The organism is Microbacterium sp. Leaf436, from assembly GCF_001424715.1.
Lineage (GTDB): Bacteria > Actinomycetota > Actinomycetes > Actinomycetales > Microbacteriaceae > Microbacterium.
In genome coordinates, this window is sequence record NZ_LMRB01000002.1 from 511375 (window position 1) to 624331 (window position 112957).

At 71.4% G+C, this 112957-nt stretch carries 106 protein-coding genes, 1 tRNA gene, 1 pseudogene and 1 riboswitch (2 of these 109 running past the window's edge); of the genes and pseudogenes, 61 read left to right on the forward strand and 47 right to left on the reverse strand.

All coding sequences use genetic code 11. The features are described from left to right. On the reverse strand, positions 1 to 1180 hold the 5' portion of the coding sequence (locus ASG45_RS16150) for a DUF6541 family protein (RefSeq protein WP_055834505.1). Its footprint begins 746 nt before the window's first position; 1180 of the gene's 1926 nt are visible here — the first part of the coding sequence; it begins with the start codon at positions 1178 to 1180; the stop codon falls past the left edge of the window. 149 nt (positions 1181 to 1329) lie between these two features. Between ASG45_RS16150 and glf the strand changes: the two genes are divergently transcribed. The 4 genes from glf to ASG45_RS06690 are packed head-to-tail and all read left to right on the forward strand — an operon-like array spanning position 1330 to position 6076. Beyond that, complete coding sequence (gene glf / locus ASG45_RS06675) at positions 1330 to 2466, forward strand: UDP-galactopyranose mutase (RefSeq protein ID WP_055834508.1); 1137 nt, start codon at positions 1330 to 1332, stop codon at positions 2464 to 2466. A 7-nt stretch (positions 2467 to 2473) separates the two neighbouring features. Beyond that, positions 2474 to 4522, forward strand: coding sequence for an acyltransferase family protein (locus ASG45_RS06680; protein WP_082516493.1), 2049 nt, complete (start codon positions 2474 to 2476; stop codon positions 4520 to 4522). A 22-nt stretch (positions 4523 to 4544) separates the two neighbouring features. After that, complete coding sequence (locus ASG45_RS06685; RefSeq protein WP_055834512.1) at positions 4545 to 5336, forward strand: ABC transporter permease; 792 nt, start codon at positions 4545 to 4547, stop codon at positions 5334 to 5336. Next, positions 5336 to 6076, forward strand: a complete 741-nt coding sequence (locus tag ASG45_RS06690; protein WP_055834515.1) for an ABC transporter ATP-binding protein — start codon at positions 5336 to 5338, stop codon at positions 6074 to 6076. Before ASG45_RS06685 ends, ASG45_RS06690 begins: the two co-directional genes overlap by 1 nt. On the opposite strand, the gene ASG45_RS06695 is transcribed toward ASG45_RS06690, so the two are convergent. From ASG45_RS06695 to ASG45_RS06710, 4 genes are read right to left on the reverse strand one after another with little or no spacing between them, the layout of a single operon-like run. Beyond that, positions 6061 to 7026, reverse strand: a complete 966-nt coding sequence (locus ASG45_RS06695; protein WP_055834518.1) for a glycosyltransferase family 2 protein — start codon at positions 7024 to 7026, stop codon at positions 6061 to 6063. The two genes, ASG45_RS06690 and ASG45_RS06695, sit on opposite strands and share 16 nt — an antisense overlap. Further along, positions 7023 to 8936 (reverse strand): glycosyltransferase, encoded by a 1914-nt coding sequence (locus ASG45_RS06700; RefSeq protein ID WP_055834521.1) that lies wholly within the window; start codon positions 8934 to 8936, stop codon positions 7023 to 7025. The genes ASG45_RS06695 and ASG45_RS06700 overlap by 4 nt, the downstream gene beginning before the upstream one ends. Positions 8937 to 8994: 58 nt before the next feature. After that, positions 8995 to 10395, reverse strand: a complete 1401-nt coding sequence (locus ASG45_RS06705; protein WP_200943397.1) for an O-antigen ligase family protein — start codon at positions 10393 to 10395, stop codon at positions 8995 to 8997. Next, complete coding sequence (locus ASG45_RS06710) at positions 10392 to 11792, reverse strand: O-antigen ligase family protein (RefSeq protein WP_055834525.1); 1401 nt, start codon at positions 11790 to 11792, stop codon at positions 10392 to 10394. The genes ASG45_RS06705 and ASG45_RS06710 overlap by 4 nt, the downstream gene beginning before the upstream one ends. Positions 11793 to 11854: 62 nt before the next feature. On the opposite strand from ASG45_RS06710, the gene manA reads away from it, so the two are divergent. The 4 genes from manA (at position 11855) to ASG45_RS06730 (ending at position 17810) form a co-directional block, all read left to right on the forward strand. After that, on the forward strand, positions 11855 to 13015 hold the full coding sequence (gene manA / locus ASG45_RS06715; protein WP_055834528.1) for a mannose-6-phosphate isomerase, class I: 1161 nt from the start codon (positions 11855 to 11857) through the stop codon (positions 13013 to 13015). Positions 13016 to 13161: 146 nt separating this feature from the next. Then, positions 13162 to 13485, forward strand: a complete 324-nt coding sequence (locus ASG45_RS06720) for a WhiB family transcriptional regulator (RefSeq protein ID WP_055834531.1) — start codon at positions 13162 to 13164, stop codon at positions 13483 to 13485. 93 nt (positions 13486 to 13578) lie between these two features. Further along, the gene (locus ASG45_RS06725; protein ID WP_055834532.1) at positions 13579 to 16422 is read left to right on the forward strand and encodes a glycosyltransferase; all 2844 of its coding nucleotides are present in this window, start codon (positions 13579 to 13581) and stop codon (positions 16420 to 16422) included. After that, a complete protein-coding gene (locus ASG45_RS06730) occupies positions 16419 to 17810 on the forward strand; it encodes a DUF5719 family protein (protein ID WP_055834537.1) in 1392 nt (463 codons plus the stop codon). Before ASG45_RS06725 ends, ASG45_RS06730 begins: the two co-directional genes overlap by 4 nt. A gap of 43 nt (positions 17811 to 17853) precedes the next feature. On the opposite strand, the gene ASG45_RS06735 is transcribed toward ASG45_RS06730, so the two are convergent. Continuing rightward, positions 17854 to 18288, reverse strand: a complete 435-nt coding sequence (locus tag ASG45_RS06735) for a hypothetical protein (RefSeq protein ID WP_191926293.1) — start codon at positions 18286 to 18288, stop codon at positions 17854 to 17856. A gap of 301 nt (positions 18289 to 18589) precedes the next feature. Between ASG45_RS06735 and ASG45_RS06740 the strand changes: the two genes are divergently transcribed. Beyond that, positions 18590 to 18796, forward strand: coding sequence for a DUF3499 family protein (locus ASG45_RS06740; RefSeq protein ID WP_055834540.1), 207 nt, complete (start codon positions 18590 to 18592; stop codon positions 18794 to 18796). A gap of 10 nt (positions 18797 to 18806) precedes the next feature. On the opposite strand, the gene ASG45_RS06745 is transcribed toward ASG45_RS06740, so the two are convergent. Then, positions 18807 to 19637 (reverse strand): RDD family protein, encoded by an 831-nt coding sequence (locus tag ASG45_RS06745; RefSeq protein WP_055834543.1) that lies wholly within the window; start codon positions 19635 to 19637, stop codon positions 18807 to 18809. A gap of 16 nt (positions 19638 to 19653) precedes the next feature. Between ASG45_RS06745 and ASG45_RS06750 the strand changes: the two genes are divergently transcribed. The 3 genes from ASG45_RS06750 to katG all read left to right on the forward strand — a co-directional run bounded on the left by ASG45_RS06750 (position 19654) and on the right by katG (position 23439). After that, positions 19654 to 20649 (forward strand): stage II sporulation protein M, encoded by a 996-nt coding sequence (locus ASG45_RS06750; RefSeq protein WP_055834546.1) that lies wholly within the window; start codon positions 19654 to 19656, stop codon positions 20647 to 20649. 73 nt (positions 20650 to 20722) lie between these two features. Beyond that, positions 20723 to 21184 carry a Fur family transcriptional regulator gene (locus ASG45_RS06755; RefSeq protein ID WP_055834549.1) on the forward strand — a complete coding sequence of 154 codons (462 nt, stop codon included), beginning with the start codon at positions 20723 to 20725 and terminating at the stop codon, positions 21182 to 21184. After that, complete coding sequence (gene katG / locus ASG45_RS06760; RefSeq protein WP_156459393.1) at positions 21181 to 23439, forward strand: catalase/peroxidase HPI; 2259 nt, start codon at positions 21181 to 21183, stop codon at positions 23437 to 23439. Before ASG45_RS06755 ends, katG begins: the two co-directional genes overlap by 4 nt. A gap of 459 nt (positions 23440 to 23898) precedes the next feature. Here the strand turns inward: katG and ASG45_RS06765 are convergent, their stop codons facing one another. The 8 genes from ASG45_RS06765 to ASG45_RS16720 form a co-directional block, all read right to left on the reverse strand. Beyond that, on the reverse strand, positions 23899 to 24858 hold the full coding sequence (locus ASG45_RS06765; RefSeq protein WP_055835930.1) for an NAD-dependent epimerase/dehydratase family protein: 960 nt from the start codon (positions 24856 to 24858) through the stop codon (positions 23899 to 23901). Beyond that, positions 24855 to 27551, reverse strand: a complete 2697-nt coding sequence (locus ASG45_RS06770; RefSeq protein ID WP_055834552.1) for an alpha/beta fold hydrolase — start codon at positions 27549 to 27551, stop codon at positions 24855 to 24857. The genes ASG45_RS06765 and ASG45_RS06770 overlap by 4 nt, the downstream gene beginning before the upstream one ends. Continuing rightward, entirely contained in the window at positions 27548 to 28570 is a 1023-nt protein-coding gene (locus tag ASG45_RS06775) for a 3-oxoacyl-ACP synthase III (protein WP_055834555.1), read from the reverse strand. The genes ASG45_RS06770 and ASG45_RS06775 overlap by 4 nt, the downstream gene beginning before the upstream one ends. Positions 28571 to 28695: 125 nt before the next feature. After that, entirely contained in the window at positions 28696 to 29997 is a 1302-nt protein-coding gene (locus tag ASG45_RS06780) for a DUF58 domain-containing protein (RefSeq protein ID WP_055834558.1), read from the reverse strand. Then, complete coding sequence (locus ASG45_RS06785) at positions 29997 to 31007, reverse strand: AAA family ATPase (RefSeq protein WP_055834561.1); 1011 nt, start codon at positions 31005 to 31007, stop codon at positions 29997 to 29999. Before ASG45_RS06785 ends, ASG45_RS06780 begins: the two co-directional genes overlap by 1 nt. Next, positions 31004 to 32197: a DUF4350 domain-containing protein gene (locus ASG45_RS06790; RefSeq protein ID WP_055834564.1), complete on the reverse strand. Its 1194-nt coding sequence runs from the start codon at positions 32195 to 32197 to the stop codon at positions 31004 to 31006. Before ASG45_RS06790 ends, ASG45_RS06785 begins: the two co-directional genes overlap by 4 nt. Further along, positions 32194 to 32883 (reverse strand): DUF4129 domain-containing protein, encoded by a 690-nt coding sequence (locus ASG45_RS06795; RefSeq protein ID WP_156459394.1) that lies wholly within the window; start codon positions 32881 to 32883, stop codon positions 32194 to 32196. Before ASG45_RS06795 ends, ASG45_RS06790 begins: the two co-directional genes overlap by 4 nt. Continuing rightward, the gene (locus tag ASG45_RS16720; protein ID WP_055834570.1) at positions 32880 to 34271 is read right to left on the reverse strand and encodes a glycerophosphoryl diester phosphodiesterase membrane domain-containing protein; all 1392 of its coding nucleotides are present in this window, start codon (positions 34269 to 34271) and stop codon (positions 32880 to 32882) included. Before ASG45_RS16720 ends, ASG45_RS06795 begins: the two co-directional genes overlap by 4 nt. 161 nt (positions 34272 to 34432) lie before the next feature. On the opposite strand from ASG45_RS16720, the gene mtrA reads away from it, so the two are divergent. The 5 genes from mtrA (at position 34433) to hpf (ending at position 39993) form a co-directional block, all read left to right on the forward strand. Further along, positions 34433 to 35113 carry an MtrAB system response regulator MtrA gene (gene mtrA / locus ASG45_RS06805; RefSeq protein ID WP_055834573.1) on the forward strand — a complete coding sequence of 227 codons (681 nt, stop codon included), beginning with the start codon at positions 34433 to 34435 and terminating at the stop codon, positions 35111 to 35113. Positions 35114 to 35120: 7 nt separating this feature from the next. Beyond that, complete coding sequence (gene mtrB, locus ASG45_RS06810; RefSeq protein WP_055834576.1) at positions 35121 to 36806, forward strand: MtrAB system histidine kinase MtrB; 1686 nt, start codon at positions 35121 to 35123, stop codon at positions 36804 to 36806. After that, on the forward strand, positions 36803 to 38461 hold the full coding sequence (locus tag ASG45_RS06815; RefSeq protein ID WP_055834578.1) for an LpqB family beta-propeller domain-containing protein: 1659 nt from the start codon (positions 36803 to 36805) through the stop codon (positions 38459 to 38461). Before mtrB ends, ASG45_RS06815 begins: the two co-directional genes overlap by 4 nt. Before the next feature lie 98 nt (positions 38462 to 38559). Further along, positions 38560 to 39237 carry a ComF family protein gene (locus ASG45_RS06820; protein ID WP_055834580.1) on the forward strand — a complete coding sequence of 226 codons (678 nt, stop codon included), beginning with the start codon at positions 38560 to 38562 and terminating at the stop codon, positions 39235 to 39237. A gap of 93 nt (positions 39238 to 39330) precedes the next feature. After that, a complete protein-coding gene (gene hpf, locus ASG45_RS06825) occupies positions 39331 to 39993 on the forward strand; it encodes a ribosome hibernation-promoting factor, HPF/YfiA family (RefSeq protein ID WP_055834583.1) in 663 nt (220 codons plus the stop codon). Between the two features lie 134 nt (positions 39994 to 40127). On the opposite strand, the gene ASG45_RS06830 is transcribed toward hpf, so the two are convergent. After that, a complete protein-coding gene (locus ASG45_RS06830) occupies positions 40128 to 41438 on the reverse strand; it encodes a hypothetical protein (protein WP_055834586.1) in 1311 nt (436 codons plus the stop codon). A gap of 184 nt (positions 41439 to 41622) precedes the next feature. On the opposite strand from ASG45_RS06830, the gene secA reads away from it, so the two are divergent. Next, entirely contained in the window at positions 41623 to 44421 is a 2799-nt protein-coding gene (gene secA, locus ASG45_RS06835) for a preprotein translocase subunit SecA (RefSeq protein WP_055834588.1), read from the forward strand. 121 nt (positions 44422 to 44542) lie between these two features. Continuing rightward, positions 44543 to 45769, forward strand: a complete 1227-nt coding sequence (locus ASG45_RS06840) for a pyridoxal phosphate-dependent aminotransferase (RefSeq protein WP_055834591.1) — start codon at positions 44543 to 44545, stop codon at positions 45767 to 45769. 33 nt (positions 45770 to 45802) lie between these two features. Here the strand turns inward: ASG45_RS06840 and ASG45_RS16465 are convergent, their stop codons facing one another. The 4 genes and pseudogenes from ASG45_RS16465 to ASG45_RS06855 form a co-directional block, all read right to left on the reverse strand. After that, positions 45803 to 46135 carry a type II toxin-antitoxin system death-on-curing family toxin gene (locus tag ASG45_RS16465; RefSeq protein ID WP_200943406.1) on the reverse strand — a complete coding sequence of 111 codons (333 nt, stop codon included), beginning with the start codon at positions 46133 to 46135 and terminating at the stop codon, positions 45803 to 45805. A 253-nt stretch (positions 46136 to 46388) separates the two neighbouring features. After that, positions 46389 to 46793, reverse strand: a pseudogene (locus ASG45_RS16470) (virulence RhuM family protein); the annotation flags it as partial. A gap of 169 nt (positions 46794 to 46962) precedes the next feature. Then, the gene (locus tag ASG45_RS06850; RefSeq protein ID WP_055834597.1) at positions 46963 to 47394 is read right to left on the reverse strand and encodes an Rv3235 family protein; all 432 of its coding nucleotides are present in this window, start codon (positions 47392 to 47394) and stop codon (positions 46963 to 46965) included. A 151-nt stretch (positions 47395 to 47545) separates the two neighbouring features. Next, positions 47546 to 47827: a helix-turn-helix domain-containing protein gene (locus ASG45_RS06855; protein ID WP_055834600.1), complete on the reverse strand. Its 282-nt coding sequence runs from the start codon at positions 47825 to 47827 to the stop codon at positions 47546 to 47548. Positions 47828 to 48074: 247 nt separating this feature from the next. Between ASG45_RS06855 and ASG45_RS06860 the strand changes: the two genes are divergently transcribed. Next, positions 48075 to 49571 (forward strand): sensor histidine kinase, encoded by a 1497-nt coding sequence (locus ASG45_RS06860; protein ID WP_055834603.1) that lies wholly within the window; start codon positions 48075 to 48077, stop codon positions 49569 to 49571. A gap of 80 nt (positions 49572 to 49651) precedes the next feature. Here the strand turns inward: ASG45_RS06860 and ASG45_RS06865 are convergent, their stop codons facing one another. Then, positions 49652 to 49900 carry a WhiB family transcriptional regulator gene (locus ASG45_RS06865; protein WP_013583608.1) on the reverse strand — a complete coding sequence of 83 codons (249 nt, stop codon included), beginning with the start codon at positions 49898 to 49900 and terminating at the stop codon, positions 49652 to 49654. A 211-nt stretch (positions 49901 to 50111) separates the two neighbouring features. Here ASG45_RS06865 and ASG45_RS06870 point away from each other — a divergent pair, with 211 nt between their 5' ends. Further along, on the forward strand, positions 50112 to 50495 hold the full coding sequence (locus ASG45_RS06870) for a hypothetical protein (RefSeq protein ID WP_055834606.1): 384 nt from the start codon (positions 50112 to 50114) through the stop codon (positions 50493 to 50495). A gap of 69 nt (positions 50496 to 50564) precedes the next feature. Here ASG45_RS06870 and bcp read toward each other — a convergent pair whose 3' ends face one another. From bcp to aroA, 3 genes are read right to left on the reverse strand one after another with little or no spacing between them, the layout of a single operon-like run. After that, positions 50565 to 51038 (reverse strand): thioredoxin-dependent thiol peroxidase, encoded by a 474-nt coding sequence (gene bcp / locus ASG45_RS06875; RefSeq protein WP_055834609.1) that lies wholly within the window; start codon positions 51036 to 51038, stop codon positions 50565 to 50567. Beyond that, complete coding sequence (gene rsgA / locus ASG45_RS06880) at positions 51035 to 52096, reverse strand: ribosome small subunit-dependent GTPase A (protein WP_055834612.1); 1062 nt, start codon at positions 52094 to 52096, stop codon at positions 51035 to 51037. The genes bcp and rsgA overlap by 4 nt, the downstream gene beginning before the upstream one ends. A gap of 3 nt (positions 52097 to 52099) precedes the next feature. After that, positions 52100 to 53449, reverse strand: coding sequence for a 3-phosphoshikimate 1-carboxyvinyltransferase (gene aroA, locus ASG45_RS06885; protein ID WP_055834615.1), 1350 nt, complete (start codon positions 53447 to 53449; stop codon positions 52100 to 52102). Positions 53450 to 53561: 112 nt separating this feature from the next. Here aroA and ASG45_RS06890 point away from each other — a divergent pair, with 112 nt between their 5' ends. Genes ASG45_RS06890 through ASG45_RS06910 form a run of 5 tightly spaced genes read left to right on the forward strand, consistent with a single transcriptional unit; the run spans position 53562 to position 59626 of the window. Then, complete coding sequence (locus ASG45_RS06890; protein ID WP_235560549.1) at positions 53562 to 54167, forward strand: sigma-70 family RNA polymerase sigma factor; 606 nt, start codon at positions 53562 to 53564, stop codon at positions 54165 to 54167. Continuing rightward, positions 54164 to 54406, forward strand: a complete 243-nt coding sequence (locus ASG45_RS06895; RefSeq protein WP_055834618.1) for a zf-HC2 domain-containing protein — start codon at positions 54164 to 54166, stop codon at positions 54404 to 54406. The genes ASG45_RS06890 and ASG45_RS06895 overlap by 4 nt, the downstream gene beginning before the upstream one ends. A gap of 53 nt (positions 54407 to 54459) precedes the next feature. Continuing rightward, entirely contained in the window at positions 54460 to 55767 is a 1308-nt protein-coding gene (locus tag ASG45_RS06900; protein WP_055834622.1) for a GNAT family N-acetyltransferase, read from the forward strand. A gap of 38 nt (positions 55768 to 55805) precedes the next feature. Next, positions 55806 to 58328, forward strand: coding sequence for a bifunctional lysylphosphatidylglycerol flippase/synthetase MprF (locus ASG45_RS06905; RefSeq protein ID WP_156459395.1), 2523 nt, complete (start codon positions 55806 to 55808; stop codon positions 58326 to 58328). Then, positions 58325 to 59626: an alpha/beta hydrolase gene (locus tag ASG45_RS06910; RefSeq protein WP_055834629.1), complete on the forward strand. Its 1302-nt coding sequence runs from the start codon at positions 58325 to 58327 to the stop codon at positions 59624 to 59626. Before ASG45_RS06905 ends, ASG45_RS06910 begins: the two co-directional genes overlap by 4 nt. Before the next feature lie 91 nt (positions 59627 to 59717). On the opposite strand, the gene ASG45_RS06915 is transcribed toward ASG45_RS06910, so the two are convergent. Further along, positions 59718 to 63383, reverse strand: coding sequence for a multifunctional oxoglutarate decarboxylase/oxoglutarate dehydrogenase thiamine pyrophosphate-binding subunit/dihydrolipoyllysine-residue succinyltransferase subunit (locus ASG45_RS06915; protein WP_082516495.1), 3666 nt, complete (start codon positions 63381 to 63383; stop codon positions 59718 to 59720). A 139-nt stretch (positions 63384 to 63522) separates the two neighbouring features. Between ASG45_RS06915 and ASG45_RS06920 the strand changes: the two genes are divergently transcribed. Next, positions 63523 to 64977 carry a GuaB1 family IMP dehydrogenase-related protein gene (locus ASG45_RS06920; RefSeq protein WP_055834632.1) on the forward strand — a complete coding sequence of 485 codons (1455 nt, stop codon included), beginning with the start codon at positions 63523 to 63525 and terminating at the stop codon, positions 64975 to 64977. Here ASG45_RS06920 and ASG45_RS06925 read toward each other — a convergent pair. Continuing rightward, positions 64967 to 66004, reverse strand: a complete 1038-nt coding sequence (locus ASG45_RS06925; protein ID WP_055834635.1) for a glycoside hydrolase family 76 protein — start codon at positions 66002 to 66004, stop codon at positions 64967 to 64969. The genes ASG45_RS06920 and ASG45_RS06925 overlap by 11 nt on opposite strands. A 162-nt stretch (positions 66005 to 66166) precedes the next feature. On the opposite strand from ASG45_RS06925, the gene ASG45_RS06930 reads away from it, so the two are divergent. Then, positions 66167 to 67510: a hemolysin family protein gene (locus tag ASG45_RS06930; RefSeq protein ID WP_055834638.1), complete on the forward strand. Its 1344-nt coding sequence runs from the start codon at positions 66167 to 66169 to the stop codon at positions 67508 to 67510. Beyond that, the gene (locus tag ASG45_RS06935; protein WP_055834641.1) at positions 67507 to 68562 is read left to right on the forward strand and encodes a hemolysin family protein; all 1056 of its coding nucleotides are present in this window, start codon (positions 67507 to 67509) and stop codon (positions 68560 to 68562) included. Before ASG45_RS06930 ends, ASG45_RS06935 begins: the two co-directional genes overlap by 4 nt. 122 nt (positions 68563 to 68684) lie before the next feature. Here ASG45_RS06935 and ASG45_RS06940 read toward each other — a convergent pair whose 3' ends face one another. Next, the gene (locus ASG45_RS06940) at positions 68685 to 69743 is read right to left on the reverse strand and encodes an NADH:flavin oxidoreductase/NADH oxidase (RefSeq protein ID WP_055834644.1); all 1059 of its coding nucleotides are present in this window, start codon (positions 69741 to 69743) and stop codon (positions 68685 to 68687) included. A 29-nt stretch (positions 69744 to 69772) separates the two neighbouring features. Between ASG45_RS06940 and ASG45_RS06945 the strand changes: the two genes are divergently transcribed. The 5 genes from ASG45_RS06945 to ASG45_RS06970 all read left to right on the forward strand — a co-directional run bounded on the left by ASG45_RS06945 (position 69773) and on the right by ASG45_RS06970 (position 74435). Continuing rightward, a complete protein-coding gene (locus ASG45_RS06945) occupies positions 69773 to 70630 on the forward strand; it encodes an ADP-dependent NAD(P)H-hydrate dehydratase (protein WP_055834646.1) in 858 nt (285 codons plus the stop codon). A gap of 85 nt (positions 70631 to 70715) precedes the next feature. Further along, the gene (locus ASG45_RS06950) at positions 70716 to 72023 is read left to right on the forward strand and encodes a glycosyltransferase family 87 protein (protein WP_055834649.1); all 1308 of its coding nucleotides are present in this window, start codon (positions 70716 to 70718) and stop codon (positions 72021 to 72023) included. Positions 72024 to 72163: 140 nt separating this feature from the next. Further along, positions 72164 to 72490 carry a thiamine-binding protein gene (locus tag ASG45_RS06955; protein WP_055834652.1) on the forward strand — a complete coding sequence of 109 codons (327 nt, stop codon included), beginning with the start codon at positions 72164 to 72166 and terminating at the stop codon, positions 72488 to 72490. A 16-nt stretch (positions 72491 to 72506) separates the two neighbouring features. Next, positions 72507 to 72962, forward strand: a complete 456-nt coding sequence (locus tag ASG45_RS16600; RefSeq protein WP_235561582.1) for a hypothetical protein — start codon at positions 72507 to 72509, stop codon at positions 72960 to 72962. Positions 72963 to 73187: 225 nt separating this feature from the next. Then, positions 73188 to 74435 carry an MFS transporter gene (locus tag ASG45_RS06970; protein ID WP_055834660.1) on the forward strand — a complete coding sequence of 416 codons (1248 nt, stop codon included), beginning with the start codon at positions 73188 to 73190 and terminating at the stop codon, positions 74433 to 74435. A gap of 287 nt (positions 74436 to 74722) precedes the next feature. Here ASG45_RS06970 and metX read toward each other — a convergent pair whose 3' ends face one another. Next, complete coding sequence (gene metX / locus ASG45_RS06975) at positions 74723 to 75928, reverse strand: homoserine O-acetyltransferase MetX (protein WP_055834665.1); 1206 nt, start codon at positions 75926 to 75928, stop codon at positions 74723 to 74725. Between the two features lie 79 nt (positions 75929 to 76007). On the opposite strand from metX, the gene ASG45_RS06980 reads away from it, so the two are divergent. Together ASG45_RS06980 and ASG45_RS06985 are read left to right on the forward strand one after the other, a co-directional pair. Continuing rightward, positions 76008 to 76406 (forward strand): DUF4259 domain-containing protein, encoded by a 399-nt coding sequence (locus ASG45_RS06980; RefSeq protein ID WP_055834668.1) that lies wholly within the window; start codon positions 76008 to 76010, stop codon positions 76404 to 76406. Between the two features lie 52 nt (positions 76407 to 76458). Beyond that, the gene (locus tag ASG45_RS06985; protein ID WP_055834669.1) at positions 76459 to 77157 is read left to right on the forward strand and encodes an SDR family NAD(P)-dependent oxidoreductase; all 699 of its coding nucleotides are present in this window, start codon (positions 76459 to 76461) and stop codon (positions 77155 to 77157) included. A 251-nt stretch (positions 77158 to 77408) separates the two neighbouring features. Here the strand turns inward: ASG45_RS06985 and ASG45_RS06990 are convergent, their stop codons facing one another. After that, on the reverse strand, positions 77409 to 78731 hold the full coding sequence (locus ASG45_RS06990; RefSeq protein ID WP_055834673.1) for a bifunctional o-acetylhomoserine/o-acetylserine sulfhydrylase: 1323 nt from the start codon (positions 78729 to 78731) through the stop codon (positions 77409 to 77411). Positions 78732 to 78866: 135 nt separating this feature from the next. Between ASG45_RS06990 and ASG45_RS06995 the strand changes: the two genes are divergently transcribed. After that, entirely contained in the window at positions 78867 to 79655 is a 789-nt protein-coding gene (locus ASG45_RS06995; RefSeq protein WP_200943398.1) for an SDR family oxidoreductase, read from the forward strand. Positions 79656 to 79815: 160 nt separating this feature from the next. On the opposite strand, the gene ASG45_RS07000 is transcribed toward ASG45_RS06995, so the two are convergent. Continuing rightward, positions 79816 to 81315, reverse strand: a complete 1500-nt coding sequence (locus ASG45_RS07000) for an MFS transporter (protein WP_200943399.1) — start codon at positions 81313 to 81315, stop codon at positions 79816 to 79818. 158 nt (positions 81316 to 81473) lie between these two features. Between ASG45_RS07000 and ASG45_RS07005 the strand changes: the two genes are divergently transcribed. The 3 genes from ASG45_RS07005 (at position 81474) to ASG45_RS07015 (ending at position 83316) form a co-directional block, all read left to right on the forward strand. After that, positions 81474 to 81959, forward strand: a complete 486-nt coding sequence (locus ASG45_RS07005; RefSeq protein ID WP_055834678.1) for a phosphoribosyltransferase — start codon at positions 81474 to 81476, stop codon at positions 81957 to 81959. Beyond that, complete coding sequence (locus ASG45_RS07010) at positions 81956 to 82642, forward strand: uracil-DNA glycosylase (protein ID WP_055834681.1); 687 nt, start codon at positions 81956 to 81958, stop codon at positions 82640 to 82642. The genes ASG45_RS07005 and ASG45_RS07010 overlap by 4 nt, the downstream gene beginning before the upstream one ends. 62 nt (positions 82643 to 82704) lie before the next feature. Next, positions 82705 to 83316 (forward strand): GNAT family N-acetyltransferase, encoded by a 612-nt coding sequence (locus ASG45_RS07015; RefSeq protein WP_055835940.1) that lies wholly within the window; start codon positions 82705 to 82707, stop codon positions 83314 to 83316. A gap of 30 nt (positions 83317 to 83346) precedes the next feature. Here the strand turns inward: ASG45_RS07015 and ASG45_RS07020 are convergent, their stop codons facing one another. From ASG45_RS07020 to ASG45_RS07055, 8 genes are all read right to left on the reverse strand, one after another. Next, the gene (locus ASG45_RS07020; RefSeq protein ID WP_055834684.1) at positions 83347 to 83673 is read right to left on the reverse strand and encodes a protealysin inhibitor emfourin; all 327 of its coding nucleotides are present in this window, start codon (positions 83671 to 83673) and stop codon (positions 83347 to 83349) included. Next, complete coding sequence (locus ASG45_RS07025; RefSeq protein WP_055834687.1) at positions 83660 to 84718, reverse strand: M4 family metallopeptidase; 1059 nt, start codon at positions 84716 to 84718, stop codon at positions 83660 to 83662. Before ASG45_RS07025 ends, ASG45_RS07020 begins: the two co-directional genes overlap by 14 nt. Before the next feature lie 138 nt (positions 84719 to 84856). Next, positions 84857 to 85645 (reverse strand): ABC transporter ATP-binding protein, encoded by a 789-nt coding sequence (locus ASG45_RS07030; RefSeq protein ID WP_082516497.1) that lies wholly within the window; start codon positions 85643 to 85645, stop codon positions 84857 to 84859. Continuing rightward, on the reverse strand, positions 85642 to 86544 hold the full coding sequence (locus ASG45_RS07035) for an ATP-binding cassette domain-containing protein (protein ID WP_082516498.1): 903 nt from the start codon (positions 86542 to 86544) through the stop codon (positions 85642 to 85644). Before ASG45_RS07035 ends, ASG45_RS07030 begins: the two co-directional genes overlap by 4 nt. After that, a complete protein-coding gene (locus ASG45_RS07040; protein WP_055834690.1) occupies positions 86541 to 87410 on the reverse strand; it encodes an ABC transporter permease in 870 nt (289 codons plus the stop codon). Before ASG45_RS07040 ends, ASG45_RS07035 begins: the two co-directional genes overlap by 4 nt. Beyond that, on the reverse strand, positions 87407 to 88357 hold the full coding sequence (locus ASG45_RS07045) for an ABC transporter permease (protein WP_055834693.1): 951 nt from the start codon (positions 88355 to 88357) through the stop codon (positions 87407 to 87409). The genes ASG45_RS07040 and ASG45_RS07045 overlap by 4 nt, the downstream gene beginning before the upstream one ends. After that, positions 88354 to 89865: an ABC transporter substrate-binding protein gene (locus tag ASG45_RS07050; protein WP_055834696.1), complete on the reverse strand. Its 1512-nt coding sequence runs from the start codon at positions 89863 to 89865 to the stop codon at positions 88354 to 88356. The genes ASG45_RS07045 and ASG45_RS07050 overlap by 4 nt, the downstream gene beginning before the upstream one ends. A gap of 170 nt (positions 89866 to 90035) precedes the next feature. Then, a complete protein-coding gene (locus tag ASG45_RS07055) occupies positions 90036 to 90953 on the reverse strand; it encodes an alpha/beta fold hydrolase (RefSeq protein WP_055834698.1) in 918 nt (305 codons plus the stop codon). A 156-nt stretch (positions 90954 to 91109) separates the two neighbouring features. Here ASG45_RS07055 and ASG45_RS07060 point away from each other — a divergent pair, with 156 nt between their 5' ends. The 3 genes from ASG45_RS07060 (at position 91110) to ASG45_RS07070 (ending at position 92942) form a co-directional block, all read left to right on the forward strand. Further along, positions 91110 to 91640, forward strand: coding sequence for a carboxymuconolactone decarboxylase family protein (locus ASG45_RS07060; protein ID WP_055834702.1), 531 nt, complete (start codon positions 91110 to 91112; stop codon positions 91638 to 91640). Continuing rightward, a complete protein-coding gene (locus ASG45_RS07065; RefSeq protein WP_082509304.1) occupies positions 91637 to 92380 on the forward strand; it encodes a tyrosine-protein phosphatase in 744 nt (247 codons plus the stop codon). Before ASG45_RS07060 ends, ASG45_RS07065 begins: the two co-directional genes overlap by 4 nt. Positions 92381 to 92477: 97 nt before the next feature. Continuing rightward, a complete protein-coding gene (locus ASG45_RS07070) occupies positions 92478 to 92942 on the forward strand; it encodes an SIP domain-containing protein (RefSeq protein ID WP_055834704.1) in 465 nt (154 codons plus the stop codon). Positions 92943 to 93004: 62 nt separating this feature from the next. Here ASG45_RS07070 and ASG45_RS07075 read toward each other — a convergent pair whose 3' ends face one another. From ASG45_RS07075 to ASG45_RS07090, 4 genes are all read right to left on the reverse strand, one after another. Next, positions 93005 to 93460, reverse strand: a complete 456-nt coding sequence (locus ASG45_RS07075; RefSeq protein ID WP_055834708.1) for a hypothetical protein — start codon at positions 93458 to 93460, stop codon at positions 93005 to 93007. Continuing rightward, the gene (locus tag ASG45_RS07080) at positions 93457 to 94269 is read right to left on the reverse strand and encodes an arginase family protein (RefSeq protein WP_055834712.1); all 813 of its coding nucleotides are present in this window, start codon (positions 94267 to 94269) and stop codon (positions 93457 to 93459) included. The genes ASG45_RS07075 and ASG45_RS07080 overlap by 4 nt, the downstream gene beginning before the upstream one ends. 67 nt (positions 94270 to 94336) lie before the next feature. Beyond that, a complete protein-coding gene (locus ASG45_RS07085) occupies positions 94337 to 95089 on the reverse strand; it encodes a PspA/IM30 family protein (protein ID WP_055834714.1) in 753 nt (250 codons plus the stop codon). A gap of 92 nt (positions 95090 to 95181) precedes the next feature. Beyond that, positions 95182 to 97263, reverse strand: a complete 2082-nt coding sequence (locus ASG45_RS07090) for a TPM domain-containing protein (protein ID WP_055834717.1) — start codon at positions 97261 to 97263, stop codon at positions 95182 to 95184. A 123-nt stretch (positions 97264 to 97386) separates the two neighbouring features. Between ASG45_RS07090 and ASG45_RS07095 the strand changes: the two genes are divergently transcribed. From ASG45_RS07095 to ASG45_RS07115, 5 genes are all read left to right on the forward strand, one after another. After that, positions 97387 to 98220, forward strand: coding sequence for a DUF3097 domain-containing protein (locus ASG45_RS07095; protein WP_055834721.1), 834 nt, complete (start codon positions 97387 to 97389; stop codon positions 98218 to 98220). 104 nt (positions 98221 to 98324) lie between these two features. Further along, positions 98325 to 99047 carry a tRNA (guanosine(46)-N7)-methyltransferase TrmB gene (gene trmB, locus ASG45_RS07100; RefSeq protein WP_055834723.1) on the forward strand — a complete coding sequence of 241 codons (723 nt, stop codon included), beginning with the start codon at positions 98325 to 98327 and terminating at the stop codon, positions 99045 to 99047. After that, a complete protein-coding gene (locus ASG45_RS07105; protein ID WP_055834726.1) occupies positions 99044 to 99910 on the forward strand; it encodes a CPBP family intramembrane glutamic endopeptidase in 867 nt (288 codons plus the stop codon). Before trmB ends, ASG45_RS07105 begins: the two co-directional genes overlap by 4 nt. A gap of 86 nt (positions 99911 to 99996) precedes the next feature. Continuing rightward, a riboswitch (guanidine-III (ykkC-III) riboswitch) is annotated at positions 99997 to 100061 on the forward strand. Between the two features lie 10 nt (positions 100062 to 100071). Then, the gene (locus ASG45_RS07110; RefSeq protein ID WP_055834729.1) at positions 100072 to 100395 is read left to right on the forward strand and encodes a DMT family transporter; all 324 of its coding nucleotides are present in this window, start codon (positions 100072 to 100074) and stop codon (positions 100393 to 100395) included. A gap of 207 nt (positions 100396 to 100602) precedes the next feature. Further along, positions 100603 to 101838: a hypothetical protein gene (locus ASG45_RS07115; RefSeq protein WP_156458739.1), complete on the forward strand. Its 1236-nt coding sequence runs from the start codon at positions 100603 to 100605 to the stop codon at positions 101836 to 101838. A gap of 69 nt (positions 101839 to 101907) precedes the next feature. Here ASG45_RS07115 and ASG45_RS16475 read toward each other — a convergent pair whose 3' ends face one another. Further along, positions 101908 to 102198, reverse strand: coding sequence for a hypothetical protein (locus tag ASG45_RS16475; RefSeq protein WP_055834735.1), 291 nt, complete (start codon positions 102196 to 102198; stop codon positions 101908 to 101910). 109 nt (positions 102199 to 102307) lie between these two features. On the opposite strand from ASG45_RS16475, the gene ASG45_RS07125 reads away from it, so the two are divergent. From ASG45_RS07125 to ASG45_RS07140, 4 genes are all read left to right on the forward strand, one after another. Next, the gene (locus ASG45_RS07125) at positions 102308 to 103489 is read left to right on the forward strand and encodes a sensor histidine kinase (protein WP_055834738.1); all 1182 of its coding nucleotides are present in this window, start codon (positions 102308 to 102310) and stop codon (positions 103487 to 103489) included. Positions 103490 to 103621: 132 nt separating this feature from the next. Then, a complete protein-coding gene (locus ASG45_RS07130; protein ID WP_055834741.1) occupies positions 103622 to 104125 on the forward strand; it encodes an SRPBCC family protein in 504 nt (167 codons plus the stop codon). Next, entirely contained in the window at positions 104122 to 105603 is a 1482-nt protein-coding gene (locus ASG45_RS07135; protein ID WP_055834744.1) for a phytoene desaturase family protein, read from the forward strand. The genes ASG45_RS07130 and ASG45_RS07135 overlap by 4 nt, the downstream gene beginning before the upstream one ends. Before the next feature lie 2 nt (positions 105604 to 105605). After that, positions 105606 to 106430 carry a DNA-formamidopyrimidine glycosylase family protein gene (locus ASG45_RS07140; protein ID WP_055834747.1) on the forward strand — a complete coding sequence of 275 codons (825 nt, stop codon included), beginning with the start codon at positions 105606 to 105608 and terminating at the stop codon, positions 106428 to 106430. A gap of 135 nt (positions 106431 to 106565) precedes the next feature. Here the strand turns inward: ASG45_RS07140 and ASG45_RS16160 are convergent, their stop codons facing one another. The 3 genes from ASG45_RS16160 to ASG45_RS07150 form a co-directional block, all read right to left on the reverse strand. Further along, positions 106566 to 106715 carry a hypothetical protein gene (locus tag ASG45_RS16160; RefSeq protein WP_156459398.1) on the reverse strand — a complete coding sequence of 50 codons (150 nt, stop codon included), beginning with the start codon at positions 106713 to 106715 and terminating at the stop codon, positions 106566 to 106568. Between the two features lie 148 nt (positions 106716 to 106863). After that, the gene (locus ASG45_RS07145; RefSeq protein ID WP_055834749.1) at positions 106864 to 107205 is read right to left on the reverse strand and encodes a hypothetical protein; all 342 of its coding nucleotides are present in this window, start codon (positions 107203 to 107205) and stop codon (positions 106864 to 106866) included. 1 nt (position 107206) lies between these two features. Beyond that, entirely contained in the window at positions 107207 to 107590 is a 384-nt protein-coding gene (locus ASG45_RS07150) for a DUF7882 family protein (protein WP_055834752.1), read from the reverse strand. 111 nt (positions 107591 to 107701) lie between these two features. Between ASG45_RS07150 and ASG45_RS07155 the strand changes: the two genes are divergently transcribed. The 5 genes from ASG45_RS07155 to ASG45_RS07180 all read left to right on the forward strand — a co-directional run bounded on the left by ASG45_RS07155 (position 107702) and on the right by ASG45_RS07180 (position 110902). After that, the gene (locus tag ASG45_RS07155; protein ID WP_055834755.1) at positions 107702 to 108256 is read left to right on the forward strand and encodes a MarR family winged helix-turn-helix transcriptional regulator; all 555 of its coding nucleotides are present in this window, start codon (positions 107702 to 107704) and stop codon (positions 108254 to 108256) included. Further along, the gene (locus tag ASG45_RS07160) at positions 108253 to 108432 is read left to right on the forward strand and encodes a hypothetical protein (protein WP_055834758.1); all 180 of its coding nucleotides are present in this window, start codon (positions 108253 to 108255) and stop codon (positions 108430 to 108432) included. Before ASG45_RS07155 ends, ASG45_RS07160 begins: the two co-directional genes overlap by 4 nt. 70 nt (positions 108433 to 108502) lie before the next feature. Next, the gene (locus ASG45_RS07165; protein WP_055834761.1) at positions 108503 to 108862 is read left to right on the forward strand and encodes a hypothetical protein; all 360 of its coding nucleotides are present in this window, start codon (positions 108503 to 108505) and stop codon (positions 108860 to 108862) included. Between the two features lie 340 nt (positions 108863 to 109202). Further along, entirely contained in the window at positions 109203 to 110372 is a 1170-nt protein-coding gene (locus ASG45_RS07175; RefSeq protein ID WP_055834769.1) for an RtcB family protein, read from the forward strand. Between the two features lie 209 nt (positions 110373 to 110581). Further along, positions 110582 to 110902 carry a hypothetical protein gene (locus ASG45_RS07180; RefSeq protein ID WP_055834772.1) on the forward strand — a complete coding sequence of 107 codons (321 nt, stop codon included), beginning with the start codon at positions 110582 to 110584 and terminating at the stop codon, positions 110900 to 110902. A 76-nt stretch (positions 110903 to 110978) separates the two neighbouring features. Here the strand turns inward: ASG45_RS07180 and ASG45_RS07185 are convergent, their stop codons facing one another. Next, positions 110979 to 111374 (reverse strand): DUF5684 domain-containing protein, encoded by a 396-nt coding sequence (locus tag ASG45_RS07185; protein WP_055834775.1) that lies wholly within the window; start codon positions 111372 to 111374, stop codon positions 110979 to 110981. A 111-nt stretch (positions 111375 to 111485) separates the two neighbouring features. Here ASG45_RS07185 and ASG45_RS07190 point away from each other — a divergent pair, with 111 nt between their 5' ends. From ASG45_RS07190 to ASG45_RS07200, 4 genes are all read left to right on the forward strand, one after another. After that, complete coding sequence (locus tag ASG45_RS07190; RefSeq protein WP_191915258.1) at positions 111486 to 111935, forward strand: hypothetical protein; 450 nt, start codon at positions 111486 to 111488, stop codon at positions 111933 to 111935. 84 nt (positions 111936 to 112019) lie between these two features. Continuing rightward, positions 112020 to 112193 (forward strand): hypothetical protein, encoded by a 174-nt coding sequence (locus ASG45_RS16165; protein WP_156458742.1) that lies wholly within the window; start codon positions 112020 to 112022, stop codon positions 112191 to 112193. A 90-nt stretch (positions 112194 to 112283) separates the two neighbouring features. Continuing rightward, positions 112284 to 112359, forward strand: a tRNA-Arg gene (locus ASG45_RS07195). Between the two features lie 547 nt (positions 112360 to 112906). After that, on the forward strand, positions 112907 to 112957 hold the start of the coding sequence (locus tag ASG45_RS07200) for a helix-turn-helix domain-containing protein (protein ID WP_055834781.1). It continues 522 nt past the right edge of the window; the window shows 51 of its 573 coding nt (coding positions 1–51); it begins with the start codon at positions 112907 to 112909; its stop codon lies off the right edge, out of view.

The following is a 112957-nucleotide window of genomic DNA, read 5'->3' on the forward strand; positions in this document are numbered from 1 at the left end:
GGCGCGGGCGCCGGACGATCGCGACGACGCCGACGAGCAGCAGGAGCGAGATCGTCACGGTGACGGTGTAGCCGTGGGGCGACAGCAGCAGCGCCTCGCCGAGGGCCTGCGCGGTGGTCTGCCACGGCAGCCAGCGCGACATCTCGGTGTTGGTGCGCATGACCCGCCACAGCACCGCGAGCACGAGCAGCAGTCCGAGCAGCATCGCCGCCGTCGCCATCCACCGGCGGCGGGTGGGGAACGAGATCGCCGTGGTCAGCAGCTCGACGACGACGATCGCCGCGCCGAGGGCGACCATGCCGAGGAACGCGTTCGGATGCGACAACCCGACCCCCGCCGAGGCGACGAGCAGCAGCACGGTGGCGCGGGCGCGGGCGGGCAGGCCGCGGCTGCGCAGCAGGTGCACCACGACGGCGACGCCGCCGGGCAGCACCGCGTAGCCCATGGCGTTCGGGTAGAGCACGCCGAAGAACATCAGAAGGATCGGGAAGGCGCCGAATCCGGTCGACAGTGCCGCGGAGCTCACCACGACCGCGGTGCGCTCCGACAGCAGGGCCGTGCTGAGCGCGACGACCGACAGCGGCCAGGCCACGGCCGACAGCGCGATGTTGGCCGCGTTGACGGCGAGGGGGACCGAGACTCCCGTGACGTCGGCCGCGAGGGCGGCGACGGTGTGCCAGCCGTTCGGGTAGAACCCGATGTCGGATGTCGCGCCGATGTGGAAGGCCGAGGCGTTGTCGGTGTCGACGGCGAAGGCGACGGTGTTGAGGTGGACGATCGCGTCGAAGGTCTGCGAGATGTGCGCCGGCCCGCCGAAGACGACCGCGAGCTGCAGTGCGATCACGACGGCCGCGATGCCCAGCGACACCACGCCCCACACCGCGGTGGACGGAGGGGTGCGGTCGTCGCGTTCGGGGCCGACCCAGCGGCCCAGCCCGAACGCGGCGGCGGCGGCGACGACCGTGAGGATCACCACCGGCAGCGGCGACCACCCCAGACCCACGAAGGGCGCCACGGTGGCGGAGACCGCGAGGATCGCGATCGACACGACCGGGGCCAGAGCCAGGATGCGCAGGCGACGCACGCCCCACCCGGCCGCGAGGACGACGATTCCGGGGACGGTGAGAGCGAGGATCGAGACGATGACGGGCATCACGATCACCGACCAGGAATCGCTCATGCACTCCCATTTCTCGCTGGACGACAGTCAGTCATGCTAACGGACGGTCCCTGACCCGCCCCTGAAGGCGTCGGCGAGGCCGCCGTTTAGACTGGACGGGTCGCGGCACCGTCTCCGCGCATCCGTCGACACGAAAGACGCTTCTCCGCATGGATCTTCTCATCGTCGGCTCGGGTTTCTACGGCCTGACCATCGCCGAGCGCGCGGCCGCCGCAGGTCGTAAGGTGACGGTCATCGACCGCCGCCACCACATCGGCGGCAACGCCTACTCCGAGAACGAGCCCGAGACGGGCATCGAGGTGCACCGCTACGGTGCCCACCTCTTCCACACGTCGAACCCGACGGTGTGGGAGTACGTCAACCGCTTCACGCGGTTCACCGACTACGTGCACCGCGTGTACACGACCCATAAGGGCGTCGTGTTCCCGCTGCCGATCAACCTCGGCACGATCAACCAGTTCTTCCAGGCCGCGTACACGCCCGATCAGGCGCGGGCGCTCGTGCACGAGCTCGCCGGTGAGTTCGAGGCCAAGGACGCCACGAACCTCGAGGAGCGCGGGATCGCCCTGATCGGCCGCCCCCTGTACGAGGCGTTCATCCGCGACTACACCGCGAAGCAGTGGCAGACCGACCCCAAAGACCTGCCGGCCGAGGTCATCTCGCGCCTCCCGGTGCGCTACACGTACGACAACCGCTACTTCAACGACACGTGGGAGGGTCTGCCGGTCGACGGCTACACCGCGTGGTTGGAGCGCATGGCCGATCACCCGAACATCGACGTGAAGCTGTCGACCGACTACTTCGACGAGTCGCAGCCCCTGAACAAGAAGGCCACCGTCGGCCAGGTGCCCGTGGTCTACACCGGCCCGGTCGACCGGTACTTCGACTACGCCGAGGGAGAGCTGTCGTGGCGCACGCTCGACTTCGAGCAGGAGGTGCTGCCGATCGGCGACTTCCAGGGCACCAGCGTCATGAACTACGCCGACGCCGACACCCCGTACACGCGCATCCACGAGTTCAAGCACTTCCACCCCGAGCGCGCCGACACCTACCCGACCGACAAGACCGTCATCGTGCGGGAGTACTCCCGCTTCGCCACGCGCGCCGACGAGCCGTACTACCCGGTCAACACGGCCGACGACCGCACCGGTCTGCTCGCGTACCGCGAGCTGACCAAGGGCGAGCGCGACGTGCACTTCGGCGGACGACTGGGCACCTACCAGTACCTCGACATGCACATGGCGATCGGCTCGGCGCTGACGATGTGGAACAACCAGCTCGCGTGACGTCGCCGTGCCTCTGACCCTCGGGTCGCGCACCCGCCCGGCACGCGCCGGACGGGCGGACGAGGGGCGCTGGGCGTATCGGCCCGACATCGACGGGCTGCGTGCCGTGGCCATCCTGCTGGTCGTCTCGTACCACGTGTGGTTCGGACGGGTCTCGGGCGGCGTCGACGTCTTCCTGATGCTCTCGGCGTTCTTCCTCACCCGCGGTTTCGTCCGGCGAATGGCCGGACATCACCCCGTGCGCCCGATCCGCCACCTGCTGGGAACCTTCCGCCGGCTCCTGCCGGCCGCCGCGGTGACCCTCGTCGGCGTGCTCGCGCTGGTGTGGACGCTGTACCCGCCCACCGCGTGGCGCATGGTGTGGGAGCAGACGTGGGCCTCGCTCGCCTACGTGCAGAACCGGGTGCTCGCGGCGGATGCCGTGGACTACTACGCGCGCACCGAGGTCCCGAGCCCGCTGCAGCACTTCTGGTCGCTGTCGGTGCAGGGGCAGGCGTTCCTGCTGTGGGTCGCGCTGCTGGCGCTGTGCCAGGTGCTCGTCCGTCGCCGGGGGCTGTCACCCGATCGCGTCGTCGGGGCGGTCTTCGGCGCGGTGTTCCTCGTCTCGTTCGTCTACTCGGTCATCCGCACCGCGGCCGCGCAGGAGGCGGCCTACTTCGACACCGGCGCTCGGCTCTGGGAGTTCGCGGCGGGCTCCCTGCTCGTGCTCGTGCTGCCGCACGTGCGCCTGGGCCGGGTGGCGCGCGCCGTCGTGGGGTGGACGGGGCTGGCGGGCCTGCTCGTGCTCGGCATGGTCCTCGATGTCCGCGGCGGTTTCCCGGGCTTCCTCGCGCTCTGGCCGGTGCTCTGCGCCGCCGCGATCGTGGTCTCGGGCTCGACCTCCGACGGGGAACGCGATCTCGGTCCCGGGCGGCTGCTGGCATCCCGACCGCTGCGGGCGGTGGGACGCGACGCGTACGCCCTCTACCTCGTGCACTGGCCGATCCTGGTGACCTTCCTCGTCGTGAACGACCGCGTCGAGGTCGGGCTGGTCGGGGGCGCGGGCATCATCGTGCTGTCGCTGCTGCTGGCGCGCGCGCTCACCTGGGCCGTCGACCGCCCGGTCCGGGCGTGGCGGCGTTCCGATCCCTCCGCGCTCGTTCCGATCGCCGTGCTGGCGGTGGCCACCACCGTGGTCGCGGTGCCGGTGGCGAGCTGGCAGATCGCGTCGTGGAGCGAGCAACGCGTGATCGCTGCGCGCGCGGAGGTCGCCAACCCCGGCGCGGCCGTGCTCCGCGACCCGACCCTGCCCCGGACGCCCGCCGACGCGATGCTGCTGCCGCTTCCCACCCTGCTCGACGACGAGTGGACCCAGCTCGAGCAGGTGTGTTCGTCGGACCGGCTCGTCACCGAGCAGATCCTCGAGGGGACGTGCTTCGAGACCGCGGGCACCTCCCGCGCGTCGCGGACCGTCGCCGTCATCGGCGACTCGCACGCTCAGCAGATCACGGCCGCGCTGCTGCCGGTCGCCGACGCGCAGCGCTGGGGAGTGGTGTCGTTGGTGAAGGGCGGATGTTCGATGGGCCTCGACGAGCCGGGGCTCGATCCGACCTGCGACGACTGGCGCGAGGCCGCCATCGCGCACGTCGAGCGGATCGCGCCGGACGCCGTGATGACGGTGGTCACGCGCTCCGACGCCGGCGACGACGACGAGATGGTGCGGGCCGGCATCGAGGGGTTCCTCGACCGCATGGGCGATGCCGGGATCGAGGTCCTCGGCATCCGCGACAACCCGCGGTTCGCCTTCGACATGTTCGGCTGCGTGAACGAGTCCGCCGACCCGCTCGAGTGCGCGGTTCCCCGCTCGGCGTCCCTCGCCGACCGCAACCCGGCCGACGACCTCGATCGACCGGGGCTGAGCCTGGTCGATCTCACCCCGTGGATCTGCCCCGATGACCTCTGCGTCGGTGTCATCGGCAACGTCGCGGTGTACCGCGACGACAACCACCTGACCCGCATGTACGCCCGATCGCTCGGTCCGTCGCTGGCCGAGCAGCTCCCGGCCAGGCTCGGATGAGCGCTCCGCGTAGGATTTCCCCGTGACCCCCGCCGCCGTCGGCGCCCCCGGATCGGCGCGGCGCTCCCTCCACTCGCTGTGGCTGCTGTCGGCGCGCGATCTGCGCGTGCGCTACTCGACCAGCGCGTTGGGATACCTGTGGTCGGTGCTGGATCCCCTCGTGATGAGTGGCATCTACTGGTTCGTCTTCACCCAGGTCTTCCACCGCTCGGTGGGGGAGGAGCCCTACATCGTCTTCCTCATCACGGCCCTGTTGCCGTGGGTGTGGTTCAACTCCGCCGTGACGGATTTCACGAAAGCGTTCAAGAAGGACTCCCGCCTGGTGCGCTCGACGTCGATCCCGCGGTGGATCTGGGTGAACCGCATCGTGGTGAGCAAGGGCGTGGAGTTCCTCTTCTCGCTCCCGGTGCTCGTGCTGTTCGCGGTCTTCGGCGGGGCGCAGGTGTCGTGGGCGCTGCTGGCCTTCCCGCTCGCCGTGCTGCTGCAGACGACGCTCCTGGTGGGGCTCGGTCTGATCGTCGCCCCGCTGTGCGTGATGTTCGGCGACCTCGAACGCACCACTCGTCTGGTGCTGCGGGCCCTGTTCTACGCGTCGCCCATCATCTACGGCGTCGGCAACCTCCCCGGCGTCTTCGCGGACATCGCGGCGTTCAACCCGCTCGCGGGGATCTTCACGCTTTACCGCGTCGGGTTCTTCCCCGACCAGTGGGACACCCTCACGGTCGTGGTGGGCGCGGCGGTGAGCCTCGGCATCCTGGGTCTGGGCCTGGTGGTCTTCCCGCGGCTCGAGCGTCCGGTGTTGAAGGAGCTGTGATGGCCGGTCCCGCGATCGACGTCCACGGGTTGGGGGTGCGCTTCCGCCGCAACCGCCGGGGTGGCCGCAGCCTCAAGGACATCTTCGGCGGCACCGCGCGCCGTTCGCGCCCCGACGAGTTCTGGGCGCTGCGCGACGTGTCGTTCCGGGTGCAGCCGGGGGAGTCGATCGGCGTGGTCGGCCGCAACGGCCAGGGCAAGTCGACGCTGCTCAAACTCGTCGCGGGCGTCCTTCTCCCCGACGAGGGGGGAGTGTCCGTCGACGGCGGGGTCGCGCCGCTCATCGAGATCACCGGGGGCTTCGTCGGCGACCTCACCGTGCGCGAGAACGTGCGGTTGACCGCCGGGTTGCACGGGATGCCACGGGCCGAGGTCTCCCGACGCTTCGACGACATGATCGCCTTCGCCGAGATCGGCGACTTCGTCGACACCCCGTACAAGCACCTGTCGAACGGGATGAAGGTGCGCCTGGCGTTCTCGGTGGTCTCGCAGCTCGACGAGCCGATCCTGCTGGTCGACGAGGTGCTCGCCGTCGGCGACCGGTCGTTCCGCGAGAAGTGCTATCGCCGCATCGACGAGTTGCTCGCCGAGGGGCGCACCCTGTTCTTCGTCAGCCACAACGAGAAGGACCTGCGCCGGTTCTGCACGCGGGGGCTCTACCTCGACGGCGGCGAGCTGAAGCTCGACGCCCCGATCGCCGAGGTGCTCGACCGGTACAACGCCGACTACGCGACGGGCTGAGCGGGCTCCAGGGGAGGCATCGGCTTCCACGACGCGTCGCGGGTGATGCGACGGCCGTCGCGGAGGCCGCGGAACAGGTGGCTCGTGCCGCGGAGCTTGCGCTCCACCACCAAGAGGCGGATCAGTTCCTTCACGAAGGTCAGGGTGGTCCCCGCGCTGAACGGCAGGGCCCGGTAGACGCCGAGCTGGCGGTAGTACTTCTGCAGATACGCGCGGTTGCGCATGATGTAGTACCGGTACGCGTCGCTGGAGGCGTTCATGTGGCGGATGCCCATGTCCCACTGCTTGATCTCGCGGGTGCGGCGCAGCACGAACTCGTTCACGATCACCGAGGGCGTCTGGCGGGAGGCGAGCCACCCGTAGAGCTGGTCGTCCCAGTAGATGAAGAAGCGGGGATCGGGCAGACCGATCTTCGCGACGATGTCGCGGTGGATGAACATCCCCTCGAAGCAGCCCGAGTTCATCGGCTTGAAGCCGGACTCGTCGAAGCCGGCGGGGGCGAAGGGGATGGGGATCGCCATCGACTCGGCGACGCGGTACTGCCAGTAGAACTCGCTGCCGTCGTAGTCGTAGCGCCGCCCCTGGATGCTGCGGAATCGCGGCGCCCATCGGCCCATGCGGGCGAGACCGTCGGAGACGACCTCGACGTCGTCGTCCATGAGCCAGATCCACTCGGATCCGAGCTCGTACGCGACGCGCATGCCCTCGCTGAAGCCGCCGGAGCCACCGGTGTTCGTGTCGAGTCGCCGGTACACCAGCTCGGTGGGGAGACGGTCCCGGAACGATTCGACGACGGCGGTCGTGTCATCGGTGGAGGCGTTGTCGATGACGACGAGGTGGCCGGGCGCCGGCTCCATCTGCGTGATGCTCTCGAGCAGGCGCGTCAGCAGGTGCGTGCGGTTGTAGGTGACGACGACGATCGTCGCCGTGGCCGGGTCGAACGCGTTCACGAGCGCTCCTCGAAGGTCGCGCGCCACTGGGCCTCGGAGACGAGGTCGGGAAGAGCCCGGCGGTACTGGGCGGACAGGCGGGGCCACTCGCGCTGCAGGCGTCGGTGCAGGCGCACGCTGTCGACGAGCATGCGGCGGAACTGAGCGCGATCGCGGGTGTAGATGTTCTTGCCCGAGCCGTCGGCGGCGCTCACGAGCGCGCTGTCGTACGTCGGGATGCGCCACCAGTGCGCGTCGTTCTTGCCGAACTCGACCTCGGGCTGGTCGACGTTGGCCGGATCGGGGGTGTGGAACCAGTGCGAGAGCAGGGTGCGCACGGTGAAGGTGCGCAGGGCGAGGCCGCGCGGGCTGTCGAACTCGTGCTTCTTCAGACGCTTGAACACCTGCCGGCCGCGACGGGCCCGCAGCGGAACGCCCGAGTCCTTGTGGACGACGGTCTCGGGGTGCTTCCGGGCGACGGCGCGGGCATCGGGCATGGCGGTGGCCAGGCCCGCGCGCATGTGCTCGGGGCCCGACAGGATGTCGCGCAGTGCCCGGTGCCGGAGTTCCACCGGGTAGTACTGCATCATCATGAGGTGCTTCAGATCGACACGTCGACTGTGGCGGATGAGGGTTCCGCCCAGCGGTGAGCGGGAGTGCAGCAGGGCCGCGACGATGCGGTTGCGGGCGTGGAAGTACGCCTGCCAGTCGATGGAATCGTCCTTGCCGATCCACGACACGTGCCACAACGCCACACCCGGCATCGACACGGTCGGGTACCCGGCATCCCGAGCCCGCACGCAGAACTCGGCGTCGTCCCACTTGATGAACGCCGGCAGCGACAGGCCGATGTCGCGCAGGATGCTCGTGGGGATGAGGCACATCCACCAGCCGTTGTAGTCGGCGTCGAGGCGCATGTGCAGCATGGGGCTCTGGCGCAGGTTGGCGACGCTGAAGTCGTGAGGGAGGCGCTCCTGGTAGAGCGCCCGCCACATGAAGGGGGCGTCGTCGACGACCTCGGCCCACGCGTGCAGCTTCGGGCGGTCGAGCAGATCGAACATGTGGGCGCCGACGATCGTGGGAACCGAGGCGTAGCGGCCGAACACCACCGAGCGGCGGATGGATTCCGGCTCGATGCGCACGTCGTCGTCGAGCAGCTGCACGAAGTCGCTGCCCGAGCGGGCGAGGGTCTCGACCATGGCCCGGGCGAACCCGCCCGACCCGCCGAGGTTGGGCTGACGCAGCACCTGCAGGGTCTCACCCAGGCGTTCCGCCACCGCCGGGTAGGCGTCCTGATCCTCGACGAGGTCGGTGCCCTGGTCGATGATGAACACGCGGTCGACGACGTCGAGCACGTCGGGGGCGTCGGCGAGGGCCTGGAGCGTCTCGACGCAGTAGTCGGGCTTGTTGTAGGTCGTGACGCCGATGCTGGCCTTGCCGCCGCGCGCCGGCTCCTGCTCGGTGGTCCACTCGGCGCCCTCGAACATCGCGTCCGCGCGATCGGCGGCGACGTCGAACCAGATCCACCCGCCGTCGCTGTACTGGTCGAGCACGAGGTCGAACGAGGTCGCGACCTCGTCGCCCTTCACCTCGCGGGTCTCGATGCGCTGCTTCGTGCCGCTGCCGTTGGAGCGGTACACCAGGATCGTGGCGTTGCCCGAGGTGTGCACGGTCAGGCGCACCTGGCGGACGGCCGTCCAGTGCTGCCAGTACGAGGCGGGGAAGGCGTTGAAGTACGTGCCGAACGACACGCGGCGCCCCGCGACGATGCGGGCGCGGTGGCGGTCGAGGATGTTGCTGAGCTGGGCGACGTTCGTGACGCGCACGGGCTCTTCGTCGATCGTCGACCAGGTCTCGGGGTCGACGTACAGCGGGAGAAGGTCGGGGTCGCGATCGAGCGGAAGCACGGCGTTCTGCAGGGTGTACGTCACGAAGAGGTCTTTCGTTCAGGGGCCGCGGCCGCGGGCGGCCAGCCAGCCAGCGGGAAGTCTACCCGGCGCGTCGCGGGCCGTCCTGAGCGTCGGCATCGCCGTCGGTCCCGTCGCCGGGGTCGTCGGTGCGGGGGGTGCGCGGGCCCGCCGCGGGGTTCTCGCCGGCCGCAGCGCCCGGCGGTGCGGCGGCGGCCATGCGCTGGTCGAGCTGCTCGCGCCACGAGCGGGACTGCCCCGCCCGCACCGCGCACAGCGCGAGCAGCAGCCACCCGGCCCCCGTCAGCGTGAAGCTCTCGAACACCGAGACGGTGAGCAGGGCGACCAGCGTCAACGGGGCCCACGCGTGCACGACCGCGCGGCGGGAGCCCGCGACGAGCCACCCGCGGGCCAGGCCGAGGCCGCCGAGGGCGCCGAAGAGCAGCAGCCCCACCCACCCGAGCTGCAGCAGCACGTCGAGGAAGGCGCTGAGCGCGGAGGCATGCCACGCGCCGAGCGCCAGGGTGATCAGGTCGAACGGCACGATGCCGGGTACCCACGCCCCGAACCAGCCGAACCCCTGCACCGGACGCAGCTCGGCCACGTCGAGCACGCGCACCCACAGATCGGTGCGCAGCGACAGGTCGGCGCTCGCGCCGAGCGCGGCGACGAGGGGAGCGCGCAGCGCGAAGACCGCCCCCGTCGCGACGACGACGCCCGCGCCCAGCAGCGTCTGCGCCGTGCGACGGCGAGCGGCAGGAACGCGCCGCACGGCCCACAGGGCCCCCGCGGCCAGCCCCGTCACGGCGGCGACGACGATGACGGTGGGCGAGCCGCTGAGCGCCGCGAGCACGCCGCCGAGCAGCACCGAGCCGATCGCGACCCCGGTCCCGACCGACCGGGTGCGCCACTCCACGAGGAAGGTGATCAGGGCCACGACCGTGACGAAACCGAGGGCGTTGCGCGTTCCGAACACGCCCTGCACGGGACCCAGGTCGGCGATCGCCCCCTGGATCTGCAGGAAGGGGATCGGAAGATCCAGCAGGATGCCGCTGAGCACCTCGAGCGCGAGCGACAGGCCCAGCAGCCACCGCAGCACGTCGCCGAGCGCCCGCACCGTCTGCACCGCGTCGCGCACGAGCCCGATGACCACCGCGAGGAACGCCAGCGCGGCGAAGGAGAGCCATCCGCCGAGCGCCTCGGCGGGGGCCGTGCTCCAGAACACGCTCGCCCCCGCCCAGGCGACGAGCAGCACGAGTGTCGTGGGAGCCAGGCGCACGAGGTCGATCTCGTCGCGCCGGGCCCAGAGGATCGCGCCGCCGAGGGCGCAGAGCCCCGCGAACACCGTCGCGAGCGTCACCGACCCGGCGGCCGCCGCGATCGCGAAGCCGCCGAAGGCGGCGGCGAACACCGCGAGGGTGAAGGCGCGGGCCAGGGCCGGGGAGGCGAGCAGGGGGAGCGGCGCGGCCGGCGCCGAGGTCACGGCGCGGGTCTCTGCAGCTCGCCGCGTTCGATCGACAGGCTCTGCTCGCTGGGGCCGACCCCCACGAGCGGCGTCTGCTTGATCTTCGCGCCGAAGAGCACGACGAACATCCATCCCCACAGCAGCAGCGGCCCGGATTCGGTCAGGCCGAGCACGACCAGCAGTGCTCCGATCAGGGTCGGGAGCAGTGTGAGGGGCGAGTGCGGGCGATCGGCGCGCAGGTCCCACCGCGGTCGATCGACGGCGAAGAACCACGAGCGCCAGACGTACGCGAGGTACACCAGCGCGAGCAGCAGGACGCCGATGCCCCCCAGCTGCAGATACGCGTCGAACCACATGCTGTGCGCCTGCACGACGGTCTGCCCGTGGTCGACGATCCAGCCGTCGATGAGCGGTTCCGAGGCGATCCAGGGCGTCGAGAAGCCCCACCCGACGATCGGGTGCTGGTCGGCGCGCGCCACGACGTCGGCCCAGATGCCCTCGCGGCCCGTGAGGTCTGCGCCGCGGCCGAGAAGCCCGAACAGGGCGTCGCGGCCGAACCACAGCGCGGCGCCCGCGCCGAGCCCGACGGCGGCGTACAGCAGGTACCACCGCGTGCGTTCGCCGGGGCGACGGGCCGTGCGCATCACCAGCACCGTGCCGAGCACGAGGGCGACGAAGGCCGCCGCGATGAAGGCCGTCGCCGACCCGGCACGGACGAAGAGGAAGGCGGCGACCGCCATCCAGCCGATGAGAAGAGTGCGGCGGGGGGCTCCGGCGGCGAGGCGCACCGCGAAGACGATGAGGGCGACGAGCATGACCGCGGCCAGCAGGTTGGCGTTGCCGAACACGCCCTGGATGCGACCGCCGTCGAAGAGGTTGTCGCGCGACCAGTAGACGATCGGATCGACCCGTTCCGAGGGCACGACGAAGCCGGGCAGCAGCGGGCCGCGCACGAACACCGAGACCACGACCTCGAACAGCAGCGACAGGCCCACGATCCATTTGGCGGCCGACGCGACCGCCCGCACGACGTCGCGCCAGGTGAGCACGGCGCCGATGAACAGCGCCTGGAAGGTCGTGATGGCCAGCAGTAGCCACGTGAGCACGGATGCCGCGGGCCACGCGCTCCACGAGATCGAGGCCGCCGCCCAGGCGACGTATCCGAAGGCGAGCCAGGGCAGGCGGCGCACCGCCACCGGGGGACGCACCACGATCCACACGATCGCCGAGACCACGGCGGAGCAGGCGACGACGATCGCGGCGACGAGGGGGCCGACCGCGTTGACGAGCCCGACGCCACCCAGGGCGAGCACGAGCACGAGCACGCACCAGGCGCGCAGCAGCAGGTGCCCGGTCGTCTCGCGCGGCGGTGCCGTCGGCAGCGCCGACACGGGGTGATTCGTGTACATCGCCATGGTGTGTTCAGGGTACCGGTCGGCATCCGGGGGCGCGGGGTGCTGCCACTAGGCTGACGCCCGTGCTTGTTGCGATCTCGAACACGCCCCGCGACTACGCCTGGGGCAGCCCGACGCTCATCGCCGACCTCGAGGGCCGCGAGCCCACCGGCGCCCCCGAGGCCGAGGTGTGGTTCGGCGACCACCCCGGCTCGCCCGCCGAGGTGCACGACGGCTCCGACCGCACGCTCGACGCCTGGCTCCCGGCCGAGGCCGCGGCGCACGGTGTCCCGGCGAAACTCCCGTACCTGCTCAAGCTGCTCGCCGCCGGCGCGCCCCTGTCGATCCAGGTGCACCCCTCGAAGGATCAGGCCGTCGAGGGCTTCGCCCGCGAAGAGGCCGCCGGTGTTCCCCGCGACGCGGGGTCGCGCAACTACAAGGACGACAACCACAAGCCCGAGGTCATCGTCGCCCTCAGCGACACGTTCACCGCCCTGGCGGGCCTGCGCGACATCGCGCGCACCCGGGCCCTGGTCGCCGCCCTCGGCGACGCGCCCGCGGTCACGGCGCTGCGCGAGCGCCTGGCCGCCGACGACGCGAGCGCGGCCCTGCGCTCGACGATCGGCTGGCTGCTGGGAGACGCCGATGCGGCGGAGATCGCCGAGATCGTCGACGCCGCGGCCTCGGCGCACTCCGACGAGTTCGCCGCGGAGCTGGCGTTGGCGGGCTCGCTCCACTCGGCGTACCCGGCCGACCCGGGCATCGTGGTGGCGCTGCTGATGAACCTCGTCGAACTGCGCCGCGGCGAGGCGATCTTCGTGCCCGCCGGCGTGCTGCACGCGTACGTCGCGGGTCTCGGCGTGGAGATCATGGCCGCCAGCGACAACGTGCTGCGCGGAGGGCTGACCCCCAAGCACATCGACGTCGCGGAGCTGCTCTCGCTCGTCGACTTCCGTCCCGCCGAGCCGCCGTTCCTGTCCCCGACCGTCGCGGACGGTGTCGAGGTGTTCGCCCCGGGGATCGCGGACTTCGCCCTCGGACACCTCGTGCCCGGCGCCGCGGCGGCGCTGGAGCTGCGCGGGGTGGCGATCGCCCTGGGTGTCTCGGGTGAGACGGTGCTCACCGGCGCCGCCGGCGGCACGGTGACCCTGAAGGCGGGTCAGGCGGCGCTCATCACGCCCGACGAGTCGCCGGTCTCGACCGACGGCGGCGGCGAGGTCTTCGTCGCGATGCCCGGAGCCTGACGACCCGACACGCCGTGGCGCGTCGTGAAGGTTCATCTCGGCCTTGAGGGTTTACGATCCGCGACTTGACCAAATCGAATGACACGGGTGTAATTACTTATGCGCGGCACCGCGCGTCACGGGGTTCGAACCAGGCGGAGGACGATATGGCGACATCGCAGTACCGGTCCGGTGTGCCGGACAACTGGTTCGTCGATCCGGTCGATCTCGGTGTTCCCGGAGTCCGTCGCGACGTCGACTCCACCGAAGAGAACACCCTCTCGTGGCAGACCGACGCGCTGTGCTCGCAGACCGACCCCGAGGCGTTCTTCCCCGAGAAGGGCGGCTCGACGCGAGACGCCAAGCGCATCTGCACCTCGTGCGACGTGAAGTCCGAGTGCCTCGAATACGCGCTGCAGAACGACGAGCGCTTCGGCATCTGGGGCGGTCTCAGCGAGCGCGAGCGCCGCAAACTCAAGCGCCGCGCCTGATCTCCGGCCCGCTTCACCCGCAACCGAGCGATCCCGTCGCCGACGGCGCGGCGTGCGTCATCGCGCAGGACCGCGCTTAGGCTGATCCGCGTCATGCCCGCTCGTGTACACGCCATCCTCGTCGTCCGCCCCGAAGGACGCACTCCCGCCGCGAACCATCTGCAGCGGACGCTCGCCGCGCTCGCCGCGCAAACGCGTCCCGTCGACGCCCTCACCATCGTGCTGTGCGGCGCCGATCCGGCACTGACCCAGCTCGCCGCCACCTCGGGCGCCGAGGGCGTGATCACCGCCCCCGCGGGAACCTCCTTCGCCGCCGCGACCGCACTCGCGACCCCACGCCTCACCGGTGACGCGGTGTGGCTGCTCGCGCAGGACACCGCGCCCGACCCCGACGCCCTCGTGCGACTAGCCGGTGCCCTCGAGCTGTCGCCCTCGCTCGTGGTCGCCGCCCCCAAGCTCGTGGCGTGGGACGAGCGCGACATGATCCTCTCGCTCGGCGTCAGCATGAACCACTACGGCAGCACCGTCGAGCTCGCCGCGGGCGAACTCGACCAGGGCCAGCACGACGGCGACGCCGACGTGCTCGGCACCGACGTGCGCGGCGTGCTCGTCCGACGCGACGCGTGGACCTCGCTCGGGGGCCTGGATCCCGCCCTGGGCGGCGCCGACGAGGGGCTCGACCTGGGCGTGCGCGCCCGCCTCGCCGGCACCCTCGTCTCGGTCGTGCCCGCGGCCCGCGTCGCGGTCGCCGGTGACGGTGTCGCGGCGATGGCCCGCGGCCGTCGACGGGCCCGACGACGCGCCTTCGCCACGCGCACCGCGCAGTTGCACCGTCGTCTCGCCTACGCGCCGGCGCCCGCCGTGCCCCTGCACTGGTTGTCGTTCCTTCCGTTGGCGCTCTGGCGCACCGTGCTGCACCTCGTGACGAAGATGCCCTACCGGGTCCTTCCCGAGTGGGGCGCGACCCTGCTGGTCATGGCCCGGGTGGCCGCGGTCGCCCGCGCTCGCCGCCGAATCCGCGCCGTCCGCACGGTGGGGTGGTCGCGCATCGCCCCCCTGCGGGTCTCCCGGGCAGAGATGCGCCTGCGGTGGGAGGGCGACGGGGCCGACCCCGACGCCCCCGTGCGCTCGGAGCTGCGCTTCTTCGTCGGCGGGGGCGCGTGGACGGTCCTCGGCGCCCTCGCGGTGTCAGCGGCGCTGTTCGCCCCCCTCCTCGCCTGGCCCGTGCTCGGTGGGGGTGCCCTGGTGCCGCTGCGGGCCAACATCGCCCAGCTCTGGCAGGACGCCGCGTGGGGAGCGCGCCCCCTGGGCCTGGATGCCGTGGGCCCCGCCGATCCGTTCTCGGCCCTCGTCGCGCTGATCGGCACCCTGTCGCCCGGCGACCCCTCGCGGGCCTTCGTGGTGCTGTGGGTGCTGGCCCTGCCGCTCGCCGTACTCGGCGCGTGGTTCGCCGCGACGCGCGTGACCGAGTCGTCGCTGCTGCGCATCACGGCCGCCCTCGCCTGGGCGCTCGCCCCGACGTTCCTCGCCTCGCTCGTCGAGGGTCGCCCGGCCGGGGTGCTGCTGCACCTGCTGCTGCCGTGGCTGTTCTACGCCGCGAGCGTCGCCCACCGTTCGTGGGCGCCCGCCGGGGCGGCATCCGTTCTGCTGGTGGGCGTGCTCGCGTGCGCCCCCTCGCTCGCTCCGGCCGTGGTCGTGCTCTGGTCGGCGGCCCTGGTCGTCGTGGCCCTCGTCGCCGGTCGCGGCGTGGCGCGCGTGGTCTGGCTGCTTGTGCCCTCGATCGTCGTGTTCGCGCCGCTGGTGTGGACGCAGGTGCGCACGGGCAATGTCTGGGGCCTGCTCGCCGACCCCGGCGTGCCCTACGCCGGCGCCGAGGTCCCGTCCGATCCCCTCGGGCGGGCGCTCCTGGCCGTCGGCTTCCCCACCTCCGACCCCGGCGGGTGGGCGTCGCTCACCGGCGGTCCCGTCTGGTGGGTGGGTCTTCTCGTGGCCCCCTTGGCGGTCCTCGCCGTGCTGTCGGTGCTCACCCCGCGGTGGGTCACCGGCTCCGCTCTCATCGTCGTCACCGCCGCCGGGCTGGCCACCGCCTTCGCCGCCGTCGGCGTGGCCGTCTCGTTCGATCACGCCGTCGCAGTGCCGCTCTGGCCCGGTGCCGGCCTGAGCCTGGCGTGGGTGGGGGTGGTCGGTGCGGCGGTCGTCGCGCTCGACGCCGGCATCGTGCCGCGCGTCTCGGCGCTGCGCCCGATCGGCGCCCTCGTGGTGCTCGCCGCCCTGCTCGTCGCCGTCGCGCCCGCCCTGACGGCGCAGACGGGTAACGGCGACTCCGGGCGCTCGGTCGTCACCAACGGTCCCGTCTCGACCCTGCCGGCCTTCGTCGCCGCCGAGGGGCGCGGATCCACCGACGTCGGGACCATCGTGCTCGACCCGCGCGCCGACGGGCTGCGGGTCGACGTCGTCTGGGGCGGAAGCGCCACGCTGTCGGGACAGAGCACCGTGCAGTCCACGCGCACGACCCCCGGTCCGGGCGACGTCGAGCTCGCCGCCCTCGCGGCGGATCTCGTATCGCCCTCGGCCGACGACGTCGTCTCGCGCCTGGCCGCACGCGGCATCGGTTTCGTGCTGCTGGAATCCGCCCCCGCGGGGGAGGACGACGTCATCCGCGGGGCGCGCCTGGGGGCGGCCACCTCGCTCGATCAGCGCGACCTGCTCGACCCGGTCGGGGCGACCTCCCGGGGCGACCTGTGGCGCGTCAACGCCCCGCTGCAGCCGCGCGCCGAGATGGACGCCCACCAGGTCGCCCTGCAACGGCTGGTGACGTTCGGATCGATCGGCGTGCTGCTGGTCGCCCTGCTGCTCGCCGTTCCCACCGCCGCGTCGCGCCGCGTCGCGCGCCGCACGCCGCGCATCGTCGGCCCGACACCGGGAGGATCCCGATGAGCAACCGTCGCTTGGCCCGCGTGGCGGCCACCAGCGCCCGCGTCGTGGCCGGCGCCGCCGTCGCCACGGCGGCGGTGGTGGGAACCGTGGTCGGCATCGCCGCCCCCTGGCCCGAGTACACGGCCACTCCCGTGCGTGTGGAGGCGACGCCCGCTCCCTCCGACACCGTGCTCGCGTGCGACGGCCCCCTGCTCGCCCTGGGGCGCAGCGCCGACGCCGCCGGAAACCTCAGCGCCGCCGCCGCCCAGCAGGTCGTCAGCGGACCCGCCGACAGTGCCGCGGCGGTCACCACGCTCACCGGTGCCACGGCCGACGCCTCCGGCGACGCCGAGGCCCTCCGCGCGGCACCGCTCGACGAGACGCAGACCCCTCTGGCCGCCGCGGGGTCGGCGACCGCCGTCTCGGACGATCTGACCGGGTTCGCGGCATCCGCGTGCCGCGCCCCCCTCGCGGAGTCGTGGTTGGTCGGAGGCGCGACGACCACCGGCGCGAACGACCTGGTCGTGCTCGCCAACCCCGGCGAGGTTCCCGCGACGGTGCAGCTGTCGGTCTACGGAGCGCAGGGCGTGTCGACGCCTCCCGGCGGGCGTAACCTCGTCGTGCCCCCCGCCGGTCGCCGCGTGGTGCCCCTGGCGGGGCTCCTGCTGGGCGAGGAGAGCCCGGTCGTGCGCGTGGTCGCCTCGGGCGCTCCGGTGCACGCGTCGCTGCAGTCCGCCCTCACCCGCGTGCTGCTGCCCGGCGGGAGCGACCAGGTCGCGCCGATCGCGCAGGCCGACACGCGGCTGGTGATCCCTGGCGTCGAGGTGCTCACCACCGGTCAGGGGCAGGCCGGCACGGTGCTGCGTCTGCTGTCGCCCGGCGCCGACGCCACCGCCACGGTGACCCTGTCGCCGCTGGACGCCGCGGTCGCCGCCCCCGCTCCGAGTCAGGTTCCGCTGAGCGTCGGCAAACCCACCTCGCTCGACCTGTCGGGTCTGGCCGCCGGCGCGTACACCGTCGAGGTCGACGCCTCGGCTCCGGTCGTGGGCGCGACGTGGTCGACCACGGGATTCGGCGAGGGCGCCGACTTCGCCTGGTACTCCCCGGCACCGCGCTTCATCTCGGCGAGCACCATCGCCGTGGCTCCCGGCGTGGGCGCCGTGGTCGTGCTGACCGCCGAAGCCCAAGACGTCACGGTGACCCTCGCCCCGACCGACGGGGGAGCGCCGATCGTGGCGACGGTCGCCGCGGGAACGAGCGTCGCGGTCCCCGCGGCGGCGGGTGCCTATCGTCTCGAGACGAGCGCCGCGGTGCATGCCGCGGTGACCTACTCGGGAGCGGGCGCGCTCGCGTCGTACCCGCTGTGGCCGGCGGATGCCGCCGCTTCGGCGCTGACGATCCTGCCCTGACGCGTCGCCGCGACGTCGCGCCCGTGCGGCGTGCGCGCGTCGATCAGAAGAAGCGGAAGCGCTCGGGGCCGAGGTCCCACGGGTCGCGGTCGAGGAACTCGGCCGCGGCGCGGAAGACGGCGCCCTCGATCACCATGCGGCGGTGCAGGTCGTCGTCGTGATGCGGATGCCCGAGGCGCTCGATGGGCACGCGGTAGAGGATGATGCGTTTCTCTTCGCGCAGCACCGTCCACCGGGGGATGCCATCGGTCGCGGCCGGCGGCATGATGCCGATCTCGAACGACACGTCGCGCAGCTCGGTCCAGGCCGAGCGCAGGAACTCCGCGGCGGCCCCCACGGCGACGTCGAAGCGCTCGACGCGCGTGTCGACCGGCGGCAGCGGCGGACGCACGACGGGACTGCGGTTCTCGCGCCCGTGGCGGCCGTGCCGCGACGGACGGACGACCGGCCGGGCTTCGCGGGATCGTCGACGCACCATGCGTTCATCCTATGGTTGCGGTGCGCGACGTCGGCAGCTCGGTCGGTACCGTCTGCATGATCCGCGGGCACCGCCACCGTTCGTTTCGACGCATGAAGTCGACGCATAAACGCGGATCCTGCGCATGAACACGCTGCCGTCGCGTTTATACGCGGGATGAGCGTTTATGCGTGTGGGGGCGATGCGGGCCCGGCGCAGAGGGCGCGATAGTGCGGCTGTGCCGCCGCTGTCGGGCGCGGCATCCGGGGGCGACGGCGCGGCGCGGCGGTCGCCAGGCGCCGGCTGAGTAGGCTGACCCGCGATGCGCGACAGACTCTGTTCGAAGGTGGCGTGCGCCCGCGAGGCGATGAGCACCCTCACCTACGACTACGGCGACCAGATGGCGGCCCTCGGCCCCCTCGGTCCCGTCGGAGACCCCCACGCGCACGACCTGTGCGCGATCCACGCCGATCGCCTGTCGGTTCCGCAGGGGTGGGTCGTCGTGCGGCACGAGACGCTGCGCGCCTGAGCCCGCCGCGTCAGACCCGCTCGGTGAGGGCGGCGGCGCGCTGATTCTCGAGCAGCAGCGCCCGGTACTCCCGGTCGCGCCGCACCGTCGACACGGCCCGCACGAGCGTCTCGGGGTCGGTCGGGGGCAGGGGCGACACGAACGGGCGGACCGCCTCGGCCAGCGCGGCGGCGACCCGCGCGCGCGAGGCCGGGTCGAGCGCGTCGGCCCCGCGCACGAAGGTCGACATGCGCGCCGCCAGTCGGTCGGGCAGGCGCGAGACGTCGGCGATCGCGGCCCACGATTCGAGTCCCGGAGGGATGCCGGGGGCCGGCGGCGGCAGGGGACGCGTGCGGGTGCGCTCGCTCGAGGTGCCCGCGAGCAGATCGCCCAGGCGCTGGGAGCGGGGCGTGAACATCCCCACCACCGCCGCGATCGCCCCGAGGGTGAACCACAGTTCGAGCACGCCGACGAGGGAGCGGATGAACGCCTGACGGAACCCCGCCGCGCCGCCGTCGGTGCGGACGATGCGCCCACCGACCACGAGGCGGCCGAGGCTGCGTCCGCGCGACAGGGTCTCCACCGTCGTGGGCAGCGCGACCATGACGACGACGAGCAGGGTGACCACGGCGATCCCGACCGCGCTCTCGGGCAGCGTCGCTCCCACGACCATGGTCGCGATCAGCAGGCCGCCACCGAGCAGGAGCGCGAATCCCACCACCATGTCGATGAGGCAGCCGACCGCCCGCAGGAAGAACCCGAGGGGTTGGACGTCGAGGGCGACGGCCTCGCCGGTGAGGGTCTCGTCCGCACCCGTGTGCACGAGTGCGACCGAAGGTCCGGGGGTCGACGACGATGCCATGCGTACAGTTGACCACATGGACCTCGACGCCCTCACGGCCGCCCGACGAGACGAGTGGTCCCGCCTCGACGATCTCGGCCGTCGGCGCCGGTTGAGCGGCCCCGAGGTCGACGAACTCGTCACGCGCTACCGCGCGGCATCGGCCGACCTGGCCGACATCAAGACCTCGGCCGGACGCACGCCGCAGGGCGACTACGTCTCGCTGCTGCTCGCCCGCACGCGTCTGCGGCTGACGGGCGTGCGGGAGAACGTGCTGAAGCAGTTCCCGCGCTTCTTCCTGCAGCAGCTGCCCGCGGCGCTGTACCGGGTGCGGTGGATGACGCTGGCGGTGACGGTGTTCTTCGTCGCCGTCGCCACCCTCGTCGCCCTCTGGATCTCGAACGACCCCGCCGCGGTGGCCGCGCTCGGCTCGCAGAGCGAGCTGCAGAACTACGCCGACGAGCGCTTCGTCGACTACTACCGCGAGAATCCCAACGCGATCTTCGCCGGGACGGTCTGGACCAACAACGCGTGGATCGCGGCGCAGTGCGTGCTGTTCGGGGTGACCGGGTTCTGGCCGGCGATGGTGATCATGCAGAACGCCGTGGGCGTGGGGCAGTCGGCCGCGATCATGATCGCCTTCGACCGCGCCGACGTGTTCTTCCAGTTCATCCTCCCGCACGGCCTGTTGGAGCTCACCGCGATCTTCGTCGCGGGAGCGGCGGGTCTGCAGATCTTCTGGGCCTGGGTCGCCCCCGGCCGACGCACGCGCGCCGCGGCTCTGGCGGCGGCCGGACGATCGCTGGCCACGGTGGCGGTGGGGCTCGTGTTCGCCCTGGCGCTGTCGGGTCTCGTCGAGGGCTTCGTCACGCCCCGCGACTGGCCGTGGCCCATCAAGATCGCCATAGGCGCGCTCGCGCTGGGCGTGTTCCTGTTCTACATGCTGTGGGTGGGCCGGAGGGCTGCGGCCGCGGGCGAGACGGGCGATCTCACCGAGTACGAGGCGGGGACCCCGACCCTCACCGCCGGCTGACGGCATCCGGTCGTTCCCGACCGTTCCCCGGCGTGTCATTTTTGATTCACTCAAAAATAGCTAGGGTGGAGGCATGCTCGACAGTCAGCCGGACGCCACCGCGGATGCCCTCATCCGCGGCGCGGGTCTGCGGGTGACGGCGACACGCGTCGCCGTGCTCGAGGCGCTCCGCGCCCGGCCGCACGCCACCGCCGACGCGGTGTTCGACGGGATCCGGGGCACCCTCCCCGGAACCAGCAAACAGTCCGTGTACAACGCGCTCGGTGACTTCGCCGACGCGGGACTCGCCCGCCGCATCGAACCCGCCGGCCACGCCGGCACCTTCGAACTGCGCGTGGGCGACAACCACCACCACGTGGTGTGCACCGGGTGCGGACGCATCGACGACGTGGACTGCGTCGTCGGCGCGGCCCCCTGTCTGCACATGCCGGAGCAGAGCGGCTTTCTCATCGAAACCGCCGAGGTGACGTTCTGGGGCGTGTGCTCCGATTGTCGAGCGAAGTCCGAAGCCGAAAAACCGAGAGGATCCCGATGAGCGACGCTCTGAACGGGTGCCCCGTCTTCCACGATGGAGCCGCCCCCGACGACAACCGACTGCCCGTGGGCGAAGCCCCCGCCGACAGCGAGCCCGCCGGCGCCCTGCCCCACCCGACCCAGGGTTCCGCCAACCGCGTGTGGTGGCCCGAGTCGCTGAACGTGAAGATCCTCGCGAAGAACAACGCGCTGCGCGACCCGCTCGGCACGGACTTCGACTATCGCGCCGCGTTCGAGGCGCTCGACCTCGCCGCCGTCAAGAGCGACATCCAGCAGGTCATGACGACCTCGCAGGACTGGTGGCCGGCCGACTTCGGGCACTACGGCCCCCTCATGATCCGCATGGCGTGGCACAGCGCCGGCACCTACCGCGTGACCGACGGTCGCGGCGGTTCGGGCGCGGGCATGCAGCGCTTCGCGCCGCTCAACAGCTGGCCCGACAACGTCAACCTCGACAAGGCTCGCCGCCTGCTCTGGCCCATCAAGAAGAAGTACGGCCAGTCGATCTCGTGGGCCGACCTCATGATCCTCGCCGGCAACGTCGCGCTCGAGGACATGGGGTTCCCGACCTTCGGCTTCGCCGGCGGCCGCACCGACGTGTGGGAGCCCGACGACGACGTGTACTGGGGCCCCGAGACCACGTGGCTCGGCGACGAGCGCTACACGGGCAACCGCGAGCTGGAGCGCCCGCTCGCGGCCGTCCAGATGGGCCTCATCTACGTCAACCCCGAGGGCCCCAACGGCAACCCCGACCCGCAGCTGTCGGCCCACGACATCCGCGAGACGTTCGGCCGCATGGCCATGAACGACGAAGAGACCGTCGCCCTCATCGCCGGTGGTCACACCTTCGGCAAGACGCACGGTGCCGCGAGCGACTCGCACGTCGGCGTGAACCCCGAGGCCGCCGACATCAACGACCAGGGTCTCGGCTGGAAGAACAGCCACGGCACGGGCAAGGGCGACGACACCATCACCAGTGGTCTCGAAGTCACCTGGACCTACCACCCGACCCGGTGGGACAACGAGTTCTTCCACATCCTCTTCGCCTACGAGTGGGAGCTCTTCCAGAGCCCGGCGGGCGCCCACCAGTGGCGTCCGAAGAACGGTGGCGGCGCCGACATGGTGCCCGAGGCGCACTCCGACGGACGCCGCGAGCCGCGCATGCTCACGAGCGACCTGGCGCTGCGCGTCGACCCGGCGTACGAGAAGATCTCGCGCCGCTTCGCCGAGGACCCGGCCGCCTTCCAGGACGCCTTCGCCCGCGCCTGGTTCAAACTGACCCACCGCGACATGGGCCCGCGCGAGCGTTACCTCGGCTCCGAGGTCCCCGCCGAGGTGCTCGTCTGGCAGGACCCCGTGCCCGCCGTCGACCACGCGCTCATCGACGCCGCCGACGCGGCGGCGCTGAAGCAGCGGATCCTCGACAGCGGACTCTCGGTACAGCAGCTCGTCACCACGACCTGGGCCGCCGCCTCCACCTTCCGCGGCAGTGACAAGCGCGGTGGCGTGAACGGCGCGCGCATCCGCCTCGAGCCGCAGAAGAGCTGGACGGTCAACAACCCCGAGCAGCTGGCAGCCGTGCTCTCGGTGCTCGAGAACCTCAAGGCCGACTTCGACGCGCAGGCGGCGGACGGCAAGAAGGTCTCGATCGCCGACCTGCTCGTGCTCGCCGGTAACGCCGGTGTCGAGCAGGCCGCTCGCGCGGGCGGTGTCGAGGTCGAGGTGCCCTTCACCCCGGGCCGCACCGACGCGACGCAGGAGCAGACCGAGATCGAGTCGTTCCGCTGGCTCGAGCCGGTCGCCGACGGCTTCCGCAACTACGCCTCGCGCGACGCGCGGCTGCCCGCGGAGTTCCTGCTGCTCGACAAGGCCAACCTGCTGACGCTCACCGCGCCCGAGATGACCGTGCTGGTCGGAGGCCTCCGGGCCATCGGCGCGAACTGGGACGGCTCCGACTGGGGCGTCTTCACCGACACCCCCGGTGCGCTGACGAACGACGTGTTCGCGAACCTGCTCGACCTCGGCACGACGTGGAAGCCGCTCGACAGCGGCAAGCACGCGTTCCAGGGCACGAAGGACGGCTCGGGCGAGACGGTCGGGATCGGCACCCGCGTCGACCTGGTGTTCTCGTCGAACTCCGAGCTGCGCGCGCTCGCCGAGGTCTACGCCTCGGACGACGCGAAGCAGAAGTTCGTGCGCGACTTCGTCGCCGCCTGGCAGAAGGTCACCGAGCTCGACCGCTTCGACCTGGTCTGACCACCCGTCCCCGCTGCGGCGGGGCGCGCTGCGGCTCGGTACCCGCGGCATCCGGAAGGCCCGTCCCCTCGCGGGGGCGGGCCTTCCGTCGTGCGCGCGGCGCTGCGGCGGCTCAGCGGCAAGCTGTTGCTGCCTTCGTCCCCCCGCCGGGGGGATGTCCCACTTCGTGCGGGTTTGCGGCCCGGTTGCTGCACGAAGTGGGACATGCAGGGTGCGGGCGACTGCCGTGCAGAGGCGGCGCGTGAGGCGGTGTCTGCCGGGGGATGTCCCACTTCGTGCAGGTTTGCGGCTCTGTTGCTGCACGAAGTGGGACATGCGCGAGGTGGCGGCGGTGTCTGCCTGGGGGATGTCCCACTTTGTGCAGGTTTGGGGCACGGGCACTGCACGAAGTGGGACATGCAGGGTGCGGGCGACCGCCTCGCGGGGGCGGCGCGTGCGCAGGGGAGGATGCGGCCGGGCTCAGGCGAGCGACAGGCGGCGCAGACCCTCGTCGAGAGAGACCGCGGGCGTCCAGCGCAGGTCGCGGCGGATCTCGGTCTGGTCGAACCAGTGCGCGGTCGACAGTTGCTCGGCGAGGAAGCGCGTCATGGGCGGTTCGTCCTCGCCCGGGCGCACGGCCCAGACGCGCTCGACGAGGGCGCCGGCCGCGCGAGCCAGCCCCGCCGGCACGCTGAACCTCGGCGGTTCGACGCCCGAGGCGCGGCAGATCCCGGCGAGCAGGTCGCCGACCGGACGCGGCTCGCCGTTGGTCAGCACGTACGCGCGACCGCTCACCTCGTTGACGCGGTCCAACGCCGCGACGATCCCGGATGCCGCATTGTCGACGTACGTGGAATCGATGAGCGCGGTTCCCCCGTTGAGCAGCGGGAGTCGACCCCGGCGGGCGCGGTCGACCACGCGGGCGATCAGCTGGGTGTCGCCCGGCCCCCACACGAGGTGCGGGCGGATCGCGACCAGGGCGGTATCGCCGCCCGCGCGCGAGAGGGCGATCAGCTCGGCCTCGGCCTTCGTGCGGGCGTACTCGCCGTGCGCGGCGTCGGGGTCGGCGGGCTCGGCCCCGACCCCGGCCAGGGCGTGACCGGCGTGCGCGACCGACGGCGACGACACGTGCACGATGCGCCGGACGCCGGCGGCCGACGCGGCGTCGAGGAGCGTCCGCGTGCCCTCGACGTTGACGGCCCGGAACTGCGCGGGGTCTCCCGCCAGCGACACCTTCGCGGCCAGATGCACCACGCCGTCGACACCCTCGAGGGCGGATGCCACGGCATCCGGATCCGTCACGGAACCGAGGCGATCCTCGGCGCCGTCGACGCGCGAGGGGCGGCGCTGGAGCGTGCGCACCTGATGACCGGCGTCGTGCAGGGCACGCACGACCGCGCCGCCGAGGAAGCCGGACGCGCCGGTGGCGAGGACCCTCACGGCGCCGTCGACTTCGCGCCGGCGAGCAGACGCTCGGCCCACGCGGCGAGGCGCGAGCGGTCGATCTTGGAGTTGTGGCGGATGTCGGTGGGCAGCGCCGGCACCACCAGCACGGCGGCCAGCGATTGCGCCGTCGAGGCGCGGACGGCCTCGGTCAGTTCGGGCGTCGCCAGCCCCGGGCGCCGCGCGCCGGCCTCGACCACCGCGACGACGACCTGCCGACCGACGGGGCCGACCCCGACCGCGGCCGCGCGTTCGACGGCGGGCACGGTCTCGGCATCCTGCTCGATGCCGACCGGGGTGACGGGACCCTCGGCGGTCGTGATGACGTGGGGGAGTCGCCCCTCGATCCACAGGCGTCCGTCGGCGTCGAGGTGACCCACGTCGCCCGTGCGGTGCCAGCGGTCGGCGACCCCGCGGCGGGCCTCGCGGTCGGTGAGGTAGAGGCGGAAGTATCCGCGCTTGAGGTGCGGGGCCGAGATGACGACCTCGCCCGTCACTCCGGCGTCGGTCGAGGGCTCTCCGGTGGCGCGGCCGTCGGGGCCGATCGCCGAGATGCGCACCTGGCCCGTGCCGAGGGGACGACCGACGCATACGCCGCGGTCGTCGGTCACTGCCGCGCGCTCGATCTCGGGCAGGGTCACATCGGCGACGAGCAGGCACTCGGTCATGCCGTACGGGGTATGCGCGGTCGCCCGGGGCATGAGCTCCTGCGCACGGCGCAGCAGATCGATGCCCACGGGGGCACCCGTCGAGAGGAAGGTGTCGACGCGGGCGAGGGCGGCGCGGTCGTCGGCGTCGAGGGCATCCGAGGTGGCGACGACGTTGTGTACCGCGGCGGGCGAGAGGAACACGATGCGGGCGTCGGAGGCGCGGACGGCTGCGGCCACCGCCGTGGCGGTGAGGGTGCGCGGCGCCGAGACATCCATGTCGGGGGTGGCCGAACGCGTTCCGAGCGCCGGCCCCAGCAGCGCGAACGGCGCGAAGCCCGTCACCAGACCGGTGTCGGCCGTGACGCCGAAGTGCGCGGCCAGGGTGTCGCGCAGGGCGGTGAGTTGCGCGTGCGTGTACACGACGCCCTTCGCCGGTCCCGTGGACCCCGAGGTGAACAGGATCGCCGCAAGGGCATCGGCGTCGGGGGCGGCGGGCAGCGCGCGCCCGCGGCCGGCGCGCGCGAGGTCCGACAGGCTCGCCTCGACGCCGAGAGCGCGCGAGGTCACCGACGGGAGAGAGGCGGCCGACACCCGGCGTCCCGGCCATCCGAGCGCGCGGGCGGCGGCGAGACCGGCGACCTCGCCGATGACGACGTCGGGCACGGCGCCGCGCACGGCACGCGACAGACCCCGGATGCCGAGACCCCGGTCAGCCACGACCACGACGGCGCCGATGCGCAGGCAGGCATACAACGCCGCGGTCAGGGTGGGTCCGGGTGGCACCAGGAGCGAGACGCGGTCGCCCGCGCGCACGCCGAAGGCGTCGAGACCGGCGGCGAGCTCGTCGACGCGGGTCGACAGCTGCCGCCAGCTCACGCGCAGCGGCGCGCCGTCGCGCGCGGTGCTCATGTCGATCACGGCGGTGTCGTCGTCGTCTCGGCGGGCGACGAGGGCGTCCCACAGGCGACCGGCGGGGGCGGTGTCGCCCGCACCGTCGAGATCCGCTTGCGCGCGTGCCGCCTTCGCGCGGCCCGCGCGGGTCTCGGCGGGGGCGGCGTCGGCGGGGGTCGCGCCGGGGAGAGCGACGACCTTCTCGTCGAGCCAGTCGAGCACGACGTCGGCGTAGGGGCGCTCCTCGGCGATGAGGTGCCCGGCGCCTTCGAAACGGTGCACGTCGGCGTGCGGCATCCGCTCGGTGAGGTCGTCGAGGTGCCCTTCGCCGAACACGGGGTCCTTCGGTCCGCGCAGGAAGAGCGCGGGGACGTCGAGGTCGCGGAGGCCCGTCGACATGCGACGAAGCGCGGGGGTGCTCTCGTCGGTCGCGGTGGCCGGGATGTCGGCCACGAACCCGCCGATGCCGCGGCGACGGGCCACGGTGGCGTACGGGGAACGGAACGCCGCCCGCACGGCCGGGTCGAGATCGGCCAGCGCGAGGGTGGTGTCGAGGAACGCCGTGGTGCCGGTGGTGCCCGCGGCGAGCATTCCGCGCGCCGTCGCCACCCGCAGGGCGAAGGGCAGGGGGGCACCGTCGGGGTGATGCACGGCGGTGTTCAGCGCGATGACGGCCGCGAGGCGATCGCGGTGCTCGACGGCCCAGCCGAGCGAGACGGGTCCGCCCCAGTCGTGGCCGATGGTGACGACCGGACCGGCGAGGTCGAGCGCCGTCACGAGGGCGTCGAGGTCGGCGATGCGCTGCGCGAGCGTGCGGCGGAGCGTCGTGCGCTCCGAGAAACCCATCTCGAGCTGGTCGACGGCGACGACGCGCCACGGGGTCGCCCCGGTCTCGGCGCGGCGGAGCGAGGCGTTCACCAGGGCGCGCCAGAGGTACGACCACGTCGGGTTGCCGTGCACGGCCACGATGGTGCCGTGCGGCTCGATGCCGTGTTCCGCGAGGGCGGGACCGGTGTCGAGCACGTGCCAGGTGCGCGTGCGCCCCGCGTCGGCGGCGGCGCCGGGCACATCGACCAGTCGAGAGAGCGACGGATCGAGCCCGGGCAGTCCCGCCGGAGGAAGCGTGGCGGCGGGGGCGGTGACCCTCACCAGGCCAGCTCCAGCATGCCGGTGTTCAGCCCGGAGCCCACCCCCATCAGCAGGACGCGATCACCCCGGCGGAGCGTGTGCTGCTCGTCGGCGAGGGTGATGGGAATGGATGCCGGACCGACGTTGCCCAGGTGGGGGTACGTGACGGGCACACGGGTGCGGTCGAGCTTGGCGGCGCGGACGATCGCGGAGGTGTGCACGGACGAGACCTGGTGCGTGATGTACCGGTCCATACCCGCCCACGAGAACTCGCCCTTGGCTTCTTTCCACGCCGAGACGACGAGGTCGAGTCCGCCCTTGAGCAGGGCCTTGGCGTCGGTGAACATGCCGTCGACGCTGCCGACGCAGAGGTCGTAGAACTCGGTCGCGGCGCGGGTGACGCCGCCGACCAGGCGGTGACCCTCGGGATGGTCGCTCGCGCGTCCGAGCACGGCGGCGGCCGCGCCGGAGCCGAGGGTCAGCGACGCGAACTCCTGCATGAACGCGTCGCGATCGAGGTCTTCGCGCACGAGCCGGTTGATCGTGTTGACCTGGATCTCGTCGGCGTCTTCGCCGTTGACGATGAGCGCGTAGCGCACCTGGCCGGACTGGATCATGCCCGCGGCGAGGCTCATACCGTTGATGAAGCCGAGGCATGCGTTGGCCACGTCGAAGTTGATGGCGGAGCTGGGCAGACCGAGGCCGTGATGCAGGCGGACGGCGACCGAGGGCTCCAGATGCTTGCGCGTGACCGAGGTGTTGATGATCAGGCCGATCTCGCTCGGATCCACGCCCGCCTCGGCCAGTGCCTGCTTGCCCGCGGCGATGGTCGCCTCATCGGACGACTCGCCCGCGGCCCAGTTGCGACGCTCGTTGACGCCGGCCACACGACGGAGCAGGCCGGGCTTCAGCTTCAGCCGGTGCAGCGCGGGAGCGAGCCGATCCTCGATGTCGTCCGACGTCGTGACCCGGCCGGGCAGAACGCTCGCCACCGATACGAGGGCCACATCGTCGAAGCGTGTCGTGGCGTTTCCTGGCAAGAGTTCTCCCGCATCCTGTGCGTAGACGGCGCAGCCGGGCGCGGAGGGGACGCGCCGACGGCTCGAAGGGTACCCCCCAGGATAAGCCGCGTCGTATGTCCCCGGGTGCATGGGGGCTGGGTGTGCTACAGGCGCCCGGCCGCCTTCAGCGCGAGGTAGCGGTCGGCGACGAGCGGCGGCAGATCGTCGGCCGACGCCGAGACGGCGTCGCCCCCGGCGCGGACCACGGCCGCCCGCACCCGGTCGGCGTCATGCCGCGCGCGCTCGATCGCGGCGGCGGCGTACACGTCGGCGGCGTCGCGGTGGGCCGGGGCGTCGCCCGGGCCGTCGGTCGCCGTCGCCACCAGCAGCCGCGATCGCGCCGCGACCGCCGGGAGCGACGCGAGGAACGCGCGTGCGGCTTCGGGGTCGTCGGCGGCCGTCAGCAGCACGACCAGCGCGGGGCGCACCGAGAGGCCCCGCACCTGCGCGAAGGCGGCGTCCCAGTCGGTGTCGATGAGTTGCGGGTCGACGGGCGCCATCGCCTCGACCAGCGCGGGCAGCAGCTGCGCGCCATCGGTGCGGGTGACGCGCGCGCGGGTCACGCGGTCGAACATGAGGAGGTGCACGTGGTCACCGGCGCGCGTCGCGAGCACCGACAGCAGCAGAGCGGCCTCCATCGCGGCATCCAGCCGCACGCCGTCACCCACGCGGGCGGCGGCTGTTCGTCCGGTGTCGATGACGATGACGACGTGCCGATCGCGCTCGGGACGCCAGGTGCGCAGCATGGTCGTTCCGGCGCGCGCCGTCGCCCGCCAGTCGATCGAGCGCACGTCGTCGCCCCGCACGTACTCGCGCAGGCTGTCGAACTCGGTGCCCTGCCCGCGCACCTGCAGCGAGGTGTTGCCGTCGAGCTCGCGCAGGCGGGCGAGTCGCGAGGGGAGGTGTCGCCGGGAGGTGAACGGGGGCAGGACGCGCAGACGCCCGGGGGCGTCGACCACCGCCTGTCGGCCGGCGAGCCCCAGGGGACCCGCGGCGCGCACGGTGACGAAGGCGCTGCGCAACTCGCCCCGGCGCCGCGGGAGCAACGACAGCGCAGCTCCCCGTCGCTCGCCGGGCGGCACGGTGAAACGCTGCCGCTCGTCGGGCGCCCCGGCCGTCGGCTGCCACGCGTCGCGCACGACAGCGCGCAGAAGGCGGGTGCCGAGGTTGCGCACCCGCAGTTCGCCGGTCACCGGCTCGTCGCGCAGGGCCCGCTCCGGCAGCGTGCGAGTGATCTCGACCCGGCGCGGGTCGGCGGCGAGGGCGATGTCGATGGCCGCGAGCACGACGCACAGAGCCACCCATCCGCCCGCGACCGCCCACGCCGGAGCCCCCGCGGTGCTGAGCAGCACGAGGGGCCCGACGCCGAGGGCGACGAGCAGGGCGAGACGGCCGGAAACGAACATCAGATGGGGACGCGCGTCTGCTGCAGGACCGACGTGAGGATCGCGTCGACCGAGACGCCCTCGATCTCGGCCTCGGGCCGCAGGCGGATGCGGTGACGCCAGACGGGCACGAGCATGGTCTGCACGTGGTCGGGCGTGATCGCCGGGTAACCGCCGAGCCAGGCCCACGCCTTCGCGGCGGCGAGCAGTCCCGTGCTGGCGCGCGGGCTCACGCCCAGCAGCACCGACGGGCTCTGACGCGTGGCGCGCGCGAGATCGACCACGTAGCCGAGCAGGTCGTCGTCGACGGCCACGGATGCCGCGGCGCGCTGTGCCGCCAGGATCTGCGACGCGGTGACCGCCGGCGTCACCCCGGCCTCGTCGAGGTGCCGAGGGTCGAATCCTCCTGCGTGCCGGCGGAGCACGTCGACCTCGGCGTCGCGGCCCGGCAGGTCGACGACGAGCTTCAGCAGGAAGCGGTCGAGCTGGGCCTCGGGCAGGGTGTAGGTGCCCTCGTGCTCGATGGGGTTCTGCGTGGCGGCGACGAGGAACGGGTCGGGAAGCGCACGGCTCACCCCATCGGACGACACCTGACGTTCTTCCATGGCCTCGAGCAGCGCCGCCTGCGTCTTGGGGGGCGTGCGGTTGATCTCGTCGGCGAGCAGCACGTGCGTGAACACCGGACCTGCGCGGAACTCGAACTCCCCGGCCCGCGCGTCGTAGACCAGCGAACCCGTCACATCTCCGGGCATGAGATCGGGGGTGAACTGCACGCGGCGGGTGTCGAGACCGAGCGCGCGGCTGAAGGAGCGCACCAGCAGCGTCTTGGCGACGCCCGGAACGCCCTCGAGCAGCACGTGTCCCCGCGAGAGCAGGGCGATCAGCAGCCCTGTCACGGTGCCGTCCTGGCCGACGACGGCCTTGCCGACTTCGAGGCGCACCTGGTGCATGGCCTCGCGGAGGGCCGCGTGGTCGTCGGCGCTCGCGGTCGTGGTGTGGGGAGCTGCGGAGTTCTCGGGGCTGTCGGTCATCGGGTGGTCCCTTCGGTTCGGACGGCGGCGCGCACGCTCGCCTCGAGATCGCGGAGTCGGTCGGCGGCCGCGACGAGGTCACGGTCGGTACGGGGTGAGTCGTCGACGAGGATGCCGCGGACCAGGCCGCGGTCGGCGCCCAGTCGTTCGGCGACGGCATCGGAGGTGTCGACGGGGGAGGTGCGCGCCGCGAGGCCCAGCAGCCGACCGAGCCGGGCGCGGCTCGCGCGCCGCAGCTCGTCGAGCGCGTGCCCCGCGTCGGCCGAGGCGGCGTACAGCCGCGCGCGGCCCTCGGTGGTCTCGTTCGCCCGCACCGTGACGGGGAGGCGCTCGGTGACGAGCGGGCCGAACCGACGGCCCCGCCAGACGGCGGCGGTGAGCGCGGAGGCGAGCAGCAGCAGGATCGCCGGTGTCACCCAGGGGGGTGTCAGGTCGGCGAGGGTGGGGGCGGTGGTGCCCTGGTCGGCGTCGGAGGGGGAGGGCACGTACCAGACGAGAGCGTCGGTCTGTCCGAGGACACCGATCGCCAGCGCGGCGTTGCCGTCGGCCGTGAGGGTGGAGTTGGTGAGCACCGACAGACCGTCGAGGGCGGTCACCGTGCGTCCGCCCCGCTCGTCGGTCAGGAGGGCGTATTCGTCGCCGACGGGGTAGCAGCCCTGCACGCCGTCGCCGGGTACGAGCAGTTCGCCCACGCGGGCGTCTCCGGCGCCCCGGGCCGCGGGCACGTCGCACGCCGGACCCGTCGTCGCGTCGTCGGTGAAACCGCCCAGCGAGGAGCCGTTCAGGAGCACGCCGAGCGCCCGCGAGCGCGGTTCGACGAGCACGGTGTGCCGTGCCCGTTCCGCGAGGTTGCTCAGTGCGTCGTCGGAGAGCATCGGGGCGTCGCGCAGCACGAGCGTGGCGTCGCCTCCGCCGAGCGCGCGTTCGGCGGCCTGACGGTCGCGGGCGACGGTGACGCGGACGCCCTGCTGCTCGAGGATCCGGACCACCGCCCGGGTGCCGTCGGGGCCGGCCGACTCGGGGTCGAGCACCGCGCGCTGCTGGTAGCCGCCGTACACGAGGGAGCCGCCGACGAGCGCGACGAGCAGCAGGGCCACCACCAGCGCGATCCACCCCAGGGCGGCGCGTCGGCGGGGGTGTGCGGAGCGCGAGGCCGATGCGGGGCTCGCGACACCCGAGGGGGCGCTCATGAAGAGGCCGCCGCGCGGTCGGTGACGGCGCTGTCGGTGACGGCGCGGGCTCGGACGGCGGCCTCGTCGAGATCGGCGATCGCGCGATACCCGTCGGCGGTTCCGGGGCGGCGCAGATAGCGCACGTCGTCGAAGCTCGCGGCAGCGGTGTCCATCGCGGCGGCGAGTGCGGGCAGGGCGACCCCCGCGGCACGGCCGAAGGCGCGCGCCGTCGCCCCCGGCGGCGGGTCCACGAGGCCGCGCTCCGACAGACCGCGCGCGACGGCGCGGAAGCGCAGCACGATCGCGGCGTCCCATGCCCCGCGGGCGGCGGCTTCATCGGCCTCGCGTCGCAGTTCGTCGGCCGATCGCCCGTCGTCGTCGTCGAAGAGCGCGCGCGCCGCCGGCTGCGCGCGCACGAGACGGCGCGGGCGCCCCCAGATGAGCAGGGCGACGATGATGCCGACGGACAAGAGCACGGCCAGCACGATGAGGGCCGAGGGCCCCCAGTCGGCGTTGCCCGACGGCCGCAGCAGGTCGCCGATGAACGAGGCGACGGCCTGCGCTACACGGTCGATGAAGGTCGGCTCGGACGCCTGGTACGAGGGGTCTTCGAGCTCGCGCTCCGCCCACTCCCGCGCCTGGCCGGGGTCGGGGAGGAGCGGGAACACCGCGGCGGCGGCGGTCGCGAGAGCGGCGGCCGTCATCGATCGGTCGGCGACCCGGGCGCAGCCCACGAGGTGGGCGCCGCGGGCGGGGCCACGTCGGGGCTCGGCGGGGCGGCCGGCGGGGGAGTCGCCGGACCCGAGACCGCGTCGTCGGCGGACCGATCGGCGGGGGTGACCGACCCCGCCGCGGGTGCGTCCCAGGCGGGAGCGGGGACCGGGGGAGCACCGTACGGCGCCGGGGCGCCGTATCCGGTGGGGGCGCCGTAGCCGGCCTGAGCGCCGTAGCCGGCCGGTGCGCCGTATCCAGCCGGTGCGCCGTATCCAGCCGGTGCGCCGTAGCCGGCGTACGGCGGTGCCGTGCCGACGGGCACGGGGGCGGGCCGCTCGACGACGCGACCGACGCCGACGAGGTACGGATCGGCGAGGTCGGTGGCCCCGGCATCGCGTGCCTCGACGTAGGTGTGCAGATCGTGGTCGAGTCCCTCGACCCGCATGCGGGCGTCGACGTAGACCAGCGCGGCCGAGGTCGACTGCACGACCAGCGCGATGCACTGCACGAGCAGGATGCCGAACTGGCCGATCACCTGCACCACGACCATTCCCACGACGGCCCCGATCTCGTCGGTGCCGGTGGGGGCGAGGATGCCCGGAACGATCCCCGCGATGAGGCTGAAGGGCACCGAGATGAGCTGGGCGAGCACGCTGAAGCCGAACGAGATGATCACGATCACGCCGAACGTCGACCAGAACCGCCGGCGGGTGAGTCGCCATGAGCGGGCGATCCCCGCGCGGATGCCGGCGCCTTCGAGGATGATCGCCGAGGGTACGAGGAAGAGCTTCGTTGTCAGCCACGCGTACAGCGGGATGAGCCCGAGCACGAACAGCACGCCGACGAGGATGCCGAGCCACAGCACCGAGATCACGAGCAGCGTCACGATGCCGGCGAGCACGCCGACGACCACCAGGCTGGCGAGCACCACCAGGGCGCTGTAGCCGATGAGTCGCCAGATCACCGGGCGCACGCCGGCCCAGACGGCCTTCAGGGTCGGCTTCTCGGCCACGACCGCGTGAGCGACCTCGGAGACGACGACGCCCTGCACCACCACGCTGAGCGCTCCGACCAGCAGGCTCAGCACCAGGGCGGCGGCGCCCGTGATGACGGTGGATCCGGCGAAGATCGCGCCCCAGTCGTCACCGCCGTAGGCAACGGTGTCGAGGCGCGAGAAGCTGGCGACGGCGATGGCGCCCACCGCGGCGGCCAGCACGATGTAGGCGACGGCCTGCACGACGAGCGCGAAGCCGAGCAGCACCTTCGGGTTGTGCCGTAGGGCGACGAACGAGCGGCCGAGGATCGTGCCGAAGCCGTACGGGTGCAACGGCACTATGCCGGGTCGAGAGGCCGGGGTCCAGTTCGGATACGCGGTCACGGTGACGCCTCCTCGTTGCACGGCAGTGTCTTCATCGTGTCACACACCCCCGACACGCTCGGCCTCATCTCACCCTCGTCGACTACTCTCGGAGGAACGCGCCCTCACCCCGGGCGTTGTGCCCGTGCCGCACGGGTTCGAGACGGAAGACGTACCCCCGAATGACTTCACGGATCCTGGTGGTCGACGACGACACCGCGCTGGCCGAGATGATCGGCATCGTGCTGCGCACCGAAGGATTCGACACGGTCTTCTGCGCCGACGGCGCCCAGGCCGTCGACGCGTGGCGCACCGAGCGACCCGACCTCATCCTGCTCGACCTCATGCTGCCGGGGGTCGACGGCATCGAGATCTGCACGCGCGTGCGCGCCGAGTCCGGCGTGCCGATCATCATGCTCACCGCGCGCACCGACACCGCCGACCTGGTGAAGGGCCTCGAGTCGGGCGCCGACGACTACATCATGAAGCCGTTCAACCCGAAGGAGCTGGTGGCTCGCATCCGCACGCGTCTGCGGCCGTCCCAGGCTCCCGTCGACGAGACGCTGCGCATCGGCGACCTCGTCGTCGACGTCGCCGCGCACGAGGTGCGCCGTGGCGACAGCCCGATCGCGCTGACGCCGCTCGAGTTCGAACTGCTCGTCGCCCTGGCCGAGAAGCCGCAGCAGGTGTTCTCGCGCGAGATGCTGCTCGAGCAGGTGTGGGGCTACCACTACAAGGCCGACACCCGTCTGGTGAACGTGCACGTGCAGCGCCTGCGCGCCAAGATCGAGGCCGACCCCGACAACCCGCGGATCGTCACCACCGTGCGCGGCGTGGGCTACCGCGCCGGCGCGGTGGCCTGAGCGCGCGATGACGGGCGCGGTGCGGACGCTCCCGCCGCGGGTCAGCAGCTGGCGCGATTGGCGGGCGGTCCGCGATCGCCTGGCGACGCTGTGGCGACGCTCCCTGCGCTTCCGCACGATCCTCATCACGGTGGCCCTCACCGCCGTGACCATCCTCGTCACGTGCGTGGCGATGGCCCTCGTCATCCAGAACGAGCTGTTCACCGCCCGCAAGGACCAGGTGCTCCTCGAGGCCCAGCGCGCGACCGCGTCGGCGCAGGCCACGCTCGACGCGGCCGTCGACTCGACCGATCCGGCCGCGGCGCAGACGCTCATGAACGGCATCGCGACGCGGCTGTCGCAGCAGTCCTCGAGCGATCTGATCGCGCTGTACCGCATCGGTCCGCCCTCGCCCCTGGCGCCGCAGCCGTTCATCTCGCCCGCGTTCGAGTCGGGCCTCGTCTCCGACGCGCTGCGCAAACAGGTGCAGTCGAGTCCCGATCTGCAGTGGTGGCAGTCGGTGGCGTTGCCCTCCGACGGGGGCCGTGACGTTCCCGGCATCCTGGTCGGTCATCAACTGCGCTTCCCGGCCGAAGACGGGGTCGATTCCTACGAGCTGTACATGGGGTACGACCTCATCAGCGCCTCGCAGACCCTCGCGTTCGTCCAGGTGCTGCTGTGGGTGGTGGGTCTGATCCTGGTGGTGCTCATCGGTTCGATCGCGTGGTTCGTGCTGCGCTCGATCACCACGCCCATCGCGGATGCCGCCGAGACCAGCGCGAAGCTCGCGGCGGGCGATCTGGGCGTGCGTCTTCCCGTGCGCGGCGAAGACGAGCTGGCGACGCTGAACCGGTCGTTCAACGCCATGGCCGACAGCATCGAGTCGCAGATCAAGGAGCTGGCCGACCTCTCGCTCGTGCAGCAGCGCTTCGTGTCCGACGTCTCGCACGAGCTGCGCACGCCGCTGACGACGATCCGCCTCGCCGCCGACATCATCAACGACCAGCGCGAGGAGTTCGATCCGGTCACGGGACGCGCGGCCGAGCTGCTGCACGCGCAGGTGCAGCGCTTCGAGGTGCTGCTCACCGACCTGCTCGAGATCAGCCGGTACGACGCCGGCTCCGTGCAGCTCGAGCTCGAGGCGACGAGCCTCGCCCACCTCGCCGAAGACGTGATCCTCTCGATGGAGCAGCTCGCCGAAGGGCACGGCTCCGACGTGCGCCTGGTCGCACCCGGCGGGTACACCCCCGTCGACATGGACGCCCGCCGCGTGCGGCGCGTGGTGCGCAACCTGCTCGGCAACGCGATCGAGCACGGCGAGGGGCGGCCGATCGTCGTCTCGGTCGACAGCAACCGCGACGCCGTGGCACTCGGCGTGCGCGACTTCGGTCTGGGCATGAAGGCCGACGACGTCGAGCGCGTGTTCGACCGGTTCTGGCGGGCCGACCCGTCGCGGGTGCGCACGATCGGCGGCACGGGTCTGGGCCTGTCGATCGCCCTGGGCGACGCGCGGCTGCACGGCGGCACCCTGGCGGTGTGGTCGGAACCGGGCCGCGGATCCAACTTCGTGCTCACCCTGCCCCGAGACGGACGACCCGCGGGCGCCTCGCCCCTGCCTCTCGTCCCCGACGACGAGCAGGGCGGCGCCCTCGAGGCGCTGGGGCTCACCCAGCCCATCTCGCTCAACCGCTCGACCTTCGGGAGGATGCCGTGAGACGCGCCCTGGCCCTCGTCAGCCTCGCTCTCGTACTCGCCCTGACGGCGTGCACCGGATTGCCGACCACCGGGTACGTCAACCCCGGGCGCGGCCCGCAGAGCGATGACGCGCAGGCGTTCGCGTTCGTGCCCGACGGTCCGCAGGACGACGCGTCGCCGGCCGAGATCGTCGAGGGATTCCTGCGCGCCGGCTCGGGGCCGGCCGACGACTGGGCGACCGCGAAGCTGTTCCTCTCGCCCGGTGCCACCTGGGACCCCCGCGCCCGCGTGACGATCGACACGCTCGCCGCGCGCCGCGCCGCACCCTCCGCCGACGGCACGGTGGTGACGGTGTCGCTGTCGACGGTGGCGGGGGTGGATGCCGACGGCGCCTACGCCCCGGCCGCCACGGGCAGCGCCCAGACCCTGTCCTTCGCCCTCGCGCAGGTCGACGGCCAGTGGCGGATCACCTCCGCCCCCGACGGGGTCGTGCTGTACGAGGAAGTGTTCCCGACGGTCTACCAGTCGGCATCCATCGCGTACTTCGACCCGACGTGGAGCTTCATCGTCCCGGACGTGCGATGGTTCCCCCGTGCGCTGGTGGCCAGCCGCGTCGCGACGGCCCTGGTCGACGGTCAGCCGAGCTCGTGGCTGTCGGGCGCCGTGCGCAACGCCTTCCCCGAAGAGCTGTCGCTCGTGGGGCGCTCGGTGACGCTGTCGTCGGGCGGCGTCGCCCAGGTACAACTGCCGCGGGCGGCGTTGAGTCTGGACCGCACGACCCTCGACCGCATGCAGACGCAGCTGGCGCGCAGCCTGTCGTCGGCCGGCATCAGCGAGGTGCAGATGACGGTGGAGGGCACCCCGGTCACCGCCTCCGAGGTCGCCGTGCGCGTGACGCGCATCGATCCCTCGCCGGCGGTGCTCACCTCGCTCGGCGTGTTCGGCGCCCTGTCGGGCGACCAGGTCGAGTCGATCCCGGGTCTGTCCGACGCGATCGAGTCCCTGGCGCCGACGATGGTGGAACTCGAAGCCGACCGCAGCCTGGCGGCGGTGCGCACGCAGCAGGGAACGGTGGCGAGTGCGCTCGCCGACGGTCGGACGTTCCTGCTCGACGACCGCCCGGGCCTCATCGCCCCCACGATCGACGCCGAGGGAGCGATCTGGAGCGTGCCGAGTGCGGCCCCCGCGCAGCTGCACGTCATCACGCCCGAAGGGGTTCCCCGCGACGTCGGCAATGCGTGGCCCGATGCCTCCGAGATCACCGCGATGCAGATCTCCCGTGATGGTACGAGGGTGGCGGCCATCGTCACCGTGTCGGGTGCGCGCGAGGTGTGGGTCGCCGGCATCCTGCGCTCGGCGGGCGAGATCGACCTCGGTCCGCCGCACGTGCTGTCGTTCTCGCAGCAGGGGGCGTTCGACCTCGCGTGGCTCGACGACACCACCATCGGCGTCCTCTCGTCGGTCGACGGTGTCAGCCGCTTGAGCGAGCTCAGCGTGGGCGGTCGCGGCACCGAGGCGCAGGCGCCCGAGGGGGCGCGAACGCTCGCCGCGGGGAGCACGAGCGTCCGCGTGCTCGACGATCAGGGGCGCCTCTACAGTCGGCGCGGAAGCTCGTGGACCCTGGTGGCCTCCAACATCCGGGTGCTGGCGGCGCAGCAGGGCACCACGTCCTGAGCGGGCGCGGCTTCTCCCCAGCCCGGTCGGTGCGGCATCCGTCCACGGTTCGGGCCTCTCGCCCCGCGCCCGTGCGGGGCGTCCGCCACGATGGCCGCATGTCTCGTCCTGCGCTCACCGACACGATCTCGTCGGCCCTCCGCGATGCCCTGACCTTCTGGCTTCCGCTGGCGTGCGCCGGCTGCGGCGCGCTCGATGAGTCCCTGTGCTCCGGATGCCGCCGGGCTCTGGCCGCCGTCCCCGTCCCGCGCGAGGTGGGGCCGGGGGTGCCCGTGCTGTGCGCGCTCGAGTTCTCGGGGGTGCCGGCGCGGGTCCTGCGCGCCCTCAAAGAAGACGGTCGCACCTCCCTCGCCCGGGATCTCGCCCCGGCTCTCGCCGATGTCTTGCGTGCGGCCGTTGTCTCCGGTGCCCTCGTCGTCCCGGTGCCCTCGTCGGCTGCGGCCTTCCGACGCCGCGGCTATCGACCGGTCGAGCTGCTGGTGCGTCGGGCGGGGTGGCATCCGGAGCGCGTGCTGCGGGTGCGGCGCGCGCCGGCCGATCAGCGCGGCCTCGATCGCATCGCCCGACAGCAGAACGTCGGGGGAGCCTTCGCCGCGCGGTCCGTCGTCGGGCGCAGGGTGGTCGTCGTCGACGACGTGGTGACGACCGGGGCCACGCTCATCGAGGCGACGCGGGCCCTCCGAGCGGCGGGAGCCGCCGAGGTGAGGGCCGTCGCGCTCGCGTACACGCCGCGTCGCAGCGCATCAGAAGGTGAATCGCAGGTGATTGCTACGTGACAGGGCGGTGGCGTCGGACTAGCGTGGGGATGACTGAAGGCGACGGATGTTCCGCCCTTAGACCGGGCGGAACCCGGAACAAGGAGGTCACTGATGGACACCAACATCGTCGGAGTGGGAGTCGGTATCACCGATCGTTTCCGCACCGTGGTTGAAGAGAAGGTCAGTCGCATCGAGCACCTGGCGCCCCGCGCTCAGACTCTCGAAGTCAAGGTCACCCATCGCTCGTACCGCAACGGGCGCATGGAAGACGACACCGTGGAGCTGACCCTCGACGGCAAGGGCCCGGTGGTCCGAGCCGAGGCCACCGATGCCGATAAGTTCGCCGCTCTCGACCTCGCGGTCGACAAGATCTCCGAGCAGGTGCGGCGCGCGAAAGACAAGCGCGTCGACGCCCGAAACCACCCCCGCGGGGCACGCTTCGAGAAAGGCACCGGCGAACTGGCGGGCATCGACGTCGAGCCCGCTTCCGTCGAGGTGCTGCGCGCCGTCGCCACCGGTGAGGTGCCGGTCCAGGATTCCGATGTCGACGAGGCGGAGTACTCGCCCGTCGTCATCCGCCAGAAGGAGTTCGGCGCCGAGTGGATGACGGTCGAGGACGCCGTCGACCGCATGGAGCTCGTCGGCCACGACTTCTTCCTCTTCATCGACGCCCGCACCGACCACCCCAGCGTCGTCTACCGCCGCAAGGGCTGGGACTACGGCGTGATCGCGCTCGCCGCGCAGGCCCCACCGGCGGAGCAGATCGCGTCCTGACGCACCCTGCCGCATGACGGAGCCCCGGTCCGGGTGGACAGGGGCTCCGTCTGGCGGGGCCCGCGGGTTCGCGCAGCCGCACCCCGTAGCGCGGCAGCTGCGTCATCCGCCGCGCGAAGCGGATCCGGCCGTGCTCAGCCGTCGAAGATGTCGCCGAGCAGCGAGCCGATGACGAGACCGCCCAGCATGCCGCCGACCATGTTGCCGCCGCCCATTCCGCCGCCGCCGCGGCCGTAACCGCCGCCGCGCCCGCTGCCGTCCCATTCACTGGGTCGGGACTGCTCGATGTCGCGCTGGGCGATCTGCAGGGATTCCGAGGCGAGCGAGCCGGCCCGGCGAGCGGTGGCCAGCACCGTCTCGCGATCGTCTTCGGCGACCGGCCCCAGGGGGAGTCCCGCGCGCAACCGCTCGGCCTCGACGAAGCGCGTCCGCGCGTCGGCTCCGATCCACCCGCGGTGGCCGGTGATCAGGCCGCGGGCGACGGCGAGCTGACGGTCGGCGTCGTCGATCGCGTGCTCGACCTGTTCCTGAGAGGGGACGGGACGTGAGGCGCGCTCGCGCGCGTGGTCGAGAGCGGCGTTGGCCTGCCGCAGGGACGACAGTGCCGCGAACGGGTCGGTGCGGGCTCCGGATGCCGGCAGTGCCGCCAGAGCACGCTCCAGGTCGGCCATGGCCTGCGTGACGGCGGGGGTCTGGGCGCCGCGACGGGCTTCGGCGAGATCGCCGCGCGAGTCCTCGACGACGGCGGCGAGGGTGGACTCCGCGCGGAGCGCTTCGATCTCGAACATGTCGACCGCGTCGAGCAGGGACTCCGCGCGCCGTGCCGATTCGGTGGCGGCTTCGAGGGCGACCGAGGCCTGCTCGCGCTGCCCGGCCTCGCGGCGACGCTCCGAGACGGCGGCGGTGTGCACGGCGAAGTCGAGCAGCTGCTCGATCTCTTCGGGATTCCCGCCGATCTGCTGCAGGGCGGAGTCGCTGTAACGGCGCGACAGCCGCTCGACGACCTCGCGGGCGTTCGGGACGCGCTCGGCGAGGCGGTCGCGGTCGGCGCGTACGCGAGCGATCGTCTCGGGTGCGCGGCGCACGGCGTCGATCTTGGGCTGGAGCACCTGCGTGCGCTCCTCGAGCAGGTCTTCGGCCCACTGCGACAGCTGGATGATGCGCGCGTTGCGCGTGCGCAGCTCGTCTTTGGTGTCGGGGATCTCGTCGTGGTTCAGCTGGTGCAGCCGGAACGCCTCGGCGAGGTGCGTGCGCACCGACTCGAGGGCGGCCGCGAGATCTTCGGTGGCCTTGTCGCCGAGCTCGGCGCGGGCGAAGTCCAGCTCGTCGGAGGTGAGGCGCACGCGCTCATCGGCGGCGACGATCGCGAGCTCCGCCCGGCGGGCGAGATCGGCGTCCGCCGCGTCTTGCTCTTCGCGCTTCCTCTTGCCCCAGAAACCGGCCATGGGTCGATCCTAGGCCGCGGGGTAGGGGCCGTCGCCGAGTGTTCGCTTTGGGCGCGAGTGCCGACTTTCGGATTGCGGCCGCCTCGCAGGTCACGAACGGGTAACACGGATAACATGGGCGATGTATGCCTGTTCGCAGGCCGGTGCCCACGCGGGCGCCGCACCCGACAGATGGAGATGCTTCGTGGCCAATCCGCTCGAGAAACTGCTGCGCGCCGGTGAGGGGCGCATCCTCCGCCGTCTGCAGGGCGTGGTCAAAGCGACCGGCGCGCTCGAGGAGGACTACGAGCAGCTCACCGACGACGAGCTGCGCAACGAGACCGTCGAGCTGCGCGCCCGCTACAAGGCCGGCGAGACGCTCGATCAGCTCATGCCCGAGGCCTTCGCCGCCGTGCGCGAGGCGGCCAAGCGCACCCTGGGTCAGCGTCCCTACGACGTGCAGGTCATGGGCGGCGCAGCCCTTCACCTGGGCAACATCGCCGAGATGAAGACCGGTGAGGGCAAGACGCTGACGGCGGCCCTCCCCGCCTACCTCAACGCCATCGCCGGTGAGGGTGTGCACGTCATCACCGTCAACGACTTCCTCGCGAGCTACCAGTCGGAGCTCATGGGCCGCGTCTACCGTGCTCTCGGCATGACGACCGGAACCGTCGTGGCCGGACAGACCCCCGAGGTGCGTCGGGAGCAGTACGAGGCCGACATCAGCTACGGAACGAACAACGAGTTCGGCTTCGACTACCTGCGCGACAACATGGCGTGGCGCAAAGAAGACCTCGTGCAGCGCGGACACTTCTACGCGATCGTCGACGAGGTCGACTCGATCCTCATCGACGAGGCGCGTACCCCGCTGATCATCTCGGGTCCGGCATCCGGCGAGGCCAACCGCTGGTTCGCCGAGTTCGCGAAGCTCGCCCGCACCCTCGAGGCCGGCGTCGACTACGAGGTCGACGAGAAGAAGCGCACGATCGGCGTGCTCGAGCCCGGTATCGAGAAGGTCGAGGACTACCTCGGCATCGACAACCTGTACGAGTCGGCGAACACGCCCCTGATCTCGTTCCTCAACAACTCCATCAAGGCGATGGCGCTGTTCAAGCGCGACACCGACTACGTCGTCATGAACGACGAGGTGATGATCGTCGACGAGCACACCGGCCGCATCCTCGTCGGGCGCCGTTACAACGAGGGCATCCACCAGGCGATCGAGGCCAAAGAGGCCGTGCCGGTCAAGGCCGAGAACCAGACCCTCGCCACCGTCACGCTGCAGAACTACTTCCGCCTGTACGACAAGCTCGCGGGCATGACCGGTACCGCCGAGACCGAGGCCGCCGAGTTCATGTCGACCTACAAACTCGGCGTCGTGCCCATCCCCACGAACCGGCCGATGGTGCGCAAGGACCAGTCCGACCTCGTCTACAAGAACGAGACGGCGAAGTTCGCGCAGGTCGTCGAAGACATCGTCGAGCGCCACGAGAAGGGCCAGCCGGTCCTCGTCGGCACCACCAGCGTCGAGAAGAGCGAATACCTCTCGCGCCTGCTGGCGAAGAAGGGCGTGCGCCACGAGGTGCTCAACGCGAAGAACCACGCGCGCGAGGCCGAGATCGTCGCCCGCGCCGGTCGCCTGGGGGCCGTGACGGTCGCCACCAACATGGCCGGCCGTGGAACCGACATCATGCTCGGCGGCAACGCCGAGTTCCTCGCCGTGCAAGAGATGAAGGCGAAGAACCTCGACCCCGTCGAGACGCCCGAGGCCTACGAGTCGGAGTGGGACTCGGTCTACAAGGGCACGCGCGACACCGTCGCCGAAGAGGCCGCCAAGGTCGTCGAGGCCGGCGGGCTCTACGTGCTGGGCACCGAGCGTCACGAGTCGCGCCGCATCGACAACCAGCTGCGCGGTCGTTCGGGTCGACAGGGCGACCCCGGCGAGAGCCGCTTCTACCTGTCGCTGACCGACGACCTCATGCGGCTGTTCCAGTCGGGTGCGGCCGAGGCGATCCTCGCGCGCACCAACTTCCCCGACGACGTCGCCATCGAGTCGGGGCTGGTGTCGCGCGCGATCAAGAGCGCGCAGTCGCAGGTCGAGGCCCGCAACGCCGAGATGCGCAAGAACGTCCTCAAGTACGACGACGTGCTCAACCGTCAGCGCGAGGCCATCTACGCCGACCGCCGTCACATGCTCCAGGGCGACGACATCGCCGACCGCGTGCAGCACTTCATCGAAGATGCCATCACCGCGGTGATCGACGACCACACCGGCTCGGGGCACACCGAGTCGTGGGACTTCGACGCCCTGTGGACCGAGCTGAAGACCATGTACCCGGTGAGCGTGTCGATCGACGAGGTCGTGGCCGAGGCCGGCGGGAACAAGGGGCGCATCACCCCCGAGGGGCTCAAGCGCGAGATCATCTCCGACGCCCGCATCGCTTACGAGAATCGCGAGAAGAGCCTCGGCGAGCAGGCGATCCGTGAGCTCGAACGCCGTGTCGTGCTGCAGGTGCTCGACCGCCGCTGGCGCGAGCACCTCTACGAGATGGACTACCTCAAAGACGGCATCGGCCTGCGTGCCATGGCTCAGCGCGACCCGCTGATCGAGTACCAGCGCGAGGGCTACCAGATGTTCCAGTCGATGATGGGGCAGATCAAGGAGGAGTCGGTCGGATACCTCTACAACCTCGAAGTCGAGGTGAAGAAGGTCGAGGGCGACAACGCCGAGGTCGAGGCCAAGGGCCTCACCGTCAGCCCCGTCGAGACGCAGCGCCTCGAGTACTCCGCCGCGAACGACGCGGGCGAGGTCGAGGTGCGCAACGATCGCGGACAGGTGCAGCAGGCAGCCACCAACCGTCTGCGTCAGTCCGGACAGGCGGCCGCTCCGGCGACCGAGGCGGCTCCGGCCGCGGCCCGCGGGGCGTTCGGGCAGCGCACCGACGGCGAGGAGCCGGCATCCGGGAACCGCGCCGACCGCCGCGCCGCCGGAAAGAAGAAGTAAGAACGACCCCGGATGCCGCGCCCCCACGTCGGGGCGCGGCATCCGTCGTTTCACCAGGGAGGTGCAGGAGCGGTCCACCGGGTGTCGATTGGCTGGATACCGGCGGGGATATCCTGAACCGATGAGCCCGCTACGCCCCCTCGACCAGTCCTCGAAGCTGAAGGATGTCCTCTACGAGATCCGCGGCGAGGCCCTCGTCGAGGCCGACCGGCTCGAGGCCGAGGGGCACTCGATCCTCAAGCTCAACACGGGCAACCCCGCCACGTTCGGTTTCGAGGCTCCGCATCAGATCGTGCGCGACATGATCCAGTCGATCCCCAACGCGCACGGCTACAGCGACAGCCGCGGCATCCTGTCGGCGCGGCGCGCGGTGGTCTCGCGATACGAGGAGGAGCCCGGGTTCCCCCACCTCGACCCCGACCACGTGTACCTCGGCAACGGGGTGTCCGAACTCATCACCATGACGATGCAGGCGTTGCTCGACGAGGGTGACGAGGTGCTCATCCCCGCGCCCGACTATCCGCTGTGGACGGCGATGACGAGCCTGGGCGGCGGAACCCCGGTGCACTACCTGTGCGACGAGCAGCGCGAATGGCAGCCCGACCTCGACGACATCCGCGCGAAGGTGACCCCCCGCACCAAGGCGATCGTCATCATCAACCCCAACAACCCCACGGGTGCGGTCTACTCGCGCGAGGTGCTCGAGGGGATCGCCGACATCGCCCGGGAGCACTCGCTGCTGCTCCTGGCCGACGAGATCTACGACCGCATCCTGTTCGACGATGCGGTGCACATCCCCATGGCCACGGTCGCGCCCGACCTGCTGTGCCTGACCTTCAACGGCCTGTCGAAGACCTACCGCGTCGCGGGCTACCGCTCGGGGTGGTTGGCGATCACCGGGCCCATGGACCACGCGCAGGGCTTCCTGCAGGGCATCAACCTGCTGGCATCCACGCGTCTGTGCCCCAACGTGCCGGCGCAGTTCGCGGTGCAGGCGGCGCTGTCGGGCGTGCAGTCCATCGACGCGCTCATCGCCCCGAGCGGTCGTCTGCACGAGCAGAGGGATGCCGCCTGGCAGGGACTCGAAGCGATCCCGGGTGTCTCGTGCGTGCTGCCCCGCGGGGCGCTCTACGCCTTTCCCCGGTTCGACCCCGAGGTGTACGAGATCCCCGACGACGGCAAGTTCGTGCACGACTTCCTCATCGCCGAGCACGTGCTGCTGGTGCAGGGGTCGGGCTTCAACTGGCCGGCCACCGACCACGTGCGCATCGTCACGCTGCCGGAGGCCCGTGTGATCTCGGATGCGATCGAGCGGTTGGGGAACTTCTTGTCGTCCTGGCGGCCGTGATCGAGGTCGGGCGCGGAAGTTTCCTGCACGTTTCTACGTAGATTCTGGTCTCGGCCTTCGCCGTCGACTACTCGTGATCATTCTCGTCACGAGTGCGATCATGACGTCTTTTTCCTTCGGGTCGCTCATGGCAACGAGTAGGGCGGTCGCCGCCAGAGCATTGTTTGATGTCCGCCTTGTGCCGCCCGCTTTGTTCAGGATGCCGTTCCTGGCGAGGAAGGTGACGAACAGGGCAGCGGCGGTGCGTTTGTTGCCGTCCACGAGCGGATGATCTTTCACGACGAGGTAGAGCAAATTGGCTGCCTTTTCCTCGACGGTCGGGTAGAGGTCGTGGCCGTCGAAGCTCTGGTAGAGCGTTGCGATGATTCCGGTGAGTCTGTCGCCGCGTTTCTCGTCCGAGTAGCGTGTCGGCGGGGAACTCCTTGCGGAGTTGCGTGACTATGTGGTGTGCGTCATCGAGGGTCAGTTCCCACGCGGGCATGACGGACGATTGGGCGTCAATCTTTCCGTCGTCGTAGTCGCGGAGGAGTGTGAGTCCGGGGAGATAGCTCTGGAGGACGTCAGCGACTCCGGACAGGAGTTCATCCGTTGAGCGGTGCAGGATGTGGACGATCGCGTCGAGTTTTTCGAGGCGCTGCTCGTTGACGACGTATCCGCGAACCAGGTATTCGCGTAACTGTCGGGTGGCCCAGATCCGGAACTGTGTGGCCGTGGCGATCTTCACGCGGTAGCCGACGGAGAGGATGGCGTCGAGATTGTAGAAGGGAAGCTCGCGCGCTACACGGCGTGGGCCCTCAACGCGAACCTGTCGGAATTTCCGACAGGTTGCCGCCTCGTCGAGTTCACCCTCGTCGTAGACGTGCTGGATGTGTTCGACGACGTTCGTACGTGACGTCTGTAAAAGTTCCGCGATCTGCTGCTGGCTCAACCAGACGGTCTCCGCGTCGAATCGGACGTGGAGGGTCGGAGCACCATCCTCACGGTGGTACAGGATCACTTCGCCGGACGGCTGCGCGTCCGTCATGCGGTGTGCTCGCGACCTTGCATGTCATCATCTCGGCCTGGGATCTCCCCGATGCGTCGAGAGTGCAGCGTATGGTTCCGACGCCGGGATGACGGTGCCCACGGCGGAAGAGTGATGGGCGTGAACGTTGCGCCCATGTCGGGGCACCTCAGGGGAACATCGACCGTCGTCACAGAAGCGCCAACGCCGTCACACGCCATCGCCCGTCGAGGCCCTCGAGACGCAGGGCGATGGCGCGCGTGCGAGCGCGGGCGGCCGCGGTGACGGTGGCCTCGACGACCCCGTCGGCGGGCTGCGAGAGATGGACGTTGCGGATCTCGTGCACATCGCGCAGGGCGGCCACGCGCCGCGCGCTGCGGGCACGTGCCGCGAGGTTCGCCCGCACTGATAGGGACCGGTAGACCTCCTCCGACAGCCAGCGCGCGAGTTGTTCCACCTCGCGGACACCGGCCAGCACCTCGAGCACGCCCCGCACGATGTTGCGGATGAACGTCTCGGGCGGGGGAAGGGCGTCCGCCGACGTCTTCTGCGGGCTGAAGAAGTCGTCGTGGCGGGCGGCGGTGCCCCCGGTCGTGGTCGAGCGTGTGAGCGGCAGCGTCATGCTTCCCTCCGTCGTCATGAATGGCGCCAACGAGCGGGGGGATGAGGCCGAGAGTAAGCCAGCGGGAGAACACCCGCCGGGGCATTCGTCGACTCTGTGGACGAAACGCGAGAAGGGTGAGGTGGGGAGGGGGAGTGGATCCGGAGCGGGTTCAGTCGTCGTGGCGGATGTCTCCGCGTCCCCACAGTTCGGGGAAACTCGCCGCCTGCGACTGCCGCCAGAGAGCCGCCCGGCGAGCCGTCTCGCTCCGTTCGTCGAGGTAGGCGTCGACGCTGTCGAGGGCGATCCGCCATCGTGGCGGTTCCCCGATCTCGACGCCGCGCAGCTGCCCCTCGCGGGCGAGCGCGATGACGTCGGCGACACCTAAGCCCAGCGTCCGAGCGACCTGGTCTGCCGGGACGAATCGCTCGCGGGGTGAGGACGCGTCCGTCATCCGGTCAGTATGTCCCCGTTTCGGTGGGCACACGAGAATCACCCGTGAGACGCGAACGAGAGGTGCGGCGTAACCCGTGCAGCGATGTGCGGGCGTTTCCGCGCGTCGGTGATGGTCTGTCGCTTCGCCCGCCCGAAGGAGACGGCCTGGCGAAGTTCACCTTCGAGTTCACCCACGCCCGGGGTTCCCGCGCCGGCGCGGTGAAGACCCCGCGAGTCCCGCCGGACGAGCCCTCTAGTCTGGAGGGGTGTCGACACTCAGTGAACTCGTCTACGCCCAGGGCCGCTCGAGCGAAGCCGATGTGGAGTGGCTGCACCGCCTCGCCGGCGATGGACAGTTGCTCGCCGACCTGGCCTTCGCCGACATCGTGATCTGGGTACCCACCCCCGACGACTCGTTCGTCGCCGTCGCGCACACGCGTCCCGGGGGAGCGGCGACGCTGTTCTACCGCGACATCGTCGGCGATCGCGTACGTCCCCAGTGGCGCACGCAGGTGCGCGAGGCGTTCCAGAGCGGGCGCATCGTGGATTCGGCCTCGCCCGACTGGTTCGAAGAGACGCCCACCCGCGTCCGCGCCGTGCCGATCGTGCGCGAGCTCTCGCGCGAGGGTCACGCCGTGACCACCGTCGGCGTGCTGACGCGCCACACCAACCTGGGCGAGACGCGCACCCCCTCCCGCCAGCAGATCACCTTCAACGACTGCGCCGACGACCTCTTCGGAATGATCTCGTCCGCCGAGTTCCCCGACCTGACCGCCCCCACCGCTCCGCGGCGTGGAGCGCCCCGCGCCTCGGACGGCCTCATCCGCCTCGACGTCGACGGCATCACGACCTTCGCGAGCCCCAACGCGCTGTCGGCGTTCAACCGCATGGGCTTCGACGACGAGCTCGAGGGCGAGTCCCTCGCCGAGGTGACCGCGCGCATCCTCCCCGCCAAGCGCCAAGACGTCGACGAGTCGCTCCCCGTCGTCGTGAGCGGCCGGGCTCCGTGGCGGGCCGACATGGAAGCTCGCGGCGTGCAGGTGTCGCTGCGGACCATCCCGCTGCGCGACCGCGGCACGCGCATCGGCGCGATCGTGCTCAGCCGCGACGTCACCGAGATCCGCCACCAGGAGCAGGAGCTCATCACCAAGGACGCCACGATCCGCGAGATCCACCATCGCGTCAAGAACAACCTGCAGACGGTCGCCTCGCTTCTTCGCATCCAGGCTCGTCGAACCCACTCCGACGAGGCCCGGGACGCCCTCAGCCAGGCGATGCGTCGCGTCTCGGCGATCGCCGTCGTGCACGACACGCTCTCGGAGGGGCTGGCGCAGAACGTCGACTTCGACGACGTCTTCGCGCGGGTGCTGAAGCTCGTGGCCGAGGTCGCGGCGGCGCCCAACACCCGCGCGCGCACCCGCAGCACCGGCAAGTTCGGCACGCTGCCGAGCCAGTTCGCCACGCCGCTCGCCCTCGCTCTCACCGAACTCGTGACCAACGCCGTCGAGCACGGGCTCGCGGGGCAGGAGGGCGACGTCGAGATCGCCGCCGAGCGCGGCGACGAGATGCTCGAGGTGAAGGTCCGCGACACCGGAGTGGGCCTTCCCGAGGGTCAGGTGGGTCGCGGCCTCGGCACGCAGATCGTGCGCACCCTCATCCAGGGAGAGCTCGGCGGCACGATCGACTGGCACACGCTCATGGGCAGCGGCACCGAGGTGACCATCGAGATCCCGCTGCGCTACATCGGTGGTTCGTCGGTCTGAGCTCGGGCCGAGGGCGCGCGGGTCGGACCGAAACGCCGAGAAGGCCCACCCCAGAGGGATGGGCCTTCTCGGCGACGACGTCAGGAGGCGCGGCGGGCGCGCGCGGCGCGGCGCTTGAGGGCGCGACGCTCGTCTTCGCTGAGGCCACCCCACACGCCCGAGTCCTGACCGGACTCGAGGGCGTACTGCAGGCAGACCTCGGTGACGGTGCAGCGCGCGCAGACCGACTTGGCCTTCTCGATCTGGTCGACCGCGGGGCCGGTGTTTCCGACCGGGAAGAACAATTCGGGGTCGACGGTCAGGCAGGCTGCTTTGTCGCGCCAATCCATAGGGGTGCTCCTTGTAACAGAAAAATGATCGATTCGGCACCGAGATTCGGGTCCGGTACCCTGGTGGGAACGCGAGCGATTGCTCGCCCCACTTCGCTGTGGGAGCACACGGCTTGTTCCATGCTCCCATAGCGTTTCCGCCTGATCAAGAGGTAACCGGTAGGTTTCCGGAACGTAACGGCGCCGCTGCGCCGTCGGGAGGGCCTGTTCGATGCCTGTTCGTCTCACGGCCGCCGCTCTTCTGGCTCTCGAGGCCGTCGGCATCCTGGCCCTCGCCGGCTGGCAGATCGTGGCGTTGCTCGGGGGTGACACCGACTCGATCGTCAGCTCCCTCGCGCTCATCGTGCTCACCGTCATCGGCGCGGCCATCGTCGGCGCCTTCGCCGTCGCCACCGCGCGCGACGTGTCGGCCGGGCGCTCGGGCGGCATCGTCACCCAGCTGCTGATCCTGTCGGTCGCGATCGGTGCGATCACGGGGGAGTGGGCGGCGCCGGGCATCGCCCTGCTCATCGCGGTCCCCGGGGTCATCGGCCTGGTGCTGCTGGTGCTCGCGGTGCGGGCCTCGGCGCCGCGCCGGCGCGACGACGAGTCCTGAGCGCTCCGCCCGGCACCCACGCGAAGACCCCGCCGCCGCCGGAGCGGGACGGGGTCGTGGCAGCGCGGGTCAGGCGGCGGCGAGACCGAGGGTCTTGCGCAGACGCGCGACGTGGCCGGTGGCCTTGACGTTGTAGAGCGCCTCGGTGATGGTGCCCTCTTCGTCGATCACGAAGGTCGAGCGCAGCACACCGGTGACGGTCTTGCCGTAGTTCTGCTTCTCGCCCCACGCGCCGTAGGCCTCGTGCACCGTGTGGTCGGCGTCGCTCAGCAGCGGGAAGGTCAGCCCGTCGCTGTCGCGGAACGCCCGCAGCTTCTCGGGCAGGTCGCGCGAGAGGCCGAGCACGGTGTATCCGGCGCCCTGAAGCGATGCGAGGCTGTCGCGGAAATCGCAGGCCTGCGTCGTGCAGCCGGGAGTCTGGGCCGCGGGGTAGAAGTACAGGATCACGCGGCGGCCACGGAAGTCGCTCAGCGAGACGGGGTGCTCGTCTTGATCGAGCAGGGTGAAATCGGGCGCAGTGTCGCCCTTCGCGAGGTTCGTCACCCCTCCAGCCTAGAACGCTCGATGGCCTGGAACGTGGTCAGCAGGCGATGCAGGGAGTCGAGGCGCGCCGCAGCCCCGGGACCCAGGCGACCGGATGCCACGGCTTCGGCGATCGCGCAGTCGGGCGCATCGGGAAGATGCGTGCAGCCGCGCGGGCACTCCTCGGCGGCTTCGGCGAGGTCGGTGAAGGCCCCCAGCACGTGCGCGGGGTTAACGTGGCCGAGGCCGAAGGAGCGGACGCCCGGGGTGTCGATGACCCACCCCGACCCCGCGGGACCGCGGTAGCGCAGCGACACCGCCGACGACGAGGTGTGCCGCCCGCGTCCGGTGACCACGTTGACGTGACCGATGGCTCGCTCCGAACCTGTCAGCGCGTTCACGAGGGTGGACTTGCCGACGCCGGAGTGACCGACGAAGACGGTGGAGTGCCCCGCGATGGCTTCGCCGATGGCGTCGAGGGGCATCGCCCCCTGCGCGCTCGTGAACACGCGCAGGTCGATGCCGTCGAAGTGCGACAGGAACTCGGTGGGGTCGGCGAGGTCGGTCTTGGTGACGACGAGCAGGGGACGGATGCCGGCGTCGAGGGCCGCGACGAGATAGCGGTCGACGAGGCGCTCGCGGGGCTCGGGGTCGGCGGCGGCCACGACGATCAGCATCTGGTCGGCGTTGGCGACGATCACCCGCTCCACCTGATCGGTGTCGTCGGCACTGCGGCGCAACAGAGACGTGCGCTCCTCGAGACCGATGATGCGCCCGAGGGTGCCCTCGTCACCCGACTGGTCGCCGACGACGCGGGCCCGGTCGCCGTTGACGATGGGCTGCTTGCGCAGCTCGCGCGCCCGCGTGGCGAGCACGCGTCGTTCGTCGGGCCCGTCTTCGTCGATCAACACGGTGTAGCGGCCGCGGTCGACGCCGAGCACCCGGGCGATCTGCGCGTCGGCGTGCGCGGGTCGACGCTTGGTGCGCGGCCGGTTGGCCTTCGGGTTCGGGCGCGTTCGGATCGACGACTCGTCGTACTCCAGGTCGTCGTCGTCGTCGCTGTCGTCGAGCCAGCTCACGCGTCAGCCCACGGCATCCGTCGATCCGTCCGGATCGAGCATTGCGCGCCAGAGCGCGGCGAACTGGGGGAGGGTCTTGGCGGTCGTGCCGATGTCGTCGACCTGCACGCCGGCGACGCGCAGACCGAGCAGCGCGCCGGTCGTCGCGAGGCGGTGGTCGTGGTGGGCCTTCCACTCGCCGCCGCGCAAAGTCTGCGGCACGATGCGGATGCCGTCTTCGAGCTCGTGGGCCTCGCCCCCGAGCGAACGCAGGTTGCCGACCAGCGCCGCGATGCGGTCGGTCTCGTGACCGCGGATGTGCCCGATGCCGTGCAGCGTGGTGGGACCGTCGGCGAAGGCCGCGAGACCGAAGAGGGTCGGCGCGAGCTCGCCCGCGGCCGAGAGGTCGAGCTCGACCCCGCTGATGCCCTCGCCCGCGGCGACGGTGAGCGCTCCCGCCCGGCGGCTGACGCGCGCGCCCATCTCGGCGAGGATGTCGCCCAGCAGGGCCCCCGGCTGGGTGCTGTGCAACGGCCAGCCCGTGACGGTGACCGAGCCCCCGGTGACCATCGCGGCGGCGAGGAACGGTGCGGCGTTGGAGAGGTCGGGCTCGATCGAGACGTCTTTCGCGCGGACGGGTCCGGCGGGCACGATCCACTCGCCGGGCGCCGGGCGCTCGACGTGGATCCCCCGGTGAGCGAGGGCCTCGACGGTCATGTCGATGTGCGGGATGCTGGGCAGCCGCGAGCCCACGTGACGCAGGTGCAGCCCGACGTCGAAGCGCGGGGCGGCCAGCAGCAGGCCCGAGACGAACTGGCTGGACTGGCTCGCGTCGATCTCGACCTCGCCGCCGCGCACGTGGCCGTGGCCGCGGACCGAGAACGGCAGCGCCCAGTGCCCGCCGTCGTCGATGTCGACGCCCACCTCGCGCAGGGCGCGGATCATCGCGCCCATGGGGCGGTGTAGCGCGCTCTCGTGCGCCGTGACGTGCACGTCGCCGCGGGCGAGGCCCGCGAGCGGGGCGACGAACCGCATGACGGTCCCGGCTTGGCCGCAGTCGACGGTCGAGTCACCCGTGAACGACGCGGGCGGGGTGATGAGCAGGTCGGGCCCGAACGGGGAGTCGGTCTCGACCTCGTCGATGCCGACTCCGAGGGCCCGCAGCGCATCGATCATGCGCGCGGAGTCGTCGGAGTGCAGGGGCGCGTGCAGGGTGCCCGGGCCGTCGGCGATGGCGGCGAGCACGAGTTCGCGGTTGGTGAGGGACTTCGACCCGGGCACCGTGACCGTGGCATCCACGGGATGGGCGGCGGTGGGCGCGTCCCACGCACCGCGGGGAGTGGCGGTTGAAGGGGAATACCCGAGGGGAGTCATCGGTTCCTAGCCTAGTGAAAGGGGACGACACGTGACCGCACTTCTCGAGCGCGAGAGCAGGGCAGGGGCCACTCCGGTGAGCCTCGCGATGCCCGACGTAGACTGGCGCGCAATGGACGACACGGCGAACGCGAGCCCACTCCACGTGGAGCCTCGTGAACAGTTCGAAGAGCAGGCGCTGCCCTTCATGGATCAGCTCTACGCCGCGGCGATGCGCATGACGCGCAATCCCGCCGATGCGGCCGATCTCGTGCAGGAGACCTTCGTGAAGGCCTTCGGCTCGTGGGCGTCGTTCACGCAGGGCACGAACCTGAAGGCGTGGCTCTACCGCATCCTGACGAACACGTACATCAACACGTACCGCAAGAAGCAGCGCGAGCCCTACCAGAGCGCCATCGACGATCTGGAGGACTGGCAGCTCGGCGGTGCCGAGTCGACCACCGCGAGCAGTTCCCGTTCGGCGGAAGCCGAAGCGATCGACCACATGCCGGCATCCGTGGTCAAGGACGCGTTGCAGTCGATCCCCGAGGATTTCCGGATGGCGGTGTACCTCGCCGACGTCGAGGGCTTCGCCTACCAGGAGATCGCCGACATCATGAAAACTCCGATCGGCACGGTCATGAGCCGTCTGCACCGCGGCCGGCGGCTGCTGCGCGACCTGCTGTCGGACTACGCCAGAGAGCGCGGCATCCAGACCGCCACGGGAGAGACGAAATGAGCGACTGCGGCTGCGACCAAGCACGACGCGACCTCGAAGAGTACCTGCGCAACGAGGTCTGCAAGACCCAGCACAAAGACATCCGCGAGCACCTCGAGAGTTGCCCGGGATGCCAGGACGAGGCCCTCGTGGCCCGCACGCTGACCGACGTGGTCGCGCGTGCGTGCAAAGAGACCGCGCCCGACGAACTGCGCGATCAGGTGCTCTCGCGCCTGCGGGCGATCCAGGCGACGCACTGACCCTTCCGGGCCCCGGCTCGGCGCGTGTCGGAGGCCGTCCGTAGGCTGGGGGCATGGCGATCATCGACACGCTCCCTCTTCCCGCGGATGCCGAGTCCTCGGCGACCCTGTCCGACTCCGGCTTCGACTACGCGGTGGTCGACCCCGACGGGTCGGGGTTCGTCGACTTCCTGAGATCGGTCTCGCGCGGTTTCCTCGGTGAGGAGCCGTCGGACGACGAGGTCGAGAGCGCCCGTCGCGCGCTGCGTTCGCGTCGACTGGTCGGCGTGTTCGACCCCGCCGGCTCAGAGCCCGCCTCGCCGGTGGCGACGGTGGACTCCTGGCCGGCTGAGTTGACCGTGTCTCCGGGGCGCATCGCGCCGCTGTACTCGATCAGCGCCGTCACCGTCGCGCCGACCCACCGCCGGCGCGGCATCGCGCGCGCCATGCTGACCGGCGAGCTGCGCACCGCGGTGTCGGCCGGGTACGCGATCGCGGGGCTCACCGTCACCGAGGCGACCATCTACGGGCGCTGGGGCTTCTCGCCCGCCGCCTGGGCGAGCGACGTCGTCGTCGACACCCGGCGGGCGCGCTGGACCGGCCCCGTGGCCCCCGGCCGTCTCGATTTCGTCCCGCGCGAGAGCCTCCCCGAGCGGTTGGCAGCGGTGCACGAGCGCATCCGTACGCGTCGGCCCGGATCCGTCGCCGGGTGGGAGGGCCGCTGGCGGGGGATGGCGGGACTCACCCCCGATGCGAAAGACGGCAAGAAGGTGCGGGCGGTCGCGTATCGCGATCTCGACGGCGTGGAACGCGGCATCCTGGTCTACACGATCGGCGAGGATCCGGGCGACGACTACACGGCGCACGAACTCAGCATCCGCGCCCTCTTCGCCGACGGTGACGAGGCGTACGCGGCGCTCTGGCGTTACGCGATCGAGCACGACCTCGTCGCGCGCGTGACGGCATCGCTGCAGCCGGTCGTGCCTCCGGTGCAGTGGATGGTGTCCGATCGCCGGGCTGTCACCGCCACCCTCACCGACCATCACTGGCTCCGCATCCTCGACGTCGCCGGCGCGCTGACCTCGCGCCGCTACGCCGGAACGCTCGATCTCGTGCTCGCCGTGCACGACCCGCTCGGTTTCGCCGACGGTTCGTGGGCCGTGCGCATCGATGAGTCCGGAGAGGCGACGGTCACCCCGGCCGGCGACGACGCCCCCGACGTCGAGCTGAGTGTGGGGGCCCTCTCGTCGTTGCTCCTGGGTGGCGTGCGCGCAACGGAGCTGGCGGCCGCGGGAACGGTGCTCGGCGACGCAGAAGCCCTCGCCGCCCTCGACGGCGCTTTCACCCCCGAAGCGACCCCGCTCCTCGACATCTGGTACTGACCCCTCGTCCATAGCCTTTCCCCGTAAAATCCGGGGCGATGTCCGAACCCTCCCCACCCCTGTCCGCTGAGCGGGCGCCGTCGCGCCTCCGCGCGCGGCTGCGCACCCTCGGCGCGGTGTCCCGCCGGTACGTGCGAGACCACCCCGTGTCGCTCTGCGTGGTGGTGGCCGTGCTCGCCACCGCGGCCGCGACCGGGGCGCTCTGGGGCGAGGACGCCCTCGTCTGGGGGGCGGGTCCGCTCGCCACCTTCGCCAACGGACGGTGGTGGACCCTGGTCACCGCGCTGGTGGTGCCCGACTCGACGATCGACGCCGTGTCGTCGGTGCTGCTCGCGCTGACGGTGCTGGCGTACGCCGAGCGCCTGCTGGGCTCGCGCCGGGCCGGTCTGCTGCTGGTCGTGCTGGGACTGAGCGGTCTCGTGGTCGGGATCGGCCTGCACGCGGCGGCGTGGACGGTGACCGATCTGCGTCCGGTGGTCGCCGCCGAGGTTCCCGTGCTCGATCCCACGACCCCCATCGCCGGGGTGGTCATGGCGGCATCCGCCTTCGCCCCGACGCTCTGGCGTCGACGGCTGCGGCTGGTGGGCTTCGCCCTGCTGGCGTTGTTCGCGCTCTACGCGGGCGACGCCGACTCGTGGTACCGCCTGACCGCCGCGGTCATCGGCCTCGGCGTCGGCGCCGTGCTCGCGCGGGGACGCGAGCGCCGTTCGTGGCATCGCAGCTCGACACGCGAGACCCGCACGCTGTTCGCGATGCTCGTCGCGGTCGTGGGCAGCGGCCCCCTCGTGGCCCTCGTCAGCGGCGGTGGTCGCGGACCCCTCTCGCTCGTCGTCGAGGCCTACACCCAGTACGACGATGCAATGCTCAGCCGATGCGGCCGGGTCGCCGAGGCGGTGTGCGACGAACAGATCGCCCTCCTCATGACCCGGGGCGCCGGCCCCGCTCTGCTGGCGATCGTGCCGCTCGTGCTCCTGCTGATCGCGGCGTGGGGCTTGCGCCGAGGGCGGCGGGCGGCGTGGGTCCTCGCGATGCTGGTGCTCGTGGCATCCGCCGTGCTGCCGGTGATCTCGCTGCTCGACGGCCGCCTGCAGATCGACCCGTGGGTCGACGGCAGCGGCGCCGAATACGTGCTCTGGGCGATCGCGACCATCGTCATCCCGCTCGCTTTGGCGGCGGCTCTCGTCGTCACCCGCGCGCGCTTCTCGGTGCGCGCCACGCGCAAGGCCGCCGCAGTGGTCACCGCCGTCGTCGCCGTCGCCTTCGTCGCCTGCGGGACGACGTTCTTCGTCGTGGAGTCGCTCAACCGCCGCTCGTTCAACCGCGACCTGTCGCTTCCCGAGATGCTCGGCCTCACCCTGCGGCGCTTCCTGCCGCCGTCGTTCACCCACCCCGGTGGCTCGTCGGCCTTCCCGCATCAGGGTCCCGCGCTGTTCGTCTACCAGTGGATCGGGGTGCTGTTCTGGGCCGTCGTGGTCGCCGCGATCCTCTGGCTCTACCGTCGTGCCCGCCGTCCCGTCGCGGGGGGACACGCGCACTACCGCGAGCTGCTGCGGCGCGGGAGCGACACCCTCGGCTTCCTCGGCACGTGGGAGGGCAACCGCCACTGGTACTCGGACGACCGAGAGTGCGCCGTCGCGTACCGGCTGACCGGTGACGTCGCCCTGGCCGTCGCCGATCCTCTGGCCCCCGCGGGGCGCCGGATCGAGGCGCTGCGCGGGTTCACCGACTACTGCCTCGAGCACGGCTGGATCCCCGCCTTCTACAGCGTGCACGGCGACACCCTCGACGACCTCGTGAGCCTCGGGTGGCGGCACGTGCCCGTCGGGGTCGAGACGGTCATGGACCTCGCGGGTCTGACCTTCGCCGGCAAGACCTGGCAGAAAGTGCGCCAGCCGCTCACCCGCGCCGAACGCGAGGGCTACACCGCGGTTTGGACGCGGTGGCACGAGCTGACCGTGGGTCAGGCGTCGCAGGTCGTCGCGATCGACGAGGAGTGGGTGGCCGACCGCGCGCTGCCCGAGATGGGTTTCACGCTCGGCTCCCTCGACGAGCTGCGCGACCGCGAGGTGCGTCTGCTCCTCGCGGTCGGCCCCGACGACCGTGTCGAAGCGGTGACGAGCTGGATGCCGAGCTGGACCGACGGTGAGATCACCGGGTGGACCCTCGACTTCATGCGCCGTCGCACCGACGGACCCAACGGCATGATGGAGTTCCTCATCGCGAAGGCCGCGTTGCAGTTGCAGGAAGAGGGCGCCACGGTGCTCAGCCTGTCGGGCGCTCCGCTCGCCGACGACCCGGCCGAGCCGGTCGACGGCGACCCCGCCCCGCTGCGGGCACTGCTGCGCTGGCTGGCGGAGGTGCTCGAGCCGGCATACGGTTTCGCCTCGCTGTTCCGCTTCAAGGGCAAGTTCCGCCCCCGGTACCGTCCGCTCGCCCTGGCGTACCGCGACCCGCTCCAGCTCCCCGCGATCGGGGCCGCCGTCGGACGCGCCTACCTTCCCGACGCCTCCCGTCATGAGATGGTCGCTCTGGCGAGGAGTGCGTGGGAGGGCCGCCGATGAACCGTTTCCTGCTGTCGTTCGAGCTGATCGACAGTCCGCTGCTGATCGTGTGCGCGATCATCGCCGGGGTGGGTGCGCTCGCCGTGGTGTCGTGGGCTCCGCGCCGCGTGGTCCGCACGCTCGTCATCGGCGTCGCCGCGGGGGTGGTGATGTACATCGTCGCCCACATCCTCGAGGCCCTGAACCTCTTCCAGGGTCCGCTACCCGCCGGGGCCGCCGTCTGGGCGGCGAGCGGCGTCGCTGCGGCCGCGGTGGGCGTCGTGGGCATCTGCCGACGCCCGTGGGGGCGTCGGATCGCCGGTGCGCTGACGGTGGTGGCGGCTCTCCTGGCCGCCGCGCTCGGCGTCAACACCGCCTACGGGGTGACGCACAACCTCGCCGCCATCCTCGGCGTGCAGGCGCTCGATCCCGCGGCTCTTCCCGCGCAGGCCGCCGTCGCGGGAGACCCGGCGACGCTCTACCAGACCTGGGAGCCGCCCGCGGGGATGCCGACGCAGGGGGCGCTGAGTGCTCTGTCGGGGAACGCGAAGATTCCCACCGGGCAGTTCGCGGCTCGAGACGCCTCGCTGTACCTTCCGCCCGCAGCACAGGTCGCGAACCCGCCGGCCCTCCCGCTACTCGTCTTCATGATGGGGCAGCCCGGTTCACCGGATCCGACGGCGCTGGCCAAAGCGCTCGATGCCTTCGCGGCGAAGAACAGGGGCCTCGCCCCGATCGCCGTCGTCGTCGACCAGCTGGGGGCCCCCGACCGTGATCCCGCGTGCGTCGACTCCGCGAAGTACGGCGCCGTGTCGACCTACATCAACCAGCTCGTGCCGCAGTGGGCCGAGAAGAACCTCAACATCGTGAAGGACCACCGGTACTGGACCATCGGGGGCTTCTCGAACGGCGGCTCGTGCGCCGCGATGTACGGCTCGAAGTACCCGGACGTGTGGGGGCAGATGCTCGACGTCATGGGCAACGAGTTCCCGGGATCCGAGCACGTCGCCGAGACCGTGGCCGACACGTACAACGGCGACGCGGGCGCGTTCCAGGCCAACAAGCCGTCGGTGATCATGGCGGCCGCTCCCGCCGGGACCTACACCGGTCACCTGGCGATCTTCACGTGGGGAAGCGCCGACACCACCTACGGCCCGGGACAGAAGGCCAACTCCGAGGCCGCGCAGGCCGCCGGGTTCACCGTGCTGACGCACATCGTCGAGGGTGCGGGTCATACGGGCGAAGCGCTCGACGCGAGCCTCGCGTTCGCCATTCCCGCGCTGGCTCCGACGCTCGGACTGGCGCCGCCGGCATCCTGACGCGTCGGCGGTCTCGGCATCCTGACGCGAGGAATCCGCCCACGCGAAAGGGCCCGGTCGACGATATCGACCGGGCCCTTCGACGTACGGATCAGCGCGCGAGCGCCTCCGCCATGATGGCGGCGTGCTCGTTCGCGTGCACCTTGGGCGAGCCGGTCGCGGTCGACGCCGCGGAGGCACGCGAGATGTTGCGGATCGAGCGGCCACCGAGCTGGTCGGCGATCTCGAGCGCGATGAACGGCCACGCGCCCTGGTTCTCGGGCTCGTCCTGGACCCACACCAGTTCGGCGTTCGGGTACTGCTCGAGCACGCGGGTCAGCTCTTCGATCGGCGCCGGGTAGTACTGCTCCAGGCGCACGAGGGCGATGTTCGGGTTCGGGTTCTTGTCGAGCTCGGCGCGCAGATCCCAGTGGATCTTTCCGGCGTGCAGCAGCACGCGCGTGACGGCGCCGCGGTCGACACCGCGGTTGTCGTCGAGCACCGGCTCGAAGCGACCCTCGAGGAAGTCCTCGACGGGGCTCGTGGCTCCGCGCAGACGCAGCATGGCCTTCGGGGTGAAGACGATGAGCGGACGACGCGGACGCTGGTACGCCTGGCGGCGCAGCAGGTGGAAGTACGAGGCCGGCGTCGACGGGCGCGCGACGATCATGTTGTCCTGCGCGCACATCTGCAGGTAGCGCTCGATGCGGGCCGACGAGTGGTCGGGTCCCTGGCCCTCATAGCCGTGGGGGAGTAGCAGCACGACACTCGACTGCTGAGCCCACTTCTGATCGGCCGACGAGATGAACTCGTCGATGACCGACTGCGCGCCGTTGGCGAAGTCGCCGAACTGCGCCTCCCACAGCACCAGGGAGTCGGCGCGCTCGACCGAGTAGCCGTACTCGAACGCCATGGCCGCGTACTCGCTCAGCAGCGAGTCGTAGACCCAGAAACGTCCCTGGTTCTCGCTCAGGTTCGCCAGCGGCAGCCATTCCTGACCGTTGTCGCGGTCGTGCAGCACCGAGTGGCGCTGGACGAACGTGCCGCGGCGCGAGTCCTGACCGGCCAGGCGCACCGGGGTGCCCTCCATCAGCACCGAGCCGAAGGCGAGCAGCTCGCCGAAGGCCCAGTCGATGTTGCCGTTGCGGCTCATGTCGAGACGCTTGTCGAGGAGCTGCTGCAGCTTGTTGTGCACGGTGAAGCCGTCGGGCTTGTTCACGAACGCGTCGCCGATGTGCTGCACGACCTCGCGCGAGACGCCGGTGGTCTCGGGCGCGCCCGTGGGCACGTCGTCGACCGCGTCGGCCGTGACGACGGGGGTCGTACCGGTCTCGGCTTCGTGGGTGTCGGCGAACGCGACTTCGAGACGGTTCTGGAAGTCCTGCTTGGCCTGCTCGTACTCGTCTTCGGTGATGTCGCCGCGACCGACGAGGGACTCCGTGTACAGACGGCGCACCGAGCGCTTGGCCTCGATGAGGTTGGTCATCAGCGGCTGCGTCATCGAGGGGTCGTCGCCCTCGTTGTGGCCGCGTCGGCGGTAGCAGACCAGGTCGATGATGATGTCGCGGTGGAACTCTTCGCGGTACAGGAACGCCAGCTCGGCCGCGCGGACGACGGCCTCGGGGTCGTCGCCGTTCACGTGCAGCACGGGGGCCTGGATGGTCTTGGCCACATCGGTGGCGTACACGGAGGTGCGCGCGTCGGTGGGGGTGGTGGTGAAGCCGACCTGGTTGTTCACCACGACGTGGATCGTGCCGCCGGTGCGGTACCCGCGCAGCTGCGACATCTGAAGCGTCTCGACGACGACGCCCTGACCCGCGAACGCGGCGTCGCCGTGAACGAGGATGGGCAGCCACGAGAACGTGCCGATGGGCTTGCGGTCCTGCTTGGCGCGGACGATGCCCTCGAGCACGCCGTCGACGGTCTCGAGGTGCGAGGGGTTGGCCGCCAGGTAGACGGGGAGCTCATCGCCCTCGTCGCCGACGAAGGTGCCCTCGGTGCCGAGGTGGTACTTCACGTCGCCCGAGCCGCGCTTGCTGCCGGTGGCGACCGCACCCTCGAACTCGCGGAACACCTGGCCGTACGTCTTGCCACCGATGTTGGTGAGCACGTTCAGGCGACCGCGGTGGGCCATGCCGATCGCGGCTCCGTCGAGGCCCTTGGACGCCGCGCCCTGGAGGATCTGGTCGAGCAGCGGGATGAGCGACTCGCCGCCCTCGAGGCTGAAGCGCTTCTGGCCGACGTACTTGGTCTGAAGGAACGTCTCGAACGCCTCGGCCTGGTTGAGCTTCGACAGGATGCGCAGCTGCTCGTCGTGCCCGGGCTTGGTGTACTTGACCTCGATGTTGCTCTGGAACCACTGACGCTGGATCGGGTCCTGGATGTGCATGTACTCGACACCCATGGTGCGGCAGTACGAGTCGCGGAGCACGCCGAGGATGTCGCGGAGCTTGGCGACGCGCTTCGTGCCCAGACCGCCGGTGACGAACTCGCGGTCGAGGTCCCAGAAGGTCAGGCCGTGCGACTCGATCTCGAGGTCGGGGTGGGTGCGCTGCACGTATTCGAGCGGGTCGATGTCGGCCATGAGGTGGCCGCGCACGCGGTACGAGTTGATGAGCTCCTGCACGCGGGCGCTCTTGTCGATGCGCTCCGAGAGGTCGACGCTGATGTCGGCCGCCCAGTGGATGGGCGCGTAGGGGATGCGCAGCGCCGCGAAGATGTCGTCGTAGAAGCCGCGCTGCCCGATGAGCAGCTCGTGCACCTTCTTGAGGAACTCGCCCGACCCCGCGCCCTGGATGACCCGGTGGTCGTAGGTGCTGGTGAGCGTGATGGTCTTGCCGATGGCCAGCTCGTTGAGCGTCTTGTCGCTCGCGCCCTGGAACTCGGCGGGGTAGTCCAGCGCACCCGCGCCGATGATGGCGCCCTGACCGCGCATGAGACGGGGGACCGAGTGCACGGTGCCGATGCCGCCGGGGTTCGTCAGCGACAGCGTCGTGCCCTGGAAATCACCGGGCGTGAGCTTGTTGCCGCGCGCACGACGCACCAGGTCCTCGTACGCGTCGAGGAAATCGCTGAAGCTGAGGGTGTCGGCGCGCTTGATGCTGGGCACCAGCAGCGCGCGGGTTCCGTCGGGCTTGGGCATGTCGATCGCGATACCCAGGTTGATGTGCGCGGGGGCCACCACCGAGGGCTTGCCGTCGATCTCGGCGTAGTAGACGTTCTGGCTCGGGAACTCCTTGAGTGCCTGGATGAGCGCCCAGCCGATCAGGTGCGTGAAGCTGATCTTGCCGCCGCGCGTGCGCGACATGTGGTTGTTGATGACGATGCGGTTGTCGATCATCAGCTTCGCGGGCACGGTGCGGACGCTGGTCGCGGTGGGGACCGTGAGCGAGTCGTCCATGTTGGAGGCCAGGGCCTTCGGCATCCCCTTGAGGACGGTGACGCGGTCCTCTTCGGTGCTCGGGGCTGCGGCCGCGGGTGCCGAGGCGGGGGCCTGCGCCGGGATCGGCTGCGGCTTCGCGGGCTTGGCGGTGGTGCGCGCGACGGGGGCCTGACCGACCACCGGGATCGGCGCGGTGACCGGCTTGGGCTCCGAGGGCGGCGCTGCCGCGGCGGACCCGTCGACGACCGGGTGGTACGCCTCCAGGATCGGCCACCAGGCCTTGTCTACGGAGTGCTTGTCAACTTTGAACTGCTCGTAGAGTTCGTCTACGAGCCACTCGTTCGCGCCGAACTCGCCCTCGCTCGAAGTACCGACGCCCGCCACCTGGCTCGACACAGTCGATCGCCTGCTTTCCTCGATGAAGATTCCTGTGGATACGCGCGAACGTCACCGTCCGGCGCGTCGTCAAGCCTAGCCGAGGTTCCTGGGCGGTCTGCGGGTCTTTACGTTCCCTTGATGTGGTGAGGTGGATGCCATGGAGTTCTCCGGCGCTCAACCCGATGTCGATCTGACCTACTCGGACGTGTTCCTGGTTCCGCGTCATTCCGAGGTGCGCAGCCGCCTCGACGTGGACCTGGCACCCGGCGACGGGAGCGGTGCCACCCTTCCGCTCGTGTCGGCGAACATGAACTCCGTCACGGGAACCCGACTCGCGGCGACCCTGGCGCGTCGCGGCGGCCTCGGCGTGCTCCCGCAGGACCTCGCGCTGCCCGACCTGCTCGACGCCGTCGCCTGGGTCAAGGCGCAGCCGACGGCCTGGGACGCCCCGCTCGTGCTGCCTCCGACCGCGACGGTCGCCGACGCGCGTCTGGTGCTCCCGCCGGTGCCCGGGCGCGGCATCGTCGTCGCCGAGACCCGAGACGACGGGGTCGTCGCCCTCTCGGCCTTCCGCGGGATCGTTCCGGCCACGCGCCTCGCGACGGCGCTCCCGGATGCCACGCTCGGCGACATCGCGCGGGGCGACGCCCCGGTGGTCTCGGTCGATCAGCTGGGGGATCCCCGTGCCGTCTTCGCGCTGGTGGGGGAGGCCGACATCGTCGCCGTCGTCGACGCGGACCGCGTGGTGGGCACGCTGTCGGCGCGGAGCGCCGTGCGCGACTCGGTCTACCGCCCGGCGGTCGACGCCGAGGGACGCCTGATCGTCGCGGCCGCGGTGGGGGTCAACGGTGACGTCGCCGGCAAGGCGCGCGCCCTCGCCGACGCCGGCGTCGACGTCCTCGTCGTCGACACCGCCCACGGTCACCAGGCGCAGATGCTCCGGGCGCTGCGCGAGGTCGCCGCGCTGGATCTCGGCATCCCGATCGCCGCCGGCAACGTCGTCACCGCCGAGGGCGTGCGCGACCTCACCGACGCGGGTGCGACGATTCTCAAGGTCGGGGTGGGGCCGGGGGCGATGTGCACGACCCGCATGATGACCGCCGTGGGGCGGCCGCAGTTCTCGGCCGTGCTCGAGACGGCGGAGGCCGCGCGCAGCGTCGGGGCGCACGTCTGGGCCGACGGCGGAGTGCGGTATCCGCGCGACGTCGCCCTGGCGCTGGCGGCGGGTGCGGCATCGGTCATGGTCGGTTCGTGGTTCGCCGGGACGATCGAGTCGCCCGGGCGCCTGCGTGCCGACGCGGACGGCCGGGTCTACAAGGAGTCGTGGGGCATGGCCTCGACCAAGGCCGTGCACGGGCGCTTCGGGGCACTCGACCCGTTCGAGCGCGCCCGCAAGGAACTCTTCGCCGAGGGCATCTCGTCGTCGCGCATCTACCTCGACCCGCAGCGCCCCGGTCTGGAAGACCTGCTCGACATGATCACGTCGGGCGTGCGCTCCTCGTTCACCTACGCCGGCGCCGCCACCGTCGCCGAGTTCCACGAGCGCGCTCGTGTGGGCCTGCAGTCGGCGGCCGGGTACGACGAGGGCAAGGCGCTTCCGGTCAGCTGGTGAACACCCGCTCGAGGTCGGCCGCGGCCTCGAGCGTGATCCACGCCCCGACCTGCACCGACAGATCGAGGTCGTCGCCCTCGGCGCGCGCGGGGCGGCGGGGATCGGCCGGGAACAACCCGCCGCGGCGTGCGTCCCAGAGCGCGTCGGCGTTGCGCTGGACGAGGCGCCGCGCGGTGCGCGAGAGGGCATCGCCCTCGGCGTCGCCGCTCTCGGCGAGATCCATCGCCGCCTCGGCGAGATAACGCGCCAGGATCCCGGCGAACAGGCCGCCGTCGCCCCCGCCCGCCGCGGGGAACATCCCGTCGTCGGCGGCGCACCACCGTTCGACCGCGGCGACGAGAGCCCGGGCACGCTCCACGTGCGCCCACGCCGGGTGCGCGGCGTCGGCCAGGGCCCGCTCGCCCAGCAGCAGGGCGAGCCCCAGGGCCGCGCCCTGGTTGTACGTCCACAGTTCGCTCCGCACGACGCCGTGCTCGACGCCGTCACGGACGAGGCCCGTGTCGGGGTGATCCAGGGTGGATGCCATCCACGCGTCGAGTGCGACGGCCTCGGCCCGGTGGCCGGTCAGAGCGAGCACCATGGCGCCGGGCGCGTTCGCCGGAGCGTTGAAGAGGTCACTGCCGACGCACCAGGGCAGTGCGCCCACGCGCGGATCGATCGCCCGGTGCAGCACCCGCGAGATGCGGCGCAGGGCGCGGGCGTTCAGGTGCGTGCGCGATAGCGCTAGGCCCATCCAGGCGATGTCGTCGTAGTACGGGGTCGTCCAGCGGCCGATCGTGCGCAGGGTCACCCCCCGGGCGAGGCGGCGCATCATCCGCCGACGGCGCGCGTCGGGCCGGTTGCGCTCGGCGTCGCCGAGCACGTGCAGCACGTGCGCGTGCCACCAGTAATGCCACGTGCGCTCGCCGGTGGCGCCGGGCAGTGCCGCCCTCGCCCAGGCCACCGGGCCGTAGCGGTGCACGAAGCGGTCCGTCACCTGACGTTCAGCGGTGGCGGCGCGCTCGCCGGCCGTGGTCTCGGCATCCATGCACCCATCCTCCCCAGGTGCCGGGATCCGCAGAATCCGGATGCCAGGGGCCCGGGGCTGCAATAGAATCGAGCGCACGATGGACGACCCTCCCAGTTGTAGACCCAGGCCCCGACGCCGCCCCTTCGACACCGACCCCCGGTCGAGCGGAGGTGATGCCTGATGGATTACGTCATGCTCGGCGTGGGGCTCATCCTCACCGTCGGAACGGGACTCTTCGTCGCCAGTGAATTCGCCCTGGTCAACCTCGACCGCGCCGACCTCGAAGCCCGCCGCGAGGCGGGCGAGACGCGGCTCTCGCTCACGATCGATGCGCTGCGCATCACCTCGACGCACCTGTCGAGCGCCCAGCTCGGCATCACCCTGACGACGCTCCTCACCGGTTACACGATGGAACCGGCCATCTCGAATCTGCTGCGGCCGGTCTTCCAGGCGTGGGGACTGCCCGAGGCGGTCATCGTCACCCTCGCCGCAATCATCGGCGTCGGTTTCGCCACCGTGCTGTCGATGATCCTGGGCGAGCTCGTCCCCAAGAACTTCGCCCTCGCGATCCCGCGGCAGACGGCCAAGCTCGTCCTGCCCTTCCAGATCGCGTTCACCGCCGTGTTCAAGCCCGCCATCCTCGTGCTCAACGGCAGCGCCAACGGGGTGCTCCGCTCCATCGGCGTCGAGCCGAAAGAGGAGCTCTCGGGCGCCCGTTCGGCCGAGGAGCTCTCGAGCCTCGTCAAGCGCTCGGCCAGCGCCGGCATGCTCGAGAAGGACACCGCCTCGCTGCTCGATCGCAGCCTCACCTTCGCCCGCCTCAGCGCCGCCGACGTGATGACCCCGCGCCCCAGCGTGCACGCGCTCGCCGCGGGCGACCCCGCCGACGACGTCGTGCAGTTGGCCCGGCGCACCGGGCACAGCCGCTTCCCCGTGTACGGCGAGTCGATGGACGACATCGTCGGCGTCGTGCACCTCAAGGCCGCGATCGGCGTGCCGCGCGACAGGCGCGGCGACGTGCCCGTGGCCGCGCTGTCGACGGAGCCGCTGCGCGTCCCCGAGACGGTGCACCTCGACACCCTCGTCTCGGAGCTGCGTTCGCGCGGCTACCAGATGGCGATCGTCGTCGACGAGTACGGCGGGACCGCGGGCGTGGTCACCCTCGAAGACCTCGTCGAAGAGATCGTGGGCGAGGTGCTCGACGAGCACGACCGCTCCCGCGCCGGGGTGGTGCGCTCCGCGGCATCCGTGATGTTCCCCGGAGACCTGCGACCCGATGAAGCCCTCGACCGCGCGGGCGTGCGCGTGCCCGAAGGAGAGGTCTACGACACCGTGGGCGGCTTCATCATGGCCGAGCTCGAGCGGATCCCGGCGGTGGGCGACACCGTCGAGACCGACGAAGGGGTCTTGAGCGTGCACCGCATGGACGGCCGTCGCGTCGACCGCGTGCAGTTCACCCCGAAGCCGGTGGAGCAGAACGTCGGCGACCTCGTGCGCGCGGCGAAGGGCGGTGATCAGCGATGAACGATTGGGCGGGAATCGCCTGGCTGGTCGTGCTGCTCGTGGCCAACGCCTTCTTCGTCGGCGCGGAGTTCGCGGTGATCTCGGCGCGGCGATCGCAGATCGAACCGCACGCCGACCGCGGCTCGCGGGCGGCGAAGACCGCGCTGTACGCGATGGAGCACGCCACGCTCATGTTGGCCACGTGCCAACTCGGCATCACGATCTGCTCGCTGCTGATCCTGAACGTGTCCGAGCCCGCCATCCACCACCTGCTGGCGGGGCCCCTCGGCCTCACCGGTCTGCCCGAGGCGGCCGTCGACGTGGTGGCGTTCATCGTGGCGCTGCTGATCGTGTCGTACCTGCACGTCGTGTTCGGCGAGATGGTTCCGAAGAACCTGGCGTTCTCGCTGCCCGACCGCGCGGTGCTCATGCTCGCGCCGCCCCTGGTGGCCGTGTCGAAGGCGTTCTACCCGATCATCGTCGCCCTCAACTGGACGGCGAACCACGTGCTGCGCCTGTTCCGCGTCGAGCCGAAGGACGAGGCCGCCTCGACCTTCACCCTCGACGAGGTCGCGACGATCGTGAGCCAGTCACGGCGAGAGGGCATGCTCGACGACGCGTCGGGAACCGTCAGTGCGGTGGTGGAGTTCACCGAGAAGACCGCCGCCGACGTCGCCGTCCCCATGAGCGACCTCGTGACGCTCCCCGCCCGGACCACTCCGGGCGAGATCGAGCGTGCCGTCGCGCAGCACGGATATTCGCGGTACGTGATCGTCGATGACACCGGCAACCCCACCGGGTACGTCCACCTCAAGGACGTCCTGCGCGCGGCCGACGGGACGGCCGCCGACATGGCGCGTCCGATCCCCGCCAAGCGCATCCATCAGATGGTGTCGGTGCTCGAGACGACCGATCTCGAGGACGCCCTGGCGCTCATGCGCCGCTCGGGTCGCCACCTGGCGCAGGTGCGCGACGGCAGCGGCGACGTGAAGGCCGTGCTGTTCCTCGAGGACATCATCGAGGAGCTCGTCGGCGAGGTGCAGGACGCCACCGAGCGCCGTCGCTTCGTCTGAGGCCTGACACACCGGATGCCACGGCCCCCAGGGGTCGTGGCATCCGGTGTTCTCGTTCGCGGGGGTGAGTGCTCGCCGATCCGCCGTCGGGTGGGACCCGGGTCAGGACGTCGCGGCGCGGCTCAGTACGCGCGGGTGTACTGGGCCGGCGCGGGGGAGTCGGCGCCGAGCGCGGCGGCGGCGCGCAGGCCGTAGTGCGGGTCGCGGAGCCACTCGCGGCCCGACAGCACGGCGTCGGCCCGGTCGTCGGCGACGATGTTCTCGGCCAGGGCGGGGTCGTCGATCATGCCGACGGCGGCGACCCGCAGTCCCGTCTCGCGGCGCACGGTCGCGGCGTACTCGACCTGGTAGCCGGGGCCTGTCACGATGCGCTGCTGCGGCACGAGGCCGCCGCTGGAGACGTCGATCAGGTCGGCGCCGACCGCACCCACCAGCCGTGCGGCGGCGACGGTGTCGGCGACGCTCCAGCCGCCCTCGGCGGCGTCCGTCGCCGAGAAGCGCACGAACAAGACGACGTCGGGGGTGGCCGCGCGCACGGCCTCGGTCACGCGCGCGAGCAGGCGCACCCGGTTCTCGAACGAGCCGCCGTACTCGTCGTCGCGGTGGTTCGTGAGCGGTGACAGGAACTGGTGCAGCAGGTAGCCGTGGGCCGCGTGCAGCTCGACGACCTCGAACCCGGCCGCGACGGCCCGGCGGGCGGCGTCTGCGAAGTCCTCGACGACCTTCTCGATGCCCGCGGCATCGAGAGCGACGGGCTCGGCGAACGTGTCGTACGCGAGCGCCGAGGGGGCGAGCGTGGTCCAGCCGCCGGCCTCGGGCGCGACCGTGCCGCGGCCGCCGGTGAGCGGGGAGGTGGTCGACGCCTTGCGGCCGGCGTGGCCCAGCTGCACGCCCGCGACGGCGCCCCGCGCGCGGATCGCCGCGACGATGGGGGCCCAGGCCTCGGCCTGCGCGTCGGTCCAGATGCCGGCGTCTTCGGGCGAGATGCGGCCTTCGGGCGACACCGCCGTGGCCTCGGCGATCACGAGACCGGCGCCGCCCGCGGCGAACTGGGCGAGGTGCACGTGGTGCCAGTCGTTCGGCACGCCGTCGACCGCGCTGTACTGGCACATCGGCGAGACCCACAGCCGATTGCGCATCTCGATACCGCGGATGGACAGGGGTGTGAAGAGGGCACTCATGGAAGACCTTTGCGCTTTAGGGTGACGCCATGACGGCGAAGGACTGGACCGGGCGCGATGCCGGTCGCACACTGCGGTGGCCAACGGCGCACGACGACAAGTATTCCCGCGGGGTCGTGGGGATGCGCACGGGGTCCACCCGTTATCCGGGCGCGGCGATGCTGGGAGTCGAGGCCGCGTGGCGCACCGGAACGGGCATGGTCCGCTACCTCGGACCCGAGCACGCGCAGAACCTCGTGCTGCAGCGTCGGCCCGAGACGGTGACCGCCGACGGGCGGGTGCAGGCGTGGGTGATGGGGTCGGGAACGGATGCCGCGGAGCGCGACGCCGCCGAGACCGCGGCGCTGCGCGGCATCCTGCGCGCCGACGTGCCGGTCGTCGTCGACGCGGGAGCCCTGGACCTGGTCGCCGGGGCCACGGCACCGGTCATCGTGACGCCGCACGCGCGAGAGCTCGACCGACTGCGCGAGAGCCTGGGCCTCGAAGCGGCCGATCCGCGAGACGACGACGCCCGCGAGGCGGCCGCGCGCGAGACCGCCGAGGCCATCGGCGCGGTGGTCCTGCTGAAGGGCGCCGTCACGATCGTCGCCGCCGCGGGCGGATGGACCCGCCGCGTGACGACGGGCACGCCGTGGCTCGCCACCGCCGGCACCGGCGACGTGCTCGCGGGCGTGCTCGGCGCCGTCACCGCCGGGTCGGTCGCCGCCGATCGCACCTCGCTCGACCACCTCGCCGCGTGCGCGGCCACCGCCGCGTGGCTGCACGGAACGGCCGGCACACGGGCATCACAGGCCTACGGCGGCCTCGGCGGGCCGATCACCGCGCTCGACATCGCCGGGGAGCTGCCCTCGGTCGTGGCCGGGCTGCAGGCGGACTCGATCGGGTAACGGTTGTCGTCGCGACCCGCGCGACGGCGGGGGAGCGCGAGCCGCACGTCCGGGACGCTCAGGGGCGCCCGCTTAGGATGATGCGGTGGTGAGGCGTGTCGTTCCCTTGTTGATCGCGTTCGTCGCCGTACACGTCGTCGTCGGCATCCTGGGCTATCAGCAGCCCAACGAGCCGATGGGCGATGTGTACCTGGTGTACGAACCCTGGTCGCGCTGTGCGCTGTTCGGCGGCATCGACGTCACCTCGTGCACGCGCTCCGACGCGTGGGCCTGGCCGGGCATCACCGAGAAGTGGATCTATCCGCAGCTCGCGTTCCTGCCGATGACGTTCGCCTGGCTGTTCGCCTGGGCCGTCGGGTACACGCCCGCCTGGGTCATCACCGTCGCGCTCGCCAACCTGGTCGCCTTCGTCGTGCTCGTGGGCAAAGGGCGCTCGCGCGGTCGTGTGATCGCCGCCTGGTTCTGGCTCGCGGCCATCCTGCTCATCGGGCCGGTCGGCCTGTACCGCATCGACGGCATCACGGTGCCGTTCGCGATCCTCGGCAGCATCTGGCTGCTGCGCCGCCCGTTCGTGGCCTCCCTGCTGCTGTCGATCGCCGTGTGGATGAAAGTGTGGCCCGCGGCGATCCTGGCCGCCGGGCTCATCGCCGCCCGCCGTCGCCTGGCCCTCATCTGGGGTGCCGTCGCGGTGTCGGTGACCACCGTCATCGCGGTCGTCGCCCTGGGCGGTGCGCCCTACGTCTTCGGCTTCGTCGGCGACCAGACCACCCGCGGCATCCAGATGGAGGCCCCCGTCGGCGGGCTGTACATGTTCCTCGCCGCCTTCTACGTTCCCGGCTCCGAGGTGTACTACGACGGCGGTGTGCTCACCTTCCAGGTGACGGGACCCGGCGCCGACCCCCTCATCGCCGCGATGACGCCCATCATGCTGCTCGTCATGGTCGGGATCGCCATCGTCGGCATCGTGAAGCTGCGGCGCGGGGCGACCTTCGTGAGCCTCCTCCCGCCGCTCTCGCTCGCTCTCGTCACCGCCTTCATCGCGCTGAACAAGGTCGGCTCGCCGCAGTACTACGTGTGGCTCTTCGCCCCCGTCGTGCTGGGGCTGATGATCGATCGCCGCCGCTGGTACGGATTCGCGGGCATGACGCTCGTGATCGCGGCGCTCACGCAGTGGATGTACCCGCTGCTGTACGACGGGCTCATGGCGACGCACCCGAATCCGTTCCCCGTCTTCGTGCTCGAAACGCGGAACCTGCTCGCCCTCGTGCTGCTCGTGTGGGCCGTCGTGCGCGTCGTCCGTGCGCCGATCGACCGCGTCCGTCCCCCCGCCGGGCTGCACGAGATCGTGACCGGGCGGCGTCCGGCGCGAACGCGGATCGCTCCGCGCGGCTGACCCGGGGGTCGCGTCTAGGCGCGGTGCTACCGCGAGACGGTGTGCCGCGACCGGGGTGCTCCATCGGCGACGCGGCGTCTCGCGGCGCGGTGGCGACGCGGCCCGTTCCGCCGCGGCCGCCCGCGGCCTAGTCTCGAATCATGCTCATCGCCTTCTCTGTCGCTCCCTCGGGTGTCGGAACCGTCGCCTCGGAGAACCCCGACGCGTCGGTGCACGCCGCCGTCGCCGCCGCCGTCGCCGTCGTGCGCGCCTCGGGCCTGCCGCATCGCACGACCTCGATGTTCACCGAGGTCGAGGGGGAGTGGGACGAAGTGTTCGACGTCGTCAAACGGGCGACGGATGCCGTGCTGCCCTACGGATCGCGGGTGTCGCTGGTGCTGAAAGCCGACATCCGCCCCGGACACACGGGCGAGATCGACGGCAAGATCGAACGACTCGAGGACGCGCTGGAGCGTCACGTCGACTGAGCCGATCGGCTGAGCCGTGACGGTGACGCGAACGGGTGGGGCCGCGCCAGGCCCACCCGGCGGGCGGGTCGTTCCAGATGCGCCTGGTGATGGCGGTGACGTCGGCGTCGATGCGGGCGAGGTCTCCGCGCAGGCGGCTCTCGACGCTGTCGATCTTGGCGCTCAGGCCGGCTTCGACGGTGTTGATTCTGGCGGTGAGGCCGGCTTCGACGCTGTCGATCTTGGCGGTGAGAACGGTCTCGACGCTGTCGATCCTGGTCCTCGTGACGTGGATCTCGGCCACCGTCTCGTAGCGAACGGCGTCGAGGCGTGCCTCGATCCGGTCAGTGTTCGCCGTGATCACCTTCGTGAGCGACCCCATGATGAGGTTCGTGCTGAACGTCATGCCGCCCAGAACAGCCGCGGCGAATGTCCCGATGAGCACCCATACTTGCGGTTCCGTCACGTCCGGCATCCCTTCAATCCGCGCTGAGGGGATCCAGACTGTCAGCATTCCGTGGGGGTGAGACCGCTCGACCGCCGTCATCGGGAGAAGTTCACCCGCGGTGCGGGTGGGGAGGAGCAGTCCGCGGGGTGCACGGTCGACCGTGACGCCGACCTCACCCGCCGCACCCGGCCCTCGAAACGATTCGACGCTCGCGGCCGCGCGGACTAGCATCGCAAGGTGACCTCTTCGACTTCCTCGAGAGGTGCGGCGATGCGGGCGCTCCTTTCTCTCGCCATCGGCAGCTTCGGCATCGGCATGACCGAGTTCGTGGTGATGGGCCTGCTGCCCAACATCGCCCGCGAACTCGTCCCCGGTGCGTGGGCGGCCTCGCCCGACGACGCCATCGCCCAGGCCGGCTGGCTCATCTCGCTATACGCCCTCGGCGTCGTCGTCGGAGCGCCGACGATCGCCGGCTCCGTGGCACGGTTCCCGCGTCATCGCGTGATGATCGTGCTCGCCGCCGCGCTGGCGTTCTTCACCCTGCTGACCGTCATCGCCCCCACGTTCGAGCTCGTCGCGGCATCCCGATTCCTCGCCGGACTTCCGCACGGCGCCTACTTCGGCATCGGCGCCCTGGTGGCCGCCGATGCGCTCGGCCCGGGCAATCGCGCCAAGGGCGTGGCGTTCGTCCTCACCGGGCTCACGATCGCCAACGTCGTCGGTGTGCCGCTGGGCACCCTTCTCGGCCAGCAGGTCGGCTGGCGCGCGGCGTTCGCCGTGGTGACCGGGATCTTCCTGCTCGCCACGATCTGCATCGCCCTCTTCGTACCGAAGCACCCGGGTTCGCCCGGTCGTCGATTGCGTGACGAACTGCGCGTGTTCCGCATCGGACAGGTCTGGTTCGCCCTCGGCATCGGCGCCGTCGGGTTCGGCGGATTCTTCGCGATGTACAGCTACATCGCGCCCATGATCACCGATGTCGCGGGCCAGCCCGAGTGGGCCGTCTCGCTCGTACTCGTGCTCGTGGGGATCGGCATGACGATCGGCAACATCGTCGGCGGCGCGCTCGCCGACAAAGACCTGCGGTTCTGGTTGTACGTCGGGCTCATCGCCCTCGGTGCGGCATCGGTGGGCCTGGCTCTCACGGCCGGGTGGATCGTGGCGCTGGTGCTGTTCGCGTTCCTGGTGGCGTTCTGCGGTGCCGCCCTGAGCCCGGCGATCCAGACGCGACTCATGGACGTCGCCGAGGACAACCAGTCCATCGCCGCGGCGTTGAACCACTCGGCGCTCAACATCGGCAACAGCTTCGGCGCCTTCCTCGGCGGCCTCGCCATCGCCGCGGGCCTCGGACTCGTCGCCCCGGCGTGGGTCGGAGCGCTGCTCGCCCTGGGCGGACTGGTCGTCGCCGTGGTCTCGTACCGCGTCGAGGACCGCAGCGGACGCCACCCCGAACATCGGGTGCCGGCCGCCGAAGCCGCGCAGACCGCGATCACCGGTTCGATCCCGACGCAGCGCTGAGCGCGGGTCGTGTCGACCACGGGCCGCGGCTGACGCGGCGCTGAACCCGGCGCGAGTGTCCCGGACACGCCGCCTTGGGGCCGGGGATGCGGAGTGTTCTGGACACTCGACGGTGTGTGCGGGCGGTCGCGGCGACGGCGCGCCGCTCGGGTGAGGGTCCGGAACGCGCCGGGTATGCGTCCGGGGGCCCGTCCGCCGCCCGGCCATACCGCGGAACGCACGACCTCTTCCCCGACCCATGAGGGGCCGGAGGGAACGGATGCCGCGGTGCCCGGCATCCGGAATCGTCAGGACGCGAAAAGGCGACGCAGGTGCAGGGCGACGGCGGCGGTCTCGATGAGGAAGCCGTCGTGGCCGAAGTCGCTCGAGAGCACGACGGCGTCGTCTCCGTCGAGCGTGTTCGGGATGCCGCGGGCGATGCGATGCTGCCCGTCGATGGGGAACAGGCGGTCGCTGTCGATGCCGAGCACCAGGGTCGTCGCCGTGACGCGTCCCAGGGCGTCTTCGACGCCGTCGCGGTCGCGGCCGACGTCGTGCGAGTTCATGGCCTCGACGAGGGTGAGGTAGCTGTTCGCGTCGAAGCGGCGGGTGAACTTGTTGCCGTGGAAATCGAGGTACGACTCGACGGCGAAGCGTCCGCCGCGGCCCAGCGGGCTCACCCCCGACTGCCATGAACGTTGGAATCGCTGGTTGAGCTCGGTCGGGCTGCGGTAGTTCAGCAGTGCCATGCGCCGAGCGAGGGCGAGTCCGCGGTGCGGGCCGTCGCCGTCGCCGGCGTCGTAATACTCGCCGCCGGCGAAGCGGGGGTCGATGCGCACGGTGTCGAGCTGCACCGAGTTCAGGGCGATCTGGTCGGCGGTCGTGATCGGCGGGGCCGAGAGGATCGCGGCGCGGGCGACGCGGTCGGGGTGGCCGACGGCCCACTCGATCGCGTGCATTCCGCCCATCGACCCGCCGACCACGGCGAACCACCGCTCGACGCCGAGCTCGTCGGCGAGCAGGGCCTGAGCCTCGACCTGGTCGCGGATCGTGAGGTACGGGAAGCGCGAAGCCCACTCGTAGCCGTCGGGGGCGATGCTCGCCGGTCCCGTCGAGCCCTGGCATCCGCCCAGCATGTTGGGGGCGACCACGAACCAGCGGTCGGTGTCGATGGCCGCACCGGGGCCCACGAGGTCGCTCCACCACCCGGCGGTGGGGTGCCCCGGACCGGCGGCACCGCGCACATGGCTGTCGCCGGTGAGCGCGTGGAGGATCAGCACGGCGTTGTCGCGGGCGGGCGAGAGCTGTCCCCACGTCTCGTACGCGAGACGCACGTGGGGCAGCGACTGCCCGGTCTCGGTCGCGAACGTGCCGAACGAGGCGAATCGGCGGTCCCCCGCGGGGTCGCCGTCGCGCCACGCGCCGGTCGCCGGGGGGCGTCCGAGCAGCGATCGGGCATCGGCCTCCGTCACCGGGGCCGAGGGCACCGTGTCTTCGGAGATCTGCCAGTCCATGGCATCCATTCTCGTCGGTCGCCGGCGGCCCGACCGGACTGTTACGTCGATGTCGGAGACCGCGCGTACGATTCGGCGCATGGGTGCATGGAGCGCAGAACCGTTCGGGAACGACACCGCCGCCGACTGGGCGTACGAGCTCGAAGGGCAGACCGACTGGAACGTCGTGCGTGACGCACTGCGCGTCGCCGCCGATACCGAGGGCTCGCAGCTCGACTCCGACGCCGCGACGGTGGCGATCGCGGCCGCCGAGGTCGTCGCGCGGGGGCTGGGGCGGGTGCCCGGCCGGGCCTTCTCCGACGCGGTCACGGCGTTCGTGGCGCGCGCGTCGGCGCCGTCCGCCGAGTTGGTGTCGTTGGCCGACGCCGCGGTCGTCCACGCGACCTCCGATGACGGTGAACTGGCCGAGCTCTGGGAGGACGACCCCGACTGGCACGCCGAGAACGAACGCCTGCGCGCGGCGCTGACCACCGTCTGACCTCCTTGTCCAGCCCCCGCCTCCGGCGCGGAGGGCTGGCCAGAATCGCCGCATGGCGACCTTCCTTCTCATTGCGGCCTCGAGCGACATCGGCGGGGCGACCGCGACCCGACTGCGCGACGCCGGTCATCGCGTTGTCACGACGGCGCGGGATTCCTCGGTCATCGAGCCCGACTTCGTTCTGGATGCCACGGACTTCGACGCCGTCGACCGCGTGGTCGGCGAGGTGGGCGAGCTCGACGGCATCGCGGTGTTCGCGGGCTCGATGCTGCTCAAGCCCGCGCACCTGACCTCGCGCGAGCAGTACGACGGCCTCATCGCCGCCTCTCTGACCACGTCGTTCGCCGCCGTGCGCGCAGCCGGGACGCACATGCGCGACGGTGGCTCAGTGGTGCTGGTGTCTTCGGCCGCGGCCCTGGCGGGACTGCCGAACCACGACGGCATCGCCGCCGCGAAGGCCGGGGTCATCGGGCTGACGCTGTCGGCCGCCGCCAGCTACGCATCGCACGGGCTGCGGGTGAACGCCGTCGCGCCGGGCCTGGTTCAGACGCGGCTGACCGCGAAGCTCACGTCGACCGACATGTCTCGGAGAGTGTCGGAGGCCATGCACCCCCTCGGACGCCTGGGCGAGCCCGAGGACGTGGCTCGCGCGGTGGAATTCCTGCTCTCGCCCGAGAACGCGTGGATGACGGGGCAGATCATCGGGGTCGACGGGGGCCTCGGGAGCCTGCGTCCGCGCCAGAAGGTCTGACGCGGGCGTCGCGCGGTGCGCGGCGCGTGATCCGCGGAGGGCGTGGGACGGAGGGAGGGCCGTTACGCGGTGTGGGTCCTCCCGGCATCCCTCGCCCTCCGCTCGTCACCCGACGCCGCGCTGCGCGCGCTGCGCGACGCCGAGCTGCCCGCGCGCTACGCGACGCGGCGCGCCGGACACGAAGACGCCGTACACCTCGACGCCGCGAAAGGCCCCGACCCGGCCGGGTCGGGGCCTTTCGCGAGCGCGGATCAGACGCGCGAAGCCTCGGACAGGCGCCGCGCGGCGGCGAGGGCCTGGTCGAGGTCGGCCTTGAGGTCGGCGATGTTCTCGAGACCCACCGACAGGCGCACGAGGCCCGGCGTGACACCGGCGGTGAGCTGCTGCTCGGGCGTGAGCTGCGAGTGCGTGGTGGATGCCGGGTGGATGACGAGCGAGCGCACGTCGCCGATGTTGGCGAGGTGGCTGAACAGGCTGAGCGAGTTGACGAACTCGCGACCCGCTTCGACACCGCCCTTGAGCTCGAACGAGAGCACGGCACCCACGCCCTTGGGGGCGTAGTTGTTGGCGGCGGCGTACCACGGCGAGGTGGGCAGGCCCGAGTAGTTCACGGTCGCGACATCGGGGTGCGACTCGAGCCACTCCGCGATCTCTTGCGCGTTCTGCACGTGACGCTCGATGCGCAGCGACAGGGTCTCGATGCCCTGGATGAGCTGCCAGGCGCTCTGCGGCGCGATGGAGGCACCCAGGTCGCGAAGCAGCTGCACGCGCGCCTTGATGATGTACGCGAGACCGTCGCCGACCGCCTGCGTGTACACGGCGCCGTGGTACGAGGGATCGGGTGTGGTCAGGCCGGGGAACCGGTCGGAGTGCTCCGACCAGGGGAAGGTGCCGCCGTCGACGATGACGCCGCCGATCGTGGTGCCGTGCCCGCCGAGGAACTTGGTCGCGGAGTGCACGATGATGTCGGCGCCGTGCTCGAAGGGACGGATGAGGTAGGGCGTCGCGATCGTGTTGTCGACGATGAGCGGCACGCCGGCCTCGTGCGCGACATCGGCGACCGTGCGCATGTCGAGCACGTTGATCTTCGGGTTTCCGATGGTCTCGGCGAAGAAGAGCTTGGTGTTGGGACGCACGGCGGCACGCCAGGCGGCGGGGTCGTCCTGGTTCTCGACGAACGTCGTCTCGATGCCGAGCTTCGCGAGGGTGTACTTGAAGAGGTTGTAGGTGCCGCCGTAGATCGAGCTCGACGACACGATGTGGTCGCCGGCCTGCGCGATGTTGAGCACGGCGATGGTCTCGGCCGCCTGGCCGCTGGCGACGAGCAGAGCGCCCGTGCCGCCCTCGAGCCCCGCGACGCGCTGTTCGACGACGTCTTGCGTGGGGTTCTGGATGCGCGTGTAGATGTTGCCGAACTCGGCCAGCGAGAACAGGTTCGCGGCGTGGTCGGCGTTGTCGAACACGTACGAGGTGGTCTGGTAGATCGGCGTGGCCCGGGCCTTGGTCACCGGATCGGGCTGGGCACCGGTGTGGATCTGCTTGGTCTCGAAACGCCAGTTCTCGGATGCCGACATGGCCGCTCCTCAGCTCGGGTGGCCTGGGCGGTCGCCGTGGCCTGATGCGAGCGTAGACACCGCCTCCGACACCGACAACAGGGGCGGACATGGGCCGTAACACCCGTGTCGGAGGGTGCCGGTAGCGTGGATGCCATGACGCGACGTGCAGTGGTGACCGGGGCCAGTTCGGGTATCGGAGAGGCGACGGCGCGACTGCTGCGCTCGCGCGGGTGGGACGTGGTGGGCGTCGCCCGCCGGGCCGATCGGCTCGCGGCGCTCGAGGCCGAGACCGGTGTCGTCGCCCGCGCGGCCGATCTCACCGTCGCCGACGACATCGCCGACCTGTCGGCCTGGCTCGCCGAGACGGGTGGCGTCGACGCGCTGGTGCAGGTGGCCGGTGGGGCGCGCGGCACCGACCGGGTCGAAGACGGCGACGCCGACGACTGGCGCTGGATGTTCGAGGCCAACGTGCTCTCGTCGCAGCGGCTCGTGGCATCCCTTCTCCCGCTCCTCCGCGAGGCCGCGACGGGCGTCGGGCACGCGGACGCGCTGTTCGTCACCTCCACCGCCGCGCAGACGGCGTACCCGGGCGGGGCGGGGTACAACGCCGCCAAGGCGGGCGAGGCCATGCTCGTGAACGCCCTGCGGCTCGAACTGAACGGCGAACCGATCCGTGTGATCGAGATCGCGCCGGGCATGGTGCGCACCGAGGAGTTCACCCTCAACCGCGTGGGCGGCGACCACGATGCCGTCGACAAGCTCTACGAGGGCGTCGAGGCCCCCCTGGTCGCCGACGACGTCGCCGACGTCATCGCCTACGCGCTCGATGCACCGGGGCACGTCAACCTCGACCTCGTGACGATGCGTCCCGTCGCGCAGTCGGCGCAGCACCTGCTCGCGCGGGGGCCGCTGCGCCCCCGCCAGAGCGAGCGCCCGGAGTAGCCGAGAGGCCGGTTCCCGGCAGAGCTGGCGCCCGTGTCGCCGATGGGCTGTCCCCGTCGGAGTGAACGCAAGGAGCAGCTGAACGGCCGTCACCGTCGGTCTCACCGCCGCATTGCCGCCAGCCCATCGATCCTCGGCCGGTCGAGCCCGAGGTCGTCGTTCAGGCCACCTCGCCGCGTGCGGCGTGGGCGGCGGTCTCGGTCTCGGCACTGTCGGCGAACGCCACTTTCGGCACGAAGAACAGCAGCACGGCCGCGGCGAATCCGCCCGCCGCGCAGATCGCCCACACCGTCAGGTAGCCCGAGAGCGGTGCGGCGGTGGCGGCCACGGCCGCCCCGGCTCCACCGGCGAGGACTACGCCGAAGACGGCGGACGACATGGTCCCGCCCACGGTCTTGGTGGTGTTGGTGAGGGCGGATGCCACCCCCGTCTGCCCGCGAGGAGCGGCGGCGGCCGCGGCCGCGGGCATCGCCGCGACGAGGGCGCCCGAGCCCATCCCGGCGATCGCGAGGCACAGCAGCACCTGCCAGAGCTCGACGTGCAGGGGGAGCAGGAGCGCGTATCCCGCGCCCACGAGCGTCGCCGCCCCGATCAGCATCGCGCGCGGACGCGCCCACCGCGAGGTCACGGCGAACAGCACGGCGCCGACGATGAGCGAGACGAGGTAGACGCCGATGACGTTCGACCGGTCCGCGGCGTCGAGACCCAGGCCGTAGCCGAGTGCGCGGTCGGTGCCGGCGTAGGTCGCGAGCGGGCCCTGCGCTCCCAGCAGGCTGATGCCCACGAGGAAGGCCGTGGCCTGCACCGGCCACATCTCGGGGCGGCGCAGCACGCGGATGTCGATGGCCGGGTCGCGTTGACGAAGCTCGAACAACACGAAGACCACGCCCAGCACGAGGCCCGCGGCCAGCAGCCCGACGATCGCGATCGGACCCGGGCCGTCGGGGAGCCGCACGAACGACAGGGCGCCGGTGACGCAGAGCAGAGCGCCGGCGAGGATCGTGAAGCCGCCGAGGTCGAGGCGGCGGTCGCTCGTCGACGGCTCGGACTCGGGCACGCCCCACCAGATCACCAGGCAGATGAGCGTCACGACGATCGCGGGGACGGCGAGCGAGAGTCGCAGATCGCCCCCGGTCGCGGTGAACAGGCGCCCCGCAGCCAGGGCGCCGATGATCGCGCCGGCCTGCAATCCCACGACGAGCAGACCTGCGGCGCGGCGGGTCTGCGACACCCCCCGCTGCTGCCGGCGTCCACGGTCGAAGATCAGGGCGATCTCGAGCGGCAGCCACACGACGTAGAAGCCCTGCAGGGCCCAGGCCAGCAGGAACGTCGTGAACGAGTCGGCGAAGACGAGCCACCAGCTCGCCGCCGCGGTCGCGATCGCCGAGAACAACAGCACGCGCTTGTGCCCGAACATGTCGCCGAGTTTGGCCAGCACCGGCAGCACGAGCGCCGACAGCAGAAGCTGCGCGGCTTCGAACCAGTTGACGTCGGCGTCGCGGATCCCCAGGTGCGTGACGATGTCGGGCAGCAGGGGGACGTAGAACCCCTGCAGGATGCCGCTGGCGAGCTCCACCAGCACGAACCACCCGATGAGCCCGGCGGTCACCCCGAGCGCCGAGGTGCGCACCCGTCCGACCGCACCCGAGATGCGCGACATGGCGCGACGATAGCACCGCCGCCGTCCTCGGCATCCGGAATCGACTCCCCGCCGGGGTGCCACGGATCGCACCGGGCACCCCGCGACGAGGCGGCATCGGGCGCGGCGGCGTCCCGATCACGCCCTAGGGTGAGACGAGTCGACGAGAGGAGTCCGGTGTGACGGACGAGCGCGAGCGGTTGAGCTGGGACGATTTCGGGGTCGCCACGCGCGACATCTCCCGGGCGATCGTCGCCGACGGGTTCCACCCCGAGGTGGTCGTCGCGATCGCCCGAGGCGGACTGCTGCCGGGCGGCGCCATCGCGTACGGACTGGGTGTGAAGAACTGCGGCGCTCTCAACGTCGAGTTCTACACCGGCGTCGGCACCGTCCTCGATGCGCCCGAACTGCTGCCCCCCGAGCTCGACCTGTCGTACCTCACCGGACGACGGGTGCTCCTCGTCGACGACGTCGCCGACAGCGGTCGCACCCTCGACCTCGCCGTGAAGCTCCTCGGCCGGCACGGCGCCGAGACCCGTTCCGCCGTGATCTACACGAAGCCGTCGACGATCATCACCCCCGATTACGCGTGGAAGGACACCGATCTCTGGATCGACTTCCCCTGGTCGCACCAAGGGTCGGTGCACGAAGAAGACGCCGCGTGAGCGGCAAGACTCTCGCGCAGCTCGCCGATGCCGGCCTGATCGACGCGTCGTGGGTGACGCCCCTCGCCCCCGTCGCCGACGACATCGCGGCGCTCGGGGAGCGCCTGCGCACCGAGGGGCAGCCGTACCTCCCCGCTGGTGACCTCGTGCTGCGTGCGTTCCGCACGCCGATCGACGCGGTGCGCGTGCTGATCGTCGGCCAGGATCCGTACCCCACCCCGGGGCACCCGATCGGCCTGTCGTTCGCGGTCGACCCGCACGTGCGGCCCGTGCCGCGGAGCCTGTCGAACATCTACCGCGAGCTCTCCGACGACCTGGGGATCGCCCCCGCGCCGCACGGCGACCTCTCGGCCTGGGGCGCGCAGGGCGTCATGCTGCTGAACCGTGTGCTCACCGTGGCGCCGGGCTCCCCGGCATCCCATCGGGGGTGGGGGTGGGAGCGCGTGACCGACCATGCCATCCGCAGCCTCGTCGCCCGCGAGGCTCCGCTGGTCGCGGTGCTGTGGGGGAAGGATGCCATGAACCTGGCCCCCCTGCTCGGTGACACCGCCATCGTGTCGTCGCCGCATCCGTCGCCCCTGTCGGCCAGCCGGGGGTTCTTCGGCTCGAAGCCGTTCTCGCGGGTCAACACCCTGCTCGAGGAGCAGGGCGCCGACCCCGTCGATTGGCGTCTCCCGGCCTGACGACGGCGCCGCGCGGCCCGGGGTCACACGCTCGAAACGCCGCTGTGCGTAAAGTGTCGAGCGTGCTGGAAGAGGAGTACGAGAAGGCCCGCCGTCGGTTGCCCACGCACCTGCGGCGCGCGCCGGAGCCCGAACGGCCGTTCACGTATGAGATCCGCCCGGCCACCGAGGCCGACATCCCCCACATCCGCGAGATCTACAACTATTACGTGCGCAATTCCGTCGTGACCTTCGACGAGAAGGCCTGGACGATCGCGAAGTGGCGCGACAAGTTCGCCACGCTGAACAAGCTCGGACTGCCCTTCCTCGTGGCGGAGTCGCCCAGCGGTCAAGTGCTCGGGTACGCGCTGGTGCAGCCCTGGCAGTCCAAGTCGGCGTACCGGTACACGGTCGAGAACTCGATCTACCTCGGTCAGGCCGCGGCGGGCAAGGGACTGGGCCGCGCCCTGCTGGAGGCGCTGATCTCCGCGTGCCAGGAGCTCGGCATCCGCGAGATGGTCGCCGCGATCAGCGACAAGGGCGCCGACGCGTCGATCGCCCTGCACGAGAAGCTGGGGTTCACCGAGGTGGGTCGCATGGGCCGCGTGGGCTTCAAGTTCGGCCGCTGGCTCGGAGTCGTGTACCTGCAGAAGAGCATCGTGTCGAAGAAGAAGCGTCGGAGGCTGTTCGGCTGACGCGAGCCGCGCGCCCCCGCGCCTCTCGGGTCAGCGCCGCCGCGGCGTCGCCGGCGCGGCCCGGCGCACCTCGTCGACGAGCGTGCGCCAGGGACCGTCGACCTGACCGTCGCTGAGTCGCACCCGCCGCACGGCGATGCCTCCGCGATGCACCTCGATGCGCCACTGATAGCGATCGGCACCCGACGACGCCGAGGGGGCGGCATCCCACGGGCAGCTCTCGACGAGTTCGCGCCACTGAGCAAGACGCGCCGGGTCGGGCTCAGCCCGCCACTGCTTCTGCAGCCCGGCGAGGCCACCCGAGCGCACGACGACCACGGCGAAGCGCTCGTCGTTCGCGGCGTCAGGCTGCGGCATCCTCCTCGACGCCGACTGCGACCCATGCGGCGCGGACGGCGGCGACCTCCTCGGACTCCTCACCGTACTCGCTGGCGGCGGTGGCGCGCGTGGCGGCGGCGAAGGCGGCGAAGTCGGCGGTGGGGGAGAGGGTGCCCGCGGTGAGGGTGCGGTACCAGATGAGTCCGGCGCGCTCCCAGGCGAAGCCGCCCAGTGTCGTCGCGGCGACGTGGAAGGCGCGGTTGGGGATGCCGGAGTTGATGTGCACGCCCCCGTTGTCGTCGTCGGTCTCGACGTAGTCGCGCATGTGTCCGGGCTGCGGGTCGGTGCCGAGCACGTCGTCGTCGTAGGCGGTGCCGGGTGCCTTCATCGACCGCAGTGCTTCGCCCTGCACGTCGGGCGCGAAGATGCCCGCGCCGATCAGCCACGACGCTTCGTCGGCGCTCTGGCCGAGCCGGTGCTGCTCGGCGAGGACGCCGAACACGTCGGACAGCGACTCGTTCAGGGCGCCGGACTGCCCCTGGTACTCGAGACCCCCGGCGGCCTCGGTCACCCCGTGGCCGAGCTCGTGCGCGATGACGCTGAGCGAGCGGGTGAACCCGACGAACACCTCGCCGTCGCCGTCGCCGAACACCATGCGCTCGCCGTTCCAGAACGCGTTGTCGTAGTCGTCGCCGAAGTGCACCGTCGCGAGCAGCGAGCCGCCCGCCGCGTCGATGCCGTCGCGCGCGAAGGCTTCCCAGAAGAAGTCGTACGTGGCACCGAGACCGTCGTACGCCTCGTCGACGGCGGCGTCGCCGACGGGCTCTTCGTCTTCGCTGCGCACGCGTCGACCGGGCAGGTTCTCGCTGTTCTGCGCGTCGGAGATGATGCGATCGGGGGCGGGAACCGCCTCGGCGACGAGCGCGTCGCCGTCGATCGACAGCCGGAGCCGGGTGCGGGTGGGCCGCGGCGGTCGCGGCATCGCCAGGGTCTTGCGTGCCGCGGCGGCCGCGCGTGCGAGCCGCGGGTCGTCGGTGGACGCGAGCCGATCGAGCAGGAACGGGGGAACGATGCCGGGGTACATGCGCCGAGGTTAGCGCCGACCTCCGACATCGCGGCATCCCTTGCTCACGCGCACGACGGCGCTCCGCAGCGCACGGGATGGGGCCATCCGCGCGAAGACCGCCGCGCCGAAGCCCGTTCCCGGGGCGGCGGTGAGACTTCAGCGCGGCAGGGTCGGGATCGACGCCAGCAGCTGCCGCGTGTACGCCGCCTGGGGCTGCAGCAGCACCTTCTCGGTCGGGCCCTGCTCGACGACCTTGCCGTCCTTCATCACCACGACCTGGTCGCACACGCTCTGCACGACGCCGATGTCGTGCGAGACGAGCACGAGGGTCAGGTCTTCTTCGGCGCGCAGGCGCGCGAGGAGGCGCAGGATCTGCGCGCGCACGGTCACGTCGAGGGCCGACAGCGGCTCGTCGCCGACGAGGATCCGCGGGCGGTGCACGATGGCGCGCGCGAGCGCGATGCGCTGGCGCTGACCGCCCGAGAACTCGTGGGGGAAGCGCGAAGCCATGTCGGCATCGAGGCCGACCTGCACGAGCACGTCGCGCACCCGGGCGCGCCGGTCGCCGTCGACGCCCAGGGCCCAGAGGGGTTCGCCCACGGTGCGACCGACGTCCATGCGCGGATCGAGCGACGCGTACGGGTCTTGGAACACCATGCCGGTGGTGCGGCGCAGCCAGTGCAGCGAGCGGGCGGAGCCGCCGGCGACGACGGGGCGCCCCGTCACCTCCACGGTGCCCGCCGACGGGGTGTCCAGGCCCAGCAGCAGCCGGACGAGCGTGGACTTGCCCGATCCCGACTCGCCGATGATCCCCACCGCCGAGCCCGCGAGCACCGACAGGTCGACGTCGTCGAGGGCCGTCGTGCGTTCGGGCCGGGCGAAGTCCTTCCGCGGTGCGGGATAGGTGCGCGAGAGCCCGCGCGCGTGGATGAGCGTCTCGGTCATGGCGTCTCCCCACCGGTCGGCGCGGCGTCGGGGGCGGCGGCGGTCGCGCCGGACCCGCCCGCGTCGCGCTGTGCGGGCTCGACCGGCACGCCGGCCGGGGTCGCGGCATCGTGACCGGCGGTCTCGGGATGCCAGAGCGTCGCGGTCGCGTCACGCAACAGCGCTCGCGTGACCGGCGACGACGGCGCCCGCAGCAGGTCGGCGACCGCTCCGTGCTCGACCACGCGGCCGTGCTCGAGGACCACGGCGTGGGTGGCGACCTGCGCCAGCACCGCGAGATCGTGCGTGATGAAGACGAGGGACATCCCGGCGTCGTGGACCAGGGACCGCAGCAACGACAGGATCCCGGCCTGGATGGTGACGTCGAGGGCCGTGGTCGGTTCGTCGGCGATCAGCAGACGGGGACGGCACGCGAGCGCCATCGCGATCGCGACCCGCTGGCGTTGACCGCCCGAGAGCTGGTGCGGATAGCGCGCGATGATGCGCTCCGGGTCGGGGAGGGCGACGCGTTCCGCCTCGATCACGGCGCGGCGCGCCGCCTCTCGGCGGGAGACGCCCTCGTGGATGCGCACCGATTCGCCGATCTGGCGTCCGACCGTGCGGATGGGGTTGAGGGCGGTCCGCGGCTCCTGGAAGACCATGCCGATGTCGTCGCCGCGCAGTCTCGCGAGCTCGCGGTCGTCGAGACCCAGGATCTCGCGGTCGTTCCATCTCACGCTCCCCGAGGCCCGGGCGTCGTCGGGTAGCAGCCCCAGGATCGCCAGGGCGGTGAGGGACTTGCCCGAGCCCGATTCGCCGATGATGCCCACCCGCGCGCCGTCGGGCACCTCGAACGACACGCCGTCGACGACGGCGCGGCCGCCGATCTCGATGCGCAGGTCTTTCACGACGAGGCTCATGCGACCACTCCCGGAACGTGGGTGCGGGCGGCGGGTGCACGCTGGGCCAGCGTCGGGTCGGCGGCTTCGCGCAGGGCGTCGCCGAGCAGGTTGAGCCCCAGCACGGTGAGGGTGATCGCCAGCCCCGGCCAGACGACGGTGAGCGGGTGCACCGAGATGTACGACTGCAGATCGCTCAGCAGGACCCCCCACGACGGTTGGGTGACCGGGGCGCCGAAGCCCAGGTACGACAGTCCGGCCTCGGCGAGCACGGCGACCGCCATGCCCCACGACAGCTGCACGATGAAGACGGGGGCGACGTTGGGCAGCAGGTGCCGGGTGAGGTTCTGCCACGGGGTCAAACCGCTGGCACGCCCCGCGAGCACGAAGTCGCTGTGCAGCACGCGACGCAGTTCCGGGCGCGTCACGCGGGCGATGTTGACGCCGAAGCCGATCCCCACCGACCAGATGACCACGGCGAGCGAGCCGCCCCAGACGGCCGAGATCATCATGGCGATGATGAGCACGGGGAAGGCGATCAGGATGTCGACGAGCACGGCGATGCTCTCGCGGATCCACCGCGCGGTGAGCGAGCCGAGGGCGGCGAGGGCGAGGCCGAGCACCGACGCGACCATTCCGGCCCCGACCGCGACGACGATCGTCGTGCGCGCCCCCGCCATGAGCAGGCTCGCGATGTCGCGACCGTTGTTGTCGGTGCCGAGCACGTGCGGCCACGAGGGGGAGAGCCAGCGCGCACGCGCGTCGACGGCGGCGGGATCGAACGGCGTCCACACCAGCGACACCACGGCCGTGATCACCAGGAGCACGACGATCAGGATGCCGAACCGGCCGGTGCCCAGATTCCACAGGCGTTTCAGGGTGCTCACGAGGCCTCCCGCTGGCGGGGATCGATCAGGCGGTGCACGAGGTCGACGACGAAGCCGACGAGCAGCACGAACCCGGTGAGGGCGAGCAGCTCGCCCTGCACCTTCGGGAGGTCGCGCGCCGCGACGTCGGCGACGAGCATGCGGCCGACGCCGGGAAGGGTGAACAGCTGCTCGATCACGACGGCGCCGACGATGATGCCGGCGATCTGCAGTCCGAGCACCGTGATCACCGACAGTCCGACGTTCGGCAGTCCGTGGCGCACCAACGCCCGCGTGCGGGTCAGTCCCTTCGCCGCGGCCGTGCGCACGTAGTCCTGTCCGAGGGCCTGCAGGGTGGCGCTGCGGACGAATCGCAGGAGCATCGCGCCCTCGACCACGCCGATGGTGAGCGCGGGGAGCACGAGGGCGCGGAACGCCGCCCCGGGGTCGTTCCACCCGGCGCGGGGAAACCCCTGCGGCGGCAGCCAGCCCAGCCAGACGGCGAACACGACCACCAGCAGCATCCCCGCCCACACCACCGGCACGGCGGCCAGGGCCTGTGACGCGACGCTGAGGGCGGTCCCCCCGGCGGTGCGCCGGCCGAGGGCCGACAGCACTCCGAGCGGGATGCCGATGAGCAGGGCGACCGTGAGCGACATGACCGCGAGGGGTACGGTGACCCGCGCCTTGTCGAGGAGTTCGGCGGCGACCGATTCGCCGGTGACCAGGGAGGTACCCAGATCGCCTCGCAGCAGCCCGCCGATCCAGTCGAGGTACTGCGTCCACAGTGGCACGTCGAGGCCCAGGCTCTCGCGCAGGGCGGCGACCTGCTCGGGGGTCGACTGCGTTCCGGCGATCAGCTGCGCGACGTCGCCGGGGAGCACCCGCAGCGACAGGAAGATCAGCGCGCTGGCCACGGCCAGGCCCAGGAGAAGCAGGCCCAGCCGTGTCAGCGCGTAGCGGATCACTCCGATGAGACCGTCACGCCCGCGAGGGGCAGGCGCACGTTGAGCGAGTTCTTCGGGAAGTTCGCGACGTTCGTGCCGACCGCGGTGCGCGGGGTGGCCAGGAGCAGCCAGTCGGCGGCATCCTCGTCGTCGACGATGCGGGCGGCCTCGGCGAGCAGGTCGGAGGACTGCTGCTCGTCGGTGGTCGCCTGGGCCTGCGCGTACAGGCTCTGCACCGTCGCGTTGTCGTACCCGAAGTAGTACGTGGGGTTCGCCCAGTTGCCGAAGTCCCGCGCCTCGACGTGACGCACGAAGCTCAGGTCGTAGTCGTGGTTCGTGTAGACGTCCTGCAGCCAGGTCGAGAAGTCCACCGATTCGACCTTGAGCGTGACGCCCACGTCGGCGAACGACGACACGAGGAACGTCGGGATCGACGTGGGGTAGACGTTGGGGATCGTCAGCGTCAGCTCGAGGTTCTCGGCACCGGCCTGGGCGAGCAGGTCGCGGGCGCGGTCGGGGTTGTACGACACGCTGCCCGTGAGGTCTTCGTACCCGGGGTCGAGCGGGGGGATCGGACCGTTCAGGGTCTGCGCGGCGATGACCGTCTCGACGAGGGCGTCGTGGTCGATGGCCAGACGGAGGGCCTCGCGCACCCGCTGGTCGGTGAGGGGGGCGCGCTGGTTGTTGAACGCCAGAGTCGCCTTGTCGGTGGTCAGGCCCGTGTCGATCGTGAAGTTCCCGGTGCCCTCGACCTGGCTCTGCAGTTCGGGGTCGACCTCGAGGGCGACGTCGAGGTCGCCGCTGACGGCGGCGTTGACGGCCGCGCTGCGGTCGGGGATGTAGTCGAGGACGACCTCGGCGACGCCGGCCTTGTCGCCCCAGTACCCGTCGTATCGGGCGAGCGTGAGGCTCTGACCGGTGTTGCGCGACGCCACCGTGAACGGCCCGGTGCCGTTCGCGGCGGTCTGGAAGTTCGTCGTGTCGGCGTTCTTGAACACGAGTCCGGCGCGGCCGGTGAGGGTGAACAGGAAGTCGATGTTCGGCTGCGCGAGCGTCAGCACGACGGTGGACGCGTCGGGCGAGGCGATCGAGGCGACGTTGGCGAGGTCGGCGCTGTTCTGGATGGTCGCGTCGTCCTTCGCCGTCTGCAGCGAGGTGACCACGTCGTCGGCGGTCATCGCGGTGCCGTCGTGGAAGGTCACGTCCTCCCGCAGGGTGAAGGTGTAGGTCAGCCCGTCGGGCGAGATGGTCCACTCCGTGGCCAGGGCCGGGACGATCGCGTTGTCGTCGTCGCCGTTGCGGGTCACGAGACCCTGGTAGACGTTGTCGACGAGGGCCTGCTCGAGGGCGGCTCCGCTCGTGTGGCGGATGTCGAGGTTCGACGGTTCCAGCGACAGACCCACCGTGAGGGTGGCGTCGGGGTCGACGTCACCGGTCGGGGCCGATGCGGTGTTCCCGCCGGTGCAGGAGGTGAGGAGGAGGGCTCCGATCAGGAGCGCGCTCGTGGCGAGGGCGGTGCGGCGCAGCATTGCGGGGATGTCCTTTCGCAGGCCGAGGGCATCCGAGTGCTGTGGATGCCGTGCATGGGGTGGGAACAGCCTACTTTCACCCGCATTCCCTCCACGTCCTTCATGACGGTGCGCGACGCCGTATGACGAGGAACCCGCCTTCGGGTGAGCCCCGCGGGCCGCGCCGAGGCTCAGGCGGGGGCGGCCGCGTCGCGGATGATGTCGGCGAGCGCCGCCGGGTCTTCCTCCTGCGCGTTGTGGCCGGTGGGGAGCACGCGCACGGCGGCACCGGGCACCCGTTCGACGAACTGGTCGGCGTCGGCCGCGGTGACGAAACCGCGTTCCCCGCGGATCAGCGTGATCGGGGCGGCGACACCGGCCACGTCGTCCCATCCGGTGCTCGAGAGCACCGCGCGAACGGCATCCGGGGTCGTCGCGTCGGCACCGGCGTTCGCCGCCGCTGCGGCGAGGTGGGCGAAGTGGTGCTTCCACTCGACGCGGCCGTCGGCCCGCACGCGCGAGTTGAGGAAGACCCCGCGCTCCGCGGCGTCGCGCGTGCCGCCGAGCCCGAACGACAGGGCGCGGTCGACCAGCTCGTCGCGCGACGCCCAGTCGGTGGGGCCGGCGAAGAACGCGCGGATCTGCGCGGGTCCGGCGCTCGGATCGACCCCCGGGGTGATGTCGACGACCACGAGACGCGCGACGAGCTCGGGACGGGATGCCGCGACGGCGGCCGCCGTGAGCCCGCCGAGCGAGTGCCCGACCAGCGTCTGCGGGCCCTCGGTCCAGGCTTCGAGGGCGATCGCGACGTCGGGGGCCAGCACGCGCGCGACGTAGGCGGCGTCGTCGCGCCACGAGGAGTCGCCGTGGCCCGGCAGGTCGAGGGCGAGGGCGGGGACCCCCAGGTGGAGCAGCGTCGTGTCCCACGTGTGGGCGTTCAGCCCGGCACCGTGCAGCAGGGTGACCTCGGGCGGAGCGTCGCCCCACCGCAGGCCGCTCAGCGTGCGTCCGTCGGGCAGGGTGAGCTGCACCCGCTCGACGGAGGGGACGTCGAGGCCGAGATCGTCGGCCTGCGCGGGAAGGAACGAGAACTCGTCGACCTCGGGCATGACAGCCACCCTGTCATCGCGGGCCCGGATGCCGCCACCTCGGCGCCTCGGGGCGTCACGGCGGGCGTCACGGTCGGCGCCCGATCGACGGCAGGACGCGACCGGTGGGTCGGCGAACGCGGCACCGGTCGCACCCGCCCGCCGTAGGCTGTCGCCATGGGCGAGGAACAGCGCGTGCACCTGTCGAAGAAGGCTCCCGAGGCCTATGCGGCCCTGCGATCGTTCTCGACCACGGTCGGCCGGATCGCCGCCGAAGCCGGCATCGACGCGCGGCTGCGCGAGATCGTGCAGATCCACGCGTCGCAGCTCAACGGCTGCGCCTTCTGCGTGCGCGTGCACGTCGACGCGGCGGTGAAGGCCGGCCTCGACGCCGACGTCATCGCCCAGATCGCCACCTGGCGTGAGTCGGGGGTCTTCGACGAGCGGGAGCGGGCGGCGCTCGAACTGACCGAATCGTTCACGTTCATCCACGAAGACGGCATTCCCGACGAGGTGTACGACCAGGCCGGCGGCATCTTGAGCGAGCAGGAGTACGTCGCCCTCAGCTGGGTGCTCGTGGCGATCAACGCCTTCAACCGCGTGGCGATCGCGGGTCGGTACCCCGTTCCCCCGCGCGGGGGGTCCGCCGGGGGCGTCGCCGACGGCCCCGCCCCCGCCGCCCACCTCCACGGCGAGGACCCCGCGTGACCGGGTCGCCGGAGTCGCGATCGTCCGCGTCGCGATCGCTCGTGTCGGGTGCGACGAACTTCCGCGACGTCGGAGGTCTGCCGACCCGAGAGGGACGCACGCGCGAGGGGGTGCTGTTCCGCTCCGGCAACCTCGTGCACCTCGACGACGCCGGGGTGCAGACGCTGCGCGAGCTCGGCATCCGGCGCGTGATCGACCTGCGCGACGAGGCCGAGGTCGCCCACGCACCCAGCCGCTTCGACGACGTGCCGGTCGACGTGCAGCACACCCCGCTGTTCCTCGGATCGGTGGCGTCGTTCTTCGCGCGCGATCTGAGCCTCGCCGACATGTACGACGGCATCGTCGACGACTCCGCCGACCGCGTCGTCGAGGTGGTGCGCGGCCTGCTCGACGCCCAGCCCGTGCTCGTGCACTGCACCGTCGGCAAGGACCGCACGGGGGTCACGGTCGCGATCGCGCTCGCCGCGGCGGGGGTGGATCGCGAGGCCGTCATCGCCGACTACGCGCGCACCGAGGCTCTGCTGCCCGCCGAACGCAACGCCGCCGTGCTCGCCGCGATCCGCGCGGTGCACCCCGGCAACGTGCACGTCGAAGACTTGGCGACCCGGTCTCCGGCGCCGGTGATGCGCGCACTGCTCGACCGGCTCGACCGCGAGTACGGCTCGCCGGCCGGTTACCTGCGGGCGCACGGGCTGAGCGACGACGAGCTGCGCCGGCTGCGTGCGGTGCTGGTGGGCTGAACCGCGGGGGCCGAGGCCCGCCGTCTCGTCGACGTCGAGATACAAAGGGGGAACTCAGGTTAGGCAACCCTTCACTCGCGGTATAGTGGGAGCCATCATGACCACCTCCACCGAGCACAACGACGCCGCGTGCCGCACGTCGCGGCACACCCGCGTGCAGCACCTGGTGACCGCCGACGAGACCTCTCTCGTCGAGCTCCAAGCCCTGCTCGCGACGTTGCCGATCTGCTCGACCGGGCGGGTGTTCGTCGAGGTGCCCGACGAGTCGTGGATCGGACGCATCGCCGCCCCCGCGCGCATGACGCTCTCGTGGCTCGACCGTTCGCGCCGCGGCGGCGCCCCGGGCACCGGCCGCGGTTGCGCCCCGGGCGAGGCCCTGGCGCGGGCCGTCGCCGGCTGGTCCGGCGAGATGCTGTGCTGCGACGACGACGCCACGCGCGTGTTCCTGCTGGGCGGCTACCTGGGTACCGCCGAGATCGTCGACGACCTGGTCGCGCGTCACGGCGTCGACGCGCAGTCGATCCACACGCCCGAGCGCTTCGGTCTGGCGACCGCACGCTGAAGCGGGCCCCGGCGGCGTCGCGAAGACCCCGCAGCCGTCGACACCGACGGTGATGATTCGGTTCAGCTGCCTCGCGGCACGTAGTTGCCCTCGATCAGGCCCGCCTCGATCTCGAAGCGGTTGCCCAGCGGATCGCGGCCCGCGAGCGCGTAGAGCACGGGCATGAGAAAACCGTAGCGACGCCACTGGCGGTGATGCACGGCCTCGTGTCCGAGGACGACGTCGGTGGGGCGGGCGTCTCCGGTGAGGAAGCATCCCCCGACGCACACTCCGCCGCGCGGGAACGCCCACGAGGGCAGGCCGCGGAACACCCAGAGGCCCTGCCGCTTCTCGATGCGGCCGGTGCTCCACAGCGATCCCCACACCCACCCGACCGTGCAGCCGTACCAGTAGCCGACGCGGCTGACGGGGGAGTCGAGCAGCACGGCGGGAATGAAGCGATCCCAGACGCGACCGCGCGCGACGGCGCGGTCCGCGCGCTCGCGCCAGTCGGCCGGAGGGGGCGGGAGGGGGCTCATGCCAGGGCTCCGATCAGTCGAAGGATCGTTCCGAGATCGTCCACGGCGGCGGCGGGCGACGACGGCGAGAACTCGGTCAGGGTCGCCCCCGCCATCGGCATCCGTTCTCTCAGGCGACGAATGGATGCCACGACGTCGGCCGTGCGCGCGCCGAAAGGCACGGGGTGGGCGACGCCGGAGATCTCGGCGGGGTCGAGGACGTCGAGATCGACGTGCACGTAGACGCGCGAGGCCCCGGTGGCGACGACCGCGTCGGCCAGGGCGTCGGGGTCGGCCAACGCGTCGGCCGAGACGACGCGCACGGCGTTGTCGTCGACGTAGCGCTGCTCCTCGTCGTCGAGCGATCGGGTGCCCGCCAGCACGAGACGCGAGGCGGCGATGCCGGGGTGCAGGCGCAGGGGGTCTTCGCCCTCGCCCGTGATCGCGCGCAGCACCATGCCGGTGAACGCGCCGCTGGGGGAGGACGCGGGGGTGTGGAGGTCGGGATGCGCGTCGATCCACACGACGGCGAGGTCGTCGTCGGCCACGGCCGCCACCGCGCCGAGGGCGACGCCGCAATCCCCGCCCACGACGATCGCCGGTTCGACGGAACCGCGTACGGCGTCTTCGATCCGCTCGCGCATGCGCCAGAGGGCGGTGAGCCGGTGGACGCGCGTGCCCTGGGCGTCTCCTGCCTCGGTCGGGGCCTCGAGCACCGTCGTCGAGGCACGGGGCAGGTCACCGGCGATGGCGTCGGCGCCGTCGATGAGCTGCATCGCCCGCGACGACGACGAGCCCTGCCACTGCGGGGCGACGATGAAACGCGTCATGGGTGTTCCTCGCGAAGAGACGAGAGTGCATCGCCCGGCGGGCCGGGCGATGCACTCTCGGTGTCGATCAGAGGTCGGGGCTGGGCGCGTCGATCGCGGCGCGCTGGGGGCCGCCGACCTTCAGCGCGGCGAGACGTGCCTCGACCTCGGTGAGCTCGCCCACGTCGTCGAGCGCGTTGAACTGGGCGTCGATGCTGGAAGCGGCGAGCTCCTGCTTGCCGGCGGCGAGGGCTTCTTCGCGACGGATCTTGTCTTCGAAACGGCCGAGCTCGCTGGTGGGGTCGAGCACGTCGATCGACTTGACGGCGTCGTGCACCTTGTTCTGGGCCTCGGCGACCTTGGCACGGGCCAGCAGCTCGCTGCGCTTGGAGCGCAGCTGCTCGAGCTTGCCCTTCATGCCGTTGAGGCCGTCCTTGAGCTTGTCGACGACCTCGGTCTGCGACGCGATCGTGGGCGCGGCCGACTTCGCCTCGCTCTCGGCGGTGATCTGACGCTGCAGGGCGATCTTCGCGAGGTTGTCGAACTTGTCGGCTTCGCTCGCGTTGCCGGTGGCGCGCAGCTCGTCGCCCTTGCGGCTGGCGGCGAGGGCCTTGTTGCCCCACTCGGCCGCCGCCTGCACGTCTTCTTGGTGGTCGCGCTCGAGCAGACGCAGGTTGCCGATGGTCTCGGCGATGGCCGACTCGGCGTCGGCGATCGAGTTCGAGTAATCGCGCACGAGCTGGTCGAGCATCTTCTGCGGGTCCTCGGCCTGATCGAGGAGCGAATTGATGTTCGCGCGAACGAGGGTCGAGATGCGACCGAAGATGGACTGCTTGGCCATGCGGGGTGTTCCTTCCTGAGGGCGACGATGTCGAGTCTGGTGTCGGATGCTACGAATTCTCTGTGATCGGCCCGGTCGCCGATAGGGGTGGATCAGCGTCGATTGACACGTCCTCCGCCGGAACGGCTGCGTCCGCCGCCGCCCCCGGCCCTGCCGCCTCCGCTGCGGGAGCGTCCGCCGCCGCCGAAGCCCCCGAAGCCGCCCGAGCCGCCGCTCCGTCTGCCGCCGCCGAAGCCGCCGAGGCCACCCAGGCCGCCGCCGCCGAAGCCGCCGCGTCGGCCACCGCCGCCGAGCAGGGAGTTGATCGCGATCCCGCCGAGCAGGGCGCCCATCATGTCGCCGCCCCCGCCCTGACCCCCGCCGCCGCCGAAGGCGCCGACGTCGTTCTGGGCGAGCGACCCCGCCTGCGAGCCCAACTGCGCGGCGCGCTGGGCGAGCGACAGCGCTGCCGCCGGGTCGGTGGAGCGCGTCTGCTCCGCCTGCACGAGGGCGGCGCCGGCCTCGGCCAGGCGCGTGCGTGCGGTGGGCCCCACGGCTCCGCGCCGCGCCGAGATGAAGTCCTCGGTCGCCGACACCTGCGCGCGGGCCTGGGCCAGCGTGCCGTCGAGCTGGCTCTCGGCGCGGCGGCGTCGCTCGGCGGCGTCACGGGCTTCGTCGAGCACGGCGTCGATGGTGGCATTGGCCTGCTGCAGCCCCTCGAGGGCGCGCAGGGGACTGGGTCGCGGGGGAGCCAGGGTCGCGCGGGCGGCGTCGAGCTGCGATCGCGCCGAGGCGGCCGCCCCGGCGATGCGTCCGTCGGGGTCGGTGAGCTGCGCCGCCGCCGCGAGGTCGCCCTCGATCTCGGCGACGAGTGCGCCCGCCCGCTGCTGCGCGTCGGCGAGGTCGGTGCCGAGGGTGGTGATCGCGCGCTCCAGCACGTCGGCCTGGGCGACCGCGGCTTGGGCGGCGCGGATGGCGACCGCCGCCTCGCCCGTGCGCCCGGCGCCGAGGGTCGCCTGCGCCGCGGCCGTCTGCTCAGCGGCGAGGTCGAGTCGGGCGCGCGCCTGCACGGGGTTGTCGGCGACGGTGGTCAGGGCGTCGTCGGCGTACTGCGCACGCAGACGCGCGAGATCCGCCTCGGCCGCAGCCAGGGCCGCCGCGACGGCCGTCTGCTGCTGCGTCGTGGCGGCCAGGGCGGCGGGGGCGTCGGCCTCCAGCGCCCGCAACTCGTCGAAGGCCGCGGTCTTGGCATCGAGTGCCGCGTCGGCGGCGGCGCACAGGCGCAGGATCTCGGCGTACCCGGCGCGCTGCTGCTCGGGGGTCTCGGGGGTCTCGTCGTCGAGCTGCTGCTGGATCGAGAAGGCCGCGTCGAGGTCCGCCTTGGCCTTGGCCAGCACCTCGACGAACGGTGCGGCGGCGGCGTCGCCGAACTGGGCGCGGGCGAAGCCGAGCTCCTGCTCGCTGGTCTTGACGGCGTCGTCGGTGGCGACCAGCGCCGACCCCGCGCGCCGGGAGAGGTCGTCGATGCTCTCGGCGGGGCCTCCCGCGGCGCCCACCGTCGCGCGCCGACGGCGCAGGCCGAACCACACGAGTCCGCCCGCGATGGCCACGAGGAGCAGGCCCACCACCACGATGGGTCCGATCGCCGGTCCGCTCTGCGTGGCGGGAGTGGGCGGGGGAGCGGGCTGGTTGCCCCCCGCTTCGGAGTAGGCGGCGCGGATGCCGTCGGCCGCCGAGATCGCCGCCCCCGCGTCGTCACCCGCGGCGAGCAGGGGCTGCACGCGTTCCTGCTCGATGGCGCCGAGCTGCGCGGCGGTCAGTGCGCCGTCGTCGACGTCGCCCGAGAGGTAGAACGTGGCGGCGCCGTCTTCGATCGCGACGGCGAGCAGGTACTGGTGGGGTCCGAGCTGGTTGCGGTTGGCCGTCTCGTTCGCCCAGTCCTCGGCGGCGGGCGGGTCGGTGAACCCGTCGACGTACACGACCCACAGGTCGAGCCCCGTCTGCGTGGACAGCGTGATCATGCGCGACTGCACCTGCGCCTCTTGCGCGTCGGTGAGCACGTCGGCCTGGTCGACGACGTAGCTGGAGCCCAGCGAGGGAGGGGGAACGGCGAGGGCCGCGAGAGGCCCGCCGAGGATTCCCCCCACGACCAGCAGCAGAGTCGCCAGCACGTGTGCCGCCTTCGGCTTTCGCATGCCTCCCCTTTCGACGACTCGAAGTCCCCAGCCTATAAACGACCGCCGACACCGGGGAAGGACCGGCGCGTCCGCTGTCAGCGCACAATCGCGCCGCCTAGGCTCGAGCGTTCGGAGGTACCCATGGACGACCCTTACGGCACCGATGTGCTCGCCCGCGGCTGGCGCGACGCCGGACGCACCCCGCCCGCCCGCGTCGCGGCATCCGCAGACCTGGTCGTCGAAGTGGTCGGCGACGGATTCTGCGGAGCGGTGACCCGCGTCGACGGCATGAACGTCGAGCTCGAGGACCGCTTCGGCAAGCGACGCCTGTTCCCCCTCGGCGGCGGCTTCCTCGTCGACGGCGCCCCGGTCGTGCTCGACGCGCCGACGGCGGCCCCGAAGGGACGCACGCGCACGGCCTCGGGCTCGTTCGCCGTCGCCGATCAGCGCGCCCGCACCGCCCGAGCGAGCCGCATCTTCGTCGAGGGCAAGCACGACGCCGAGCTCGTCGAGAAGGTCTGGGGCGCCGACCTGCGCGCCGAGGGCGTGGTCGTGGAGTTCCTCGAGGGCGTCGACCTGCTCGAACAGGCACTGGATGCCGAGCCCCCCACCGCCGAACGTCGCTACGGCGTTCTCGTCGACCACCTCGTGCCGAACTCCAAGGAGTCGCGGATCGCCGACAAGATCGCCCGAGGCCGCCACGGCGCGCACGTGCGGATCTTCGGCCACCCCTTCGTCGACGTCTGGCAGTGCGTCACGCCCCGCGCCCTCGGCATCGCCGCGTGGCCGGAGGTACCCCGCGGCATCGAGTGGAAGGTCGGCGTCTGCCGCGCCCTCGGCTGGCCCGCCGAGGAGCAGGCCGACACGGCCCGCGCCTGGCAGCACATCCTGTCGCGCGTCACCACGTTCCGCGACCTCGAACCGGCCCTGCTCGGCCGCGTCGAGGAACTCATCGACTTCGTGACCGTCCCGTGAGCGGCCGCAAGCGTGCCACCTCGCGTGAGTCGCCGGAATCTGTCGCTCCCGCCGACGAGAAGCGACAGGATAGGGCGACTCGCGCGGCGGATAGCCTGGATGCCATGGATGCCGCGCCCGTCTTCCGCGACAAGCCCGTGTCGTTCGTCCGGCGCAGCGGACGCATGTCCGAGGCGCAGGACCGTGCCTGGGCGGAGTTCTCGCCGACCTACCTGCTCCCCGTCGAGCGGGGCGCGGCCACCACGAGCGTCAAAGAGGGATCGGCGATCGACCCGGTCGAGGTCTACGGCCGTCGGGCCCGCCTGACCGTCGAGATCGGTTCGGGCCAGGGGCACCAGATCGTGTCGGCCGCCGCCGCCGATCCCGACAACGACTTCCTCGCGGTCGAGGTGTTCACCGCCGGCCTTGCCCGCACCATGCTCGACGCCGACCGCGCGGGGGTGAAGAACCTCCGACTCGCCGAGGCCAACGCCCCCGAGGCGCTGGAGCACCTGCTGCCGGCCGGCTCCGTCGATGAGCTGTGGGTGTTCTTCCCCGATCCCTGGCACAAGAACAAGCACACCAAGCGGCGACTGATCGCCCCCGATTTCGTCCGCGTCGCCGCCCTGGCGCTGCGGCCCGGGGCGACGCTGCGCCTCGCGACCGACTGGCAGGACTACGCCGACCAGATGCGCGAGGTGCTCGACGAGGCGCCCGAGTTCTCGCGGGCTTTCCCGGGTGACTGGGCGGAACGCTTCGAGGGCCGCGTGCTCACCGCGTTCGAGCAGAAGGGGCTGCGGGTGGGTCGCGACATCCGCGACCTGACGTACACGCGGGTGGCGCCGTGACCGCGCACGCCGCGGTCGCCGAGCGCGAGCGTTCCACGCTCTCGCTGAAACTCGTGCCGGCGCTGCTGGTGTGCCTCGCCGCCCCGGCGCTGTTCGTCATACAGGTCATCTGGCTCGGCTGGCTGCTGCTGGCTCTGGCCGTGGCATCCGGAATCCTCGTCGACCGGCGCGCCGGCGTCGCCGTCCTCCCCGGTCGCGACCCCGAGCCGAGCATCGCCCGCGACGTCTCGCTCGTCGCCCTCGGGCAGTTCATCGTCAGCCTCATCCCGCTGCAGGCCGAACTCGACAACGCCGCCTTCCTGCGTTTCACGCTCGCCCTGGGCGGGGCCGTGCTCGTGCCGTACGTGATCTCGAGGTTCGTCTACCGCGACCACGCGATCCGTTTCCCGTGGCGCGGCGGCGGTCGGTGGACGTGGTGGCAGTGGGCGTGGCTGGGCGGCGTGATCGTGCTCGGCTACCTGATCCTGCCGTTCTACTTCATCACCTCCGGCGTCTACATGAACTGGCCGGTCGTCGACACCCCCGAGATGATCGCGCGCCTGTTCGTCGGCGTGGGCGCGGTGGGCATCTGGGACGAGCTGTTCTTCATCTGCACGGTGTTCGTGCTCCTGCGTCGGCATTTCCCCGACCTCACGGCCAACCTGTTGCAGACGATCGTGTTCGTGTCGTTCCTGTGGGAGCTCGGCTACCAGGCCTGGGGTCCGGCGCTGACGATCCCGTTCGCCCTCATCCAGGGCTTCCTCTTCTTGAAGACCCGGTCGCTCTGGTACGTCGTGACGGTGCACCTGCTGTTCGACGCCGTCGTCTTCGGAGTGCTGGTGCACGCCCACAACCCCGGCGCGGCATCGATCTTCCTCATCTGAGGTCGATCCCGGATGCCGGGCCCCGGCGTCGTTCGCGTCGTCCGACGCGTGCACGGGTGCTGCCCAGGCGCGCTCGCTAGCCTGAGGGTCGGACGCCTCCCGCGTCCCCGGACGACGGATCAGTACCCGGACTGCGACAAGACTGGCCAAGGAGTACAGCCATGTCGTGGATCGTCCTCATCGTGTCCGGTGTCCTCGAGGCCGTCTGGGCCACCGCCCTCGGGCGTTCCGAGGGCTTCACCAAGCTCTGGCCGAGCGTCGTCTTCGGCGTCGCGCTGGTGGCATCCATGGGCGGGCTCGCCTATGCGATGCGGGACATCCCCACCGGCACGGCGTACGCGGTGTGGGTCGGCATCGGCGCCGCACTGACGGTGGTGGTCGCCATGATCAGCGGCGCCGAGGCGATCTCGGTCGTGAAGGTGCTGCTCGTGCTGGGCCTCGTCGGGTGCGTGATCGGCCTGAAACTGGTGGGCGACGCCCACTGACCAGGGGATTTCACGAAAGTCAACCGCAGGGAACGTTCGGGTTGATCCGCTACTATCAAGCCTCACTGCACTTGTCCGGGCCCGACACCGTCGTCACTCGCCCACATCTTCCCCTGTGAAAGGTTCCGAGTGAGCGCACCGCCGAGCGAGCTTGCCTCCCCGACGCGTCCGTCGCGCGTCATCGAGCGACCGAGTCGACTCGACCGCTTGCGCGACTCCCGAGTGGGTCGGGCACTGCGTCAGTACGGGCACGACGTGCTGCGTACGCCCGAGGGCATCGTCCCCGTCGAGCGCGGCGCGTTCACGCGCGTCCTGCTGCTGTGGGCCATCGCGCGCGCGGTCAACTTCGGTTTCCTGTGGGGTTTCTACTCCATCGCCAAGGCGGCACGGTGGGGCTTCGGTCCCGACAGCGAGCGCCTCGGCACGTTCTTCGACTACCTGACCGGGTGGGACGCCGACCGCTACGGCCAGATCGCCGCGCAGGGCTATCCCACCTCGCTGCCGATGAACGTCTCGGGCGACATCCTGCCGAACAACTGGGCGTTCCTGCCGGTGTTCCCCACGATGGTGCGCGTGCTCTCGGGTGCGACGGGCCTGGGGTGGCAGCCGGTCGCTATCCTGCTCAGCCTGGGCGCGAGCCTGGGGGCGACCTGGTTGCTCTTCCTGCTGCTGCGCACGGTCACCAAGCCGCAGCCGGCGTGGTGGGCCGTGGTCTTCTTCTCTTTCGCCCCGATGTCGTTCCTCTTCGTGATCGGCTACAGCGAGGGCCTGTTCATGCTGCTGATGTTCGCCGGCATGCTGCTGGCGATCAAACGGCGTTATCTCTGGATCCTGCCGATCGGTCTGATGACGGCGTACACGCGTCCCGGGGTTCTGGCCCTGGGGTTGGCGCTCGGCATGGTCTTCCTGGTGCGGTTCTTCCGACGCCGGGTCGACCCGTTCCCCGTGCGCGAGTGGGCCTCGCTCATGGCGAGCGGACTCGTCATCGCCGCCGCGGGACTGTCGTGGAACCACATCGCGCAGCACTTCACGGGCACGCACAATGCCTACATCCGCACGGAGCTGGGGTGGTGGCTCGACTACGTCGGAAACGACGAGTTCACCCCGTTCACGCCCTGGTTCCGCCAGGCGGGAACGCACCTGGGCGTCGTGGGCATCATCCTGGTCGTCGCCCTGATCGTGGCCTTCCTGGCCCTGATGTGGTCGCGTCCCGTCCGTCGCCTGGGCCTCATGGTGGTGACCTACGGCTTCAGCTACGGCATCTACATCCTGGCCGTGTTCCTCCCGCAGCAGAGCACGTTCCGACTGCTCATGCCGATGGCGCCCCTGATGGGCGACGAACGGTGGTCGTCGACGCCCCGGCGCCGCACGGCGATCCTCGTCGGATGCCTCGTGCTGCAGGTCGTGGCGATCCTGCTGCTGTGGACTCGCGGCAACCCGTGATCCGCTGACCTCCGAACGACGAAGGGGCGACGCCGTGACGGCGTCGCCCCTTCGTCGTTCTCGCGGGGGTCAGTCGGGACGGCCGGCCGGATCGATGGCGTCGATCATGTCCTGCTCGACGGCGTTGTCGGCATTGATCTCGGCGGTGCCGACCGCGCCGCTCTCGTCGTCGGCGAAGGCTCCCGCGGAGTCGTCGTCGTGACCGGCCGGTGCGGGCGCGGTCTCGGGAGCGAGCGGCACCGTGGGTTCCGCGGGGGTCGGGGCCGTCGGTTCCGACGGGGTCGGGGCGAGCGGCTCGTCGGGGATCGACGGGGTTCCCGGGTCGGAGGGAGTCTGGGGGAGGGGGGTCGGGGTGCTCATGCCCCCACTCTGGGCGGCGCGTGCTGATCGTGCGACCCCTTTCCGCCGGGCCGCGCGGGGTGTACCGGCGCTAGGCTCGACGACGGGGGAACGACGTGAAGGGAAAGACGTGTCCACGGCGCACGATGTGACGCGACGCGAAGCGATCGCGCAGTACCGATTAGTCGGCGAACCCTCCGAGCCCGATCTTCAGGGGCTCGTCGAGCTCGCCGCGACCATCTGCGGCGTTCCCACCGCGGTGATCAACATCATCGACGATCGCATGCAGCATCAGATCGCGGCGGTGGGCATCCAGGCGGCGTCGTGCGCCCGCGAGGACTCCATGTGCGCCGCGGTCATCAGCACGCCCGGTCGCGTCGTCGTGCCCGACGCGCGTCTCGACGAACGTTTCGCGCGGAGCGGGTTCGTCACCGGCGAGATCGCCCACGTACGTTTCTACGCATCGAGCCCCCTGATCACCCCGGCCGGGGTCGCGATCGGAACGCTCTGCGTCTTCGACGACGTGGTCGGAGAACTCTCGGATGCCAGCAGCCGCGCGCTCGATCTGCTCGCCCACCAGGTGATCGACGTGCTCGAGCTGCGTCGCGTGCAGCGCGACCTGATCGAATCGAACGCGTCGCTCGAGCACTTCGCCGTGCAGGTCAGCCACGACCTGCGCAACCCGCTGACGGCGCTGACGGGCTTCATCGAGCTCGCCTCGGACAGCCCCGAGATGGCGGCCGCGCCGCGCGCGGCGCAGTCGCTCGTGCGGGCGGAGGCCGCCGCCGGGCGTATGACCTCGATGGTCACCGACCTGCTCGACTTCGCGCGCATGGGGGGCACGCGTCCCCACCTCGTCGAGGTCGACGTCGCCGACACCGTCGACGCGGTGCTCGAAGACCTCGATGGCGCTCTCGTGCGCACCGGCGCCGAGGTGACCGTCGACGCCTCGGCCCGGGTGATCGCCGACGACACTCTGCTCCGCGTCCTGCTGCAGAACCTCATCGCCAACGCGGTGAAGTTCACGGTGGCCGCCGAGAAGACGCCGACCATCCGCGTGAGCGTCGAGGTCCTGCCCGATGGCTGGCGCATCAGCGTCGACGACAACGGCGAGGCGGTCGACCCCGAGCTGCGCGAACGCGTGTTCGAGCCCATGCAACGCGGCCACGGTGGCGAGGTTCCGGGCATCGGCATCGGTCTCGCGACGTGCCGGCGCATCATCGACGCGCATCGGGGATCGATCGGACTCGACGCGTCGCCCGCCGGAGGTACCCGGGCGTGGTTCGTGCTCCCTCTGCAGGACGCCGCCTGACCGTTACCGGCCGCAGCCGCCGGACGCAACCATTGCGACACGGTGCCGCGCGGGCCGTAGCGTGGGCCCATCGAGACGCGGCGGCTCGTCATCCGTCTCGCCCGAACCCCCGCCGCCGAGGAGGAGCGTCCCATGGCCCGCAACGTGCGACTGATGCGCTGCACCCCCGACGACGTCTTCCGCGTGCTGGCGAACGGGTGGCTCTACCCCCTGTGGGTGGTGGGGACCTCGCGGATGCGCGACGTCTCCGAGGCCTGGCCGGCCGAGGGCTCCACGCTTCACCACTCCTTCGGGTCGTGGCCCGCCCTCATCAATGACACCACCACCATGCGCGTGTGGGAGCCGCCGTATCGCGCGGTGCTCGAACCGCACGGCGGGCCCATCGGTGTCGCCCGCGTGGCGATCGACGTGAAGGCGCGCGGTGACATGTGCGTCGTCCGCATCCAGGAGGAGCCGGTCACCGGACCGACGACCCTGCTTCCCGACACGGTCTTCGACGCGATCACGCGCTGGCGCAACGCCGAGACCCTGCACCGCCTCGCCTACTTGGCGGAGGGGGGCGCCCCCGGAACACAGGGCGGAGCTTCGGTCCTCGGGCACGAATCCACCGCTCAGAGGGAGCCGATCGACCGATGAGCGAGACCTACGACGCGATCATCGTCGGATCCGGACCCAACGGCTTGGCCGCGGCGGTCACCCTGGCGCGCGCGGGGTTGTCGGTCGCGGTGTACGAGCGCTCGACGACCTTCGGGGGCGCCGCCTCGACGGCCGAACTGACCCTGCCGGGTTTCCGGCACGACGTGGGCTCGGCGGTTCATCCCCTCGCCCTCGAATCGTGGTTCTTCCGCGAGTTCGGTCTCGATCGGCGCGTGCCGCTCATCGTTCCCGAGATCTCGTACGCGCACCCCCTCGACGGCGGACGCGCCGGGCTCGCCTACCGCGATCTCTCCCGCGCGGCCGAGGGCCTGGGCGTCGACGGTCCCGCCTATGAACGCCTCATGCGTCCCCTCGTCGATCACCTGCGCGGGGTCGCCGACTTCACCGGCAACGCCCTCCTGCGTGTGCCGGGGGACCCCCTCGCGGCCTTCTTCTTCGGCATCCGCTCTCTCGAGCAGGGCGGGCCCTGGTGGAACGCGCGGTTCCGCGAAGACGTCGCGCCGGCGCTGGCCACCGGTGTCTCCGCGCACACGATCCTGCACCAGCCGAGCCTCGCGGCCGGCGGTGCCGGTCTCGTGCTCGCCACCTACGGGCACGGCCGCGGATGGCCGATCCCCGTCGGCGGCAGCCAATCGATCGCCGACGCGATGATCGCCGACATCCGCGCGCACGGGGGCGTGTTCCACGCGGGCGTCGAGGTCACCGCCCTCGACGAGTTGCCGCCGTCGCGGGCGGTGCTGCTCGACACGACGCCGCGGGCATTGATCCGCCTGGCCGGTGACCGGATGCCGGCGGCGTACCGCCGCGCCCTGCAGCGGTTCCGCTACGGCGGGGGTGTCGCCAAGGTCGACTTCGCGCTGAGCGACCCCGTGCCGTGGACCCACCCCGACATCGGCGGCGCCGGAACGGTGCACATCGGCGGGACGCGGGCCGAGATCGCCGCCGCCGAGAACGCCGTCGCGCGCGGCGATCTGCCCGACGCGCCCTACGTGCTCACCGCGCAGCCGACGCTCTTCGACCCCACCCGTGCGCCCGAGGGCAAGCACGTGCTCTGGGCGTACACGCACGTGCCGGCGGGGAGCCCCGCCGACCGCGAGGAGGCGGTGGTGCGTCAGATCGAGCGCTTCGCGCCCGGCTTCCGCGACACGGTTCTGGCCTCGTCGTCGCGCACGGCCGTCGACATCGCCGCGTGGAATCCGAACTTCCCCGGCGGCGACATCTCGGCGGGCGCGCCGACGCTCCCTCAGCTGCTGGGGCGGCCGGTGTACAGCCCCGAACCCTGGCGCACCCCGATGAAGGGCGTGTACCTGTGCTCCTCGTCGACCAGTCCCGGCCCCGGAGTGCACGGCCTCGCCGGGTGGCAGGCGGCCCTCAGCGCCCTGCGGCACGAGTTCGGCACGCGCCTGCGGCCCGACCTCGCCCCGCGCGCCGATCAGGTCTTCACCTCGGCGCCCTGACGGTGCCCGAGGGCGACAGCGTTCTGCGCCTGCGTCGGCGGTTGGATGCCGCGACGCGCGGCGCCCGCGTGGCCGAGGGCGAGCTGCGCTCCGGTTCGGCGGCCGGCAGGTCGCTCGCGGGGCTGCGGATCGAGGGGTACGACACCCACGGCAAACACCTGCTCACCCGGTTGGACGATGCCACGACCCTGCACACGCACCTGCGCATGCAGGGCAGCTGGACGATCACGCGCGCCGGGCGCTCCCTGCCGACGGCCGAGCGCGAGCGGGCGCGCGTGCGTCTGCGGTTCGACGACGGCCGGGAGATGTGGGGCATCGACCTCCCCGTCGTCGAGCTCGTCGCCACGGCCCGCGAGCGCGACGTGATCGGCCACCTGGGCCCCGATCCGTTGCGCGACGACTGGGATGCCGCCGAGGCGGTGCGTCGGCTGTCGGTGCGGCCGGAGCGCACGTTCGTCGCCGCTCTGCTCGACCAGACGCGCCTCGCCGGTCTCGGCAACCTGTGGGTGAACGAACTCGCCTTCCTCCGCGGCATCCATCCCCTCGCGCCGATCGGGGCGACGGATCTGCCCGCGCTGGTGGCCCTCGCCGCGCGGTGCCTGCGGACGTCGGCGACCGTGCCGGGGATGTACCAGGTGACGACGGGCGACCGACGCCGCGGTTCGTCGCACTGGGTGGCGGGCCGAGCGGGGCGCCCGTGCCTGCGGTGCGGCACCCGGGTTCAGGTGCGCGCCGAGGTGGTCGACGACCCCGAGCGACGGCGCACCTGGTGGTGCCCGCGGTGCCAGCCGGTGCCCTCGGGCGCCGAGGTCGGATCACCGGGGTAGAACAGCGCGGCCGCCGAGAACGAGAACTCGCTGCGGGTCACGGCACGGTGTCGGAACCGCCGAAAGCCGGGGCCGTCGCAGCGCCGGCGGCCCTCGTCGCCGAGGAGCCGCCGGACCGTCGCGTGCAGCGCGCGATCAGGAGATGTCGCCGGTGGGGGAGTCCGCCGTGTTCGAGGCGTCTTCGGCGTCCTTCTGGGCCGCCGCTCCTTCTTCGGGGGATTCGCTTCCCGCGCCGTTCGAGTCCTGGTCGGGAGCGTCGTCGGTGCGTCCGTCGATGTCGGTCATGTCATCTCCATCCGTCAGGGGTCGTCGTGTCGACCCGGGCCGACGCTGTCACGCGTCGACGTGCGTGTCCAGGGGGTCGACGAGGGCCCAGCGGTCGGGCGCGGCCGCCGTCACGCGGACGGTGGTGTGGCGGGGAGCCCGGTTCGGCTCACAGGAACGGGGCGAGGGCGCCGGCTGTCAGCGCGAACGCCAGGGCCGTGCCGCCGACAACCGTGGCCGCGGTGGCGGTCGCACGTTCGGCGCGGTGACGCCGGGCGGTGTTGGCCGGGTGCGTCGTCGAACGCAGCGAGGATTTCGCGGCGGAGAGCTCGTCGTAGCGACCGACGGGGATGCCGTGCGCGTCGCGCGAGACGTATCCGCCGGTGACCTGGTCGACGCAACCGAAGTACTCGCCGCCGCGATGGGCGACCCAGAAGCCGGTGTCGACCTTCGCCCAGAGGACACGGGTGGAGGCGAGCGCGCTGAGAGGCGCGAGGGAAGCGGTGCTCATGTCACGCCGCCACAGACAGGCTGGGGCGCCGAGCAGCGGGCGCGGTGCCGCGCGTCGCGGCGGCACGGGCGGGTGCCTCGGCCGTGGGGATCTCGGCGTTCAGTTCGACGACCAGACCGGCCGACGAGTTCGCCATGTCGGCCATGTCCTTGAGAACGCGGGGGTTGAGGGCCTCGGGCTCGGCCGAATCGAAGACGAAGCGCATCGGGATCGCCGGCTGCAGCCAGATCGTCGATCGTCCCGGGGTGCCGTCGACGTGAGCCCAGCTCAGAGTGAAGCTCTCGCTGCGGCGGAGTTTGGTGGTCGCGACGACTTTCAGGTGCGACAGCAGTCGATCGGGGATCTGGATCGACTCGCTCGTCGTGCCGTAGAACAACTGCCCCATGGGGTTCTCCTCTCGCAGCGGTTTGCTGGTTTACAAACATACTCGACTAGTAACTAGTTTGTCTAACTATTGGTTTGGCGATATAGTTTCTCCACCAGGGAGGAGTGTGTCGTGACAGATGTCCGCGTCGCGCCTCGCGAGAGCGCCCCTCCGGTCGACTCCGCTGAGCCGAGCTACTGGTACGGCGACGAACCCGCCGACCGCCGTATGCGCAGCAAGGCCGTCCTCGAATCGCTCCGGGTGTACCGCGCGGCCGAGGTCGCTATGCGTCGCCGCACGCGCGACTCGATGTCGATGGGCGAGAACGAGCTCCTCGTTCTGCGTTACCTGCTGCGCGATTCCTCCCGCCGCGTACGACCGGGGGAGTTGACGAAGTACCTGGGTCTGTCGACGGCGTCCACCACGGCCATCCTCGACCGGCTGGAGCGATCCGGGCACCTCACCCGCGCCGCCAATCCCGACGACCGCCGCAGCATCTTCGTGCAGGCGACGCCGCGCGCCGATGCAGAGGTGCGGCAGACCCTGGGCACCATGCACGACCGCATGCTGGCCGCGGTGATCGACATGACACCCGAAGAATCGGCGAGCGTCGTCGCCTTCCTCCGGCGGATGAGCGACGCGGTCGACGGCGTCGCGGTCGAGACCCCGGCGGTCGACTCCCCGTGATCTACGTGCTCGTCGGCGGCCCCCGCGACGGACAGCACGTGGATGATCTGCCGCGCGGCTACCGTCTGTCTCTGAGCGACCCGCAACCTGAACCCTTCGGGGAGTTCGAGACGGTTCGAGCCGTCTGGTTCGAGCTCGACGAGGCGATGTTCCGCACGGTGCAGCGACGCGACTGATCGGTACCTCACGTCGGCAAGCCCGGCAACCCGCCCCCCTTCGGGCGACGGTGACCCGCAGTCTGTCAGCATGCGCTGTGTCACCTACGCCGGAGAAACCGTCCTCACCACCGACGACGTCGCGTCGTCCCTGATCCTGTTGACGGCGGCGGTGGCGAAGGAAGGCCAAGCCGAGGCCGTCAGCATCCCGATCGTCACCGACGACAAGAAGGTCGCCCAGGCGGAACTCGTCATCGGGGTCGGCAACGACGTGCTGTCGGCACCGGTGGACTGGACCGACGAGGAGCCGGACTTCTCGCACGCGGCCCAGGAGCTGAAGGACCACCGTTTCTTCCCGCGAGCGCACCTGCGCGCTGTCGAGCCCTCGGAGTCCGACGAGGGCGACGACGAGCCCATCGACTGGGACTTCGACCAGCCGACACAGGCTTGACGCCGGTGCGGGTGATGCCCGGGCTGCGCAGGGTGGGGGCCACGCCGCGAGCCTTGCGCCGGGTTCGCGGCGTCCGCTATGTTCGCAAGTCCGTGCCGACCGGCACGATGAGCCGAGGGGACGACACGATGACCGCGATGCGCGATCTTCGTCAGGAGCAGCAGGACACGTACCTGCCGTTCCTGCCTTCGTCGTACCCTCCGGTGCCGGCCGCCTAGACCTCGTTCTCTCGCGCCCCGCCCGTCAGGTCGGGGCTTTTCTCTTTCCACCGTGTGGGGGAGTGCTCCGACCGGAGCTCACCTCAACCGCGCATCCGCGCACCACACGAAGGAAAGGATCCATGCAGAAGCTCACCGAACGACTGGTGTCGTGGGCGAGCCTGATCGATGACAAAACCATCGAACAGGCCCGTACCTCGTCACGCATGCCGTTCATCTACCCCCACCTCGCCCTCATGCCCGACGCCCACCTCGGCCTGGGCGCGACGGTCGGGTCGGTCATCCCGACTCTCGGAGCGATCATGCCCGCGGCCGTCGGGGTCGACATCGGCTGCGGCATGATCGCGGTCAAGACGCAGTTCACGGCTGCCGACCTGGCCGGTCGCGACCTCGCGGAGCTGCGGCAGCAGATCGAGCGGGCCATCCCGCTGTCGGCCGGTCGCGACAACCGCAAGATCGTCGCCACCGCCGAGCCGCGCGTGGCCGAGCTCGAGTCGCTCGCCGAGAAGGCCGAATTCGACCCCGCCAAATACGCCGGTCACTGGCGGCATCAGCTCGGTTCGCTGGGCAGCGGCAACCACTTCATCGAGATCTCGCTCGACGAGAACGACGACGTGTGGATGTTCCTGCATTCCGGCTCCCGGGGTGTCGGCAACCGCATCGCGCAGCACCACATCAAGGTCGCGCAGCGTCTGGCGAAGCAGTGGTGGATCGAGCTCCCGCATCCCGACCTGGCGTACCTCGTCGAGGGGACCCCGGAGTTCACGCGCTACATCCGCGAGCTCCGGTGGGCACAGCACTTCGCCCTCCTGAACCGTGAGGAGATGATGGATCGCGTCGCGAATCAGCTCGGACGTTTCCTCGACACGACCGTCGAGGAGCGGGAGCGCATCAACTGCCACCACAACTTCACGGAGTCCGAGAGGCACTTCGGCAAGCGCGTGTGGGTCTCGCGGAAGGGCGCCATCATGGCCGACGAAGGTCGGCCGGGACTCATCCCCGGGTCGATGGGCACCGCGTCGTACGTCGTCGAGGGGCGCGGCAATCCTGTCGCGCTGAACTCGTCACCGCACGGAGCAGGCCGGGAGTACTCGCGATCGGCGGCCCGCAAGACCTTCACGCACGAGCAGTTGCGTGACGCTATGGCGGGCATCGAGTACCGCGACACCGACGCGTTCATCGACGAGATCCCGCAGGCGTACAAGCCGATCGATCGGGTCATGGCGGACGCCGCCGACCTGGTGAGCGTGCGACACACGCTGCGGCAGATCGTCAACGTGAAGGGCGACTGAACAGGATGCCACGGGTGCGGCCGACGTGCCCGTGGCATCCTGCCCCCGCCGGTGGCGTTCGCGGGGTCGCTCTCGGCGGGTGATTCCACCGATCAGCGGGGGGAGATACACCTCTGGGAGGATGCGGTCACTTCCCTCGGTTCGACAGCATGGGATCAATGTCTGCCGCACCGCGCAGGCGTCGAATGCCCCCCCGGAGCGGAGAACCCATGCCCCCGACCGCCGACTCGGCTCCCGTGCCGACCGTCGAGCGCCCCGTCGACACCGCAACCGCAACGCTCGAGCGGCAGAGAGCCCGCATCCGCGCGGCGCAGGCCCGCCTGGCGGCATTCATCGCCAGTACGGCTGCTGATGTCGACGAGGTCGCCGGCGAGGCGGAGGCGGCGCTGCGTGCCGCGGTGTCGTCGGGCGCGGGTGTCGAGCGCGTCTCGGCGGAACTGGAGCTCAGCCCCCGGGCGCTGCGCGCGATCGTCGACGGGTCGGTCCGGCTTCGTAACCTTCACCCCGACGAGCGCCTGAGGTCGGTGTAGCGCGGACACACGCGAAGGCCCCGGCGCGCGCGGTGTGTGCGCTCGCCGGGGCCTCCGTGGTGGCATCCGACCCGGGTCAGCTCAGACGCTCGGCCCGGTACTTGTCGCCGCTGAAGCCGAGGATGAGGTAGCCGATGACGTGGAACACCACGAGCAGAACGAGCGAGAAGAACCACCCGTGGCCGAAGGCGCGGCCCACCCGCAGCGACACGATGATGTGGAAGACGAAACCGACGATCGGCACCAGGTAGAGCAGCGCGAACCAGCCCGAGGACCCGGCGATCTTGGTGAGGTAGACGACGTTCACGAGGGGGATGATCGCCAGCCACCCGGCATACCCCGCCTTGGTGAAGACACGCCAGAGCGCGATGACCAGCACGACGTACACGGCGATGGCGAGAAGCGAGTTGGTCGCGCTGAGCGCGAAGAGCGAGGTCTGCTCGGTGATGGAGGACGGGCTCGAAGTCAGCATGGGCTCATCGTAGGGCGTTGTCAGGGAGTTCCCAGGGTGCGCGTTCCGGCGCCGGAGCGCACCGCCGGGATTACGCTCGGTGCAGGTCGAGCGATGGCGGAGGCGGACGGCATGGGCGAGAGCCGATTCGAGTGGGGCGGCCTGAGCGCCGGCCGGGGCGATTTCGTCACCGCGCCCGAGGCCCTCGCGATGCTCGAGGTGCTGGCGATCGCGCACACCGACCTCGAGGTGTCCACCGAGCTGCGCGATGGCGCCGCCCGCGCGCGATTCGCCCGAGGCGCGCGGTGGGCCGTCGTCTCGACCCCCGGTTCGCGCTGGTTCTCGGTCGAGACCGACACCGGTCACCGCACGGAGCTCATCGACGCGTCGTCGTCGAAGGACGAGAGCGCGCGCCTGCTGGCCGTCTACGTGGATGTCGCCGAGGCCTATGTCCGCGGTGACGCCGCGCCCGCGCAGGGGCACGGCTTCGGAGGGTCGACCGTGACCCTCGACGTCGACGGCCGACGCGTGGTCCTGACGCAGCCGCTCGGTCGTCGCATGCGCGGGATGTTCGGACGCTAGGCCTCCGTCGCCCCCGCGGTCAAGCCGTTGGGGCCGAGGCCTCCGCGTTGACAGGCTGGACGCGTACGCGACGAAGGGAACACCATGAGCGACCCGCAGAACTCCGCCCCGGCCGACGACGCAACCGACCTCGGCGACGACCCGACGGTCAAGCCGAGCCAGGAGACCGACCCCGACGAGGGCTCCAAGGCCCCCACCAAGGACGACCCGAACGCCGACCACCAGGCCACCGGCATCGGGATCATCGACGGCGAGTGAACCGGATGCCGTGGGGTCGGAGCGCGAGTCCTCGCCCCCGCCCCACGGCGTCGGGGATGCCGCGGACGCGGTGATAACCTGGACCGGTCCGCCTCCGTAGCTCAGGGGATAGAGCGTTGGTTTCCGGTACCAAAGGTCGCTGGTTCGATTCCAGTCGGGGGCACCAGGCGAGACAAGGGATCGCGGGTCATTGAGACCCGCGGTCCCTTTCGTCTAGCGGCGGGCCTCGTCGGAGCGTCATCGTTCGCGCCGGGTGAGATCACGCGTTCGTGGCGAGATCACACGCTATGTGGCGTGATGTCGTGCGTAACGTGTGCGTTGGCGCCGGGCGTGTGCCGTCGCGCCGTGCGACGTGACGCCGCTGCCAGCCCGCGTGCGGCGATGCTGTCCTTCACCAGAGACGCCGGTCCGAGCGAATCGTCGAGCAGCAGCGGCCCGATGGAGGCTCTGCGCTACTCCGGGAGCGCCACTCCCTCATCGCAGATCTGCGCGATCAGAGCGTGCCGTGGTCTTCTCTGGGGATGCGCACGGGCCTCAGCCGCCAGGCGCTGATTGAGCGCGTTGTCGGCGCCGACAGATAGGGAGCCACGCGTCATCGCCGGCCCGGTTTGTCGGCTGGAAGTTCCTGCGCCGTCCAGATTCGACAGCTCTGGAACGGAGCGACGGATTGACGTAGAATATGACTCTGAAATCATACTGCGATGGAGGGTGCAATGACTGCCTCGACGCTCATCCGTGCCGCCCGCAAGAGCCAGCGACTCACT

Bases quoted from the DNA above. Each gene is read 5' to 3' on its own strand.
- ASG45_RS07080 (WP_055834712.1), bottom strand. From the start codon at position 94,269: ATGACGCGTTTCATCGTCGCCCCGCAGTGGCAGGGCTCGTCGTCGTCG.
- ASG45_RS06970 (WP_055834660.1), top strand. From the start codon at position 73,188: ATGCGGGCGCTCCTTTCTCTCGCCATCGGCAGCTTCGGCATCGGCATG.
- ASG45_RS06905 (WP_156459395.1), top strand. From the start codon at position 55,806: ATGTCCGAACCCTCCCCACCCCTGTCCGCTGAGCGGGCGCCGTCGCGC.
- ASG45_RS07175 (WP_055834769.1), top strand. From the start codon at position 109,203: ATGCAGAAGCTCACCGAACGACTGGTGTCGTGGGCGAGCCTGATCGAT.
- ASG45_RS06900 (WP_055834622.1), top strand. From the start codon at position 54,460: ATGGCGATCATCGACACGCTCCCTCTTCCCGCGGATGCCGAGTCCTCG.
- ASG45_RS06935 (WP_055834641.1), top strand. From the start codon at position 67,507: ATGAACGATTGGGCGGGAATCGCCTGGCTGGTCGTGCTGCTCGTGGCC.
- metX (WP_055834665.1), bottom strand. From the start codon at position 75,928: ATGGACTGGCAGATCTCCGAAGACACGGTGCCCTCGGCCCCGGTGACG.
- hpf (WP_055834583.1), top strand. From the start codon at position 39,331: ATGGACACCAACATCGTCGGAGTGGGAGTCGGTATCACCGATCGTTTC.
- ASG45_RS06945 (WP_055834646.1), top strand. From the start codon at position 69,773: ATGACGGCGAAGGACTGGACCGGGCGCGATGCCGGTCGCACACTGCGG.
- ASG45_RS07185 (WP_055834775.1), bottom strand. From the start codon at position 111,374: ATGCTGACTTCGAGCCCGTCCTCCATCACCGAGCAGACCTCGCTCTTC.
- mtrB (WP_055834576.1), top strand. From the start codon at position 35,121: ATGACGGGCGCGGTGCGGACGCTCCCGCCGCGGGTCAGCAGCTGGCGC.
- ASG45_RS07095 (WP_055834721.1), top strand. From the start codon at position 97,387: ATGGACGACCCTTACGGCACCGATGTGCTCGCCCGCGGCTGGCGCGAC.
- ASG45_RS07085 (WP_055834714.1), bottom strand. From the start codon at position 95,089: ATGGCCAAGCAGTCCATCTTCGGTCGCATCTCGACCCTCGTTCGCGCG.
- ASG45_RS06985 (WP_055834669.1), top strand. From the start codon at position 76,459: ATGGCGACCTTCCTTCTCATTGCGGCCTCGAGCGACATCGGCGGGGCG.
- ASG45_RS06850 (WP_055834597.1), bottom strand. From the start codon at position 47,394: ATGACGCTGCCGCTCACACGCTCGACCACGACCGGGGGCACCGCCGCC.
- ASG45_RS06955 (WP_055834652.1), top strand. From the start codon at position 72,164: ATGCTCATCGCCTTCTCTGTCGCTCCCTCGGGTGTCGGAACCGTCGCC.
- ASG45_RS07055 (WP_055834698.1), bottom strand. From the start codon at position 90,953: ATGCCCGAGGTCGACGAGTTCTCGTTCCTTCCCGCGCAGGCCGACGAT.
- ASG45_RS07090 (WP_055834717.1), bottom strand. From the start codon at position 97,263: ATGCGAAAGCCGAAGGCGGCACACGTGCTGGCGACTCTGCTGCTGGTC.
- ASG45_RS06930 (WP_055834638.1), top strand. From the start codon at position 66,167: ATGGATTACGTCATGCTCGGCGTGGGGCTCATCCTCACCGTCGGAACG.
- ASG45_RS06840 (WP_055834591.1), top strand. From the start codon at position 44,543: ATGAGCCCGCTACGCCCCCTCGACCAGTCCTCGAAGCTGAAGGATGTC.
- ASG45_RS06990 (WP_055834673.1), bottom strand. From the start codon at position 78,731: ATGTCGGCATCCGAGAACTGGCGTTTCGAGACCAAGCAGATCCACACC.
- ASG45_RS06795 (WP_156459394.1), bottom strand. From the start codon at position 32,883: ATGACGGCCGCCGCTCTCGCGACCGCCGCCGCCGCGGTGTTCCCGCTC.
- ASG45_RS07070 (WP_055834704.1), top strand. From the start codon at position 92,478: ATGACCACCTCCACCGAGCACAACGACGCCGCGTGCCGCACGTCGCGG.
- mtrA (WP_055834573.1), top strand. From the start codon at position 34,433: ATGACTTCACGGATCCTGGTGGTCGACGACGACACCGCGCTGGCCGAG.
- ASG45_RS06710 (WP_055834525.1), bottom strand. From the start codon at position 11,792: ATGGCGATGTACACGAATCACCCCGTGTCGGCGCTGCCGACGGCACCG.
- ASG45_RS07130 (WP_055834741.1), top strand. From the start codon at position 103,622: ATGGCCCGCAACGTGCGACTGATGCGCTGCACCCCCGACGACGTCTTC.
- ASG45_RS07190 (WP_191915258.1), top strand. From the start codon at position 111,486: ATGGGCGAGAGCCGATTCGAGTGGGGCGGCCTGAGCGCCGGCCGGGGC.
- ASG45_RS16165 (WP_156458742.1), top strand. From the start codon at position 112,020: ATGAGCGACCCGCAGAACTCCGCCCCGGCCGACGACGCAACCGACCTC.
- ASG45_RS07145 (WP_055834749.1), bottom strand. From the start codon at position 107,205: ATGAGCACCGCTTCCCTCGCGCCTCTCAGCGCGCTCGCCTCCACCCGT.
- ASG45_RS06890 (WP_235560549.1), top strand. From the start codon at position 53,562: ATGGACGACACGGCGAACGCGAGCCCACTCCACGTGGAGCCTCGTGAA.
- ASG45_RS06820 (WP_055834580.1), top strand. From the start codon at position 38,560: ATGTCTCGTCCTGCGCTCACCGACACGATCTCGTCGGCCCTCCGCGAT.
- ASG45_RS06940 (WP_055834644.1), bottom strand. From the start codon at position 69,743: ATGAGTGCCCTCTTCACACCCCTGTCCATCCGCGGTATCGAGATGCGC.
- ASG45_RS07075 (WP_055834708.1), bottom strand. From the start codon at position 93,460: ATGAGCCCCCTCCCGCCCCCTCCGGCCGACTGGCGCGAGCGCGCGGAC.
- ASG45_RS07060 (WP_055834702.1), top strand. From the start codon at position 91,110: ATGGGCGAGGAACAGCGCGTGCACCTGTCGAAGAAGGCTCCCGAGGCC.
- ASG45_RS06830 (WP_055834586.1), bottom strand. From the start codon at position 41,438: ATGGCCGGTTTCTGGGGCAAGAGGAAGCGCGAAGAGCAAGACGCGGCG.
- ASG45_RS06870 (WP_055834606.1), top strand. From the start codon at position 50,112: ATGCCTGTTCGTCTCACGGCCGCCGCTCTTCTGGCTCTCGAGGCCGTC.
- ASG45_RS07135 (WP_055834744.1), top strand. From the start codon at position 104,122: ATGAGCGAGACCTACGACGCGATCATCGTCGGATCCGGACCCAACGGC.
- ASG45_RS06745 (WP_055834543.1), bottom strand. From the start codon at position 19,637: ATGGCATCGTCGTCGACCCCCGGACCTTCGGTCGCACTCGTGCACACG.
- ASG45_RS07050 (WP_055834696.1), bottom strand. From the start codon at position 89,865: ATGCTGCGCCGCACCGCCCTCGCCACGAGCGCGCTCCTGATCGGAGCC.
- trmB (WP_055834723.1), top strand. From the start codon at position 98,325: ATGGATGCCGCGCCCGTCTTCCGCGACAAGCCCGTGTCGTTCGTCCGG.
- ASG45_RS07165 (WP_055834761.1), top strand. From the start codon at position 108,503: ATGCGCTGTGTCACCTACGCCGGAGAAACCGTCCTCACCACCGACGAC.
- ASG45_RS06855 (WP_055834600.1), bottom strand. From the start codon at position 47,827: ATGACGGACGCGTCCTCACCCCGCGAGCGATTCGTCCCGGCAGACCAG.
- ASG45_RS06725 (WP_055834532.1), top strand. From the start codon at position 13,579: ATGCCCGCTCGTGTACACGCCATCCTCGTCGTCCGCCCCGAAGGACGC.
- ASG45_RS07110 (WP_055834729.1), top strand. From the start codon at position 100,072: ATGTCGTGGATCGTCCTCATCGTGTCCGGTGTCCTCGAGGCCGTCTGG.
- ASG45_RS06730 (WP_055834537.1), top strand. From the start codon at position 16,419: ATGAGCAACCGTCGCTTGGCCCGCGTGGCGGCCACCAGCGCCCGCGTC.
- ASG45_RS06750 (WP_055834546.1), top strand. From the start codon at position 19,654: ATGGACCTCGACGCCCTCACGGCCGCCCGACGAGACGAGTGGTCCCGC.
- ASG45_RS07025 (WP_055834687.1), bottom strand. From the start codon at position 84,718: ATGTACCCCGGCATCGTTCCCCCGTTCCTGCTCGATCGGCTCGCGTCC.
- ASG45_RS06865 (WP_013583608.1), bottom strand. From the start codon at position 49,900: ATGGATTGGCGCGACAAAGCAGCCTGCCTGACCGTCGACCCCGAATTG.
- ASG45_RS06995 (WP_200943398.1), top strand. From the start codon at position 78,867: ATGACGCGACGTGCAGTGGTGACCGGGGCCAGTTCGGGTATCGGAGAG.
- ASG45_RS07035 (WP_082516498.1), bottom strand. From the start codon at position 86,544: ATGAGCCTCGTCGTGAAAGACCTGCGCATCGAGATCGGCGGCCGCGCC.
- katG (WP_156459393.1), top strand. From the start codon at position 21,181: ATGAGCGACGCTCTGAACGGGTGCCCCGTCTTCCACGATGGAGCCGCC.
- ASG45_RS07020 (WP_055834684.1), bottom strand. From the start codon at position 83,673: ATGCCGCAGCCTGACGCCGCGAACGACGAGCGCTTCGCCGTGGTCGTC.
- ASG45_RS06740 (WP_055834540.1), top strand. From the start codon at position 18,590: ATGCGCGACAGACTCTGTTCGAAGGTGGCGTGCGCCCGCGAGGCGATG.
- ASG45_RS06920 (WP_055834632.1), top strand. From the start codon at position 63,523: ATGGAGTTCTCCGGCGCTCAACCCGATGTCGATCTGACCTACTCGGAC.
- glf (WP_055834508.1), top strand. From the start codon at position 1,330: ATGGATCTTCTCATCGTCGGCTCGGGTTTCTACGGCCTGACCATCGCC.
- ASG45_RS16475 (WP_055834735.1), bottom strand. From the start codon at position 102,198: ATGAGCACCCCGACCCCCCTCCCCCAGACTCCCTCCGACCCGGGAACC.
- ASG45_RS06735 (WP_191926293.1), bottom strand. From the start codon at position 18,288: ATGGTGCGTCGACGATCCCGCGAAGCCCGGCCGGTCGTCCGTCCGTCG.
- ASG45_RS06720 (WP_055834531.1), top strand. From the start codon at position 13,162: ATGGCGACATCGCAGTACCGGTCCGGTGTGCCGGACAACTGGTTCGTC.
- ASG45_RS06895 (WP_055834618.1), top strand. From the start codon at position 54,164: ATGAGCGACTGCGGCTGCGACCAAGCACGACGCGACCTCGAAGAGTAC.
- ASG45_RS07180 (WP_055834772.1), top strand. From the start codon at position 110,582: ATGCCCCCGACCGCCGACTCGGCTCCCGTGCCGACCGTCGAGCGCCCC.
- ASG45_RS06755 (WP_055834549.1), top strand. From the start codon at position 20,723: ATGCTCGACAGTCAGCCGGACGCCACCGCGGATGCCCTCATCCGCGGC.
- ASG45_RS06790 (WP_055834564.1), bottom strand. From the start codon at position 32,197: ATGAGCGCCCCCTCGGGTGTCGCGAGCCCCGCATCGGCCTCGCGCTCC.
- ASG45_RS06780 (WP_055834558.1), bottom strand. From the start codon at position 29,997: ATGTTCGTTTCCGGCCGTCTCGCCCTGCTCGTCGCCCTCGGCGTCGGG.
- ASG45_RS16160 (WP_156459398.1), bottom strand. From the start codon at position 106,715: ATGACCGACATCGACGGACGCACCGACGACGCTCCCGACCAGGACTCG.
- ASG45_RS06925 (WP_055834635.1), bottom strand. From the start codon at position 66,004: ATGGATGCCGAGACCACGGCCGGCGAGCGCGCCGCCACCGCTGAACGT.
- ASG45_RS06690 (WP_055834515.1), top strand. From the start codon at position 5,336: ATGGCCGGTCCCGCGATCGACGTCCACGGGTTGGGGGTGCGCTTCCGC.
- ASG45_RS06785 (WP_055834561.1), bottom strand. From the start codon at position 31,007: ATGACCGACAGCCCCGAGAACTCCGCAGCTCCCCACACCACGACCGCG.
- ASG45_RS06910 (WP_055834629.1), top strand. From the start codon at position 58,325: ATGAACCGTTTCCTGCTGTCGTTCGAGCTGATCGACAGTCCGCTGCTG.
- aroA (WP_055834615.1), bottom strand. From the start codon at position 53,449: ATGACTCCCCTCGGGTATTCCCCTTCAACCGCCACTCCCCGCGGTGCG.
- ASG45_RS07030 (WP_082516497.1), bottom strand. From the start codon at position 85,645: ATGACCGAGACGCTCATCCACGCGCGCGGGCTCTCGCGCACCTATCCC.
- ASG45_RS07000 (WP_200943399.1), bottom strand. From the start codon at position 81,315: ATGTCGCGCATCTCGGGTGCGGTCGGACGGGTGCGCACCTCGGCGCTC.
- ASG45_RS06980 (WP_055834668.1), top strand. From the start codon at position 76,008: ATGGGTGCATGGAGCGCAGAACCGTTCGGGAACGACACCGCCGCCGAC.
- ASG45_RS07150 (WP_055834752.1), bottom strand. From the start codon at position 107,590: ATGGGGCAGTTGTTCTACGGCACGACGAGCGAGTCGATCCAGATCCCC.